The organism is Corallococcus sp. RDP092CA (assembly GCF_041903675.1).
Taxonomy (GTDB): Bacteria; Myxococcota; Myxococcia; order Myxococcales; family Myxococcaceae; genus Corallococcus.
This window is the reverse complement of record NZ_JAYESI010000020.1, coordinates 57,672-162,120: the sequence shown is the minus strand read 5'-3', so window position 1 is coordinate 162,120 and position 104,449 is coordinate 57,672. Positions and strand designations below refer to the sequence as shown.

68 protein-coding genes and 4 pseudogenes (1 of these 72 running past the window's edge) are annotated in these 104,449 nt (G+C 71.0%); 29 read left to right on the top strand and 43 right to left on the bottom strand.

Features of this window, described 5'->3' with window-relative positions; translation table 11 throughout:
• The first annotated feature begins 115 nt into the window (after positions 1-115).
• The 5 genes from U8525_RS21810 (at position 116) to U8525_RS21790 (ending at position 11,615) form a co-directional block, all read left to right on the top strand.
• Entirely contained in the window at positions 116-268 is a 153-nt protein-coding gene (locus U8525_RS21810; protein WP_374268216.1) for a hypothetical protein, read from the top strand.
• Between the two features lie 344 nt (positions 269-612).
• Entirely contained in the window at positions 613-4,158 is a 3,546-nt protein-coding gene (dnaE, locus tag U8525_RS21805) for a DNA polymerase III subunit alpha (RefSeq protein ID WP_374268215.1), read from the top strand.
• A gap of 20 nt (positions 4,159-4,178) precedes the next feature.
• Positions 4,179-4,982, top strand: coding sequence for an SDR family oxidoreductase (locus U8525_RS21800; RefSeq protein ID WP_374268214.1), 804 nt, complete (start codon positions 4,179-4,181; stop codon positions 4,980-4,982).
• Positions 4,983-5,107: 125 nt separating this feature from the next.
• Positions 5,108-9,427, top strand: coding sequence for a lamin tail domain-containing protein (locus U8525_RS21795; RefSeq protein WP_374268213.1), 4,320 nt, complete (start codon positions 5,108-5,110; stop codon positions 9,425-9,427).
• A 235-nt stretch (positions 9,428-9,662) separates the two neighbouring features.
• A complete protein-coding gene (locus U8525_RS21790; RefSeq protein ID WP_374268212.1) occupies positions 9,663-11,615 on the top strand; it encodes a M3 family metallopeptidase in 1,953 nt (650 codons plus the stop codon).
• Positions 11,616-11,665: 50 nt separating this feature from the next.
• Here the strand turns inward: U8525_RS21790 and U8525_RS21785 are convergent, their stop codons facing one another.
• On the bottom strand, positions 11,666-14,173 hold the full coding sequence (locus tag U8525_RS21785) for a glycogen/starch/alpha-glucan phosphorylase (RefSeq protein ID WP_374268211.1): 2,508 nt from the start codon (positions 14,171-14,173) through the stop codon (positions 11,666-11,668).
• A 270-nt stretch (positions 14,174-14,443) separates the two neighbouring features.
• Between U8525_RS21785 and U8525_RS21780 the strand changes: the two genes are divergently transcribed.
• Positions 14,444-15,031: a DUF2378 family protein gene (locus U8525_RS21780; protein ID WP_374268210.1), complete on the top strand. Its 588-nt coding sequence runs from the start codon at positions 14,444-14,446 to the stop codon at positions 15,029-15,031.
• A 70-nt stretch (positions 15,032-15,101) separates the two neighbouring features.
• Here the strand turns inward: U8525_RS21780 and U8525_RS21775 are convergent, their stop codons facing one another.
• From U8525_RS21775 to U8525_RS21760, 4 genes are all read right to left on the bottom strand, one after another.
• Complete coding sequence (locus tag U8525_RS21775; protein ID WP_374268209.1) at positions 15,102-16,292, bottom strand: peptidoglycan DD-metalloendopeptidase family protein; 1,191 nt, start codon at positions 16,290-16,292, stop codon at positions 15,102-15,104.
• 105 nt (positions 16,293-16,397) lie between these two features.
• Entirely contained in the window at positions 16,398-17,891 is a 1,494-nt protein-coding gene (locus U8525_RS21770; RefSeq protein ID WP_374268208.1) for a SpoVR family protein, read from the bottom strand.
• A gap of 41 nt (positions 17,892-17,932) precedes the next feature.
• Positions 17,933-19,042 carry a DUF444 family protein gene (locus tag U8525_RS21765; protein ID WP_374268207.1) on the bottom strand — a complete coding sequence of 370 codons (1,110 nt, stop codon included), beginning with the start codon at positions 19,040-19,042 and terminating at the stop codon, positions 17,933-17,935.
• 35 nt (positions 19,043-19,077) lie between these two features.
• The gene (locus U8525_RS21760) at positions 19,078-21,141 is read right to left on the bottom strand and encodes a PrkA family serine protein kinase (RefSeq protein ID WP_374268206.1); all 2,064 of its coding nucleotides are present in this window, start codon (positions 21,139-21,141) and stop codon (positions 19,078-19,080) included.
• A 569-nt stretch (positions 21,142-21,710) separates the two neighbouring features.
• Here U8525_RS21760 and U8525_RS21755 point away from each other — a divergent pair.
• Entirely contained in the window at positions 21,711-23,300 is a 1,590-nt protein-coding gene (locus U8525_RS21755) for an ArnT family glycosyltransferase (RefSeq protein WP_374268205.1), read from the top strand.
• Positions 23,301-23,330: 30 nt separating this feature from the next.
• On the opposite strand, the gene ruvX is transcribed toward U8525_RS21755, so the two are convergent.
• A complete protein-coding gene (gene ruvX, locus U8525_RS21750) occupies positions 23,331-23,783 on the bottom strand; it encodes a Holliday junction resolvase RuvX (protein ID WP_374268204.1) in 453 nt (150 codons plus the stop codon).
• Between the two features lie 211 nt (positions 23,784-23,994).
• Here ruvX and U8525_RS21745 point away from each other — a divergent pair, with 211 nt between their 5' ends.
• Positions 23,995-25,500, top strand: coding sequence for a hypothetical protein (locus U8525_RS21745; RefSeq protein WP_374268203.1), 1,506 nt, complete (start codon positions 23,995-23,997; stop codon positions 25,498-25,500).
• A gap of 8 nt (positions 25,501-25,508) precedes the next feature.
• On the top strand, positions 25,509-26,033 hold the full coding sequence (locus U8525_RS21740) for a tetratricopeptide repeat protein (protein WP_374268202.1): 525 nt from the start codon (positions 25,509-25,511) through the stop codon (positions 26,031-26,033).
• A gap of 192 nt (positions 26,034-26,225) precedes the next feature.
• Here the strand turns inward: U8525_RS21740 and U8525_RS21735 are convergent.
• The 4 genes and pseudogenes from U8525_RS21735 to U8525_RS21720 all read right to left on the bottom strand — a co-directional run.
• A pseudogene (locus U8525_RS21735) lies at positions 26,226-27,428 on the bottom strand (M48 family metalloprotease); the annotation flags it as partial.
• A gap of 10 nt (positions 27,429-27,438) precedes the next feature.
• Positions 27,439-28,626 (bottom strand): tetratricopeptide repeat protein, encoded by a 1,188-nt coding sequence (locus U8525_RS21730; protein WP_374268201.1) that lies wholly within the window; start codon positions 28,624-28,626, stop codon positions 27,439-27,441.
• A gap of 218 nt (positions 28,627-28,844) precedes the next feature.
• On the bottom strand, positions 28,845-29,957 hold the full coding sequence (locus U8525_RS21725) for an ArsA family ATPase (protein WP_374268200.1): 1,113 nt from the start codon (positions 29,955-29,957) through the stop codon (positions 28,845-28,847).
• On the bottom strand, positions 29,954-30,874 hold the full coding sequence (locus tag U8525_RS21720; protein ID WP_374268199.1) for an ArsA family ATPase: 921 nt from the start codon (positions 30,872-30,874) through the stop codon (positions 29,954-29,956). The genes U8525_RS21725 and U8525_RS21720 overlap by 4 nt, the downstream gene beginning before the upstream one ends.
• Before the next feature lie 195 nt (positions 30,875-31,069).
• Between U8525_RS21720 and U8525_RS21715 the strand changes: the two genes are divergently transcribed.
• Together U8525_RS21715 and U8525_RS21710 are read left to right on the top strand one after the other, a co-directional pair.
• Positions 31,070-31,381: a hypothetical protein gene (locus U8525_RS21715; RefSeq protein WP_374268198.1), complete on the top strand. Its 312-nt coding sequence runs from the start codon at positions 31,070-31,072 to the stop codon at positions 31,379-31,381.
• 34 nt (positions 31,382-31,415) lie between these two features.
• A complete protein-coding gene (locus tag U8525_RS21710) occupies positions 31,416-32,222 on the top strand; it encodes a ParA family protein (protein WP_374268197.1) in 807 nt (268 codons plus the stop codon).
• A 53-nt stretch (positions 32,223-32,275) separates the two neighbouring features.
• Here the strand turns inward: U8525_RS21710 and U8525_RS21705 are convergent, their stop codons facing one another.
• Complete coding sequence (locus tag U8525_RS21705) at positions 32,276-32,947, bottom strand: polyhydroxyalkanoate synthesis regulator DNA-binding domain-containing protein (RefSeq protein ID WP_374268196.1); 672 nt, start codon at positions 32,945-32,947, stop codon at positions 32,276-32,278.
• 168 nt (positions 32,948-33,115) lie between these two features.
• Between U8525_RS21705 and U8525_RS21700 the strand changes: the two are divergent.
• The 3 genes and pseudogenes from U8525_RS21700 to U8525_RS21690 all read left to right on the top strand — a co-directional run.
• Positions 33,116-33,214: pseudogene (locus U8525_RS21700) on the top strand (zinc-ribbon domain-containing protein); the annotation flags it as partial.
• 177 nt (positions 33,215-33,391) lie between these two features.
• Complete coding sequence (locus U8525_RS21695; RefSeq protein ID WP_374268220.1) at positions 33,392-35,269, top strand: hypothetical protein; 1,878 nt, start codon at positions 33,392-33,394, stop codon at positions 35,267-35,269.
• Between the two features lie 6 nt (positions 35,270-35,275).
• Positions 35,276-36,067, top strand: coding sequence for a hypothetical protein (locus U8525_RS21690; RefSeq protein WP_374268195.1), 792 nt, complete (start codon positions 35,276-35,278; stop codon positions 36,065-36,067).
• Here the strand turns inward: U8525_RS21690 and U8525_RS21685 are convergent.
• Complete coding sequence (locus U8525_RS21685) at positions 36,064-36,285, bottom strand: twin-arginine translocase TatA/TatE family subunit (protein WP_374268194.1); 222 nt, start codon at positions 36,283-36,285, stop codon at positions 36,064-36,066. The two genes, U8525_RS21690 and U8525_RS21685, sit on opposite strands and share 4 nt — an antisense overlap.
• Before the next feature lie 117 nt (positions 36,286-36,402).
• Between U8525_RS21685 and U8525_RS21680 the strand changes: the two genes are divergently transcribed.
• Positions 36,403-37,119 (top strand): glycerophosphodiester phosphodiesterase, encoded by a 717-nt coding sequence (locus U8525_RS21680; RefSeq protein ID WP_374268193.1) that lies wholly within the window; start codon positions 36,403-36,405, stop codon positions 37,117-37,119.
• Here U8525_RS21680 and U8525_RS21675 read toward each other — a convergent pair whose 3' ends face one another.
• The 3 genes from U8525_RS21675 to U8525_RS21665 all read right to left on the bottom strand — a co-directional run bounded on the left by U8525_RS21675 (position 37,120) and on the right by U8525_RS21665 (position 42,537).
• Entirely contained in the window at positions 37,120-38,034 is a 915-nt protein-coding gene (locus U8525_RS21675) for a hypothetical protein (protein ID WP_374268192.1), read from the bottom strand.
• Positions 38,035-38,233: 199 nt separating this feature from the next.
• Complete coding sequence (locus tag U8525_RS21670; protein WP_374268191.1) at positions 38,234-41,479, bottom strand: MXAN_5808 family serine peptidase; 3,246 nt, start codon at positions 41,477-41,479, stop codon at positions 38,234-38,236.
• 227 nt (positions 41,480-41,706) lie between these two features.
• Entirely contained in the window at positions 41,707-42,537 is an 831-nt protein-coding gene (locus tag U8525_RS21665) for an EI24 domain-containing protein (protein WP_374268190.1), read from the bottom strand.
• Positions 42,538-42,596: 59 nt separating this feature from the next.
• Between U8525_RS21665 and U8525_RS21660 the strand changes: the two genes are divergently transcribed.
• Complete coding sequence (locus U8525_RS21660) at positions 42,597-43,934, top strand: glutamate--cysteine ligase (RefSeq protein WP_374268189.1); 1,338 nt, start codon at positions 42,597-42,599, stop codon at positions 43,932-43,934.
• A gap of 50 nt (positions 43,935-43,984) precedes the next feature.
• On the opposite strand, the gene U8525_RS21655 is transcribed toward U8525_RS21660, so the two are convergent.
• The 5 genes and pseudogenes from U8525_RS21655 to alaS form a co-directional block, all read right to left on the bottom strand.
• On the bottom strand, positions 43,985-44,608 hold the full coding sequence (locus U8525_RS21655) for an outer membrane protein (RefSeq protein WP_374268188.1): 624 nt from the start codon (positions 44,606-44,608) through the stop codon (positions 43,985-43,987).
• A 104-nt stretch (positions 44,609-44,712) separates the two neighbouring features.
• Positions 44,713-46,467: an Hsp70 family protein gene (locus U8525_RS21650; protein WP_374268219.1), complete on the bottom strand. Its 1,755-nt coding sequence runs from the start codon at positions 46,465-46,467 to the stop codon at positions 44,713-44,715.
• Positions 46,468-50,175: 3,708 nt separating this feature from the next.
• Positions 50,176-50,463, bottom strand: a pseudogene (locus U8525_RS21645) (TIGR02266 family protein); the annotation flags it as partial.
• Positions 50,460-51,128, bottom strand: coding sequence for a hypothetical protein (locus U8525_RS21640; protein WP_374268187.1), 669 nt, complete (start codon positions 51,126-51,128; stop codon positions 50,460-50,462). The pseudogene U8525_RS21645 and the gene U8525_RS21640, both read right to left, overlap by 4 nt.
• Complete coding sequence (gene alaS, locus U8525_RS21635; RefSeq protein WP_374268186.1) at positions 51,125-53,821, bottom strand: alanine--tRNA ligase; 2,697 nt, start codon at positions 53,819-53,821, stop codon at positions 51,125-51,127. The genes U8525_RS21640 and alaS overlap by 4 nt, the downstream gene beginning before the upstream one ends.
• Before the next feature lie 495 nt (positions 53,822-54,316).
• Here alaS and U8525_RS21630 point away from each other — a divergent pair, with 495 nt between their 5' ends.
• Positions 54,317-55,396, top strand: coding sequence for an esterase/lipase family protein (locus U8525_RS21630; protein ID WP_374268185.1), 1,080 nt, complete (start codon positions 54,317-54,319; stop codon positions 55,394-55,396).
• A gap of 8 nt (positions 55,397-55,404) precedes the next feature.
• Here U8525_RS21630 and U8525_RS21625 read toward each other — a convergent pair whose 3' ends face one another.
• The 12 genes and pseudogenes from U8525_RS21625 to U8525_RS21570 form a co-directional block, all read right to left on the bottom strand.
• Positions 55,405-56,496, bottom strand: coding sequence for a hypothetical protein (locus tag U8525_RS21625; RefSeq protein ID WP_374268184.1), 1,092 nt, complete (start codon positions 56,494-56,496; stop codon positions 55,405-55,407).
• Positions 56,497-56,584: 88 nt separating this feature from the next.
• Positions 56,585-57,405 (bottom strand): annotated as a pseudogene (locus U8525_RS21620) (IS5 family transposase).
• A 90-nt stretch (positions 57,406-57,495) separates the two neighbouring features.
• Positions 57,496-57,939, bottom strand: coding sequence for a serine O-acetyltransferase (locus U8525_RS21615; RefSeq protein WP_374268183.1), 444 nt, complete (start codon positions 57,937-57,939; stop codon positions 57,496-57,498).
• Entirely contained in the window at positions 57,921-59,114 is a 1,194-nt protein-coding gene (locus U8525_RS21610) for a GNAT family N-acetyltransferase (RefSeq protein ID WP_374268182.1), read from the bottom strand. Before U8525_RS21610 ends, U8525_RS21615 begins: the two co-directional genes overlap by 19 nt.
• A gap of 35 nt (positions 59,115-59,149) precedes the next feature.
• Positions 59,150-63,736 (bottom strand): hypothetical protein, encoded by a 4,587-nt coding sequence (locus tag U8525_RS21605; protein ID WP_374268181.1) that lies wholly within the window; start codon positions 63,734-63,736, stop codon positions 59,150-59,152.
• A gap of 73 nt (positions 63,737-63,809) precedes the next feature.
• Complete coding sequence (locus U8525_RS21600) at positions 63,810-68,960, bottom strand: hypothetical protein (RefSeq protein ID WP_374268180.1); 5,151 nt, start codon at positions 68,958-68,960, stop codon at positions 63,810-63,812.
• 6 nt (positions 68,961-68,966) lie between these two features.
• Positions 68,967-69,863 carry a hypothetical protein gene (locus tag U8525_RS21595; RefSeq protein ID WP_374268179.1) on the bottom strand — a complete coding sequence of 299 codons (897 nt, stop codon included), beginning with the start codon at positions 69,861-69,863 and terminating at the stop codon, positions 68,967-68,969.
• 49 nt (positions 69,864-69,912) lie between these two features.
• Positions 69,913-70,284, bottom strand: coding sequence for a hypothetical protein (locus U8525_RS21590; protein WP_374268178.1), 372 nt, complete (start codon positions 70,282-70,284; stop codon positions 69,913-69,915).
• Between the two features lie 22 nt (positions 70,285-70,306).
• Positions 70,307-72,934 (bottom strand): hypothetical protein, encoded by a 2,628-nt coding sequence (locus tag U8525_RS21585; protein ID WP_374268177.1) that lies wholly within the window; start codon positions 72,932-72,934, stop codon positions 70,307-70,309.
• Complete coding sequence (locus tag U8525_RS21580; RefSeq protein WP_374268176.1) at positions 72,931-76,116, bottom strand: poly-gamma-glutamate biosynthesis protein PgsC/CapC; 3,186 nt, start codon at positions 76,114-76,116, stop codon at positions 72,931-72,933. Before U8525_RS21580 ends, U8525_RS21585 begins: the two co-directional genes overlap by 4 nt.
• A 256-nt stretch (positions 76,117-76,372) precedes the next feature.
• Positions 76,373-77,626, bottom strand: a complete 1,254-nt coding sequence (locus U8525_RS21575; protein WP_374268175.1) for a hypothetical protein — start codon at positions 77,624-77,626, stop codon at positions 76,373-76,375.
• Between the two features lie 108 nt (positions 77,627-77,734).
• Positions 77,735-79,483, bottom strand: a complete 1,749-nt coding sequence (locus U8525_RS21570; RefSeq protein ID WP_374268174.1) for a protease pro-enzyme activation domain-containing protein — start codon at positions 79,481-79,483, stop codon at positions 77,735-77,737.
• Between the two features lie 170 nt (positions 79,484-79,653).
• On the opposite strand from U8525_RS21570, the gene U8525_RS21565 reads away from it, so the two are divergent.
• The 3 genes from U8525_RS21565 (at position 79,654) to U8525_RS21555 (ending at position 81,573) form a co-directional block, all read left to right on the top strand.
• The gene (locus tag U8525_RS21565; protein ID WP_374268173.1) at positions 79,654-80,403 is read left to right on the top strand and encodes a HEAT repeat domain-containing protein; all 750 of its coding nucleotides are present in this window, start codon (positions 79,654-79,656) and stop codon (positions 80,401-80,403) included.
• Complete coding sequence (locus tag U8525_RS21560) at positions 80,400-81,134, top strand: signal protein (RefSeq protein ID WP_374268172.1); 735 nt, start codon at positions 80,400-80,402, stop codon at positions 81,132-81,134. Before U8525_RS21565 ends, U8525_RS21560 begins: the two co-directional genes overlap by 4 nt.
• Before the next feature lie 64 nt (positions 81,135-81,198).
• Positions 81,199-81,573 (top strand): hypothetical protein, encoded by a 375-nt coding sequence (locus U8525_RS21555; RefSeq protein ID WP_374268171.1) that lies wholly within the window; start codon positions 81,199-81,201, stop codon positions 81,571-81,573.
• Positions 81,574-81,593: 20 nt separating this feature from the next.
• Here the strand turns inward: U8525_RS21555 and U8525_RS21550 are convergent, their stop codons facing one another.
• The 7 genes from U8525_RS21550 to U8525_RS21520 all read right to left on the bottom strand — a co-directional run bounded on the left by U8525_RS21550 (position 81,594) and on the right by U8525_RS21520 (position 89,152).
• Positions 81,594-84,524, bottom strand: coding sequence for a helicase C-terminal domain-containing protein (locus tag U8525_RS21550; protein ID WP_374268170.1), 2,931 nt, complete (start codon positions 84,522-84,524; stop codon positions 81,594-81,596).
• A 57-nt stretch (positions 84,525-84,581) separates the two neighbouring features.
• Positions 84,582-85,019: a copper transporter gene (locus U8525_RS21545; RefSeq protein ID WP_374268169.1), complete on the bottom strand. Its 438-nt coding sequence runs from the start codon at positions 85,017-85,019 to the stop codon at positions 84,582-84,584.
• Positions 85,020-85,028: 9 nt separating this feature from the next.
• Positions 85,029-85,442, bottom strand: coding sequence for a cupredoxin domain-containing protein (locus tag U8525_RS21540; RefSeq protein ID WP_374268168.1), 414 nt, complete (start codon positions 85,440-85,442; stop codon positions 85,029-85,031).
• A gap of 85 nt (positions 85,443-85,527) precedes the next feature.
• Positions 85,528-86,631 (bottom strand): hypothetical protein, encoded by a 1,104-nt coding sequence (locus U8525_RS21535; RefSeq protein WP_374268167.1) that lies wholly within the window; start codon positions 86,629-86,631, stop codon positions 85,528-85,530.
• Positions 86,632-86,869: 238 nt separating this feature from the next.
• Complete coding sequence (locus U8525_RS21530; RefSeq protein WP_374268166.1) at positions 86,870-87,283, bottom strand: hypothetical protein; 414 nt, start codon at positions 87,281-87,283, stop codon at positions 86,870-86,872.
• Between the two features lie 50 nt (positions 87,284-87,333).
• Complete coding sequence (locus tag U8525_RS21525; protein WP_374268165.1) at positions 87,334-88,377, bottom strand: diguanylate cyclase; 1,044 nt, start codon at positions 88,375-88,377, stop codon at positions 87,334-87,336.
• Positions 88,378-88,531: 154 nt separating this feature from the next.
• Positions 88,532-89,152 carry a tRNA (guanosine(46)-N(7))-methyltransferase TrmB gene (locus tag U8525_RS21520; protein ID WP_374268164.1) on the bottom strand — a complete coding sequence of 207 codons (621 nt, stop codon included), beginning with the start codon at positions 89,150-89,152 and terminating at the stop codon, positions 88,532-88,534.
• Between the two features lie 80 nt (positions 89,153-89,232).
• Here U8525_RS21520 and U8525_RS21515 point away from each other — a divergent pair, with 80 nt between their 5' ends.
• The 6 genes from U8525_RS21515 to U8525_RS21490 all read left to right on the top strand — a co-directional run bounded on the left by U8525_RS21515 (position 89,233) and on the right by U8525_RS21490 (position 97,568).
• Positions 89,233-90,159, top strand: a complete 927-nt coding sequence (locus U8525_RS21515) for a bifunctional riboflavin kinase/FAD synthetase (protein WP_374268163.1) — start codon at positions 89,233-89,235, stop codon at positions 90,157-90,159.
• Between the two features lie 210 nt (positions 90,160-90,369).
• Positions 90,370-92,070: a type IV-A pilus assembly ATPase PilB gene (pilB, locus tag U8525_RS21510; protein WP_374268162.1), complete on the top strand. Its 1,701-nt coding sequence runs from the start codon at positions 90,370-90,372 to the stop codon at positions 92,068-92,070.
• 46 nt (positions 92,071-92,116) lie between these two features.
• On the top strand, positions 92,117-93,229 hold the full coding sequence (locus tag U8525_RS21505; protein WP_223636833.1) for a type IV pilus twitching motility protein PilT: 1,113 nt from the start codon (positions 92,117-92,119) through the stop codon (positions 93,227-93,229).
• Between the two features lie 55 nt (positions 93,230-93,284).
• Positions 93,285-94,541, top strand: a complete 1,257-nt coding sequence (locus U8525_RS21500; RefSeq protein WP_374268161.1) for a type II secretion system F family protein — start codon at positions 93,285-93,287, stop codon at positions 94,539-94,541.
• A 61-nt stretch (positions 94,542-94,602) separates the two neighbouring features.
• The gene (locus tag U8525_RS21495) at positions 94,603-96,138 is read left to right on the top strand and encodes a nitrogen regulation protein NR(II) (RefSeq protein WP_374268218.1); all 1,536 of its coding nucleotides are present in this window, start codon (positions 94,603-94,605) and stop codon (positions 96,136-96,138) included.
• Entirely contained in the window at positions 96,135-97,568 is a 1,434-nt protein-coding gene (locus tag U8525_RS21490; RefSeq protein WP_374268160.1) for a sigma-54-dependent transcriptional regulator, read from the top strand. Before U8525_RS21495 ends, U8525_RS21490 begins: the two co-directional genes overlap by 4 nt.
• A 24-nt stretch (positions 97,569-97,592) precedes the next feature.
• On the opposite strand, the gene U8525_RS21485 is transcribed toward U8525_RS21490, so the two are convergent.
• The 4 genes from U8525_RS21485 to U8525_RS21470 form a co-directional block, all read right to left on the bottom strand.
• A complete protein-coding gene (locus U8525_RS21485; protein WP_374268159.1) occupies positions 97,593-98,360 on the bottom strand; it encodes an ABC transporter permease in 768 nt (255 codons plus the stop codon).
• Positions 98,357-99,337 carry an ABC transporter ATP-binding protein gene (locus U8525_RS21480; protein WP_374268158.1) on the bottom strand — a complete coding sequence of 327 codons (981 nt, stop codon included), beginning with the start codon at positions 99,335-99,337 and terminating at the stop codon, positions 98,357-98,359. The genes U8525_RS21485 and U8525_RS21480 overlap by 4 nt, the downstream gene beginning before the upstream one ends.
• Positions 99,334-100,239: a pilus assembly protein PilG gene (locus tag U8525_RS21475; protein ID WP_374268157.1), complete on the bottom strand. Its 906-nt coding sequence runs from the start codon at positions 100,237-100,239 to the stop codon at positions 99,334-99,336. The genes U8525_RS21480 and U8525_RS21475 overlap by 4 nt, the downstream gene beginning before the upstream one ends.
• Positions 100,240-100,361: 122 nt before the next feature.
• Positions 100,362-100,988 (bottom strand): prepilin-type N-terminal cleavage/methylation domain-containing protein, encoded by a 627-nt coding sequence (locus U8525_RS21470; protein ID WP_374268217.1) that lies wholly within the window; start codon positions 100,986-100,988, stop codon positions 100,362-100,364.
• Positions 100,989-101,221: 233 nt separating this feature from the next.
• Between U8525_RS21470 and U8525_RS21465 the strand changes: the two genes are divergently transcribed.
• The 3 genes in view from U8525_RS21465 to U8525_RS21455 are tightly spaced (at most 35 nt apart) and all read left to right on the top strand, a layout consistent with a single transcriptional unit that may run on beyond the window.
• A complete protein-coding gene (locus tag U8525_RS21465; RefSeq protein ID WP_374268156.1) occupies positions 101,222-102,319 on the top strand; it encodes an A24 family peptidase in 1,098 nt (365 codons plus the stop codon).
• A gap of 22 nt (positions 102,320-102,341) precedes the next feature.
• Positions 102,342-103,460, top strand: coding sequence for a sensor histidine kinase (locus U8525_RS21460; protein ID WP_374268155.1), 1,119 nt, complete (start codon positions 102,342-102,344; stop codon positions 103,458-103,460).
• 35 nt (positions 103,461-103,495) lie between these two features.
• Positions 103,496-104,449, top strand: partial view of a sigma-54-dependent transcriptional regulator gene (locus tag U8525_RS21455; RefSeq protein WP_374268154.1) — the 5' portion only. Its footprint extends 459 nt past the window's final position; the window shows 954 of its 1,413 coding nt (coding positions 1-954); it begins with the start codon at positions 103,496-103,498; its stop codon lies off the right edge, out of view.

Below are 104,449 nucleotides of genomic sequence, written 5' to 3'. Positions count from 1 at the left end.
CTCGGGGGTCGAGTTCCGCCATGAGTCGCGGTGTGTCACGTCACAGCCAACACCGTCGAGCGCCGCCCCGCCCACCGTACGCTGCCCGGCAGCCCCTTCAAGCAGGCACCAACCGGTGAACGGTTACGGGCGCTACTCCATGCTGATGGAGAAGCTCAAGGTCATGACGCTGCTGGCGGTGTGCGCGCTGGCCTTCGTCGGCGCATGGCGGGGGCTGCGACGGATGGAGGCCCGGCCCCCTGCGCCCGCTGCGCTCGCCGGGCCCTGAAGCCCTCCCGGTGGCATGTCCAGCAGGGCACACCGCGTGTAGCGCGCCAGGAAGACGCGCCGGCCCGCCCGGCAGCCTGGCAGGAGGGCCCGGGCGAGCGTCGGCGGTGTACGGGCGGCGGCGGGCATCCTGGGGCAGCGTGGTCATGCCTCCCACGGTGGCCCCCCTCCGCCCGGACGGACGGGGGGCGGAAATTCCGCTCCCGGTGTCTCCCAGGCCGGTTTTCCGGGCCCCGCACGCGGCCTCCCCCCTTCCTGCTCCCGGGCCCGTCACTGGACTGGCGAGCAGGGGTTGCGGGCTCTAGTGTTCAGGCGCCTCTTTCTTCACCGGGAGCCGGAACGCCCATGTCCTTTACCCACCTTCACCTCCACACCCTTTATTCGCTGCTGGATGGGGCCATCCGGATGAAGGACCTCATCAAGACGGTGAAGGAGAAGGGCATGTCGAGCGTGGCCGTGACGGACCACGGCAACATGTTCGGCACCATCGACTTCTACAAGAAGGCCAAGGACGCCGGCATCAAGCCCATCCTCGGCCTGGAGGCCTACGTCGCCGGCCCCAAGGGGCGCGAGGACCGCTCGGAGAAGGTGGCCCACCACCTCATCCTCCTGGCCAAGAACGCGGAGGGCTACGCCAACCTGCGCTACCTCTCCTCCACCGCGTACATGAACGGGTTCTACTACCACCCGCGCATCGACAAGCAGGTGCTCGCGGAGCACAGCAAGGGGCTCGTCGGCCTCACCGCGTGCCTGGGCGGTGAGGTTACCAGCGCGTGCTTCCGCGGCGACATGGACCACGCCCGCCGCGTGGCCGCCGAATACAAGGGCATCTTCGAGCCGGACAGCTTCTACCTGGAAGTCCAGTCCAACGGCATGGTCGAGCAGGACAAGGCCAACGAGAACCTCAAGCAGCTGTCGCGCGACCTGGACATCCCGCTCGTCGCCACCGCGGACGCGCACTACATCAAGCGCGAGGACGCGAAGGCGCACGAGCTGCTCATGTGCATCGCCAGCGGCAAGACGCTCGCGGACAACAAGCGCCTGCGCCACTCCACCGACAAGCTCTACGTCACGAGCCCGGAGGAGATGCTCGGCTTCTTCTCCGACTCGCCGGAGGCCGTGCACAACAGCATGCGCATCGCGGAGATGTGCAACGTGGAGCTGAAGCTGGGCAAGCCCATGCTCCCCACGTTCAAGGTGCCGGACGGCCACACCCCGGACAGCTTCATGTCGGAGCTGGCCTACGAGGGCCTGCGCCAGCGCTTCAAGGAGCTGGAGGGCCAGTACCCCATCGACCGCGAGCAGTACCAGGCGCGCCTCACGCTGGAGCTGGGCGTCATCCAGCGCATGGGCTTCAGCGGCTACTTCCTCATCGTCCAGGACTTCATCAACTGGGCCAAGGACCACAACATCCCGGTGGGCCCGGGCCGCGGCTCCGGCGCGGGGTCGCTGGTGGCCTACGCGCTGCGCATCACCGACCTGGACCCCATCCCGTACAACCTCCTCTTCGAGCGCTTCCTCAACCCGGAGCGCGTGTCGATGCCGGACTTCGATATCGACTTCTGCCAGGACCGGCGCGACGAGGTCATCAAGTACGTGGGCCGCAAGTACGGCGAGATGAACGTGGGGCAGATCATCACGTTCGGCTCGCTCAAGGCCAAGAGCGTGCTGCGCGACGTGTGCCGCGTCTTCGGCCTGCCCTTCAGCGAAGGCGACCGCATCGCCAAGCTGGTGCCCGAGGTCCTCAACATCACCTTGAAGGAGGCCATCGAGATGGAGCCTCGCCTCAAGGAGATGATCGAAAAGCCCCAGAACATCGGCGAGGTGGAGGGCAACCCCGTCACCACCAAGGACGTGCTGGAGATCGCGCTCGCGCTGGAGGGCCTGCACCGCCAGCCCGGCATGCACGCCGCGGGCGTGGTCATCGCGGACAAGCCGCTCTGGGAGTTCGTGCCCGTCTACCAGCCGCCCGGTGAGAAGATCCTCATCACCCAGTTCGCCAAGGACGAGGTGGAGGCCGCGGGCCTGGTGAAGTTCGACTTCCTCGGCCTGAAGACGCTCACCGTCATCCAGCACGCGCTGGACCTGGTGAACCGCAACCACGGCAAGGACATCAAGCGGCACGAGATCCCGCTGGATGACGAGAAGATGTGGAAGCTGATGGCGGACGGCGACACCGCCGGCGTCTTCCAGATGGAGTCCAGCGGCTTCACCGAAATGGTGATGAAGCTCAAGCCGACCTGCTTCGAGGACGTCATCGCCGCCGGCGCCCTCTACCGCCCGGGCCCGCTGGACTCCGGCATGGTGGACGTCTTCATCAACCGCAAGCACGGCCGGGAGAAGGTGTCCTATCCGCACCCCAAGCTGGAGCCGGTGCTCAAGGACACCTACGGCGTCATCGTCTACCAGGAACAGGTGATGCAGATCTCCCAGGTGCTGGGAGGCTACACCCTGGGCCGCGCCGACCTCCTTCGCCGCGCCATGGGCAAGAAGAAGGCCGAGGTCATGCAGGCCGAGCGCGCCGGCTTCCTGGAGGGCTGCAAGAACAACAACGTGGACCTGAAGGTCGCGGGCGAGATCTTCGACCTGATGGAGAAGTTCGCCGAGTACGGCTTCAACAAGAGCCACTCCGCGGCGTACGGCCTGGTCACCATCCACACGGCGTGGCTCAAGGCCCACTACCCGTGCGAGTTCATGGCCGCCCTCCTCACCAGCGAGAAGGACAACACCGACAAGGTCGTGAAGCACATCGGCGAGGCCCGCGAGGCGGGCACGCAGGTGCTGCCCCCGGACGTGAACCAGTCCGACCTGGCCTTCGGCGCGGTGGACGGGAAGATCCGCTTCGGGCTGGGCGCCATCAAGGGCGTGGGCGAGGGCGCCATCGAGTCCATCCTGGAGGCGCGCAAGGAGGGCCCCTTCAAGAGCCTCTTCGACTTCTGCGAGCGCGTGGACGGCCGCCGCGTCAACCGCAAGGTGCTGGAGGCGCTGGTCAAGGCCGGCGCCTTCGACTTCGAGAAGCGCCCCCGCGCGCAGCTCTTCGAGACCATCGAGCGCGCGATGAACCGCGGCTCCTCCAGCCAGAAGGACCGCGCCGCGGGGCAGAGCTCGCTGTTCGGCATGCTCGCGGGCCCCGAGTCCACCGGCGGCGGCCTCAAGGACGACTACGCGCAGGTGGAGGAGTGGCCGGAGAAGGAGCGCCTCGCCTTCGAGAAGGAGGCCATCGGCTTCTACGTGTCCGGCCACCCGCTGTACCAGTACGAGAAGGAGCTCAAGCGCTACGCGCGGCCCATCACCGCCGTGCAGCGCGCGCGCCGCGACGAGAAGCTCACCGTGGCGGGCATCATCACCGTGCTGCGCGAGCGCCCCACCAAGACGGGCAAGCGCATGGCGTGGGTCACCATCGAGGACCTGTCCGGCTCCACGGAGCTGGTGTGCTTCCCCGGCAAGGACGGCACGCGCAACGTGATGGGCAAGGACGGCAAGTGGTCCAAGCAGGGCCCCAAGCCGGGCTACGAGCACTGGGAGCACCTGCTCAAGTCGGACGACCCCATCCTCGTCACCGGCACCGTGCAGATCTCCCAGCGCGACGAGAACACGCCCACCGCGGAGCTCATCGTCGAGGACATCCAGAGCCTCAAGGCCGTGCGTGAGAAGCGCACCAAGCGCCTGGAGCTGCGGCTGCCCGCGGACATCGTCACGGAGGAGCGGCTGGCGAAGCTCAACGAGCTGGCGAAGAAGTACGCGGGCGCGACGCCGGTGGCGGTGAGCGTGCTGTTCCCGGGCGAGGGCGAGGCGCACATCTCCGGCACCACCCTCAAGGTGCAGGTGAACGACGATTTGCTCCTCGCGGTGGACCGCCTCTTCGGGCAGAAGGTCGTGGAGTTCGGCTGATCTCGAAAGGAAGCGACTCCATGGCGGACAGCGTGTTCAAGGATGGGCTGCTCAAGGGCAAGACGGCGTTCGTCTCCGGCGGCAGCAGCGGCATCAACCTCGGCATCGCCACCGCGCTGGTGAAGGCGGGCGCGAAGGTGGCCATCAACGGCCGCAACGTGGAGAAGCTGGAGGGCGCGGTGAAGGGCCTGACGGCCCACGGCACCGCCATGGGCGTGGCCGCGGACGTGCGCGACTACGCGGCCGTGGAGAAGTCGCTCCAGCAGGTGAGGGACGCCTACGGCGAGCTCGACGTGCTGGTGTGCGGCGCCGCCGGCAACTTCCCCGCGCCCGCGCTGGGCATGTCCTCCAACGGCTTCAAGGCGGTGATGGACATCGACGTGCTGGGCACCTTCAACGTGTCCCGCGCCGCCTTCGAGCACCTGCGCAAGCCGGGCGCCGCCGTCATCAACATCTCCGCGCCCCAGGCGTACCTGCCCATGGCCATGCAGGCCCACGTCTGCGCCGCCAAGGCCGGCGTGGACATGCTCACCCGCGTGCTCGCCATCGAGTGGGGCGCCGCCGGTGTGCGCGTCAACGCCATCACCCCGGGCCCCATTGAAGGCACCGAGGGCATGAGCCGCCTCGCCCCGTCCGAGGGCGCCCGGCAGAAGCTCGCGGAGGCCCTGCCGCTCCAGCGCTTCGGAAAGCCGGACGACATCGCCCGGCTGGCCCTCTTCCTCGCGTCGGACGCCGCGTCGTACATCACCGGCGCCATCATGGTCTGCGACGGGGGGCAGTCCCTGTTGGGCGGCGCCGCGCTGCTCCAGGCCCTCAACGGCTGATTCCAGCCGAGGTGCAACGCCCGGGTGCCGTTTCGCGGCGACCGGAGGATGTCTGCTAGAAAGCACTGCGACTCCGCGCGATGCGCACGCTGCCGCGCGGGGCTGCTCGCTGGACGGAGACATCCATGTCCCCACGGATTGCTGTGCTCGCTCGCTGTCTGGGGTTGAGCGTGCTGTGTCTAGGGCTGTCGCTCGGCTGCAACGACTCCGGAGTCTCCCCGCAACCCCCGCCCGAGGTGGAGAGCGTGGTGGACGCCGAGGCCTCCACGGTGACGGTGGACCGGCCCACGGGCGTGCTGGCGAACGGCGACGACGCCGCGCTCGTCACGGTGACGGCGCTGCGCAAGGCGGACGGCTCGCGGCTGTCCGGGCGCGCCGTGTCGGTGACGGTGGAGGGGGAGGGGGCCTCCGTCCTGGAGCCGGCGCTCGTCACCGGCATCAACGGCGAGGCGCAGGCGCACGTGAAGTCCACGGCGCCGGGCGTGAAGACGGTGAGGGCGTCCGTGAAGGACGACACCGGCAAGCTGGTGACGCTCACCCAGACGGCCACGGTGGAGTTCGCCGACGTCGACGCCGTGAGGACGCTGGCGTTCCGCTCGGCGCTGCCGGATGGCGTGGCGGGCGAGCCGCTCCAGGGCCTGGTGGTGGAGGTGCGCAACGGCGCCGGCGCCGTGGTGACGGACAGCGCCGCGGAGGTGACGCTGTCGCTGGGCTCCGGTGGCATCGTGTTCCCAGAGGGCCTGCTGACGGTGGCGGCGGTGAACGGCGTCGCGACCTTCCCGGACGTGGTGCTGAAGAAGGCGGGCGCTGGCTACTCCTTCATGGCGAACGCGCCGGGCTTCGAGCCCGTGGCCAGCACCGTCTTCACGGTGGCGCCGGGCGCGGTGAAGGGGCTGGGGCTGGACCCCCTGCCTGACTTCGCGACCGCGGGCGTGGCCCAGGACCTGGAGGTCACGCTGGAGGACCTCTACGGCAACGTGGTGACGAGCTACACGGGCACGGTGGCGCTGACGTCCACGGACGCGGCCGCGACGCTGCCCGCCGCGCACACGTTCACCGCCGTGGACGCGGGGCGGTTCAAGTTCCAGGGCATCACCTTCCGCACGGCCGGGCCCCAGCTCCTGACCCTCGCGGACAGCGCGGGCGCCTTCTCCTTCGAGTTCAGGGTGATGGTGTCCGCCAAGGCGGTCTCGACGCTGGCGTTCACGCAGCAGCCTTCGAATGGCACCGCGGGCTCGACCCTCGCGAACGTGGCCGTGTCGCTGTTGGACTCCAGCGGCGACGTCGTCTCCGAGGCCACCACGGCGGTGACGCTGAGCCTCACCGGCCAGCCGGGCTTCCCGCCGGTGACGGTGGCGGCGGTGGACGGCGTGGCCACCTTCTCCGGCCTGCACGTGGACACGGCGGGCACGTTCACGTTCACGGCCACCGCGGGCGCGCTGACCCAGGTGAGCCAGGCCTTCACGGTGGGCGCTGGCGCCGCGGCGAAGCTCGTGCTGTCGGCCTTCACGGAGCCGGTCGACGCGGGCGACGCGAACGACGTGACGGTGTCCGTGACGGATGTCCACGGCAACCGCCTCCAGGACTACTCCGGCACGGTGCGCTTCACGTCGTCGGACGCGCAGGCGGAGCTGCCCGCGGACGCGGTCTTCGCGCCAGCGGACCAGGGCGAGAAGACCGTCTCCGGCCTGGTGTTCAAGACGGCGGGCACGCAGTCGCTCATCGCCACGGACACCGCGAACACGGCCCTCACCGCGACGGTGGACGTGGAGGTGCGCGCCATCGCGGCCGCATCCCTGGAGGTCCTCGCGAGCGCGGGCCCCTTCGGCGCGGGCCAGCCGCTCGGCTACGAGCTGGTGGCGCGTGACACCTACGGCAACGTGGCGAAGGACTACGCCTCCACGGTGACCTTCACCTCCTCGGATCCGCAGGCGGTGCTGCCCGGCGCGTACACGTTCACCCTGCTGGACGAGGGCCGCCACACCTTCAGCGTGGAGCTGCGCACCGTGGGGGGCCAGTCGGTCTCCGTGGCGGACGTGGCGGAGCCGGCGCTCACGGCCTCGCACACGTTCACCCTCGTTCCCGCGAGCGCGAGCCGGCTGGTCTTCGCCTCCGCGCCCACGACGGGCTCGGTGCGGCAGGAGCTGGCGAGCATCCAGGAGGGGGCGCTGGACGCCTACGGCAACCCCGTCAACGACGCGCAGGGTGACGTGCAGCTGGCGCTGGTGGGCGGCTCGTTCGCCCAGGGCATCCCCACGCGCCCCCTCGTGGACGGCCTGGCCACCTTCAGCGACCTCACCATCGACGACGAAGGCACGTATCAGCTCCAGGCGAGCGCGGACGGCTTCCAGGGCGCGACCTCCGGAGACCTGACCGTCACCGACACGCAGGCGCCGGCCGCGGCGGCGGGCTTCAGCGCGACGGCGGTGTCTGGCGACAGCATCCGGCTGGACTGGCAGGCCCCGGGTGACGACGGCGTCCTGGGCACGGCCGCGCGCTACGAGCTGCGCTACGCCACGTCCGCCATCACCGACGCCAACTTCGACTCGGCCACGCTCGTGACGGGCGTGAGCGCGCCGAAGACGGCGGGCACGGCGGAGTCCTTCACCGTCACCGGCCTGACGGAGGCCACGACGTACCACTTCGCGCTGAAGGTGTTCGACGGCGCGGACAACGCCAGCGCGCTGGCCACGGCGAGCACGGCCACCACCAGCCCGTGCGACGGCTACGTGTGCACGCCGCCCGCGTCCCAGTGCGCGGAGGACGGCACGTCGCTGGAGGTCTACGCGTCCATGTGCGTGGTGCAGGACGGCGCGCCGACCTGCGTGGACGGCGAGATGACGCTCCAGGCCTGCACTGGCGCGGACGCGGTCTGCTACGCGGGCGCGTGCACCACCGCGCCGCACCCGGGCGCGGGGGAGCTGGTCCTGTCGGAGGTGATGCACTCGCCGTCCGCGGGCACCACGGAGTACCTGGAGCTGACCAACACCACGTCGAAGCTGCTGGACGCCAATGGCCTGCGGGTGGAGCTGGTGGACGGCGCGGGCACGGCCACGTCGTTCACGGTGAACCACGGCCACGCGCTGCTGGTGCCGGCGGGAGGCCGCACGGTGCTCGCGCAGAACGCGAACTTCGCCAACAACGGCGGCGTGGCGGGGAACGACGCCTGGGGCACGGACATCTCCATGGACAGCACGGGCTCCATCACGCTCAAGCAGGGCACGGTGACGGTGGACAGCCTGACGTACACCAGCGCGTTCCCCCAGACGCCGGGGCGGGCCATGAGCCTCGCGTCCAGCATCGTGGGCACGAAGGGCAGCGCCCGGGCCTGGTACTGGTGTGACTCCACCGGCAGCCTGTCCGGCGGGGACAGGGGCACGCCGGGCCAGGCCAACGACGACTGCGGGCTCAACGTGGAGAAGCCGGTGAGCTACTGCGCCATCCAGTACCCGAAGACGTTCCCGTCGCCTGACGGCGCCTACCCGGCGGAGATCAGCCCCACCGACAGTTACGAAATCTTCAGCCAGTTCTACAGCCACGACGTCACGCAGCGGAACACGAAGGGCAACGACCTCTACCCCTTCATCGAGGCGCAGCTGGGCTACGGCACGGACGCCACCAACCCGGCGGACTGGACGTGGACGTCGGCGGACTTCAACCCGGGCTTCACCTCGCCGGACTCGAACAACGACGAGATGCGGGCGGTCCTCCAGATCTCCACGCCCGGCACGTACAGCTACGGCTTCCGCTACCGGTTCACGGGTGGGGAGTGGGTGTACTGCGACCAGTCCGGCAAGGTGGATCCGCCCGGGGGCACCTATGGCTCGGTGACGGTGAAGGTGAGCGGGCCGGTGCCGCTGACGAACCACGTGGTCATCAGCGAGTTCAGCGGCGGCAACGGCGGTGGCACGGGCGCGACGGATGAGTTCATCGAGCTCTACAACCCGACGAACGCGGACGTGGACCTGTCCAACTGGCTGGTCAGCTACAAGTCCGCCACCGGGAGCAACTGGACCGGGACCGTCACCATTCCGGCCGGGAAGGTCATCCGCGCCCACGGCTACTTCCTCCTGGGCGGGGCCAACTACAGCGGCACGGGCACGGCCGCCAAGGACCTCGGTTACACCTTCGACGCCTCGGCCTCCACGACGAGTGGCGGCCACGTCCGCATCCAGCGCCCCGTGGGCTCGGACTACGAGGACGTGGACAAGCTGGGGTGGGGCACCGGGAACTCCCCCGAGGGCACCGCGGCCCCGTCTCATCCGGCGGCGGGCGGGAGCCTGGAGCGCAAGGCCGTGTCCACCTCTACCTCTGACACCATGGCCGTGGGCGGCGCGGACGCCGACCGGGGCAATGGGCAGGACACGGACAACAACGCCAGCGACTTCGTGACCCGCACCGTCCGGCAGCCGCAGAGCTCCCAGAGCCCGCTCGAGTTCTACTGACGCCCCTGGCTCACCCTTGAAGTCCCAGGAAGGCCGCCGCGGGCATGCACGCCGGGGCGGCCTTCCGCCGTTGATGCACCGCCCGCCCGTCCGCCGCCCGACGGACGGGGCAGGGGAGGGCGTCCACTGTCCGGCACCCGCGTTCGCCACGCCACACGGATGCTGCCAGGGCGAGCGGAGCGCATTAGCTTTGGGCACCTTCCCCGACACCCACGGCTTGAGAGGAGCCCATCCCGTGTCCGAGCCCCTGGTCCCCGACGCCGCCCGCCACGTCACCTGTCCGCCGGAGGAGTTCCGCCGCGCGAGCGAGGAGGCCCTGGCCAGGGCCCGCGACGGCATCGCGCGCCTGAAGACGCTGCCCGCCACCACGCCCTCCCAGGAGGTCCTGGAGCTGTTCGACGAGTCCTCCGCCGCGCTGGATGACGCCGCCGCGCGCGCCAGCGTCGTGCGCCACACGCACCCGGAGGCCGCCCTGCGCGAGGCCGCGGAGCAGGCGGAGCAGGCCATCGAGAACCTGGCCAACGACATCCGCATGGACCGGGGCGTCTACGACGTCCTGGCGCGCGTGGACCTGTCCCAGGCGGACGCCGCCACGCGCAAGTGGATGGAGAAGGTGCTGCGCGACTTCCGCCGCGCCGGCGTGGACCGCGACGACGCCACCCGCGCGAAGGTGAAGGCGCTCCAGGAGGAGCTGGTCCGCATTGGCCAGGAGTTCAGCCGCAACATCAGCCAGGACACCCGCACGGTGTCGCTGCCCCCGGGCGCGCTGGACGGCCTGCCGGAGGACTACGTGCGCGCGCACGCCCCCGGCGCGGACGGTCTGGTGCGCATCTCCACGGACTACCCGGACCTGGTGCCCTTCCTCACCTACGCGCGCGACGGCAAGGCCCGCGAGCAGCTCTGGCGCACCAACCGCCAGCGCGGCTACCCCGCCAACGTGGACGTGCTCCAGAAGCTGGTCCAGAAGCGCCACGAGCTGGCCACGCTCCTGGGCTACCCGCACTGGGCCGCCTACGCCACCGAGGACAAGATGGTGCGCACCGCGGACGCCGCGGGCACCTTCATCCGGAAGATCGCCGACGCGTCCGAGGCGCGCATGGAGCGCGACTACGCGGTGCTCCTGGAGCGCAAGCGCAAGGACGACCCGGCGGCCGACAAGGTGGACCCGTGGGACTCCGGCTACCTGGATGACCGCGTGAAGGCGGAGCAGTACGCCTTCGACTCGCAGACGGTGCGCCCCTACTTCGAGTACACGCGCGTGAAGCAGGGCGTGCTGGACCTGACCGCGCGCCTCTTCGGCGTCACCTACCGCCCGGTGAAGGACGTGCCCGTGTGGCACCCGGACGTGGAGGCCTACGACGTCTATGAAGGCCCGACGCTCAAGGGCCGCTTCTTCCTGGACATGCACCCGCGCGCGGACAAGTACAAGCACGCGGCCCAGTTCACGCTGACCAGCGGCAAGGCAGGCCGGCGGCTGCCGGAAGGCGCGCTCATCTGCAACTTCCCCAAGCCCGGCGCGGAGCCCGCGCTCATGCAGCACGGCGACGTGGAGACCTTCTTCCACGAGTTCGGCCACCTCCTGCACCACATCTTCGGCGGCCACACGAAGTGGGCGGGCCTGTCCGGCGTGCGCACGGAGTGGGACTTCGTGGAGGCGCCGTCGCAGATGCTGGAGGAGTGGGCGCGCGACGTGACGTGCCTGCAGACCTTCGCGAAGCACTACCAGACGGGGGAGGCGCTGCCCGCGGAGCTGGTGGAGCGCATGCTCGCCGCGGACGAGTTCGGCAAGGGCCTCTTCGTGCGCCAGCAGATGTTCTACGCGGCGCTCAGCCTGGAGCTGTACCGGCGCGACCCGAAGCGCCTGGACGCCACCGCGCTCGTGCGCGAGCTGCAGCGCCAGTACATCCCCTTCCCGTACCTGGAGGGCACGTACTTCCACCTCACCTTCGGGCACCTGGACGGGTACTCGTCCAACTACTACACGTACATGTGGTCGTTGGTCATCGCGAAGGACCTCTTCACGGTCTTCCAGACGAAGGGCCTGCTCAACCCGGAGCCCGCGCGGGCCTACCGCCGCGCCGTGCTGGAGCCGGGCGGCTCCGACGACGCCGCGCACCTGGTGCACCACTTCCTCGGCCGCGACTACGACTTCCGCGCGTACGAGGCCTGGCTCAACAAGGCCGCCTGAGTGACGGCCTGGGGCCCCGGCGTATGGCCGGGGCCGCCCGGGGCCTCACGTCACTCCACGTCCGTCTCCTGCACGCGCCAGATCTCCTCCGCGTACTGCTTGATGGTGCGGTCGGAGGAGAAGATGCCCGCGCGGGCGACGTTGATGATGCACTTCTTCGTCCACGACTCCGGGTCCTTGTAGGCGCGCGCCACCTCCTCCTGCTTCGCCGCGTACGCCGCGAAGTCCGCCAGCACCAGGTAGCGGTCCTCGTTGAGCAGGCTGTCCACCAGCGGCTGGAAGAGGTTGCGGTCCTCCGGCGAGAAGAAGCCGTCGCGGATGAGGTTCAGCGCGTCGCGCAGCTCCGTGTTGGACTCGTACACCTCGCGCGGCTTGTAGCCGGCCTTCTTGCGCGCGATGACCTCGTCCGCCGTGAGGCCGAAGAGGAAGAAGTTCTCGTCGCCCACCGCTTCCCGGATCTCGACGTTGGCGCCGTCCAGCGTGCCCAGCGTCAGCGCGCCGTTGAGCATCAGCTTCATGTTGCCCGTGCCGGAGGCCTCCCAGCCCGCCGTCGAAATCTGCTCGGACACGTCCGCCGCGGGGATGATGCGCTCCGCCAGGCTCACCCGGTAGTTGGGCAGGAACACCACCTGCAACCCCGTGGCGCCCGCGTCGCTGTTGACCACCTCCGCGATGCCGTTGATCAGCCGGATGGTCAGCTTCGCCAGGTGGTAGCCCGGCGCCGCCTTCGCGCCGAAGAGGAACGCGCGCGGGTGGATGATGCTGCCCGGGTCGCGCCGCGCCTTCATCCACAGCGCCACGATGTGCAGCGCGTCCAGCAGCTGCCGCTTGTACTCATGCAGGCGCTTGATCTGCACGTCGAAGATGGCGTCCGGGTTGAGCTGCACCCAGCGCAGGTCCTTCACGTGCTGGGCCAGCTCCTCCTTGTTGGCGCGCTTCACCTCGCGGAAGGCCTTGCGGAACTCCGGATCCTCCGCGTGCGACTCCAGCTTCCGGAGCTGATCCAGGTCCGTGACCCAGCCCCCGCCAATGCGGCTGGTGATGAGCTTGGACAGGCGCGGGTTGCACCACGCCAGCCACCGGCGCGGCGTCACGCCGTTGGTCTTGTTGTTGAAGCGCTCCGGGTACATCTGCGCGAAGTCCGGCAGCACGTCCCGGCGCAGCAGGTCCGTGTGCAGCGCGGCCACGCCGTTGACGCTGTGGCTGCCCAGCACGGCCAGGTGGGCCATGCGGATCTTCTTCTCCGGGCCCTCCTCCACCAGGCTCATCCGCTGCTGCTTCTCCACGTCGAACGGGTAGCGGATCTGCACCTGGCGCATGAAGCGCTGGTTGATCTCATAGATGATCTCCAGGTGCCGCGGCAGCAGCCGCTCGAACAGCGACACCGGCCAGCGCTCCATGGCCTCCGCCAGGAGCGTGTGGTTGGTGTAGCCGAACGTCTCCTGGGTGATGGACCAGGCCTCGTCCCAGAGCAGGCGCCGCTCGTCCACCAGCACGCGCATCAGCTCCGCCACGCCAATGGCCGGGTGCGTGTCATTGAGCTGGATGGCGCACTTCCTGGAGAAGTCCCGGAAGTCGTTGTGGTTCTTCAGGTAGCGCCGGACGATGTCCGCGATGGAGCACGCCACGAAGAAGTACTGCTGCTTGAGGCGCAGCTCCTTGCCCGCCTGGAACGCGTCGTTGGGGTAGAGGACCTTGGAGATGACCTCCGAGTCGTTCTTCTCCACCACGGAGCGCTCGTAGTCACCGGCGTTGAACAGGAGCAGGTCGAACTCCGCGCTCGCGCGCGCCTGCCACAGCCGCAGCGTGTTGACGGTGTTGTTGCCGTAGCCCGCGATGGGCGTGTCGTACGGCACGCCCACCACCGTCTTGCCGCCCACCCAGCGCGCCACCGGCCGGCCATCCGCGTCCTGGTGGTGCTCCACGCGCCCGTAGAAGCGCACCGGCACGGCCTTCTCCGGCCGGACGATCTCCCACGGGTTGCCGAACTTCAGCCACTCGTCCGCGCGCTCCACCTGGTGTCCGCCCACCAGCTCCTGGGTGAAGATGCCGAACTCGTAGCGGATGCCGTAGCCCATGCCCGGGTAGCCCAGGGTGGCCAGCGAATCCAGGAAGCACGCCGCCAGCCGGCCCAGGCCGCCGTTGCCCAGGCCCGCGTCCGGCTCCATCTCCAGCAGCTGGTTCAGGTCCACGCCGACGTCCTGCATGGCGGCGGCCGCGGCCTCGTACATGTTCAGGTTGAGCAGGTTGTTGCCCAGCGCGCGACCCAGCAGGTACTCCGCGGACAGGTAGTAGGCGCGCTTGACGTCCTTCTCGTAGTAGGTGCGCGCCGTCTTCACCCAGCGGTCCGTGAGCCGGTCGCGGACGGCCAGCGACAGCGCCATGAAGCGGTCGTGCGCGGTGGCCGTCTCCGGGTTCTTGCCGCGCGAATAGCGCACGTGTTCGAAGAAGCCGCGACGGACGCTGGCCGCGTCGAGCCCGGTGCGGCCGCTGTCTTCGGGGGCTCCCGAGGCGGAGGACGGGGACGATGCGGGGCGCGCGGAGGCGGGAGGAGCCATAAGTCGGTCGTCTCGAGGGTCGCGAAGGGGTGGGAGGACTGCGAAGGCGCCCCGTGCCTTTGACGCGGGGCGCCCATGGCGGAAAGGGTACCGTGTCACGCCAGCCCAGGGCAGGGGAAACCCACGCGCCTCCCCGAGGGTCGGCCGCTTCCTCCGCCAGGGAGGGAAGGTACCCGGGGACCCGTGGTGACGCGCCGCGGCCCCAGGCCACGCGCGGCGCTCTCATGGAAAGACCGGAAGTTCTAGGAATTGAGGTACAACGCTCCGCGAATGTCTTTCCCCCTGGATGACCTCGAAGCGCGCATCGCCCTCACGCGGCCGGGGGACACCGTGCGGGGGTTGAGCTTCGCGGCGGTGCTGCGGCTGGTGCATCAGCGGCTGGGCCGCGACGCCGCGGAGCGCCTGCGCGCGCCGCTCCTGCCGCGAAGCCCGGTGGACTTCTTCTCGTACCCGGCGGTGGACTTCCTGCGGCTGCTCGCCTTCGCGTCCGAAGCGCTGCAACCGGAATACGGCACGCGCGGCGCGGTGCTGCGGGCGTGCGGGGAGGCCATCGTCGGGACGTTCTTCGAGTCCACCGTGGGGCAGACGCTCCTGCGCCTCACCGCCAGCGGCGGGGACCCCAAGCGCCTCTACAGCAACGCGGCCGCGTCGTACTCCACCGCGGTGAGCTACGGGCAGCGCGAGTACCAGGCCCTGGGTGACAAGCGCGTGCGGCTCTCGTTCAAGGACGACCTGCTGCCCGTGGAGGTCCACGAGGGCATCCTGGCCGGCCCCCTCGCCGCGCTGCGCCGCGAGGGCCGCGTGCGGGGCACCGAGCGGCGCCTGGGCGACTCCGAGTTCCTCATCGAGTGGACCTGAGGAGACGCGACGGGCCCCGCTCCGCCGTGAAGGGGAGGGGGCCCGGGGGCTGGCGACGCGGGCGTCCGCGCTACTTCGTGGCGGTGGGCGGCGGGCCCGCCTTGCCGGCGACGGCGGCCACGGACACGGCGTCCAGCTGCTGGGCCAGGTCCTGCGCCCTGGCGAGGAAGTCCGCCGTCAGCTCCTTGGGCAGCGGATCCGCGCGGGGGAACTTCTGGGTGAGCGGGTTGGCGTAGGTGCCGTTGCGCTTCAGGCCGAAGTGCAGGTGCGGGCCGGTGGTGCGGCCGGTGTTGCCGGAGTAGGCAATCACCTGCTTCTGCCGCACGCGCTGGCCGGCGCGCACGCCGTCGCCAAAGCGGGACAGGTGCATGTACTGCGTCTCCATGCCGTTGGCGTGGCGCAGCACCACCATGTTGCCCGCGGCGCCCGCGTTGCCCGCGGACACGACGGTGCCGTCCGCCACGGCCCACACCGGGGTGCCGACGGGCGTGCCGTAGTCCACGCCGTTGTGGTTCTTCACGTACTGGAGCACCGGGTGGAAGCGCGACCCGTAGCTGCTGGTGATGTGCGCGTACTTCAGCGGGCTCTTGAGGAAGGTCTTCTTCGCGCTGGCGCCGTCCTCCTGGAAGAAGTTGGCCTCGCCGTCGGGCAGCACGTAGCGGAACACGCGCTTGTTGCCCACCAGGCCGCCCTCGTACGTGGCCGCCAGCACCTCGCCGTAGCGCAGCACGCGGCCCTTGGAGACGAACTTCTCCACCAGGGCCTTCGCCTTGTCGCCCTTGCGCACGTCCCGGTAGAAGTCGATGTCCCACGCGAACACGTCCGACAGCACCAGGCCGATGGACGGGTCCTCGCCCGCGGCCAGCGTCGCCTCGTACAGCGACGAGTTGATCTCCAGCGACACCAGCGACACCTGCTTCTCCACCTCGATGGAGCGCTTGCTGCCGATGTACTTCTCCCCGTCGCGGCGCACCTGCCACTCGTCCACGGTGCTCTGGCGGTAGTCGAAGAAGTCCAGCTCGCCGTCGCGCATCACCAGCCGGAACTGGTCGCCCACGCGCGACTTGCGGAAGTCGAACACGCCCTCCAGCGCGGAGATGACCGCCGCCACCTGCTCATCGGGCAGCGCCGCCTCATGCAGCGCGCCCGCCAGCGTCTGGCGCGGCTCGATGCGGCGGTTCTTGATTTCGAAGCGGGTGGCGGCTTCGGACGTCGAAGCCACGCCCAGGGCGGCGAGGCACAGGAGGGAGGCGGTCTTCATGGGGGGCGATACAGGAGTGTAGAGGACTGTTGGGCCTCCGCCCAACTCCTGACCGCACTTCCCATGCCCGCCTGCCTGCTTCCGGCCCCGGAGCCCGGGGCCGGCTTACAGCTCCACTTTCTTTTCCGAGTGGTGCTGCCCGTCGAAGCGCAGGAGGGTCCCCTTGCCCTCGTAGCGGGTGATGATGTTCACCGGCCGCCGCCAGAGGCTCTGGAGGTTGCGCAGCGTCTCCCGCGCGTAGTCGCCCTTCAGGTCCTGCCCGTCGTGCTTGTGCGCGAGCAGCAGCTCCGAGCGGTTCTCGTGGTTGCCGTCCACCACCTCGATGATGGGCTGCCCGAAGTTGGTGAGCGAGGTGAGCAGCTTGTTCTTCACCTTGCGGAACTCGCGGTCCAGGATCTCCCACGAGTTGCGCTTGTCGTTGAAGCCGTAGACGAAGAGCTTCTGCTGCTGGGCGAACTCCGGGGTGAGGAACGTGTCGATGAAGGTGATGTCGTTGTAGTGCTTGCGCACCTCGAAGATCTTCTCACGCCCCGCGCCCAGCTTCTTGTCCCAGGCCTGGCGCGCGCGGAGGTCGTCGCACTCGTCCCACTCCTTGCCGAACCGGCCCTTGTTCCACCGGTCCTCGATGTCCCGCCACAGCTCGATGCCCAGCTTGTACGGGTTGATGGCGCCGGGGCGCACGCCCATGGTGCCGGAGTGGTGGTCCGCGTAGTCGATGATCTCGTCGTCCTTCAGGGCCCGGCGGGTCATGATGGTGGAGTGCCAGTAGCTGGCCCACCCCTCGTTCATGATCTTCGTCTGGCCCTGGGGCGCGAAGTAGTACGCCTCGTCGCGGAGGATGGAGAGGATGTCCACCTCCCACGGCTCCAGCGGCGCGTGCTCCAGGAGGAAGTAGAGCACGTCGCGCTGCGGGCGCTCCGGGAAGCGCTTGCGCTGCTGCTTCTCGTCCTCCGCGCGCTTGCGCTGGGAGTCCATGAACTCGGAGGGGTTGATGAAGCCGCGCATGTACTCGCGGTCCACCTTGAAGCCCTCCACGCGCTCGTTGGACCTGGCCTCCTCCTCCGCGCGCTGCGGATCCGGGTTGCGGCGGATGTGGGGCGCGTGCTGGTCGATGAGGTTCTCCAGCGACAGCGTCCGGTCGATGAAGTCCTCCACCTTCTCCACGCCAATCTTGTCCACCCAGCGCCGGACGCGGGTGGCGTGGTTGGCCATGTCGTCAATCATCCGGCGGTTGGTGTGCCGGAAGGAGAAGTTGTTCTTGAAGAAGTCGCAGTGGCCGTAGACGTGGGCCATCACCAGCTTCTGGTCCACCTCCGGGTTGCTCTCCATCAAGTACGCGTAGCAGGGGTCGTTGTTGATGACGAGCTCGTAGATCTTGGAGAGCCCGTACTCGTACCCCTTCGCCAGCTGCTCGTACTCCATGCCCCAGCGCCAGTGGGGGTAGCGGGTGGGGAAGCCGCCGTAGGCGGCCACCATGTTCATCTCGTCGTAGCTCACCATCTCGAAGACGGTGTCGAAGAAATCCAGGCCGAACTCCTTGGCGTAGCCGTGGATTTCATCCCGAAGCGCGGCGAGTCGCGGCGTGAGGCTCTTGGGCATGGGGCGGTGGCTCCGGTGGGGGATGACAGAAGCGCTCGTCTTCAGCGCCCCTTGCCGAGGAAGTCCTTGATGGAGGCGTAGATGGCGTCCTTGTCCGCGATCTCGCTCAGGGCGACGTTGTTCGTGTCACCCACGGCCTCGCGCAGGTCCTTGATGAACTGCCCGCTGCCGTAGGGGGACTCCACCTGCCCGTAGGCGAACTGGTTCACCTGCGGGAGGATGTCGTTGCGGAGCATCTCGATGCACTGGCGCGTGTCGTCCGCGCTCCAGTTGTCCCCGTCGCTGAAGTGGAACGGGTAGATGTTCCACGCGCTCTTCGGGTAGTCCGCCTGGATGATGTCCCGGCACAGCTTGTACGCGCTGGAGATCATCGTCCCGCCGGACTCGCGGGTGTGGAAGAAGGTGTCGCGGTCCACCTCGCGCGCCACGGCGTCGTGGATGATGTAGCGCGACTCCAGGCCCTTGTACTGGTGCTTGAGCCACGTATCGAGCCAGAAGCTCTCGATGCGGACGATCTCCTTCTGCTCGTCCCCCATCGAGCCGGACACGTCCATCATGTAGATGATGACCGCGTTCGTCTCCGGCAGCTCCTGGAGCTTGTAGCTGCGGTACCTGCGGTCCTCGCGCGTGGGGATGATGACCGGCATCTTCGGGTCGTAGGTGCCGGTGGCGATCTGCCGCTTCAGGGCCTGCTTGAAGGTGCGCTTGAAGTGGCGCAGGGACTCCGGGCCCGTGGTGTTCACGCCGGTGTACTTCACCTTCTGCGTGACGATGCGCTCGTTCTGCCGCCGCTCGATGCGCGGCAGCTGGAGCTCCTCGCCCAGGATCTGCGCCAGCTCCTCCAGGGTGACGTCCACCTCCAGGGCGTGGTCTCCCTCGCCCTGGCCGGCCTGGTGCCCGTCCCCGGGCTCCACCGCCCCGGGGCCAAGCTGCTGACCCACCTCGCCCTCTCCCTGTCCGACGCCGCCCTGCTCCTTGTGGCCGTACTTGAAGCGCGGGATGTCGATGAAGGGGATGGGGATGCTGATGGCATCCTTGCCCTTCTTGCCCAGCATCTCGCCCTTCTGCACGTACTTGCGCAGGTTGGCTTTGATCTTCCCGCGGACGATCTGTTTGAAGCGGGAGTGGTCCTGGTGGATCTTCAAGGTCACGGTGTCACGTCCCTCTTGGACAAGGCGCTATCGCGTTACTCCTTGGCGTCACCGCGGGCGAAGATGCTGGCCACGAAGTTCAGCACGTCCGTGGAGCAGATCTCGCAGTACCCGTAGTTCTTCATCATCCGGTCCTTCACCAGGTCGATCTTCTCCTGGGTCTCCTTGTCCACGACGGACGACACCAGGTTCTTGAGCTTGATGCTGTCCTTCTGGTCCTCGAACAGCTTCAGCTCCAGCGCCTTGTGCAGCCGCTCGTTGGTCCGGTAGTTGAAGGTCTTGCCCTCCACCGCGAGCGCGCCGATGTAGTTCATGATCTCCCCGCGGAAGTCGTCCTTGCGGCTCTCGGGGATGTCGATCTTCTCTTCAATCGACCGCATCAGGCGCTCGTCCGGCACCTCGTAGATGCCGGTGTACTTGTTGCGGACCTTCTCCTTCTGGGTGAAGGCCTTGATGTTGTCGATGTAGTTGCCGCACAGCTTGCCGATGGCGTCCTCGTCGGCGCTGATGGCGCGCTGGACCTCGTTCTTGACGATGTCCTCGTACTCCTGCTTCACCGTGGTGAGCAGCTCCTTCATCCGCTTGCGCGCGTCCTCGGTGTTGATGAGCGAGTGCGTCTTGAGGCCCGCCTCCAGCTCGTTGAGCACCATGAAGGGGTTGATGCAGCCCTCGCCCTTGTCGCTCACCAGGGCGTTGGAGATCTTGTCCTGGATGTAGCGGGCGCTGATGCCCTCCAGGCCCTCGCGCACGGACTCCTTGCGCAGCTCCTTGATGTTGTCCTCGGTGAAGTTGGGGAGCGTCTTGCCGTTGTAGAGCTTGAGCTTCTGGAGCAGCGACAGGTTGTGCTTTTTGGGCTCCTCCAGGCGCGTGAGGACGGCCCACATGGCGGCCATCTCCAGCGTGTGCGGCGCGATGTGCTTGCCCTTGATGGCGCGCGAGTTGAAGTCCTTCTCGTAGATCTTCACCTCCTCGGCCAGCTTGGTGATGTACGGGATGTCGATCTTCACCGTGCGGTCGCGCAGGGCCTCCATGAACTCGTTGTTCTCGAGCTTCTTGTACTCGGGCTCGTTGGTGTGCCCGATGATGACCTCGTCGATGTCCGTCTGCGGGAACTTCTTCGGCTTGATCTTGTGCTCCTGCGACGCGCCGAGCAGGTCGTAGAGGAACGCGACGTCCAGCTTGAGCACCTCGACGAACTCGATGACGCCGCGGTTGGCGATGTTGAACTCGCCGTCGAAGTTGAAGGCGCGCGGGTCGGAGTCCGAGCCGTACTCGGCGATCTTCCGGTAGTTGATGTCGCCGGTGAGCTCGGTGGAGTCCTGGTTCTTCTCGTCCTTGGGCTGGAAGGTGCCAATGCCCACGCGGTCCTTCTCACTGAAGATGAGCCGGTTGACGTGGACGTGGTTCATGACCTTGGCGAAGTCGCCGCCGTACTGGGTCATCAGCTCCTTGAAGACGAAGCGGCAGGCGGGGCACAGCTCGCAGCCGTCCGGGATGGTGTAGCCGGACTCCGGCGGGGACAGCTCGGAGAAGATGCGCGGGCGCCACTCCCGGGGGATGAGGTTGAGGGGCTCCTCGTTCATCGGGCACTTCATCTTCTCCTGGGTCACCGTGCCGTCCGGCTGCTTCTTGTCGGTGAGCCAGGAGAAGGTGTACGCGGCGCCCTCGGGCGTCTTCGAGTACTCCTCCATGCCCTTCTTGAGCAGGCGGGCGATGGTGGACTTGGACGAGCCCACGGGCCCGTGCAGGAGGATGACGCGCTTCTCCGTGCCGTAGCCCTGGGCGGCGGACTTGAAGACGTTCACCAGCTTCATCAGCGGCACGTCCAGGCCGAAGATGGCGTCCCGGCCGCCGAAGCGCTCGTCACTGAAGAAGTGGTAGCGGGTCAGCTTCTTCTTGTTGTCGATGTACTCCGACTTCCCGTGGCTGAGGATCATGTCGTAGATCCTCTGGAAGGCGGTGCGGGTGACCTTGGGGTTCTTCCGGACGATTTCGAGGTAGTCCTCGAAAGAGCCCTCCCAGTTGAGTTCCGCGTAGGTCTTCACGTCCTGGAACGCGGCGATTCTGGAGACCCACGAGCCCTTCTCAGCGTCCTTCATGTCTCTCCCTCGTAGCCTCACAGGAGGACGCGAACGCTCGCGTGCTTCCGGGGGGCCAGCATGGTGAACCTGGAGGGCAGGAAGGCCATTCCACACCCACTCCGAAGAGGTCCCAGGCGACGACAATCGCGATGCTTCAGCCCCTTCGGGACCCCGCCGCGGAGTGGGACCGCGCGTTCGGCTCGTGTCGGAGGGAAGGCCGCCCCTCCTCCACGGGGTGAAAAGGCAACCTGATTATAAGGACCCGGACCCGCCTCGGGAGGAGCCCCCCCGGTGCGATGTGTCTGGTCCCGTCGGGCGCAAGCGCGCACTTCCCGACGCTTGGGCCCTCGCTGGGGACGCCCGCCCGGGCGTGCCCTCACTGTGGGGTGGCGTCCGTGTCCGCTCCACATGTCGGCGTGACGGCCGGCGCACCGGTTCCACCCCGCCTGCAACGGTGCGTAACGGCGCGGATCGCGCGGTGCCCGGGGAAGTGGTGCCTGGAGGGCAAGGCAGCCGGGCGGCCGCCGGGCAGGGGGGCAGGACGCTGGCTTGGCTTTGAGCCCTGCCTGCGTATCCTCGCGCGCGCCATGGTCCCCGCTTCGAGTCCCGCCGCCCTTGTGTCCCCTCCCGCCGCCGTGCCCGGCCTGTCCGCGGTGCCCGCGCCCCGGCCCGAGCCCTCCACCCGGTGGTTGGTGGGGCTGCTGCTCCTGGCGGCGCTGCTCCCCCGGCTGGGGGTGTTCTTCATCAACGAGAACCTCTTCGGGGACGCGGTGGTGCGCACGGAGCTGGCGGAGCGGTGGCTGGCCGCGCCGCACCTCATCACGTCCTACAAGGACGGGACGTTCCAGTTCGGCCCACTGCACGTGTACCTGGTGGGCGCGGTGCTGTCGGTCTTCGAGCGCGACGTGGCGGGCCGCCTGGTGAGCCTGGTGTTCGGCGTGCTGTCGGTGGTGCCGCTGTTCGCGCTGACGCGGCGGCTGTTCGGCTGGCGCGCGGGAGTGGCCGCGGGGCTGGCCTTCAGCGCGTGGGGCATGCACCTGCAGTTCTCCACCACGGCGGGCAGCGAGGCGGTGTCGCTCTTCTTCATGCTGGCGGTGTTCGCGCTGGTGGCGGAAGGGGTGGAGGAGAACCGCTTCCAGCCGCTGTTCTGGGGCGCGGTGCTGCTGAACTTCGCGTGCGCGCTGCGCTACGACGCGTGGCTGTACATCCCGCTGATCAGCCTGGCGCTGGTGTTCAGCAGCGAGGACCGGGTGGCGTCGCTGACGCGCGCGGTGGGCTTCGGCCTGGTGTGCCTGCCGTTCCCGCTGCTGTGGATGCAGGGCAACGAGCTGGCGCACGGAGACCCGTTCTTCCCCATCAACGCCGTGGAGAGCTTCCACAAGCAGTGGGTGGTGGACTCCGGTGGGGCGGGAGGGCCGATTGGCTGGCGGCTGCAGCAGCTGGGGTTCTGGCCCGCGGTGGCGCTCTTCACGCTGACGCCTGGCGTGGCGCTGCTGGGCGGGGTGGGCATGGTGCGCGCATGGAAGAAGCACCCGGAGACGCGCTGGCTGGTGGTGATGGCGGTGCTGCCCGCGCTGTACTTCACGCTGCGCGCGGCGGTGCTCTTGAGCTTCGTGCCGCTGGCCCGCTTCACGGTGACGCAGCTGGTGCTGCTGCCCGTGTTCATGGCGCCGGGCCTGGAGGCGGTGGTGGGAGCGCGCGGTGACCGTGCGCGCCGCGCGGTGGTGGGCGTGAGCGCGGTGCTGGCGGTGGTGATGCCGGTGGCGCTGGGCATCTACACCTTCCGCACGGAGGGCGGGCTGCACGACTCGCTGCGCCCGGTGAGCCCCACGTCCACGAACCCCGTGGCGGTGATGCAGGTGGCGCGCTACCTCAAGGAGGAGGTGGCGGCGAAGGGCGGCGCGGCGGCCATCGACGACGACCCGCGCTACATGGACCTGCAGGTGGCCTTCTTCTCCACGCTGCCGGAGCTGCGCATGGCGCGCGTGCGCTGGGACACCTTCCGCGAGCGCATGCGGGACGCGCGCCCGGAGGTGCTGGTGCGCTTCGACCAGGGCAACCTGGTGAAGGACCCGGGCGTGAAGCTGGAGGGGCGCACGCTGACGCTCGACGGCGTGACGTACCAGGAGCAGGACGGCTTCTCCGCGCCGCTGCACGTGTACCGGCGCCAGCCGTAGCGCGTCGTCAGGCGCCTCCCGGAGGGGGGCTCAGCCCTCCGGGTCGTAGTCGTCGTCGTAGCCGGTGTCCGCGGGGCGGTGCGCGTCCAGCCAGCCCTGCAGGATGAACTGCGCGGCGAGCTGATCAATCACCTCCCGCCGCTTCTCCCGGCGCACGTCCGCCTCCAGCAGGGTGCGCTGGGCGGCCACGGTGGACAGGCGCTCGTCCCACAGCTCCACGGGCAGCCCGAGCGCGCCCTCCAGCACCTCGGCGAACTTTCGCGTGGCCTCCGCGCGGGGCCCCTCCGAGCCGTTCATGTTGAGGGGCAGCCCCAGGACGAAGCGCGTCACCTCGTGCTCCTTCACCAGCCGGGACAGCTCCGCCAGGTCCGCCTTGAGCGACGTGCGCCGCACGGTGGTGACCGTCTGGGCGGTGAGCCCCAGTCCATCCGAGACGGCCACCCCGATGGTCTTGGTGCCGTAGTCGAGCCCGAAGGTGCGCATGGGCGCGGGACTCTAGCCGCAATCCTCCGCGACGGACCGCCCCGTCCGTGAGCGGGGACGCGGACGGAGGGCATCGTCGGCCAACCCCGCGTTTCGACTCGCCCCGCGCGCCGGCGCGCCCGGCACCGCCGCTGCAATGGCTGCCCGCGTCCGAAGAGACGGCGCGCGGCACCTGGCAGCACCCACTTCAACCCGTCGCGCGGGAGTGCTGATGCTCGACATCCTGAAAGGCGTGGCGAACCTGCTGGGCGGCCCCATGGCCGCCGTGACCGACCTGGCGGGGGACGCCCTGGGGCTTCCCCCGGTCCTCACGAACTCCATCAAGACGGCCGCGGGGGTGATGAGCGGCAACGTGATGATGGCGGCCAGCGGCGCGCTGGGCGTGGCGGATGAGCTGAAGAAGAACCCGTCCGCGAAGACGGAGTACTGCGCGCCCCAGGACGCCGCGAGGGCGGGCGCGGGCTACTACGGCGGCTCCGCGTCGCAGAAGACGGGGGGGACGTCCGGGAGCCGCAGCCCGCTGGACCCCAAGCTGCTGGACTACGCGGACTCGCTGCGCACGCTGGAGGCGAACTTCGGCTACCTGGACCTGCTGGACGGCAAGAAGGACGGCACGCTGTCGCACGCGGACCTCCAGCGCATCTCGCAGGACCGGAGCGTGTCGCCCTCGCTCCGGGACGCGGCGAGGTTCCTGGTCGACAACCGGACCTTCTTCGAGCAGGTGGACACGGCGAAGAAGAGCCTGCTGGGGCTGAAGATGCCGGTCCTCAACGACGACCGCTTCGACCTGATGGGGCTCCAGCAGGAGTCCAAGCGGCTGGCTGCGGAGTTCGCGAAGTACGGGCGCCCGGAGCGGCAGGGCCGGCCTGCTCCCTCGACCTCGGACTGCGCGCCCCCGCCGCTGGACTGCGCGCCGCCCATCCCCGGCGGGGGTTCGGGGCCGGGGAGCGGGGCGGGGCGGCCGGGCAGCGGTGGGGGGAGCACGGACGGGGGCGCGTCGGGCCGGCCGGGGCAGGGCGGGGGGAGCACCGGGGGCACGGGGCGGCCGGGGGGCCATGGCGGCTCGGGGGCGGCGGATCCGGACCTGGCGGAGTACGCCGACGCGCTCAGGGTGCTGGACGAGAACTGGGACACCTTCGACACGGCGAACGGGACGAAGGACGGCAAGCTGACGATGGCGGACCTGGAGGCGGTGCTGGGCAGCCCGGCGGCGTCCTCCACGCTCAAGCGCGCCGCGCAGTTCTTCACGGACCACCCGGAGTACTGGCACCGCCTGGAGATGGCGGCCAGCGGCGGCCGGGATGGCGTCACCAACTGGCAGGACCTGGACGCGGCGCTGGGCGCGGTGGCGGCGCCGGCGAGCGGCAGCGGGCGGAGCACGGGCGGCTCGCGGGCGCGGGACATCGTGGACAACCCGAACATGAGCATCGAGCAGAAGGTGCAGGCCCTGCTCATGGGCATCACCGAGGACACCGACGACGAGCTGCTGGACGTGATGAACGAGATGGCCAGCGCCCGCGAGGAGCGCGCCTCGCTGGGCACCAGCGACTCGGACAAGGCGCGCGGCGCGAAGCTGGACACGAGCATGCAGGAGCTGGAGCTGCGGCTTCAGACGCTGATGGAGAAGCGCAAGGCGATGTTCGACCTGATGAGCAACATGTCGTCGAAGTTCAACGAGATGGCGAAGACGGCCATCTCCAACCTGCGCAGCGCGTGAGGGCCGCCATGGGACGCATCATCAAGCACGAAGGCGGCGAGGGGCTGACGATGGAGACCGGAACGGCGCGCAGGCTGAAGGCGTTCGCGCGGGGGGAGACGACCTGGGCGGAGGTGGAGGGGATGACCTTCGAGGAGGCGAAGGCCATCGCGCAGGTGGGCTGTGACCTGGCGGCGGCGGGCCGGCTGGAGGAGGCGCGCATCCTCTTCGAGGGGCTCGTGGAGGGGAACCCGAAGGACTCGGCGGCGCACGCGGCGCTGGGCACGGTGTACCAGAAGCTCGGCAGGGTGGACGACGCGCTCACCGAGTACACGCACGCGCTCTCGAGGGACCCGCGCAACCCCGTGGCGCTGACGGGCCGGGGCGAGCTGTACCTGCGCCGGGGCGAGCGGCAGGGCTTCACGGACATCGCCAACGCGGTGGAGGTGGATCCGCACGGAGAGACGTCCGCGGGGCGCCGCGCGAAGTCCCTGGTGAGGGCCATCACCCTGGTGGCGGTGGAGAGGCTGAAGGAGGGCGCTCCGACGACGTAGCGCTTCGTGTGCGCGGCCCGCCGTCAGGAACGCGGGGCGCCGCGCGAGAAGGCTTGAAGGGGGAGCTGTCTCAAGACGGTTGTGCCGCCGGACAGTTGGGGAGCGGTCCGGGGGCGGCCGCCGGAGGGTGGGCCTGGATGGCGAGGGGGAATGGAGTGGAGGCCCATCCACCGGCGGCTTCTTGAGAGGCGCTCAGGGCGCGTCGAGCGCGGCGAGCCGCTCCCCGATGGGGGGGTGGCTCATGCCCTTGAGGACGACCCAGCGGGGGGGCTCGGGGTCCATCTTGTTCACCCGGGCGGCCTTCACCAGCATGCGGCGGAAGGCACCGGGGTCGCCGGTGAGGTCCAGGCCGTAGCGGTCCGCCTCGCGCTCGCGCTGGCGGGAGAGCGCCCCGGACACGGGGGCCGTGAGCAGGATGAGGACGAAGACCACCAGCGACACCATCGGCAGGGTGCGGATGTCGCCCGCGCGCTGGACGCCCCACCAGCCCCGGCGGGCGGAGAGGCGCAGCAGCTGGTCGATGAGGAAGAGCAGGGCCACCACCGCCAGCGCGGACGCGATGCGGCCGGGCCAGCGGGGCTCGTTCACGTGGCCCGCCTCGTGCGCCACCGCGGCCAGGATTTCCTCCTCGCCGAGCTCCTTCAGGATGACGTCGTTGAGGACGATGGTGCGCGTGGGGCCCTGGCCGGCGAAGTACGCCTGGATGCGCTTGGACGTCACGGACGTCTTCTCCACCACCACGTTGGAGAAGGTGATGTCCGCCTTGCGCATCAGCGCGGTGATGCGCGAGCGCAGCGGCCCCTCCGGCAGGGGCGTCTGGTCGAAGTAGAGGCGGGCGCGGTACGGGTCCAGGGCGGAGGACACCAGCATCAGCAGGGCCACGGGCACGCCCAGCACCAGCCACCAGCGGCGCACGCGGCGGGCCAGGCCGTACAGCCCCACCACGAGCGCCGTCAAGGCGATGGCGCCCACGAGGCCGCCCTTGAACCACGTCCACGCGAAGGTGGCGGGCGTGTCGTTGGAGAGGCCGTGCCGGTGCTCCAGCACGTAGAAGAAGTACACGTTCGCGGGGGCGTAGAGCACCTGGGTGGCCAGGTCGATGAAGAGCGCGAAGAGGAGCGCGGTGCCCCAGCCGGGCTCGCCCCACAGCCGGTCCATGGCGCTGAACGCGGCGCGGCTCACCGGGGCCGTGCGCAGGCGCTGGCCGAACCTGCGCTCCAGCGCCGCCGCCGCGGCCGCGGCCCCCCGGTACACGGGCCGCACGAGCACGGCCAGGATGAGCGCCGACAGGGCCAGCCGCGTCAGGGGCTCCACCGCCGCGCGGATGTAATAGGGCTGGTGGTAGGCGTGGATGTCGGCGAGCTGCTCCGGGGTGAAGAGCGGTTCCATGGCCTTGGGGCGCGCTTCAGCGGCGCTTCGCGCCCGCGTTGGAGGCGGGCATGGGCACGGAGACCTCCTCCGACTCCGGGTCGCCGCTGTCCGCGTCCGCGAGCAGCAGCGACTTCACCTTCTCCAGGCTCTGGCGGGTGCGGTCCACGAAGGCGTTCTGGGAGCCGATGCGCTCGGCGGCCTCCAGCGTGCGCTCGTAGATGTTGATGGACTTGGTGAGCAGCACGCGGATCTTCTTGCGCAGCTCCTGGCGGTAGACCTCCGCCTCCTCGGCGTTGAGCTCCGGGGGCGTGGGCGAGTTCACCATGTGCTCGTAGAGGTTCTCGTACAGGGCGCCAATCTGCGCGCCCGCGGCGGTGGCCCAGTAGCCGTTGCCCACGCGGATGGAGCGCAGGTAGTGGCCCTGCGCGGACAGGAGCAGCTCCGCCTTGTAGTTGAGGTCCTGCGCCAGCCCGTCGCTGCCCCGGCTGGCCTCCAGCTTCACGGCCTCGTAGTGCAGCCGGTAGATCTCCCCCACGAAGAAGTGCGCCTGCGCGGGGAAGTAGTCCTCCACCTCCGCCTTGTCCGGCAGGGCGTCATACGCGGCCAGCGCCTTGCGCAGCGTCCCTTCCGCGTCGTCGGTGCGGCCGGCCTCCACCTGGCAGATGCCCTGCTGCACCTGGGCCTCGATGCGACGGCCCGCGGGCAGGTCCTCGCGCGCGGCCAGGGTGGCCAACAGCTTCACCGCCTCCTCGTAGCGCTCCAGGTGGTAGAGCGTCTCCGCCACGCGGAAGGACGCGTCCAGCGCGTCGCCCTGGCCCTTCTCCGGCTCCGCCAGGTCGGAGAAGCGCCCGTAGGCGTCGTCCCACTCCTTGAGGCGCTGGTGCGCGAGCCCCGCGTTGTAGAGGGCCTGCCGGCGGTGCGGGCTGTTGGGATGGAAGTCCGCGAGCCGGCCGAAGTAGCGCGCCGCCTGCTTGAAGTCGTTGGCGGCGAAGGCGGAGGTGCCGCCCGCGAAGAGCTCCTCGTCGTTGAGCTTGTCCAGCTCCAGGTCCGCCGTCACCGTGACGGGGTCGAACTCCACGACCTGCTTGTTCGCCGAGGCGTCCGGCTTCGTCGCCCCGCCCGTGGTGCGGCAGCCCGTCAGCGCCAGGCCCAGGCCCAGCACGCCCGCCCACAGCCACCGCCGGGCGACTCCGGCTGCCTCCATCCGCGTCCTGCCGTGCATGCAGCTCACTCCCATCCGGACGACCACGTCACCCGGTGCGGCCCCGGACCTCGACACCCCCTGGGCCTGACAGGTTCCCGGGGGCGCGCTCCAGTGCAGCCAGTCTAATGCGGGCGGACCTCCGGTGCTTTCCTGGCCGCCTGCCGGGCGTGAACGCCCCCGCGCGCCGGAAATGCCCGGGGCGACCGGCGGGTCACCCGGAGTGGGGGAGGGTGCGCTCAGGCGATGACGTCGTCGCCCAGGAGGTAGCGGCCGGTGCCCCACAGCGCGACGAGGTCGTGCACGTCCAGCCCGAAGCGGGGCACCTGGATGAGCGGTGTTCCCGGGCAGGCCGCGCGCAGCTGGGCCATGCCCTCCAGGTCCTGCTGCGCCAGGACCTGGAGCTCGCGCAGCGTCTCCTCCACCTTCGCGCGCCGGGTGGGCGTCAGCGTGGCCGCGTCCGCCCACTGCGCCTGGGTGGGCAGCGGGTGCACGCGGTTCACCACGATGGCCGTCATCTCCATGCGGTTCTGCCGGAGCAGCTTGTGGAAGTGGATGGCCTCGTCCAGCCGCTCCGGGTTGGGGCTCGTCACCAGCACGAACCCCGTCGTCTTGTCCTCCAGCAGCTCGCGCACGCCGCGGGCGCGCTCGCGGAAGCCCTCGTTCATGGAGGAGAGCGTCAGCATGAAGGAGGACAGCTCCTGGAGCATCTCCGTGCCGGTGAAGCGCGACAGGGCGCGCGTCACGTAGCTGCCGCCCAGGTTGAAGAGGGACAGGCCCACCTTGCCCGCCTTCAGCGCGGGCGTGAGGAGCCACCTGGCCGCTTCGTTGTCCAGGAAGTCCAGCACCCGGTTGGGCGCGTCCAGGAAGTCCAGCGCGTGCGCGGTGGGCGGGGTGTCCAGCACCACCAGCTCGTAGTCCGTGCGGCGGCGCAGGTCCCAGACCTTCTCCATGGCGATGTACTCCTGGCTGCCCGCCAGGGCCGTGGAGAGGGACTGATAGAAGCGGTTGGCGAAGATGCGCTCGCGCTGCTCCGGCGGGGCCACGCGGGTGATGAGGTCGTCCCAGGTGGCCTTCATGTCCAGCATCATGGCGTGCAGGGCCGCCTGGGGCTTCACGCCCAGGGGCTCCAGCACCGACGCGGGGACCTCCGCCTCCGTGTTGCCCAGGCCGGACAGGCCCAGGGAGTTGGCCAGGCGCTTCGCCGGGTCGATGGTGCACACGATGCTGGGGCGGCCATCCACCGCCGCGCGCAGCGCGAGCGTCGCCGCCACCGTCGTCTTGCCCACGCCGCCAGAGCCCACGCAGATGAGCACGCGCTTGTTCGCGAGCGCCGCTTGCAGCGCCGTCATGCTCCCGTGCCTCCGGTCACCATCGCGTCCAGGTGCCCCATCACCGTCTCCACCGCGTCCCGTCCGAAGCGCGGCACGAACAACCTGGGCACCGTGTACACCGGCGCGTGGAGGTTGCGCTCCAGCTTCGTGCCCGCGAGCACCGCCTGCGACGCGCGGTCATGGTGCGCCTGGGCCACGCGCTGGAGCTCCGGGTGGCCCGCGAGCGCCTCCAGGTCCGCCTCCGTGAAGCGCTGGGGGAAGGCCTGGTTGAGCACCGCCGCGTGCGTGCGGATGTGCACCCGGTCTCGCAGCGCGGCGTGCAGCTCCAGCGCCTCGTTCACCGGCATCTCCTCCGGCAGCGCCACCAGCACCGCGGCGGTGACGGTGGGGTCCACCAGCAGGTCGCGCATCTTCAGCGCCTCGCGCGTCATGGGCCCCGGCGGCACCGTCTGCAGCAGCACCTGCGGCACGCTCAGGAAGGAGATGGCGTGGCCGGTGGCGGGCGCGTCCAGCACCAGCGTGTCGTACTTCCAGCGGCCGTCCGGCAGCTTCTCCTGGAGGTGGAAGAGGATCTTCCCCAGCAGCACCAGCTCCTGGAGGGACGGGATGAAGCGCAGGAAGTAGCGCACCAGCCGGTTCTCGAAGACCGTCTTGTAGAGGGTCTCGAAGCGCAGGACCATCAGGCCGTACTCGCGCATGGCCTCCTGGGGGCGCACGTCCACCGCCCAGAGGTTCTCTTCCAGGAGCTTCACGTCCGGCCCCGCTTCGGGCAGCTCCAGGATGCGGCTGACGCGCTCCTGGGTGTTCACTTCACACACCAGGGTGCGCCGGCCGGCGCGCACCGAGGCCAGGGCCAGGGCGGCGGCGACGGTCGTCTTCCCCACGCCCCCCTTGCCAGAGACGATCCACAGGCGTTTGTCGAGCAGTCCGGCCATAGAGGGCGCGCGAACCGTAGGGATGGCCCCCCGGAGAGTCAACGAGAGTCCACGAGCGGAAATCCCCATTGGTGCCCCGCTTGACACGTCGCGTTGGCCGCTCCCAGAGTGCGGCGTTTTCTTCCTGACGTCCCGCCTGTCCCGGCGGCCCTGGGCCTGTCTGGCGGTGGGCGGGACCCGAACGGTTTTGAAGCCATGCTCAAGAACAACCCGGTGATGAAGAAGCTCGTGGAGACGGGCGAGGAGCGCGTGGGCAAGCTCGCGCAGCAGCTGCTCTCCAACGAGAAGTTCGTGGCGGCGGTGCAGGGGCTGGTGTCCCGCTCGCTCGCGGCGAAGGGGACGCTGGACGCGGCGCTGCGCACGGCGCTGTCCGCCATGAACCTGCCGTCCACGGCGGACCTGGAGCAGCTGCGCTCGAAGGTGGACGACCTGGAGAAGCTGCTCGCGTCCGTCGAGGGCAAGGTGGACACGCTGGTGTCGAACGCGTCCTCGAAGAAGAAGGCCTGAGGGGCGCGCGTCTTCCGCTTCCCTGGAGGGAGCCATGCGGCGCATCGCGTTCATCAACGAGAAGGGCGGCACCTGCAAGACGACGCTCGCGGTGAACACCGCCGCGTGGCTCGCGCTCCAGCGGCGCCGCCGCGTGCTGCTGATGGACCTGGACACCCAGGGCCATGCGGGCAAGTCCTTGGGCGTGGACGTGCGCACGCTGCCGCGCAACGTCTTCCACCTGCTCACCGACGCGGAGGTGTCCCTGGCCTCCGTGGTGCGCCCGACGGGCGTGCCCGGGCTGGACGTGGTGCCCGCATACAGGGAGATGGCGGACTTCCCGGTGGTGGTGGCGCAGGACCCGCGGCGCGCGCACCGGCTGGCGGACCGCATGCGGGAGGCGGAGGCCGCGGGCTACGACGTGGTGCTCTTCGACGCGCCTCCGTCCATGGGGCTCACCACGCGCAACATCCTGGTGGCCGCTTCAGAAGTGGTGGTGCCGGTGGCGCTGACGTACCTGGCGCTGGACGGGTGCGCGGAGCTGGCGGAGACGGTGCGCCAAGTGGGCGAGGCGGAGGGGCGCCCCGACCTGCGCGTCACCAAGGTGGTGCCCACGCTGTACCGGAAGACGGCGCTGGCCACGGCCATCCTGGAGCGCCTGCGCGCGTACTTCCCCGACGCGCTCGCCGCCACGCCGCTGGGCTACAGCGTCAAGGTGGACGAGGCGCAGAGCCACGGGAAGACCATCTGGGAGTACGCACCCCAGAGCCCGGGGGCGCGGATGCTCGAGGCCCTCGCGGCGGAGATCGACGGCGGGGGCCCTCCGGCGAAGCGGAAGCGGACCCGGCCGAAGGTTGCCTGAAGCGGCGGCGCCCGCTTCCTCGACGGGCGCCGCGACGTTCAGGCCCTGGGGCTTCAGGACGCGCTGGGGTCCTTCTTGTCGCCCTTCTCCACGGCGTCGAGCTTCTTCTCCAGCTCCTCCAGCCGCTGCGTGAGCGCCTGCATGTCGCGGCCCAGGGCGGGGAGGTTGCCCGTCAGGTTCTCCACGACCTGCTTCACGCGCTCGTCGATGCGGCGCTGGAAGTCCTCGAAGGCGCGCTGGCTGGCCTTGAGCAGCTCCGCCGGGTTGAGGCCCGCGGGGCTGGCGTCCGCCTGCGGTGCGGGCGCGGGGGGGGCTTCCGGGGCGGCCTCCTGCGGGCTGCCGTCCTCGCGGCGCAGCAGCTTGTCCAGCCGCTGCTCGGCCTCCTCGCGGATGGACGCCACCCGCGGCGTGACCTCCTTCTGGATGAACCCGGAGATGGACTCGCCAGGGTGGCGGATGATCTCCCGCAGCACCGACAGCGGCATCTGGTTCTTCTTCTTCTCCTCCTCGAAGATGATCTGCGCGAGGGTGACGGAGGTCAGGTCCTCCTTCGTGCGGTTGTCGACAATCCGCACTTCGGTGCCCTCCTTGATCATCGCGGCGATCTCATCGAGCGTGACGTACCGGCTCTCCACGGTGTCGTAGAGCTTCCGGTTCGTGTAGCGCTTGATGATCTTCGGCTCCTTGGAGTTGCTGGGAGCGTTTGCTTGCTCGGCCTCGCTCATGTCTGTCGTCTCCGACCCCGGCTGCGCCTTGGCATTTACTCGTTTACTGCTTGATTTCCAAAGGGGCGAACCTCGTATCAAAGGGGTTGGAAGCGAGCAAGTTGCCCGGGTCCGACTCGCCGTGGTCGCCGGGTGGGCCTATGCTCTGAGTCCCCCCGACCCGACCCCATGATCGTCCAGTGCGAACAGTGCCAGACGCGGTTCAAGATCCCCGACGAGAAGGTGACGGAAAAAGGGGTCAAGGTCCGCTGCACCAAATGTCAGAACACCTTTCGGGTCGCGCGTGAGCCCGCGCCAGCCCTGAGCGCCCCCCCGCCAGCCGCCCCTCCTGCCGGGCAGGCGGACCCGTTCCAGGCGTTCGGGGAGGCCCCGGAGCCCACCGGTGAGGTCACCCGTCCCGGGGCGGCGTACTACGCGCCGGGCGCCCCGACGGTGAAGTCCCAGATGAAGACCTGGGGCGACGTGGACGTGGACATCGACGTGGATGCCCCGCCCGCCGCGCCGGGGGCCGGTGGGGCGATGATGCCCTTCGACCCGCCCTCGCCGTCCCCGGGCGTGGCGTCCCGGCGGCAGGCGGCCCCGCCGGCGCCCCTGCCTTCGCCCACGAACCTGACCGGGCTGGACCTGGAGGACCCGTTCGCGGACTTCATGGCGGACGCACCGGCGCCGAGCGCCGCCCCCCCGCCTCCCGTGGCGGCCCCCCGCCCGGCGCCCCCGGGGGCCTTCGCGCCTCCTGGCGCCCGCACCGCGCCTCCTGGGGCGTTCGCGCCGGGGCCCGCGGGCGCGGCCCGTCCGGCCGCCGTGGCTTCGAGCGGACCCGGGGCGTTCTCCCCGGAGGCCGCGCCCCTGGGAGGCCCTCCGAGCGCCGTGGCGGCCCGGGGTCCGGTTCCTCCTGGGATGACGGCTCCTCCAGCTCCGGGGGCCGTTGAGGCGGCTCCGGCGCATGCCGCATTCCCGGCCGGGGGCGCGGCTCCGGCGCGTGCCGCCACGCCTCCAGCTTCCCAACTGGCCGGCGCGGGCGCGGTTCCGGCTCGCGCGGCCATGCCGCCCGCTGCCGCCCCTCCGGCCGGCGCGGGGGCGGCTCCAGCACGCGCGGCCATGCCTCCGGGGGCGGCCGCTCCAGCGCGCGTGACTCCGCCTCCTGGACCCGTCGGGGCGTCACGTCCCGGGGGGCCACCTGTCGCCTCCCCGGGCCCGGCCGCCGCTGGCTCGCTGGACCCGGCGCCGGATCCGCTCTTCGACTTCCCCATCGACACGCCCGCGGCCCCGGACGCGGCGTCCCTGCGCCATGCCGCGGACGTCGCCGCCGAGCCCGCTCCGAGCGGCGCCGCGGCGCTGGGCCCGGTGGCGCCCGCGCCAGGCTTCGAGAGCGACGACCCGTTCGCGTCCATCGACATGGCCGCCGCGCCCCCGCAGGACCTGTCCGCCGCCCCCGAGGACCTGGGCGCCGGCCCGGAGCCCATGGGCGACCTGTTCGACTTCTCCGGCGCGGGGGCCTCCGGCGAGGAGGGGATGGTCGCGTCGGACACCGGCCGCGCCGCGCTGCTGGGGGACGTGCCCTCGGACGCGGGCGTGGAGGAGCCCGGCGGCATCTCGCTGCTGAGCGACGTGCCGGCGTACGACGACGGCGACCCGTTCAAGATCACCACGCCCCGCCGCGAGGTCGTGGAGCTGGCCCACATGCGCACGGGGCCCGCCGTCACCGTGGCCAAGCCGTCCGCCCGCATCGAGGACGTGGGCATGCCCCAGCGCCGGATGCCCGGCCGCGCGCGGAAGCTGACGGGGCTGGTGCTCAACGTCACCATCGCCGCCGCGCTGGTGGTGGCCCTGGGCGCGCTGGGCACCGTGTACCTGCGCGACGGCAAGGTGGACCCCTCCACGCTGTCCCCGGACCGCCTGCGCGCGCTGGTGCTGCCCGCGCCCCGCCCGTTCGTCGCGAGCGACGTGACCAACGGCCTCTATGAGACGCGCGACGGCCGCATGCTCTACGTCGTGCGCGGCGAGGCGGAGAACCGCACCGGCGCCGCCGCGGCCGTGCGCGTTCGCGCCGCGCTCTTCGACGGCGACCAGCGGGTGCGCTCCACGGAGGGGCTCGCGGGCGCGCTGGCCACGCCCGAGGAGCTCCACGCCGTCACCACGCGCGAGGCCGCCACCGCGCTCCGCCAGCGCATGGACGCGGCGTCGCTCCCGGTGCCGCCGAGCGGCAAGGTGCCCTTCCTGCTGCTGTTCCAGGAGTTCCCCGCGGACCTCGACGGCTACCGGCTGGAGGTGACGCTGGAGCCCATCCCCACCGAACCCACCGCGGACCGCACGGGAGGTTGAAGCGTCATGTCGTCGCTGGAGGAGGCGCGGGCGCTCGCCCGCCACCTGCACGCCCTGGGCGGAGGCGCCGCCGTGCGCCGCAAGGCCGCCGCGCGTGAGCTGGCCCGCCGCGAGCCGTTCGACACCAACGAGCTCATCGGCCACCTGCTGACGCTGTCCCGCGCCGGGCAGGCCCCCGCCACCTGTGTGCTGTCGGACTTCCTGGCCGCGTTGGACCAGGAGGCCGAGCACATCCCCCACGTGGTGGCGCTCCGGCGCATGGCGCACGTGCAGTCGCTGGAGGCGGTGGCGGACCTCTTCGCCCAGGGCCCCGCGCGCAAGGAGCTGGACGCGGACGCCGCCGCCCGCGCGGACGCGCAGGCCGCCAACCAGTCCCTGGGGCACCTGAAGCAGATGGCCCGCCTCACGCGCGACCCGGACGTGCTGTCGCGCCTGGCCACCGTCAGCAACCCGGCCGTGCTGCGCAACGTGCTGATCAACCCGCGGCTCACCGAGGACCTGGTGGTGCGCATCGCGGCGCGCAGGCCCGCGCGCCCGGAGCCGCTCGTTGAAATCTGGAAGTCGCCGCGCTGGTCCGTGCGCCCCAAGGTGCGCCGCGCGCTCGCCTTCAACCCGTACCTGCCGCCGGAGGTGGGCGCCAAGCTGGTGCCGCTGCTCGGCACCCCGGACCTGCGCGAGCTGGTGGAGGACGCGGGGCTCCTGCCCGCGCTGAGGCAGCAGGCCGCGCGCCTGCTGCTCGCGCCAGCGCCCGGCAGCCCGCCCGGTCCCCTGGTGCTGCCGACAGGGGAGGAGTTCTAGGAGCGCCGGTCCTTGGGCGTCTCCGTGAAGTCCGCGTCGGTGCTGCCCCGGCGCGAGTGGGGCAGGTGCTTCACGTCCACCAGGTCCTCGCCGCGCGACGCCTTGCGGAACGAGTAGACGAACTTGCCCACCGCGTTGCCCAGCTGCCCCATCCGGGCGGCCGAGAAGACCACCAGCAGGATGAAGCCGAGGACGATGAACTCTCCGAGGCCCAGCATGCGTCGGACACTGCAATAAAGGCCCCCGCGTGGCAAGTCGCGCCCGCGTCCACCCCCGGACGCGCCCGCCACGCGGGCGCTGCGCCCGGGGGCCATTCCAGCGCACACTGCGCCCCCATGCTCCTGCTCGCTCACCGTGGTGCCAGCGCCGATGCCCCCGAGAACACCCTGGAGGCCTTCGCGGAGGCCGTGCGCCAGGGCGCGGACGGCGTGGAGCTGGACGCGATGGTGTGCGGCTCCGGCGAGGTGGTGGTGTGCCACGACGAGCACCTGGACCGCCTCGCGGGGCAGCCGTGGGAGGTGCGCACCACGCCCTGGTGGAAGCTCTCCCGCGCGGACGTGGGCACCCCCCTGGGCTTCGCCCCCGCGCGCATCCCCCTGCTGGAGGAGGTGCTGGACGCGCTGCCGGAGCACCTCCTCGTCAACATCGAGCTCAAGTGCGACCGCTTCGACGACGGCGGCCTGGCGGCGAGCGTGGCCCGGCTGGTGCGCGAGCGGGACCTGGCAGGCCGCGTGGTGGTGTCCAGCTTCAACCCGCTGTGCCTCTTCCGGCTGGCGGCGGTGGCGCCCACGCTGCGCCGGGGCTTCCTCCTCGACCCGGACAAGCCCTGGGCGCTCCAGGCGTACGCGCTGAGCCCGCTGGTGTCGTCGCACTCGGTGCACCCCTTCCACGAGGCGTGCACGCCGGAGCGGGTGGCCGCGTGGAACGAGGCCGGGCTGCGCGTGGCGGCGTGGACGGTGGATGCCCCCCAGCGCGCCCGCGTGCTGCGGGACCTGGGGGTGTCCTACCTCATCACCAACCGCCCGGGCCTCGTGCGCGAGGCCCTGCGCTGACTAGAAGTCCAGGCCCAGCGTGGTGTTGAAGGCGAAGACGGAGGGCAGGTCGCGGCTGCCGGCGCCCTCCTGCTCGAAGCTGCCCAGGCTGGTGAGCGAGAGCTCCGCGCCCAGCTGGAGCACGCCGCCAACGAAGCGCGCGCCCGCGTAGAAGCGAGGGGTGAGGTTGTCGCCCCCCTTCACCTTCGAATACGGCGCGGCGTTGGTCAGCGCGTCGCGCGAGTCGTTGCCCCCCGAGTCCGTCTGGGTGCGGCCCGGGTCGAAGTCCAGCGTGCGCGTGGTGGCGCTGACGAAGTTGAGGTCCAGGCCGCCGTAGGGCGTCAGCGTCACCATGCCGCCCAGGGGGAACTGCTTGCCCACGCCGATGTCCAGGCCCGTGGTGGTCAGGTCCAGGTTGTGCGCGCCGAACAGCTTGGTCACGTGCAGGCGCGCGCCCACGTCCGGCAGGTAGGTGAAGCCCTCGTTGACGGCCCACTTCAGCTCGCCGGTGGCCGTCACCATGCCGCTCTTCTCGATCCAGCCCACGCGCCCGCCCAGCTCCAGCGAGAAGGGCAGGCCCTTGCGCACGTGCAGGGACGGCACCAGCACGGAGCCCGGCTGCTCCTTCTCCGTGGGCAGCGCCACGTCCTCCGAGGACGGCAGCGACACCACGGACAGCTCCGCGTTGAACGCGAAGCCCGAGTGGCCCGTGGTGCGCGGCGGCATCAGGTTCGCGGACGTCATCACCGCGCCGAACGTGCGCGCGAAGGCGCGGAAGTCCGCGCTGGCCTCGGCGAACTGCGCGTCGGTGATGACCGAGGTGACGCCCCGGCGCTGGACGCCGAAGCGGGAAAGGACCAGGTCGTTGTCGTCCGCATGGGCCGCGGCCCCGGACAGCGCCGTCGCGAGCACCAGCCATCGACTGAACGTCCGCATGGGGGAATCACGCCTCCGGGACGCATGCCGGCCAAGCGGGCGCCCACCTCCGGCGGACCCTAAATCGGCCCTCGGTGAAGCGTCAACAAAACGGGCGGCCCTCCTCCAGGGAAACGCCCCCTCGCGCGAGGGGAGCGTCCGCTGGAAGCGAGCCGCCCGTGGGTCAGGCGCTCCGGGCGCGTGACCCGGAGGACCGCTGCTAGCGCGGCTTCAGCGTCGGGGTGGCCGCGGTGGCGGGCGTCGTCACCTTCTGCGCCACCTCCGCCGGGCGGCGGCGGATGACCAGCGTGCGGCGGCTGGCGAACTCGGAGCTCTCGCGGGCCACCACCAGCACGTTGTTGTTGCCCTCCTTGAGCGCGAAGTCCGAGGTGAACTTCAGCGTGTTGGGCTCGCCGCCCTTGGGGTCCACGGCCTTGAAGTAGACCTTCTGGTCGTTGACCAGCACGTAGACGTCCAGCAGGCCGTTGGGGTCCTTCACCACGCCGGAGAGGGTGAACTTGTCGCCGTTCACCACCACGCCGCCGTGGGACGGATCCACGTCCAGCTTGATGTCCGGCGGCTGGTGCGTGGTGGCGTAGGCCACCGTCTTGGGCGCCGCGGCCTTGCCGGACTTCACTTCCTTCGCGTCCTGCGTGCGCACGAAGGCGAAGCGGTCCTTGTCCAGCGCGACCTTGTAGTAGCCCCTGGTGGTGGCCTCCAGGGCCAGCGTCGCGCCCTGCGGCAGCTTCGCCACCGGACGGGCGTCCGCGGTGGGGGCGGCGAACAGCTCCGCCTTGTCGTTGAGCTTCACCAGGCCCTTCTTCGCCTCCAGCGGGGCCACCGGGCCGTCCTTCACGGGCAGCTGGAGCTTCTCCAGGACGAACTCCTCCAGGGGCTCGTCGAGGATGGCCAGCTTCAGCGGGAAGGTGTCGCCCTTGTAGCCCTTCTTCAGGGACACCTGGAAGCGCGCCGTCTTGGTCTCCCCGGGCTTCAGCTCGCCCAGCTTGAAGCGGCCCTTCTCGATGAAGATGTTCGCGTCGCCGCCGTTCTTGATCTGCGCGAACGAGTCCAGCGCCGGGCCCACGCCCGTGTTGGTGACGTCCATCACCACCGTGACGTCCTCGCCGCGCTGCACGACGCCGTCGCCGTTGCACTCGGCGCAGTCATCCACCACCTGCCAGTTGAAGGCGAACGTGGGGCGGGGCAGCTCCACGAAGGACAGCTCCGACACGAGCGTGTCGCGCAGCGCGCCGTTGTCGTCGAACAGCTTCACCTTCACGTCGTCGCGGCGGCTGGTGAGGTCCTTGGGCAGGCGCACCTGCACCTTCCAGGACTTCTTCTCGCCGGGGGCCAGGGCGCCGAAGAGGAACTCGCGGCGGTCGAGGAACGCGTTGTCGCTCTCCGTCCAGCCGCGCACGCGCTTGAGGGGCTCGGTGCCCTTGTTCTCCACGTTGATGACCATGTCCATCTGCTCGCCGGCGGCGATCTTCGCGTCGGGGCCCGGGGAGAAGCTGGCGTCCAGCTGCACGTTCCTGGGCGTGGGGCCGGGGCTCCAGTCCAGGCCGAGCGCGGCGATGGCGTTGTTGATGCGCTGCTCCTCCTCGCTGCGCTTCTGCTCCACGAACTGCTTGCCCTTGGCGATCTGCTCGGAGCGCTTCACCGCCGGCACCTTCAGGACGAAGTCGCGGGCGAACTGGACCTCGAAGTCCTCCTTGATCTCCTCCTGGGACTCCGCGTCCAGCTGGTCGTCCAGGTCCTCGCCCTGGCCGGCCACGTCCACGTCCAGCAGCGGATCATTCTGGCCGTGCTCCTTCTTGTCCTTGGCGGCGGCGCCCGGCTTGGCGGCGACCTTCTCCTTGGGCTCGTCCTTCTTGGCGGCGGCCTGGACGGCCTTCTCGTCCACCTTCAGGTACTTGAGGCTGGTGCCCGGCTTCTCGCGGTCCAGCACCTCCTCGCGCTTCTTGGCGACGGTGGTGGACTCCGGGTTGCCGAAGTGCTGATCCAGGTCCGCCTCGCCCATGGACTTGCGCGGCGCGAACACGTCCACCCGGTCCGCGGTGACGCGCGTGGGCACCAGCTGGATGTCCGGCACGATGCCCACCTCCTGGATGGAGACGTCGCCCGGGGTGAGGTACTTGGCGATGGTCAGCTTGAGCGCGCTGTCGTCCGGGAAGTCGTAGAGCACCTGCACGCTGCCCTTGCCGAAGGTCTGGCGCCCGATGATGACCGCGCGGTCCAGGTTCTTGAGCGCGCCCGCCACGATCTCAGACGCGGAGGCGCTGCCCGCGTTCACCAGCACCGCGATGGGGTAGGACTCCTCGCCCTCCGTGGGGCGCGCGCGCTTCTCCTCGCGCAGCTTGTCGCTGAAGCCCACCGTCGCGACGATGGTGCCCTTGGACAGGAACGTGTCCGACACCTGGATGGCCTGCTCCAGCAGGCCGCCCGGGTTGCCGCGCAGGTCCAGCACCAGGCCCTTGAAGCCGCCCTTGGCGTCCGCCTGCTTGCGGATGTCCGCCAGCGCCGCCTCCAGGTCGCGCGTGGTGTTGCCCTGGAAGTTCTTCAGGCGCACGTAGCCCACGCCGCCCGCGAGCAGCTTGTGCTGCACGGACTCAATCGAAATCATGGCGCGCGCCACCGTCATGTTGCGGGGCTTGTCCCAGCCGTCGCGCTCCACGGTGATGGTGATGCGGCTGTCCACCGGGCCGCGCAGCTTGGACACGGCCTCGTTGAGGTCCATGTTGACGGTGGACTCCTCGCCGATCTTCTTGATGCGGTCGTCCTTCTGGATGCCGGCGCGCGCCGCGGGCGTCTTGGGCAGCACCTTCACCACGGTGAGGTTGCCCTCCTTCATCTGGATGACGAAGCCCAGGCCGCCGAACTCACCCTTGGTGGACAGCTTCATCTCCCGGTACAGCTCCGGGCGCAGCAGCACCGAGTGCGGATCCAGCGTGGAGAGCATGCCGTTGACGGCGGCGTACTCGATGTCGCGCGTCTCCTCGATGGGCCGCATGTTCTTGGACAGGAAGTCGAACACGTCCTTCAGCGCGAAGGACATCTTCCACAGGGAGTCCACGTGGGAGATGTCGAACTCCTTCTGCTTGCCGTTGACGTTGACGTTGAGCTTGCCCGTCTCCGGGTTGCCGTCCACGAGCACGTCCGGGACGCTCTTCTCCACGTACTCCAGGGAGGCGATCATCATCTCCTTGGGCTTCACCCGCTTGGGGTCGACGTAGTTCTCCTTCACGTAGAGGATGACCTTCGTGAGGACGCGGAGGCTGTTGAGGTCGTGAGGGGCCTTCTCGCCCTTGCCGGAGGACGGCAGCGCGCCGTCCCAGGAGTCCTGCCCCGCCTCCGCCGCTCCCACGGTGAGCGGGAGGGGCGCTCGGTCACTGCCTGCGAATGCCCAGGCCCCCAACAGAACGGCGACGGCGGTGATGCGGCGGAAGATACGCGGCATGCGGTTCATCCCAGCTGGGGCGCGAGAGGCGCCCCCGGTGATGCGTGAAAAGCCTTGTGAATCCGAACGGTTCGACGTGAGCCAAGGGACCAGGCAGCGGCCGGGCAAGCCTAATCACGGCTTCCAGGTGCTTCAAGGCGTGGCCTTGTCACTAGCGACCGAGAACGTCTGCCGCAGGCAATGCGTTCCCGGTGGGCCTGGAGGTACGGACACCCGGCGTCCCCCTTTATTTCGCGTCAGGCCCTGCTGGCGGGCAGGGGGCCCGGGAGGCCTCCCGCGTCCGGCGGCGGGGCCAGGTCCCCGGCCTCCCGCAGGGCGCGGTAGAGGAGGGTACCGCCGACGATGGCCACCGGGAGGAAGAAGGTGTTGAGGATGGGCACCCACAGGAGCAGGTAGACGCCCGCGCCGAAGCCCAGGCAGAGGGCCCGGCGCTCGCGCAGCATGCGGCGCACCTCGGCGAAGGGGTACAGGTGGCGCGTCATGGGCGTGGCCAGGTGCTCCGCCGCCATCCAGAGCATGGTCCACAGGCTGGCCAGCACGGTGAACGCGACGCTGCCCGCGCCCGGCACCAGGTTCAGCGGGAGGAGGACCGCCAGCCCCAGCAGGAGCAGCGCCATGCGGGCGAGCGTGTGCAACAGCCCTGTCGTCATCCCGCGCAGGAAGGAGGCGGGGGAGCGCACGGCGTCCGCGTGGGCACACGCGGCCTCGGTGGCCTCCGACAGCGGATCCTGGAGCGGGGTGAGCAGCAATGGGGGCACCACGTTGGCGCCCACGACCCAGGCGACCAGCGCGCCCAGGACGAGCGCGAGCATCCAGCCGGCGCGGCCGTACCAGGAGGCGGGCCGGGGCCACACGGACTCCAGGAGGCCGGGGGCGTAGCGGTAGAGGAGGACGGCCAGGCCCACCAGGGTGATGGCGGTGAGGACCGCGCACAGGCTGGACAGCAGGAGGAGGGGGCGCGAGCGGAAGATGAGCCCGAAGGCGCGGCCGAGCACCCCCACGCCCTGGAAGAAATCCGACAGACGGGGCTGGGGGGCCAGGGCGGGGACGGGGGATGCAGGACGCATGGGGGCAGGGTGCTCAAATGAGGGCAAGGCCAGCGGGCCCCGTTATATAGGGCGCCCTCATGTCCCTCGACCTCAAGCGCGTGGCCTCCGAGCCACTCACTTCCGCCGCCCCCCTGGTGGAAGAGCTTCGCAAGGCGGAGAAGCCCCGGACCGAGCACCTGCTCGGGCTGGAGCACGAGAAGTTCATCTATCCCGTGGGGTCCGCCCAACCCGTGCCCTACGAGGGACCGAACGGGGTGGGAGCCCTCCTGGAGCGCATCGCGCCGGGCGGCTACGAGCCCTTCCGGGAGACGCCCCAGTCGCCGGTCATCGCGTTGCAGCGGGGCATGGCGGCCATCTCCCTGGAGCCGGGCGGGCAGTTCGAGCTGTCCGGCAGCCCGTTCCGCACGGCGCGCGAGGCGCACCAGGAGAACCTGGCGCACCTGGAGGAGACGAAGGCGGCGGCGTCCGGCCTGGGCCTGCGGCTGGTGGCGCTGGGCTACCGGCCGGTGGGCACGACGGGCGACATGCCGTGGATGCCCAAGACGCGCTACCAGGTGATGCGCCGCACGCTGCCGGAGCGCGGCCGGCTGGCGCTGAACATGATGCTGATGACGTCCACCGGGCAGGTGTCGCTGGACTGGGCGGACGAGGCGGACTGCGTGCGCAAGACGGTGGTGGTGGCGCGCCTGACGCCGCTGCTGGTGGCGCTGTACGCCAACAGCCCGCTCCTGGAGGGCCGGCCGGCCGGCTACATGTCCTTCCGCAGCCGCGTCTGGGAAGAGGTGGACCCCACGCGCTGCGGCTACCTGCCGGCGTGGTTCGACGGGTCGTTCTCCTATCAGGCGTATGTGGACTGGGCGCTGGACGCGCCGCTCCTGTTCCTGCGCCGCGACGGCGAGTACCGCCACCCGAAGCTCAGCTTCCGCCAGCTCCTGAAGGAGGGCTACGAGGGCGAGCCGCCGGACATGGGGGACTGGACGGACCACCTGTCCACGCTCTTCCCGGAGGTGCGGCTGAAGAAGGTGCTGGAGGTGCGCGGCGCGGACAGCGCCAGCGCGGCGATGACGGGCGCCCTGGGCGCGCTCTGGCGCGGCATCCTCTACGACGCGCAGGCGCTGGGGGAGGCGGAGCTGCTCCTGCCCCGGCTCACCTTCACGGAGCACCTGGCGTTCCACGACACCGCGCGCCGCGAGGGCCTGGCCGGGAAGCTGGGGGCTCGCGAGCTGCACCGGCTGGCCGGGGAGATGGTGGCCATCGCGAAGCGGGGGCTCCAGCGGTTGGACGCGGAGGACGCGCCGCTGCTCGCGCCGCTGGAGGCGGTGGCGGCCTCGGGCCGGTCGCCCGCGCAGGCGGTGCTGGACGCGTGGACGGAGGATCCGCGTCCGGAGGTGCTGATGACGCGCTTCGAGCTGTGAGGCCGTGGCGCGTCCGCGGGGGCGTCACCTCCCGCGGACGCGAGGCCAGCCTAGAAGCGGCCGCCGAGGGTGAGGTTGCCGTTGAAGAGGCTGCCCTTGGCGTCGTCGTTGGTGCCGGGGATGGTGGCCAGCTCCTCGCCACCGACGAAGCGGTAGGTGGCGCGCACGCCGGCGGCCAGGTGGCCCAGGCGGTACTCGATGCCCGCGGCCACGGGCACCTCCGTCTGCCAGTCGTTGTTGTAGACGTCCCGGGAGCCCGAGGACGCGTGCAGGTAGCTCAGGCCGAAGCCCGCGCCCACGAAGGGGTGCCACTTGCGGTCGATGACGGGGCCCAGCTTGCCCAGCAGCGTGCCGTTGTTGCGCCAGATGTTGTTGCCGCCGAGCACGCGGGCGTCATCGATGGGGATGTTCTGGCCTTCATAGCCGGCCTCCACGCCGATGTACTTCCAGGGCTGGGCGTTGGCGGTGATGTTGAACAGCGCGCCCACGCCCGTCTCATTGCCCAGCTTGCCGGTGTAGCCGCCCAGGCCCACGCCCACGTCCAGGCCGGCCTGGACGTCCTCTTCGCTGAAGCTGAGCTTGCGCGAGACCTCCGTCGCGTCCGCCGCGAGCGCGGAGCCGGCCACGCAGACGCCGGCCACCGCCAGTCCAGTCACCATCGAAGTCTTCCGCATGTCCGGGTTCCTCCTGCTTGAAGTGTGGGACCTGGAATGGAAGCTGGGATTGCGGAGCCGGACGGCGCACCTGCCCGGGGAGCGGAGCCAGGAGGCCGAGGGCCTCAGCGCCGTCCGAAGAGCTTCTTCAACCCGGAAAGCAGGCCGCCCGGCCGGGCTTCCGGCTCGGCGTGGAAGGGCGAGCGGGCGATGAGGGCGTCGCGGGAGGCGTCGTCCAGGTCCTCCGTCGCGAGCGCCACGGGCTGCCGCTTCGCGCCGGGCAGGGTGGCGCTGAAGGCGAGGGTGCCGTCGGCGGACAGCTCCAGGTGCACCTCCACCTCGCCGGGGCGCTCCACGGTGAGGGTGAGGGCACCGAGCCACTCGTTCTCCGTGGCGGTGGTGGCGGTGCCCTGGAAGAAGGCGAGCGCGAGCGGACCGGGGGCGGTGGTGGGGATGACGAGCGTCTTCGCGGTGGGCAGGCGCGTGTTGCGCTCCAGCACGCGGCGGAAGGAGCCGGCGTCCTCGGCGACGCCGATGGGCGCGGTGAGGACCTCCGAGACGCTGGCGGCGGGCTTGCCGGTCTCCGACAGCAGGAGCGCGTGGCCGAGCAGCGCGGCGCCGCGCACCACGGCGGTGCGGGCATCCAGGTCGTCGTCGCGCACGGGGACGCCCAGGCTCTCCTCCAGGCGGCGGCGCACGAGCGGCGCGCGGGACTGGCCGCCCACGAGGAGCACGGCGTCCAGGCCCTGGGGGGAGAGGGCGTTGGACTCCAGCACCTCACGGGTGACGGAGACGACGCGCTGGGCGAGGTCGGCGGTGAGGGCCTCCACGCGCTCGCGGTCGAGCGTGGGGCCGGGGCCCGTGGGCAGGGTGACGTCCACGGTGGTCCGGCTGGAGAGGGACTCCTTGGTGGACTCGGCGAGGGTGCGCAGGGGGCCCCAGTCGAGCAGGTGCTCGGGGCGGGGGTGGCCCTGTTCGGAGAGGTCGCTGGCGAGCGCCTCGGCGATGCGGCCGTCGAAGTCCATGCCGCCGAGGGTGGGGTCGCCGCCGGTGGTGACGACCTCCAGGTCATCGCCGGTGACCTGCACGACGCAGACCTCCAGGCCGCCGCCGCCCAGGTCCACGACGAGGACGCGCTTGCGCGCGAGGCCCCGGCCGTGCGCGTACGCGAGCGCCGCGGCGGCGCTGTTGGTGAGCACGCGGGGCACCTCCAGGCCGGCCATGGTGGCGGCTTCGCGCAGGGCGGCGCGCTGGCGTTCGGTGAAGTGCGAGGGCGCGCAGAGGACGGCGCGCGTCACCTTGCGGCCCAGGTGTGTGGTGGCCGCCTGGTGCAGCTCGCGCAGCAGCATGGCGGTGAGGAGGGTGGGGGAGATGAGGCGGCCATCGAGCTCCACGCCCGCGTCGCCATGGAGGTCGGTGGCGATGGGGAAGGCGAGCTGCGGGGAGAGCCAGCGCAGGTTGGGGGAGCGGGCGCGCACGCCGAGCAGGCGCTTGAGGCCGAGCGCGGCGCGGCGGGGGGCTCGAGCGGCTTCGACGAGGGCGGCGGCGCCGACGAGGAACTCGCCGGAGCTGTTCACCGCGATGACGGAGGGAAGACCCGGGCCGTCGGTGCCGGGAATGGGGATGGGCGTGGCGACGCCGTCGATGAACGCGGCGACGCGAGCGTGCGAGGTGCCCACGTCGATGCCGAGCACGACCTCCGCCGCCGCGGGCGTCGTGGCGGGCACGGCGGGAGTCAGGTCGAACAGCGTGCGGCGGCGGCTGCGCGCGGTGGCGGCGCTGCCCTGCGCGTCAGCGGACGGCGGTGGGGCGGCTTCGTCGGCGCGCGGTGGCTGCGGCGTGGTTTGTGTCGAGGCCTCGTGGGGCGGGGAGCCCGCCACGGTGGATGCTTGCGAAGGCGCGGTCTCGTGGTGGTGGGAGTCCTCTGTCGTGACAGAGGCCTGCGAGGGCGGTTGCGCCGAAGCTGCTTGGGTTGGAGCCTCGGCCTCGCTGCCGAGCGAGGCCGCCGGCGCGTCGGATGCTTGCGAGGGCGGTGGGGCCGAAGCCGCGCGGGTCGGAGCCACCGCCTCGCTGCCGAGCGAGGCCGTCATCGCGTCGGATGCTTGCGAGGGCGGTGGGGCCGAAGCCGCGCGGGTCGGAGCCACCGCCTCGCTGCCGAGCGAGGCCGTCATCGCGTCGGATGCCTGTGGGGACAGTTGCTCGGAAGCCGCGCGGGTCGGAGCCGTGGCCTCGTGGGGACGGAAGGACTCCGGCGTGTCCGATGCTTGCGAGGGCAGTTGCGCGGAAGCCGCGTGGGTCGGAGCCGCAGCCTCGCTGCCGAGCGAGGTTGCCATCGCGTCGGGTGCCTGCGGGGGTAGTTGCTCGGAAGCCGCGTGGGTCGGAGCCGCGGCCTCGGGGGGGCGGGAGGCCTCCGGCGTGTCCGATGCTTGCGAGGGCAGTTGCTCCGAAGCAGGGCGGATTGGCGCTGTCGCATCAGGGGGGAGCGGAGCCTGCGCCGCGACGTCGGCCTGAAGCGATGACTGTGCGGTGAGCGGCGGGACGGAGACGCCGACCGACACATGGACCGGCGACGTCCCCTGGGATGCCGCTTCACCCTCGCGCTGGGTCGAGCCTGGAGCTTCCTCGGTGGAGGAAGGCGCGTCGGAAGCAGGGACGAGCGCAGTCGCCGTGTCCGCTGAGGAGATAGCAGGTGAGGACGAAGCCTCCTGGAGGGTTGCCGCATTCGACGTGGATGCGGTGCTCGTGACGGACGTGCCCGCTTCGGTCGCGGCTGTATCCGTGGGTGCGGGAGTGGCAGCAGCCTCTGCGTCCAGAGTCGACGCCAGTGCATCGTCATGCCCTGACGCTTGGGCCGGCTCCGGCTCGGATTCAGACGAGGCGTCGCCCGTAGCCACGGCATCCGTTGCGAACGGGTTCGGCGGTTCCGCTTTGGAAGAAGTCGTGGCGTCGGATGGAGGAGCAGAAGTTCCGACGAGCGCCGTCCACGCGTCCTCCTCGGGCAGTTCGACCACGACGACTGTCGACGCGTCCTCCTCCTCATCCCGCGGAGTCCCGGAAACAGCGTCAGGCACCGAGGGCGTCGTGTGGGCATCCGCCGACGCCACGATGGCGGGCGTATCGAGCACGGGCTCTGTGCTCGGCTCTCGCAAGGGCTCTTCGGTGCGCGGAGGCGAGGCGTCCTCGTGCGCTGCCGGCTCCGTGCCTTCGGCAGTCTGTTCAAGCGCCGCGCTGAACGGATCCACGTCCTCCGAAGAATCCGTGCTGAATGCGTGCGGAGGAGAGCTCGGCTCAATCCCCCACGCTCGAAGGTGGTCGGCCTCCCGCTGATTCAGCGTCGAGGTTGGATCGGGCAGGGGAGGATGTTCCTTCGCGTCCCCATCCACAGCGTCGGGCGCCGAGGCATCCGCTGAACGAAACTCCGGCGGTTGTGCCGTTGCCTCGGCGATGTCTTCCGCGGAGTCAGAGTCCGTGGCTGCCCTGGAGGTTTCCGCGGGAGGAGGAGCCTCCTCGGTTGAGCCCTGGGGGGAGTCGGTGTCCAGCGCAGCCGTGATGTGCTCCGCTGGAGGGGGCCCTGCTTGGGCATCGACCCCCTCGGTTTCGGAGTCTGGCTCCACCCATGCGTTGTGGGCTTCCGTAGGGGGCGTCTCGCCGGTGGAGCCCTCGGCTAGCGGGAGCGCTGCTTGGGGATCGACTCCCGCAGCCTCGGAGTCCGGCTCCGCCCAAGCATTGTGCGCTTCCGCAGGGAGCGTCTCGCCGGTGGAGTCCTTGGCAACATCGAAGGCCGGAGGCTCCGCGAAGCGTTCCGACTGCGGGAGCGCTGCTTCGGTACCGACCTCCACCACGTCGGAGTCGGAGACCGCCCAGGTGTGGCTCGCTTCTGGCGAGCCCTCGGTGGCATGGGGTGCCGGAGGCAGCGCTGCTTCGGTAGCGGCTCCATCCGCGTTGGCGTCCGACACGGCCCATGCGCGATGCCCATCCTCGGAAGGCGTCGCGTCTGTCGGGCCTTCGGTGACACCGAAGGCTGGAGACGCCGTGAAGTCCGTCTCCAGCGGGGGCACAGCTTCGGGAGCAACACCCTCCACGTCGGAGTCCGACACGGCCCAGGCGGTGTCTCCTTCCGGAGAGGGCGTCGCATCCGTCGCATGGGCGTCCGGAGCGAACGACGGCGCTCTCTCCGTGGGAGCGGGTGCCTCATCCGGCTCCATGCTGAGGTCGACGTCGAAGTCGGGGGGCGGGTCGGAGTCCGGCTGCGTCTCGGCGGATACGGCTGCTGCTTCAGCGCGGACAGGCTCCGTCTCACCTGTCGTGGCCGCGAACTCAGTCCCGGAGGCTGTGTCATCCGCTGGTTGCGTGACGGATTCGGAGGGCCATTCGGCCTGCCCGGGAGCGTGCGCTGCTCCAAGCACGGCGTTTGGATCAAACGCCTCCACTGACGAGGGAGTGAAGTGCGTAGCGGCTGCCGCATCACCGTCCGATGCGGACGACGCTCCTGTCTCCGCCGAATCCGACGCGGTGGCATGCGCATCCGTGGGGGCCTGCTCCCAGGAAGCAGCTTCCGTGCGACCGTCCTCCGCGGTGGGCGCGTCCGTCGTGCCCGGAGCTGATTCCCAGGCGGAGGCTTCGGCATCGGAGAACGAGCTCTTCGGTTCGTCTGACTCAACGGACGACGTCGAACTCCAGGCAGCCTCGTCCGTCTGATCCGAAGTCCCGATATCGCTGAACGGCTCCGTTGCGGCGTTCGCGTTGCTGGCACTCCTCTCCGTGGAGGTCTCTCCCTCCTGGCCTGATGTCCAGGTGTCGCTGAACGCATCCGATGAGGCACTCGCGTTGCTGGCAGTCGCCTCCGTGGTGTCCGCTTCCGGCCGGTCCGTGGTCCATGCCTCGCTGCCCGGCTCCGATGCCGCGTTCGCGGTATCCGTGGACGTCGACTCCCAGGGAGACGTTTCCGCACGGCCTTCTTCGGGCGTCACCGAAGCAGGCAGCGCGCCTGTCCCCAACTCACCCGCATCCCCCGGCGTCGGAACCACGGGTGGCCCAGACGTCCACCCCGCCTCGACCGGGGGCGCCATCACCGGCGGGAAGGTGCCGGATGCCGTGGGCATCCGTTCCTCTGCCGGGGCGCCGCTGGATGCAGGCGTCGTCGGCTGGACCGTGAACATCTCCTGGGTCGCCCGCTGCACATCGGTGCTCGCCGGACGCTTCCGGGGGCTCTGCGAAAAGCCCACCTCCGGAAGCGGCGCGAGCGCTTCCTCCTCATCGGCCGCGTGGTCCGGGAAGAGCGACACCGGCTCGTCGGGCTCAGCCAGGTCGGGCGGAGGCGCGACCGCGATGGGCGCCTGCACGGCCGGCGACGTCATGGACGCCTTCGGCGTCGCGGCACGCGTTCGCGGCTCATCGAGGGAAACCTTCGCAGGAGGCTGCGGCGGTGCCGGAGCCGTCTCCGCCCTCACGCGTGCGGCAGGCTGTGCCGGCTTCACGGTCGGCGTCCGTCGCACCAGCCCCGGCGGCAGCGGCGTGCCCGCCGCCCTGGGCGCGGCAGGCGATGCCACCGCCGCCTCCGGCCCGCTCCGCCGCGCGACGATGCGGTCGATGAGCGCCTTGCTCGCGGCATCCAGCTTGGTGAACCGCACCGTCATCCCGGTGCGCCCCGCGTCCGGCTGCGTCTTCAGCACCACGCCTTCACCGCGCAGCAGGCGCGTGCCGTCCGTGAGGACGAACTCGAACGCGAGGCCCGTGCCCTCGGGCTTGGGCGCGCGCGTGGCCACGAACACCCCGCCGCGCCCCACGTTCGAGCCATACCGCTCGATGAACTCCTCCTCGCCCGCGTACGGCAGGCGGATGCGCAGGGGGAGGAGCTTGGGGGCCGGCCCGGTCATCGCAAGGGGATCCGCACGTCCCCGCCGGAGCCCCGCACCACGAGCGCCAGCCCATCGTCTTGTACGGCGTCCGGCGGCACCTCGAAGAACAGCACCACCTCCGTGCGCTGTTCAGGCGCCCACGTGGTGGGCAGGGGCCTGGTGCCGGCCACCGCCTGCGCGTCGCGCGCCAGCGGATACGTCTGCCCCTTCGCGTCCGTCAGCCTCGCGCCATCCAGCGTCAGCGGCGCGGGCATCCCGCCCACGTTCTGGGTGATCAGCTCCACGCGCAGGAACAGGTCCTCCGTGGTGAGCCCCAGCCCCATCTTGCCGGAGGCGCCCTTCACCGAGTGCGACGCCTCCAGCCCCGTCACCTTCATCGCCACCGTGTCCACGTGCACGGTGTCGTTGCGCTCGGGCAGCCGCAGCTTGCGCGGGCCGGTGTCGCCCATGCTCGCGGCCAGGCCCGCCAGCTTCGACTCCTCCGGCTCCCGAGGCGGCGGCACCGGACGCATGGCCGGCGCGCCGCCCTGCCTCACCCGGTCCGCCTCCGCGCGCAGCTTCTCGAGCGTGCGCGCGTCGGCCTCCGGTCCGCCTTCGGGCGTGGAGGTCTCCTTCGTGCAGCCTCCCAGGAGGAGGGCCGCCGTCAGGAGCGCCAGGGAGCGGGAGGGGGCGCGAGGACTCACGCCGGGCTCGCGCCCTTCACCAACTCGTAGAGCTTCTCAAGCGCCACGGGCAGCTTGTCCGCTTCCGGGCCACCGGCCTGCGCCATGTCCGGCTTGCCGCCGCCCTTGCCGCCCACTTCCTTGGCCATCTCGCGCACCAGGTTGCCCGCGCTGATGCCCTTGGCGACGACGTCCTTGGTGGCCGCCACCAGGATGACCGCGCGGCCGTCCTTCTCACCGCCAATGGCGATGACGCCCGAGCCGATGCGGTCGCGCAGCTGATCCGCCATGCCGCGGAACACCTTGTCGTCCGCGGGGTCCACGCGCGTGGCCAGCACCTTCATGCCGTTGACCTCGCGCGCCTGGTCCAGGAGGTCCTTCTGCGAGGCCGTCTGGGCCTTCACCGCGACCTCCTCCACCTTGCGCTCCAGCTCCTTCACGCGCTTCTGGGTGGCCTCGACGCGGACGGCGACCTCCTTCGGGTTCGTGCGCAGGAGCGCCGCGACCTTCTTGAGCTCGTGCTCCTGCTCGCGCACGAACTGGAGCGCGCCCACGCCCGTCACCGCCACGATGCGGCGCACGCCGGACGCGACGCCGCTCTCGCTGGTGATCTTGAACAGGCCGATGTCACCGCTGCGCTTCACGTGCGTGCCGCCGCAGAGCTCCGTGGACTCCGGGTGCACGGTGACGACGCGCACCGTCTCGCCGTACTTCTCACCGAACATGGCCACGGCGCCGGACTTCTTCGCGTCGTCCAGGTTCATGACGCGCGTCAGCGCGTCCGCGTTGTCGCGCACCCACGTGTTGACCAGGTCCTCCACCTGCTCCAACTGCTCCTGGGTGGCGGGGGAGAAGTGCGAGAAGTCGAAGCGCAGGAAGTCCGGCGCGACGACGGAGCCCGCCTGCTTCACGTGCTCGCCGAGCACGCGCTTGAGCGCCTTGTGCAGCAGGTGCGTGGCCGAGTGGTTCGCGCGGATGGCCTTGCGGCGCTCCACGTCCACGGACGTCTGCACCATGTCGCCGACCTTCAGCGTGCCTTCCTTCACCTCCACGCTGTGGACGATGAGCCCCTGCACCGGGCGCTGCGCGTCCTTCACCTGCACCACGGTCTTGCCGCCGTGCGCGACGATGCGGCCCGTGTCGCCCAGCTGGCCGCCGGACTCGCCGTAGAAGGGCGTGCGGTCCAGCACGACCTCCGCCGTGGTGCCCGCGGAGACCTGCGGCACCTCCACGCCGTCCTGCACCAGCGCGATGACGCTGCCTTCGCCCTCGTGGCCTTCGCCGTCGTAGCCCAGGAACTGGGTGGGCGCGGTGCGCGACAGGACGCCCTGGAAGATGTCCTTGGTGGACTTCTGGTCCTTGACGAAGTCCTCCTGCTCGTCGGCCTCCGCCTGCTTGAGCTTGTTGAAGCCCTCCAGGTCCACGTCGTAGCCGCGCTCGCGCGCGATGATCTGCGTGAGGTCCCACGGGAAGCCGTAGGTGCCGTGCAGCAGGAAGACGACGTCGCCGGAGAGGATCTTGCCGCCGGAGGCCTGGAGCTTGGCCAGCTCCTCGTCCATCAGCTTGAGGCCGCGGTCGAGCGTGCGGCGGAAGCCCTCTTCCTCATGCCTGGCCACTTCGAGGATGAAGGTGCGGCCGTCGCGCAGCTCGGGGTAGGCGTCGCCCATGAGCTCGATGACGCGGTCCACGACCTTGAAGAAGAAGGGCTCCTTGATGCCCAGTTGCTGGTCACCGTGGCGGATGGCCCGGCGCATGATGCGGCGCAGGACGTAGCCGCGCGCCACGTTGGAGGGCTGGACGCCGTCGGCCACGAGGAACGCGGTGGCGCGCGCGTGGTCCGCGACGACGCGCTGCGAAGCACCGGACTCCTGCGTGTACGGCTTGCCGCACAGCTGGCTGACGGTGGCGAGGATGTCCTGGAAGAGGTCGGTGTCGTAGTTGGAGCGCTTGCCCTGGACGACGGACGCGATGCGCTCCAGGCCGGCGCCGGTGTCGATGGACGGCTTGGGCAGCGGGATGAGGGGGGCGTCCTTCTCCTTGCGCTCGAACTGCATGAACACGAGGTTCCAGATCTCGAGCCACCGGTCGCAATCACACGCGACGCCCTGGCACTTCCTGCCCGCGGCCTCTTCCACGCAGGGGATGTCGTCGCCCTGGTGGTAGTGGATCTCCGAGCAGGGACCGCACGGGCCGGTGTCGCCCATGGCCCAGAAGTTGTCCTTGTAGCCGAGCTTCAGGATGCGGTCGCGAGCCACGCCCTGCTTCGCCCACAGCTCGAAGGCCTCCTCGTCCCAGGGGATGTTGTTCTCGCCGTTGAACACGGTGACCGCGAGCCGGTCGACGGCCAGGCCGAGCCGCTTCGTCACGAACTCCCAGGCGAACGCGATGGCGTCGGCCTTGAAGTAGTCGCCGAAGGAGAAGTTGCCGAGCATCTCGAAGAACGTGTGGTGGCGAGCGGTGTAGCCCACGTTGTCGAGGTCGTTGTGCTTGCCGCCGGCGCGAACGCACTTCTGCGAGGAGGTGGCGCGGCGGTAGTCGCGCTGCTCACGGCCGGTGAAGACGTCCTTGAACTGGACCATGCCGGCGTTGGTGAACAGCAGGGTCTGGTCGCCAACGGGCACCAGTGAGGAGGAGGCCACGCGGCGGTGGGCGCGCTCCTCGAAGAACTGGAGGAACGCCTCGCGAATCTGGGAGGCGGTGAGGGCGGAAGGCATGGTGTGGGTATATGCCACAAGAGGGGCGGGCGCAGCAGTTCCTGGACGGGTCATCCCCGGCGGACGGGGCATGTGGGCAGGGCTGACGATGGGGGGCAGGGGAGCGGTCGGGAGCGCGGAGTTCCGCTCGTGCCAGGTGCATTGGAGCCCAGCGTGGATGCCTGCTCGGGAACCCGGCGTGCGCTCCAAGGGCGGGGGGGCCACTCGCTTCGGCGGAGCGGTGAGGGCCGTGCTGAACGCCGTGGTGTGACAGCCCTGCGCGAAGGCCCTGGCGGATGGAGGCGGGCGCGGATGTCGCTGCCCGTCAGGATCTGACGGCGGCGCCTCGGAGGCCGACTTCAGGCCGAGGAGTGGCGTCTGTCGCACTGCGTAACATTCTCTGAGTCTTGGCTTCTCACGGCCTTGGAACGGGCACGCAACTCCCAGCGCCATTTGCCGACAATGTAGGCAAGCCTCCCTGCTGCTCCACTCGGCTCCCCCTTCCGAGGTCCCCTCATGGTCCAGGTCACGCGTCCTTCCAGCCTCACCCCGTCCACGCAGACGACGCGGACCACGCCGGAGGCTCCTGCTCGGGCCAAGGGCGCGCAGGGCTTCAACGCCATCGTGAAGGGGGACAGCTTCACGTCGGGTGCCCCGGCGGGCGCTCCGCAGGGCAACGCGCTGGCGCAGGCCAATGCCCTTCGCCTTCCCCTCCCCTGGCCCGGCAAGGGCGAGGCCGACAAGATCGGCTGGATCCAGAAGGCGTATCCGCCCGCGAAGGACTCCACCGCGGAGTTCATGAAGCTCGACCAGGCCGTGCGCGCGGGCCAGAACGTGATGCCCCCCGAGGCCAAGGACTGCGTGTTCCTGGCGGTGGGCGGCCTGTTGTCCGAGGCCGCGCCCAAGCAGTTCTACTTCGACCGGAACCTCGACGCGCTCGAGGCGCAGGGCCTTCAGGTGGGCCGCGTGCCCGTCGACACGGACATGGGCGTCGAGCACAACGCGGCCATCGTTCGCCAGGCCGTGCTCGAGGCCTCCAAGAACGGCAAGCAGGTGGTGCTCATCGGCCACAGCAAGGGGGGCCTGGACTCCGCGGCGGCCCTGTCGATGTACCCGGAGCTGAAGGACCACGTGCGCGCCCTGGTCACCATCCAGTCGCCTTACGGCGGCTCGCCCATGGCGCAGGACCTGCTGGACAACCCGCTCGTGCGCTACGGCGTGGGCGGCGCCGTCGAGGCCCTGGGCGGCAGCATCCAGGCCGGCGAGGACCTGACGTACGACTCGCGCAAGGAGTTCCTCGCGAAGCACCCGATGCCCTCGGGCATCCCCACCGTGTGCATGGCCTCCACCACCGCGAACCCCACGTCGCCGCTGTTCCTCATGGAGGAGTACATGCAGCAGCGCTACGGCGTGAAGTCCGACGGCCTGGTGCTCCCGCAGGACGCGTTCATCCCCGGCTCCAAGTCCGTGACCCTGTCCGGCCTGGATCACCTGGACTCCACCGGCACCACGCTGAACCCGTTCAAGCCCTACCAGCCCGAGGACCTCACCCTCTCGCTGGTCGCGATGGCGCTGAAGATGCCCAAGGGCGGCTGAGGCTCGCTTCAGCCCGTCGTCGAGGCCCGCCTCAAGGCCGGGGCCTCGGCATCGTCGTGCGGCAACCTGGGCGTCGAGAGGGCCCGGCGCAGCATCGTTTCCGTCCATTCGAGCTCTTCTCTGGACAGCCCCGCGCCCATCCAGACGAAGCCCTTCCTGTGCTCGATGACGACAGCCAGCTTTTGGAAGTCCCTTTCATCCGTCTCGCGGAGGTCGATGTCCTCGATCTGCGTCGCCGGGATTCGTGTGACCTCTCGCGGCTTCCCGCTCCCGGTGCGCGAATACTCAATCCCTCGCGAAGAGGCGGTGAGCGCCCACCCGAGCGTGACCTCCCGGATGACACTCCACAGGAGGAGTCCTCCCAGCAAGAGGAGGACGCCGACGAGACTCAGCGGCTCCCAGGACGCAAGCTGTCGGAGGCTGTACGCGCGCACCCAGGCGAAGCCGACTGCGGCAGGTCCACCCACGGCGATGACCAGCGCGATGCCTGCCTTCATGATGAAGAGAGGCCTCCAGCCGCAGCCGGGCAGCCGCAACACCAGCTCCCGCCCCCGCTGTTGGACCTGGATACGGCTGCCGGGAGGGAGTGACGGGGACGCCTGCTCACCGTCCAGTGGCGGTGCTTCGAGACGCGCATCCGGGGGGCGTGCGTGCCCGCCATCCACACTCAGTTCGACGCCCAGGAAACGCGAGAGGGCCTGGGCGAGCGCGAGCGCCTCTTCGCGGTCGTCGCTGCCAGACACCTGCACGGTCCGCGTCGGGGACTTCAACTCCACGGCGTAGCGTCCCCACTGGCGGGAGCCGCTCACGGAGGCCTTGCCGGGGGGAGAGAGCGCCACGGACGTGAAGGACTCAAGGGGATGCGTGCGCGCGGAGAAGAACACGCTGACGCCGGACCACACCTTCAGGAGGTGTGTTTCCTTGTTGAGCTGCGCCTTCCATGCGGACATCAGTTGGCGGGCCGCCCACACGCCAAGGAGTATCGCCAGGGTCCACGCCGCCTGGCTATTCCAGAGGAAGGGCACGAAGAGGGCAACGCCGGGGAAGGAGAGCGCCGCGAGCAGCGCGACCTTCCACGCCCGTCTCTCGAAGGGCGACACCTCATGCTCAATGGTCAGGTGAGGGCCGACAGCCGTCCATCGATGGGATCCGCATCGCATCTGGACGAGGCTAGGGCGTGTCCGCAAATCAGAGCCAGAGGCGGATGGAGGCGATTTGGACCATCGCGAGGTAGTTGGCGGCGCGCTTCTCGTAGCGCGTCGCCACCCGCCGGTTCTGCTTCAAGCGATTGAAGAGACACTCCACCCGGCAGCGTTTGCGGTAGGCCGCGCGCCGGAAGGCCCGCTGCCGGGGCTGGTCCGAGCGGGTGGGGATGATGGCGTGCACCCCATGTTCGCGGCACCAGGCGCGTAGGCTGGGGTAGCTGTAGCCTTTGTCCGCGGCAAGGGCGTCGGGCAAGCGACGTGGCGCCCCCGGCGAGTGCGCGCGCGGCACGCTGCCGCCCGTCATCAGTGCCTCGAAGGCCTGCGTCTCATGGCGTTGGCCCGCCGTCAGCTCGAAGACGAGCGGCCGGCCCTGGCCCTCCGCCCGGACATGCAGCTTGGTTGAGAAGCCTCCCTGGCTGCGGCCCAGCGCTTCGGCCTCCCCCCTTTTGCCGGCGTGCCGCGTGCGCCGGCTGCGTGCTGGTGGGCGCGGATGACGCTGGCGTCCAGGAAGTGCAGCGTCCAGTCCAGGTGCTCATCCTCGTGCGCTTCGGCCTGCAACTGCCGCAGCACCCGCGCCCAGATACCCGCCTCCTGCCAGCGGTAGAAGCGGCTGCTAAGCGTCTTCCAACTGCCGAACTGCTCCCGAGGCACGTCCCGCCACGGCGCCCCCGTGCGCAACACCCAGAGGATTCCGTCGAGCACTTCGCGGTGGTCCTTGTTCGGACGCCCCCGCGCGGGTTTCTGGGGCGGCAGCAGTCCGGCCAACCGCTCCCATTGCGCGTCTGTCAGTTCTCCTCGGCTCATGCCCTTCTAACACCCGGCTGCGCTCGATTTATTTGCGGACACGCCCTAGGCGATTGCCAGCGGACGGCAACCTCCTGAAGGCGGGTGGCCTCAAGTCCCCGTGGGCGGCGCGTGCCGCTTGAGCTCGCGCGCCGGGATCCCCGCCACCGTGGCTCCCGGCGCCACGTCCTCCAGCACCAGCGCGTTGGCGCCAATCTTCGCGCCGTCTCCAATCGTCACCGGCCCCAGCACGTGGGCTCCCACGCCGATGTAGACATTGCGGCCCACGCGGGGGGCGCCGACGCGTCCGGGCAGGGGCTCCAGGCTCACGTTCTGGGAGATGAAGCTGTTCTCTCCAATCTCCACGCCCGGCGCGATGATGACGCCGATGCCCCCGTAGCCCAGCTCCACCGTGGGGTGCAGCGTCGCCTTCGTGTCCACGTGGCTGCTGTGGAGGCGGTCGCCCACCGCGGCCACCACGCTCGCGAGCCTCCGCACCCGCAGCGCCTGGAGCCGCTTCGCGGCCCGGTAGAACGTCAGCGCCGTCGGACCCATCTGCCCACCATCCTTTTCGCCACCGGGGCCCAGCGGAACTTCGAGCGTTGCAGCGTCTGCCCCATCCACGTGTCCCGGTAGATGAACAGCCAGTGGTGCTGTCTCACGTGCTCTGTCCACTCGCGCTTGTAGGGAGCGTCGTCTCCCAGCAGGTCCAGCTCGCTCAGGCCCCTCCCGATGCAGTCCTGGACAAGGCTCTCCGTCAAGAGGTGGCCTGGGCTGACTTCCGACAACGTCTCGTCGTAGCCCGGCTTCATCGCCAGATAGCGGCCGGCGTATTCCAGCCCGTATTGGAACGCAATGGGACGTGCATCCAGTCGCAGGAAGTACAACCCCAGCCAGCCGCGCTCCGCCGCCGTGCGCGCGAGCCTCGTGTAGAAGTCCTGGCGGTGCTTCGCCTGCGCGATGGCCGTGCCCTCTCGCGCCTTCCAGCCGCTCTGCTCCAGCGCGAAGGCCTCCTCCAGCTTCGAGTCCAAGCCCTCCAGACCGGACACGCGCTCCACCGCCACATGGCCCCTCTCCTCCAGTCGCCTGCGCCTCCGCCTCAGCGGCTTCGCGTTGCTCCGGCCCTTCGTCCACGCCGCGACCGTGGGCGGCAGCAGCAGGTAGGGCGAGCGCGCGCTCGGCCACGCGCCCCATGGCATCCCCGCGCCCCTCGCCGCGTGGAGCAGCTCCCACGCCGCGCCGCCCTCCGGCACGTCCGACAGCCGGAGCATCCCCCAGCCCGGGTCGCCCATCAGGTGTGACAGGAAGGCCACCGCGGCTCGCCGGGGCTCGTCCGCCAGCAGGTCGAAGCGACAGGAGTGCTTGTTCGTCAGCGAGGACAGCCGCCGCACCGGCACGCCGTACTGGTGGCCCTGCTCCTCCTGGAGCCCCAGCACCGCCACCAGCATGCCCAGCGCGTTCCTCGCCGTGAGGATGCGCAGGGTCACCTCGGGAGCGAAGCTCTCAATCCAACAGCGCACGAACTCGTGCCGGTAGAACACCTGGTCGTCCACGCGCTTCACCAGCGCGTTCCACTCCGCCGCCAGTGCGTCGAAGGCCGGGAGGTCGCGGAGCTCCTCCACGCGCAGGGGCTCCACGCGCCCACGCGTCACCCCATCCACCGCGTGGGGGCGGGGGAGGGCGGGGGCGCGGTCCCCGAGCACCGCGTCCGTGATGGGACTCTCCTCCATGAATGTCTCTCCTCGGCTCTCGCGCTCTGGGGGACTCAGGACAGCGGCTCGCCTGCGTCATCCGCCGCCTCGGGGCCAGGGACGTCCGGTCCCTGTTTCTTCAGCGGCTCGTCGCGCGGGGGCACCGGGCCTTCGAGCTTCTTCAGCGCGTTGGTGTCCAGGGGGACGTGGTGCACCGTCACCTTGGCGCCAGGCAGCTCCACCGTCGTCTTGAACACCGTCTCCACGGGCGCGGGTGGTGGCGCCAGCTCCATGGCGGGCTCGGGCGTGGCCACCACCGGAGCGAGCCGCTTCGGCTGCTGCTTGAGGCCGCGGAAGAGCCAGCCGCCCTTCTGGCGCTCGTACAGCTTGCGCGTCTCCACCGCCGCTCGCGCGTGCGACACGCGGCCCGCCTCCAGGTCCGCCAGCAACAGGTCGCTCAACCGGCTGCGCGTCACGCTGTCCAGGTAGTCGAACACCTTCTCCAGCTTGCGCACCACCACCTGCGTCGCGCCGCCCGCCGCCGTGTGCGTCAGCGCGTGGACCTTCAGCTCGTGCCGCGCCCGCGCGCGCTCCGCCAGCTTGCGCAGCCGGTCCGCTTCGTCCGGAGACCCGGCCTTGCCGACGAGCCCCGGAAGCACCGCGCGCGCCAGCCCCGCGTCCACGAAACCGGAGTCGTCGAACGTCTCCAGCGACTCCAGCGCCCGCCGCCGCGCCTCCACCGACGTGCCCTCCAGCGCCTTCAGCGCCGTCGTCACCCGGTTCAGCGCCATCCAGCGATACACCCAGTCCAGGCCCGTGCCCTTGATGTTCTGGGCGCCCATGATGCTCACCTGCATCCCGGGCGCCACCGCGCGGGCGCACGCGTCCACCACCTGGTCGCCCGTCGCCTGCGAGTCGGACACCGGCACCAACTGCTCCAGCATCATCGCCCGGTAGGCGTCGCGGAACTTCGAGTGGAACGCCTTCACGCGCCCCTGCGCATCCCCTTCGCCCCGAGGCAGCAGCGCCTTCAGCCGCGCGTGCACCGCCATGCGCGCGAGGAGGTACAGGGCGTGCTCGCGGACCTCGTCCTTCGTCGCGGCCGTCAGCACCTCCGGCAGCGCCTGCGGCAGCGTGCGCGCCGCCGGCGACAGCGCCTCCTCGATGAGGGGGCCCACCTCGCGCTCCAGCGCGCGGCGGAGCTTCTCCACTCCCACGTCGCCGTCCCCGCCCTCCAGCGCCTTCTCCACCGCCGCCGTCAGCGCCACCGTGGGCGTCGCCTGCAGGCCCGCGCCGGCCGCGTACCGCTCCAGCCGGTCCATGAACGTGGCCGTCGTGGGACGCGGCACCTTCAGCTTCGCCAGCTCCTTCGCGAGCCGCGCTTCCGCGCGAGCCTGACCCTCGGGGCTGGTGACCTCCTCCGCCGCGACGACCTCCGTGCTCGCGAGGTGCCGGTCCAGCGCGGCGCGCACGTACTTCTGGAGGCCTTCCAGGTTCGTGCCGATGAGCACGTGCCGGTCCGCGGGCGCGTCCTCCACCATGATGCGCGCGAAGACCTCCGAGCGCGACACGCGGTCCCAGCGGTTGTTGATGACCGTGATGACCGCGCGGTCCGGGTGCGCGTCCGGATCCACGTCCCCCAGGCCCGTGCGGCTCCAGTTGTTCATGAAGCCCGTGCGCTCGTTCGCCGAGTGCCCGTTGATGAACGTCAGCTGCCGCCCGCGCACCTTCGCCGGGGGGAAGACCTTCAGCACGCCGATCTCCGGCTGCACGTGCTCGGCCATCAGCGCCAGCGCGTGGGGGCGCGGCACGCCCAGCTGCTCCGCCAGCGTCGCCACCAGCGCCATGTTGCGCGGGTGCTCGCGGTAGGGGAACAGCGCGAGGAGCTCCTCGGGGATCAGCTCCGCCTCCCACCACGCGCTGTGCAGGAGCGTGGTGTCCTTCTCCTCCGCCGCCTGCTTGAAGAGCGGCAGGAAGTGGTCCTCCGTCGTCACCACCCGGCCGCCCCTGGGCATGAAGTTGGTGATGACGGACGCGACGTTGATGCCGGCCGGCCCCTGGATGTCCTCATGGTCCGGGTAGGCGTTGGTCAGCGTGGCGAAGTCGTCCTGCATCCAGTCGTTCTGGAGCAGCTCCACGAAGTTGGGCTGGAGCGCCATGCACTCCCAGAGGAACACCTCCGTGCCCAGGCGCGCGCCCAGCTCCACCATGTCCTTCTGCTCCCAGATGGTGGCCTTGTCGTAGGGGCGGAAGATGAAGAACTCGGACGGCCCGGCGCCCGGGGCGCTGTGCACGAACATCGCCTCCGAGCCCGTCGTCTTCGCGAACACCTCGAAGCCCATGCCGGAGAAGAGCGCCGCCTTCAGGCGCTCCGTGCCGGACTTGCCGCGCGTGCCCCAGCCGCCGATGACGAGCGGAATCTTCTCCCGCGATCTGCGCACGCTCTGGCGCTTCACGTACGTGTCGCCCAGGAAGAGGGAGAAGAGCGCCGCGGTGAAGAGGCCCAGCGCCGCGATGCCGTTGCCTCCCATCCCCAGGAAGTAGCCCTCGTTCTCCATGATGCGCTCGGTGAGGAGCGCCAGGAAGCCGCTCTGCAACCCCACGAGCGCGGGCGTGTGCAGCGTGGACGAGCGCTTCGGCTCGGGCTCGTGGAAGAGCGTGGCCAGCGCGGGAGGGACCTGCTTGTTCTGACCGTAGGGCGTGAAGCGCACCTGGACGCCCAGCTCGCGCTCCACCTGCTCCACGAAGCGGCGGCGCTCGCGGGGCTCCTCGCCGCCCAGCGAGTCCAGCCGCAGCGACGCGAGCCGCCGGTAGTCCTTCGACACCTTCAGGCGGTTCGTCAGACGGCGCAGCCGCGAGGCGGGCGGCACGAGCACCGTCTCACCGTGGCTGCTGAACAGGTGCACCTTGCCGTCCTTCGACAGCGGCATGTCCAGCAGGTCGTCCACCGTGGGCAGGTGGCGGCCCCAGCTGCCCTGGCTCGCCACGTGGACGCGCTCGCCGGGGACCTGGGTCTCCGTGATTTCGTCCAGGTGGCCCGGGTGCGCGCGCAGCGTGCCGGACATCACGCGGCCGGTGGTGTGCAGGAAGGCCTGGCGCTTGTTCGGCGCGGGGCGGCCCCACTCGTGCCACATGCGCCACAGGCGGCGCTCCTGCCGATCGCCGTGCCACAGCGTCAGCGTCTTGTCCGTGCGCTCCGCGTACAGGCCGTGCCCGTCCTGCGACAGGTCCGCGAGGACGGCGCCCAACCACGCGGGCCCCTCCGGCATGGGCGGCAGGTTCTCTGGAGCGGGCTGGAGCGGGATGCGCGTGCGGCTTCCCGGACGGAGCCTGGAGACGCGGCCGGCGAGGAACGCCGTCCATGCCTGTCGCACGGGGTCCTTCACCCGGCGCAGCACCTGCGCTGCTGCCGCGGCGGCCTCCACGACCGGGCCCGTCGTGCCCGGCTGCGTCGCCAGCGACTCCACCGCGTCCAGCAGCGCCGCGTGCGCGGGACCCAGGCCGGCGGCGCCCAGCGCCTCCGCCAGCGCGGCGGCGCGCTCGCACGCCACGCGCAGCACGAGCGGCGCGGTGTCCCGGCCCAGCACGTCCACCAGCACCTGGAGCGCCGGGGCCTTCACCTTCGGCGCGGCGAGCGCCGCGTCCACCGCGGCCAGCACGGCGGCGGTGCGCACGCGCGGGCTGGGCTCCGACAGCGTCTCCCCCCCGACGGCCGGCACCGGGTCCAGGCCCGCCAGGCGGCGCAGCAGCGGCTGCCCGTCCGGGCGCCGCGCGATGAGGGCGCACAGGCCCATGCGCACGTACTCGCTCGGGTCATGGTGCGCGACCTCGGTGAGCAGCGGCACGCGGTGCTCGTCCGACAGCAGCGGCGCGCACTGCTCCAGCACCTGGCGGCGGAAGAGGAAGTCCTTCTCCGACGGGGCCTTCGCGCGCAGGCGCTGGCGCAGCAGGGCCAGGCCGGTGAGCGCATCGACCGTGAGCAGCGCGCGCAGGGCCTCCGCCTGGAAGAACGGGCTCACGTCCTCCTGGCCCGCGAGGCTCGTCAGCGTGGGCTCCACCTCGGGCAGTGACGCGGCGACGCCCGGCACCGTCTGCGCGAGCTGCCGGAAGGCCTCCAGCGCGGCGAAGCGGTTCTGCGCCCGGGGCGCGTCCACGGCGCGGTCCAGCAGCTGCCTCGCCAGGGGCACGGCCGCGGGCTGGAGCTCCTCGGCGGTGGTCGTGGCCAGGACGCCCGTCAGCGCGCGGAGCGCGGTCTCTTCTTCAACCAGCAGCTTGTGACGGCGCTTCTCCTGTCGCTCGCGCAGGGCGTCGAAGCCCATCCACCGGTCCAGGGCGCGCAGGTCCTCCTTGCGGTCCTTGCGGTCCTTCACCGTGGCCTGGATGTGCTCCACCAGCACCTGGCGGCGCGCGGCGTCGTCCTGCGCGTCGTTGTGCTGGCGGGTGAACTGGACGATCTCCGCGTGGACCGCCGCCAGCTCCGTCTCCAGCGCCTCCAGGGCCACGCCCAGCCACGGCGCCAGTCCCTCCAGGCCCGCGGGGCGGGGGCACGACTCCACCAGCCGCCGGGCCAGGGCTTCGACCGAGGCCCCGCGCACGCGGCGGTGCAGCGGCGGCAGGGCTTCCAGCAGGCGTGACTCGAGAGGTTCATTCGCCAGGTGCATGTCGCGGCCAGAGCTATTCATTGCTTGAGCGACATGCCCGGCCCCTCCAGGCGCCCGTTCGGATCAGGACAGCTCACGGCTGCAAACGTCGTTCATCCAGCAGCTCCTCGAATTCCTCCTCGGTGGGCGTGACGTCCTGCAACCCACGTCCACCCGTCCAATCCCACCGCGCTCCGAGTGAAAACACGTTCTGCGTTCCGTATGGGCCGGAGAGGAAGGCGCGGTCCTCGGCGAAGAGCATGAGGCGGTTGCCGCCCTTGCCCATCCACACGTTCCAGTCCAGGCGGCCCGACACGCGGTGGCGCAGGTAGGCCGTGGCGCGGTGAGCATCCTGGAAGCGCTGCGACGCGCCGTAGCCCAGCTCCACGCGCGTGCCCTGGAGCTTGCCGCCCAGGAGCGCCGCCCAGCTCGCGTACGCGCCCGCGTTGTCCACGGTGTAGATGTTGGCGTTGCTCACCGCGGACATGCCCAGCGTGGCCACGTGGTCCTGGAAGGGCTGCCAGCGCAGGGACAGCCGGGGCGACAGGCGCCGCGGGTGGTCCTTGCCGTAGCGCCAGTAGACGTTCTGGTCGTAGCGGCTGGCCTCCACCGCGTGGCCGCCCTGCATGGACTCCAGCGTCAGGCCCAGGCCGGGGATGAGGCCCACGTCCGGGGACAGGCGCACGTAGCGGTCCGCCCCCACGCGGCCTCGCGCGCTCCAGCGCATCGCGCCGTCGATGGTCTGCGAGAACACGGAGCCCTGCATGGACAGGCGCAGGTCGCCGGGGAGCTGGTTCACGTACGCGGCCACGGTGCCGCCCAGCACGGCGGTCTGGTTCAGCGGGTAGCGCGCCTCGGGCGTGAAGCGCAGCCACGCGCGGCCCGGGGACAGCTCGCGGCGCAGGGACAGGCGGACCTCCAGGCCCGTCTGGAGCGGGCGGTTGAGCAGCTCGCCTTCCTCCACGTCCTCGCTGCGATAGCCCAGCTCCGCGGACACCATGCCCAGGCCGCCGGTGCGCGCCTCGGGGGACATGCCCTCCGGCAGGAGCGCCAGGCTCGGCGGCAGCGCGGGCCAGGGCAGCGGCTCCAGGCCCGTGCTGCCCTGGGCCCACGTCGGGGCCGCGAGCGTGCTCGGATCCGAGGCGACCCCCAGCTGCACCTGCACCAGGGCTTCGCCGGCGGGAGACTCCAGGCTCACGCGGTGCGGACCTCGCGAGGGCAGCAGCAGCCAGGCCTCGCCCATGCGGCCCAGCGGCTGGGACGCGCCCTGGAGGCCGGGGTCGGCGTCCTCGGGCAGGCCCAGGCGCATGAGCGGGCCTTCCTCCGCGCTGGAGCCGCCCGTGCCCTCCCCCGAGGGCAGGGGCGTGCTGCGCACGAGCAGCTCGCGGCCCTCGGTGGGGGCCAGGGCGGTGGCGCGCACGCGCAGCGCGGTGGGGCCCAGCACGGTCATCACCACCGGCGAGCCCGGACGGCTGCGCAGGAGGGCGAGGGGCTGCGGGGCGGCCACGACGCGCGCGGTGGCGCTGGCGTCCTCGGAGTCCACGAAGCGCACCAGGCCGGTCTGCTGCGTGTCGGCGCGCGCCATCACCACCTCCACCTGGTGGCGGCCGGGGACGTCCAGGCGCGTGCCCAGGATGGCGGTCTCGCCTTCGGCGACCTGGCGCTCGCGCACCACGCGGCCATCCACGCGGAGCGCGAAGGCGCAGGTGCCGGCGGCGTCCACGCCCGGACGCGGGGTGGTGCCGCAGAGGACCTCCGCGCCCAGGGGGCGGGGCTGCTTCACCACCAGGCTCATGACTCGCGAGGCACCGGCGGGCAGCAGCTTCGACTCGGACAGCTTCCACGGCGGCGCGAGCAGCGCCTTGCGCACGGACATGGCGACGTCCTCGTCGTCCGTGCCGGCCTCCGACGTGGCGACGAGCGAGCCCGCGGCCTCCTCCGCGTCGCGCAGGCCTTCCCAGCGCGTCCAGCGGCCCGCGGTGAAGCGCATGCGGCGCACATCGGGATGATCCGCCCACGCCTGGAGCTGGCTCGCGAGCGCCGCGCCCAGGGGCGCCCCGCCGTCCTTCCACGCCTGCGGCGAGTCCTGGAGCCGCTCCAGCATGCCGAGCGCCTCCAGGCCCACCTGCGGCAGGCCCGTCTCGCGGTACAGCGCCGCCATGGCCAGCGCGCCCGCCGCGTCCTCACCGGACGCCGACAGCAGCCGTGCGCGCAGGTAGCGGCCCGCGAGGCTCTTGTCGCCCGACACCGCCGCGAGCGCCGCGTCGCCGTGGCCTTCGCGGGCCTGGGCGCCGAGCGCGGCGAGCGTCGTGCCTCCCGCCTGCACGGCGCGCGCATCTGCCGTGGTGCTGGTCGAGGCGGACGCCGAAGTGTCCTGCGTGCCGCCAATGCGCGCCGAGGCGTTGGTCGCGGCGAGCGGGCTGACGGCACTGCCGTTTGGGGGCGCCGCGCCGGTCGCCGAGATCGAGCCGTTCGCGACCAGCGCCGGGAAGGCCGGGGACACGAGCGTGGGTCGCGTGATGGCCTGCGCGAAGCGCACCGTGCGCGGCGAGGACTGCGACAGGCGGTCCATCAGCGCGAGCAGGCGTCGCTGCTGCTCCGGCGTCAGCTTCGCCTGCGCGTCCAGCAGCCGACCCACGTCCGCGCGGGCGAACCCGTCCTCCTGGAGCGACGACAGCAGCTCGGCGCGCGCGAGGCGCGGCTCCACCTCACCGGGCTCCGCGCGCAGCGTGCGGGAGAGGGCCTGGAGCGTCTCGTAGGCCGTACCGGCCTGCTGGGGCTGCGGCGGGGCAGGGGACAGCTCGGGCGCGGCCACCTCCGCGCGGCGCACCGCCAGCGAGACGGCGACCTGGGCCTTGGGATCCTCGGGCTCGAACCACACCTCGCGCGCCTGTGCTGGCAGCGTCACCTCCGCGGACACCGGCGCGGACGAGATGCCCTTCGCGCCTTCCAGGGCGACGTGGCGCGAGCTGGCGGCGCCGGGCATCAGGACCCACCGGCGTGGGTGGCCCACGTCGGTGTGCATGCGCACCACGAGCGGCTCGCCCGCGGTGGCGTTCAACGGACGCAGCTGCACGCGCACCGGCGAGGGCAGCTTCGCGTCCGGCACCCGGAAGCGCACCGCCTGCTTCTCCACCTTCGCCGGCCACTGCGAGCGCACGTAGCCCACTTCGCCCGGCATCCCCTCCGCCTGGGCGGGCGCGAGCGACAGGAACGCGCGCGTGCCCTCCGCGCCCTCCAGCTTCAAGGCGTGCTCGCCCGGAGGCAGGGCGAGCTCCACCGGCTCCACCGGCGACAGCGGCAGCAGCGGGAACGCGATGTTCCCCACGCGCAGCACCGGGTTCGCCTTCGCGCCCGGCGGCGTCATCACGTAGGCGCGCAGCAGGGTCGGGGCCTCCGCCCGCCGCGTGGCCTGCACGTGTGTGGTGCCACCCGCGGCGAGCGGCCACAGCGCGCTGCTCGCCATCGACGCGTCGGCCTCCATGCCCTGGAGGTCCAGCCACTGCGAGGCCTTCACCTCGGTCCCGTCTTCACGAGGCGCGGGCACCACCTGCGACCAGCGGCTCGCGCGCCACCACGCGGCGCGATAGCTCCGGCGGATGTCCTCCGACAGCGGCTCCGCGCGCCATGCCAGCTCCAGCGCGGCCAGCTCGCGGCTGCGCAGCGGATCCCCCAGCGGGAGGCGGGCCACCAGCTCCGACGCCTCGGCGGTGAGGAAGCCCGCGTCCGGCAGGGCGGGCGCGGTGCCCAGGAGCGCGTGCGCGGCGTCTGGCTTGTTCGCGTCCAACAGCTCCTTCGCGGTGCGCAGCCGCAGGTGCCACGCGAGCGGCGACGCGTCCGCGCCCTTCAGCGCCTCCACCGCCGCGTCCGTGTCGCGGTCCTCCAGCGCGGCCAGCGCGGTCAGCAGCGGTGACAGGCCCTCCGTCTTGATGCGTCCGTATGTGCCGCGCGCCAGGTCCGGCATCAGCGCGACCAGCCGCTGACGCAGCAGTGACGGGCGGGCGGCGGGGTCCTGCTTCACGACCTCCCACGCCTTCTCCGCCAGCTCCGTCCAGTGCGTCTGGCGCGACAGCGCCTCGGACAGCGTGGGCCGGCGGGACGCGACGCGCGCACGCACGAGCGGCGCGGGGCCCTTCCAGCTCACGCGGTAGTTGTGCTTGCCCGGCGGCAGCGCCACGCGCAGCTCCTCCGCGATGCCTACGCGCTCGCCCGACGCGAGCACCCGCGCCGTGCGTCCGTCCGGCAGCGCCGCGCCCTCGGGCGCCTCTGCCCACGCGGGCTGCGGCGTGAGCTGTGCCCGCGCGAGCACTCCGCCCACGCCGTATACCTCCAGCGTCGGCATCTCCGTCGGCGCGCCGTTGCCCAGCACGGCGCGCGCCTCCAGCGACAGCACGCCCGGGCCTTCCAGCTCCAGCGCCCAGACCGAGCCCTTCACCTCCGGGCGGACCCAGGGCGCGCCCATTCCCTCCAGCACCACCTCCGTGCCGGCGGGACGCGGGCGCTCCACGCGCACCGCCTGACCGTAGAGCGGCGACACCAGCGCCCACTCGCGCAGCGCGGAGGCCTTGCGCCAGTTGCGCACCGCGGTCCGGAAGGGCGAGGACGCGGGCTCGCCCTTCACGAGCTCCGCCTCCAGCGCGGCGTCCACGTCCAGCCGCGCGCGCGTGGCCGCGTCGAACGCCAGCGCCGGGCGCGGGCCCTTGCCGTCCACCCACTGGAGGAGCGCGTCCCGCATCCGCTCCTCGGTGCGCGCCGTGGACGTGTGCGTGGGTCGCTCCACCAGGATGCGCGCGTTCTTCGTCGCCGTGACCCACCAGATGCTGCCGGCGCCCATGGGCTCCGCCAGGTACCAGCGGCCCGGGCGCTCGGGCACGCCCTCCTCCTCCACGCGCAGCTCGGGCGCGTCGTCGCCCTCCGACAGCGGCACGCGCGTGAAGCGCAGCGCTCCGGCGGGGCCGGTGACGCGCACCACGTCCAGCGGCCCCAGCCATACGGCCGCGCCCTTCTGGGGTGTGACCTCCATCGCGCCCGTCACCTGCGGCACGCCGCCAGACACGTAGGGCGCGTGGCCCTGCAGGTCCTCCAAGGCCACCGGCCCGCGGATGGCGCGCGGTTGCCACGTCATGCCCTCCTCGCTGCGGGCGATGACGGACGGCTGCGAGACAGCGGGCTGCGCGATGACGGGCAGCGCCGCGAGCGCTCCCACGAGCAGGGTGTATCGGGCGCGGCGTCGAACAGGAAACATCGGCGCTCAGTCCTCCAAGGGTGCGAACAGAATCTGGGCCAGGAGGGCCAGACGCGCCGGGCTCGCCAGCGCTTTGCGCGTACGGGATGACATTTCCAGGTGGACGAAGCGGGCTTGCGGATACGCCTGGAGCAGGCGGGCCTGCGCGTTCTGTGTCCCGCCGAGCACGCGCGCCCCCGTCGGGAACAGCTTCACTCCGGGGTCGAGCGCCTCCTCCAGGCGCGCGGCCACCTTCCGCGCCCACGCTCCGGGCTTGCGCGTGCCGTCGCTGACGACCGCCGCCAGCGCCTCGGTGCGGCCCTTCTGGACCTTGGTTTCGCCGAAGCCGTGCAACTGCACCACGCGGATGGCGGGGAGGTGTCGCGCGGCCAGGTCCGTCACGGTCTGGAAGAGGTGCTCCGGGTTGTGCGCGACGTCCGCCGGATGCTCCGGGTCCTCCGGTGTCTCTCCGGGCGTGGCCTTGTAGCGGTGCGCGGTGGCGGTCATGAACAGGCGTGGCGCACGGCCTTCCGGTGGACAGGCGAAGAGCGCGGCGCCGATGTCCTCCGTGCCGATGTCGAAGTAGGGGTGGGGGACCTGCACCACGTCGTCGGTGGCGTCGCCCGTGCGGATCACATACGCGCCCGCGCCGTGGTAGCGGTCCGGCCGCTCCCGCAGCACCCAGAAGGTGTCGCGCGGCGTGGTCCACGTCTCCAGGAAGAAGCCCGCGGACGCGGCCACGTTCGTCAGCTCCGGCGGCACGTCCTTCTGCTTCGGCGCGGTGGCCAGCAGGGCGGGCACGAGCTTTGTGAACACGGCCCGCTCCTCCAGCGTGGTGGGGTGGAATGTCACGGCGTCCACGCGGGGCCACAGCCCGGAGAAGCGCGCGTCCACGCGGCACTCCGACTGCTCGGGAACGTTCACGACGGGGTCCTCCTGCGGCAGGCGTTCTGGCGCGGACCGCGTGGCTGCTTTAGCGCGCTTGCCGGAGCGCGGCGTGTCCTGCTTCGAGGGTTTCGAGCCTGTCGCGGCGCTCGGAGTCGTCGTAGCGCTCGATGCCAGCTCGGCGCTCGAAGCCGTCGCGACGCTCGAAGGCGTAGCTATGGTCGACTCCGTCGCAGCGCTCGAAGCCGTAGCGGCGCTCGAAGCCGTAGCGGCGCTCGAAGACGTAGCCGCGCTCGTGGCCGTCACGGTGCTCGAAGCCGTAGCGGGGCTCGAAGCCGTAGCCGCGCTCGAAGACGTAGCCGCGCTCGTGGCCGTCACGGTGCTCGGGGCCGCCTGGGCCCAGGCGCTCACTCTGGCGCCGAGCACGGACACCACTCCCACGGCCACCAGCGGGCGCCACGACCCCGTCCTTCCGAGGAACCTCACAACATGTCCTCGTCGGGCTGCCAGCCTCCACGGTTCCACATGCGCGGCGCGGTGTCCTCCACCGCGTGGCCGAAGACGAAGAAGCGCGCCCACATGGGACCGGTGCCCAGCGCCTGGATGCGCACGGTGTGCACGCCCGGCGCGATGTCCTCGCCCAGCGTCACCTGCACGGTGCGTGCGTACCACTTCACGCCTGGGCGGCCCACGGGCATGGCTGGCTCACGCTCGGAGGCGGGCAGCGCCACGGTGCGCTCGGCGCGCGTGACGCGCGGCACCAGCACGCTGGCGCGGCGCACGGGGTTGCCGCCATCCACCGTCACGGTCAGCCGGGGCTCCGTTGTGCCCTCCGCCACCGGTGTGTAGACCACCACGTTGAGCGTGACGGCGCCCGGGCCCGTCTTGCGCACCGGCACGCGCAAGCCCCCCTGGATCACCGGATACACCGTGCGCGAGCGCAGGCCATTCCCTGCCGCCGGAGGCCGGTTGAGCAGCGCCGTCAGCCCCGGTGCGGAAGAGCGCAGGAGCACCTCATGCTCACCCGGCGGCAGCGGCGGCAACAGCTCCCTTGCCCGCGTGGAGCGCACGGTGAAGCGGTGCAATGGCTCGCCGTCGAGCAGCACCTCCACCTCGTTGCCCAGCGCCGCCGCGTCCTTCAGCGACAGGCGCACCTCTGGACGGGTGGGCGTGCGCGCGTCGAAGCGTGCACGCACCGCGCGGCCGGGCTCCAGCACCGTGGACAGCGCCTTCACCAGCTCCACCGTGTCCGCCTGCGCGGACTCGAGCACCTCCACCACCGCGGGCGAGCCGTAAGGCCGCACCACCACCGGGTCGCCCGTCGGAGGAAGCTCCTCCGCCTCCGGGACCACGGGCTCCAGGCGCACCTGACCGAGCAGCTCCACGCGGGCGCCGCTCTGGATCAGCGCGTTCAGGTTCGACGGGCGCATCGGGTACCACGCGCGCTGCTCCACGGGCGCGTTGCGCCAGCGCACGCCGGTGAGCGCGTCGTTCGTGTACGGCGCAGCCGCCGCGACAGTCTGGCCGTTCGACAGGAAGCTGTAGAACTGCATGAGGGTCGCGCGCGATGCCTCCACGCGCAGCTTGCGAGCCCCCATGGGCAGGAACACCCGGGCGCTCGCCGCGCCCGACACCCAGGCGGGGAGGTCCGTCACCTCTCCCGAGCCCGCGTCCGCGTCCGCCGCGGCCAGCGGCGTGCATGGCAGCGCGCCACCGGGCAGCGGGGGCAGGGCCGCGCTCTCGAACGGCGCGGGCCCTGGCGTCGCGTCCAGCGAGGCCTGGCCCAGGGACTGGCCCTGGCCATCCAGCACCGTGAAGCTCAGGTGCAGTGGCTCGTGTGACGGCGCGCGGTCCAGCGAGCGCGCGTCGATGCGCATCAGCCGCCCCACCGCGTCCATGCGCGGGTCGATGTCCAGCTCCAGCGCCGGGCACGCCGGGCCGGCGGCGAACGCCTCCGTGCGGCGCGTGTCCGGCAGGAAGGCCACGCGGCCCTCGGACGCGATGCCTGGCTGCGGGCGCGACTCGGCGGGCAGGAGCCACGACTCGAACGGGCCCTCCACCGTGTAGCGCAGGTCCTCCTGGCCGTCGTTGCGCACCATCACCGTGTGCGTGCCCTCCGGCAGCTCCAGCGGATGCGACATGGGCGAGCCCGCCACCGGGCCCGGCAGCTCCACCGTGTGCGTGGTGCCGTCCGAGGACAGCGTCTGCACCGTCACCGGCCCGTGCGGCTGGGGATGCGCGTCCAGCGCGTCGCTCCACAGCCACAGCACCGGCTTCGCGGGCCCGGCGACGTTGAGGGCCACGGCGCGCCCGGCGCCCAGGCGCTCCTGCACGGACTCCGTGGCCTCCACCAGCGGCAGCCGGTACTGGGTTCGGTAGACGGGTTCAATCTGGTAGTCGGTGCCCGCCTCGCCCTCCGCGTTGAGGCGCTCCCAGTGCTCCTCGGCGAGCCAGCGGCGCGTCTCGACGGAGAGCTTCTCGAAGGGCTCGAAGGTGGCGCGTCCGGCGCGCACCTCCGCGCGGGCCTGCGCCAGCCTCTGCGACGCGAGCAGCGGCAGCGTGCGGTGCGCGCGGACGTACACCCGCGCGAGCAGCGTGTCGCTCGCGCTCGCGGGCCGCAGGTACAGCACGGAGTAGTCCGGGCGCTCCGCGGGCAGCCGCAGCACGAACTCGCGCTCGTCCGTCACCTGCTGATCCGCGTGCGTGGTGAAGGCGCTCTCCTGGAGGAACGTCCCGTCCTCCTGCGGCTGGCCCTTGCTCTGGCGCGTGCGCGTGAAGATGGCGCGCTCCAGGAGGACCCCCTCGGGCCCGCGGAGGATGGCCTTGAGGCCGTACTGGTACTGCTTCTCCGGCGCGTAGGGCGCGCCGTCCGGGAGCAGCTCGTGCGTGACGATGAGCAGCTCCTCAGCGTCTCCAGGGATGCGCACGCGCATCTCCCGGCCCGGCTCCAGGCGGTAGAAGATGAGGCGCTCGGCGTTGACGTACTTCGCGTCGCGCCGCGCGGTGGGCGTGTCGGTGTTGCCCAGCACGGCGAGGCTCGCGCCCCAGATGAGGGCCAGGCCCACCATCAGGCCAAGGAGCGCCACGAGGGCGCGGCTGCGGGTCTTCATCGACGGGCCTCCTCGCGGGAGACTTCCCCGGTCAACACCACCGGACGGCGGTGTCGCAGCGCCAGGTCCACCGAGGCCACGAGCTCCGCGTCCCCCGCGGTCAGCTCCGCGCGCTTCGCCGGCGACGGGTGCTGCTGAAGGAAATAGACGGCGCGCAGCACGTGCTTGCCCTGCCGCGCCTCCACCAGGAGGAAGGGCAGGCCGTACTCGGCGCTGAAGCCGGCCTTCACCTGACGCGTCACGCTGCCCACGCGCTTCGTCTGCGCCAGCGCGCGGAGGTCATGCACGCTCTGCTGCGCGACGTAGCGCTCCGCGCTGGCGGTCAGCTCCGCGAAGTGCTCCTTCAGCGCCGCGGGCACCGGCTGCGTCGGCGCCACCAGCCGGTCCGCCAGCAGCGCGCGCTCGGGAGACTCGCGAGGCTCCGCGGGCAGCAGCCCCGTGAGCGCCAGCTCCTCCGCCGCGAGCCGCGGGGTCACGAACGCACCGCGCAGCGGCTCGGACAGCCACAGCGTGGCCAGCCGCGCGCCGCCGAAGGTGCGGGAGAAGACCTGCTGCGGGCTCGCGTCGTTGAGGCCCGTCAGCTCCGGAGCGCCGTCGTGGTAGCGCACGCGCTGCCCCAGCCAGCCCAGCGGGCCCTCTGGCGACAGCAGCCGCTCCAGGTCCGCGGGCCGCTGCGCCGGGGTGAGCACCGGGCTGCCCACGTCCACCAGCACGTCCGCGTCCACGGAGGGCCGGCTGGAGAAGCCGCGCAGGTGCAGCACCCAGGACTGCTCCTTCGGCAGCGCGCGGTGCACCGCCTGGTGGAAGGCCTGGAAGCTCGTGCGCAGCTCCCCGAAGGTGGCGGGGTGGGGCACGTCGCCGGACGCGGTGGCGAACACCAGCGCGGTGGAGCGCGACTCGTGCCACAGCTCGGCGGCCACCGGCAGCGTGCCCGCCTCGCGCGCCGGAGACGGCACCTCCAGCGCCAGCGGCGAGCCACCCGGCCGCACCAGCAGCCCCGCGCCCAGCCGGCCGGGCGTCGCATCCGCGTCCGTCACCCACCAGCACCCGGCCGCGTCCGCGCACTCCGTCACCGGCACAACCCGCAGGCCCAGGAGCGACGCCATGGCCTGCGCCCAGCGCACGCGCAGCTCGCGCGGCACGTCCGCCGGTCCGCTCCCCAGCAGCGGCGAGGCGACCTGCTGCTCCAGCACCCGCAGCTCCGCGTCCGACGGCCGCACCGCCGGCACGCGCGCCACCTCCGGCGTCACCATCAGCGTGCCCAGCGCGTCGCGCTCCGTCATCGACTCGGCCAGCGCCGGGGCATGCTCCAGCACCAGCGAGGCTAGGTCGAAGGGGCCCGCGCGAAGCACGCTCACCCGCGCCTCGCCCCAGTTGCCCCCGGGCTCCGGCGGCGGATTCGCCGTCACCTCGGCGCCCGGCCACAGCGCGTCCAGGCCCCGGGGCGCCTTGCCCTCCGGCGTGTGCAGCACCACCTGTCCCGGCCTCAGCGACAGGTCCACGCGCAGCTGCACCCGCTCGCGCGAGGACAGCGCGTCGTGCGCATGCCGCAGCGGCGTCTCCGACTGCGCCAGCGCGTCACCCAGCACCAGGCCCGCGCGGTGGGAATCCACGCCGCTCACGATGATGGCGCGGCAGTCCACGCGCTCGCACAGGAGCGCGGCGGCCTCGGCGCCCGGCGCCTCCGTCAGGGGACGCGGCACCTCCAGGATGGGGCCCTTCGCGCCGGGCACGAGCAGCGACGTGTCCCAGCCCGCCTTCCCGGTGCCCTCCACCCGCTCCACCAGCGCATAGCGCGCGGGAGCACCGCCCTGCCTGGGCAGCTCGCGAAGCTCCAGGCCCAGCGCCACCGCCTGGGTGCGCAGCGCGTGCAGGCCCTCCGCGCGGCCCGACTCCAGCCATGCGTCCAGCCCGTTCCACAGCGCGCTGTACTCGCGCAGGTCGCCGTGCTTCAGCCGCAGCGACTGCCCGCCCGCGTCGCTCTCGCGCGCGGTGGCGCGGCCCAGCGCCATCAGGCCCAGCGGAGACTGGTCCAGGCCCAGGCCGGGCACGTGCTCGCGCGGCGCCTCCGCGGTGAGCGCGGTGGCCGGGCGCGGCTCGATGAGCGACAGCCCGAAGCCCGCGAGGCTGCCGATGAGGAAGCCCGCCAGCGACGTGTGCAGCGTGGGCAGCAGCACGCGGGCAATCACCTGCTTCTGCAGCATCTTCACGGCCAGCAGCGTGGGCACCAGGTACCCGAAGCCGAACAGGTCCGTGACCTTCAGGCCCGGGATGCGGCCGCCCATGGCCCACCCGATGCCCCACTTCACGAGGAAGCCCAGGCAGAAGACGAGCACCGTCTTGCGAGGGCCCTCCAGGTTGAGCGTGCGCAGCCCCGGCACCGACAGCACCGCCTTCGCGGCCAGCACCAGCAGCAGCACCTCCGCCATCGTGGCCACGAGCTTCAACGGCTCCAGCCACGTGAGCGCCAGCAGCGCGGGCACGAGGATGCCGTTGAAGTCCCAGCCGTACTTGAGGTTGAAGCGCGCGGCGAAGAACGCCGTCGTCAGCAGGATGATGTAGGCCTTGGGACTGGACAGGAAGTCCTGCGCCACGTCCTCGTACATCAGCTCCAGGCTGGAGAAGGACAGGTTGGTGCCGGGCAGCAGCACGAAGCGCAGGAGGAGGTACGTCAGCGCCACCGGCACGGCCACCTGCCACAGGCCGCGCCGCAGCTTCAGCTTCCAGAAGGCGTTCGCGGTGAGCGGCACCAGCACCAGGCCGATGCTGTGCAGGCTGCGGTCGACGATGAAGGACGTGCCCCAGCGCTCGTCCATCCAGTGCCCCAGCACGGGCAGCAGCCACGTCTCGCTGACGGCGCGCACCACCACGCTGGCGAGCACGACGGCGAAGAAGCGGTCACGGCCGAAGAACTCACTCCACGCCCCCGTGCGGCTCAGTCCACTGGAGAACGCCAGCGCCAGGCCATACGTGAGCAGCGACTCGGCGACGACGGTGCAGCCGGCCTCGGGGTGGATGACGAACACCGAGGCCAGGTAGCCGGGGACGACGAGCCCCACGAAGACCCAGCCGAGCGTCTCCGTCAGGAGCGCCAGGATGAGCACGCCCACGAGCACCGCCACCAGGATGGAGGTGTCAAGGGAGTAGGCCGGGAAGAGTGTCAGGGTCGAAAGGAGCGCCATGGTGGCCGCTCGAATCTAGGGAGGCTCTCATCCCCGACCAGGGTCGCGCCTCTCACCGGCTGAGAAGCGTCCGCTGTCCAACCGATGATCCGCGCCCTCAGTCGCACTGAATGCCCAGCCAACGACAGTGGCACTGGCCCTTCAGCCCGGATCAGCCGCCTGCTTCACGCGAGGAAAAGCAGGCCTCGACCTCCAGTGCAGTGTGGACGCTGTCCTGGCCCCGGTCGCGCAGGAGCGGCCCGGGGGACGATGCGCGCTACGGGCAGTCCTGCGCGACCGCGGCGGGGCAGTCCAGCCCGGAGCCGCCGAGCGAGCAGGGCACGGTGTCCGCGAGCGCCTGCATGACGGCCTTGGACGACGCGCCGGTGCCGCGCAGCGTGGCGGACTGCTCCAGGTGGACGAAGCGGTCCGAGGCGGCGGTGGCCTCCGCGTAGCAGGCGTCCGCGGCGCCGTTGTCGATGCGGCCCTGCACGTTGCTGGTGCCGCACAGCGCGCGGTGCTTGCCCGCGTCGTCCGCCGCGTTGCAGGAGAAGGCCTTCTTGGTGCCGCTCAGGTGGGCGTTGAGCGCGTCGCGCAGGCGGTTGGAGAGCGCGTCCGCACGCAGCGCGCTGGTGCCGTCGCTGACCACGGCGGCCTCGGGCCCGTCCCCCGCGTCCATGCCGTGGATGCTGGCGGCGATGGCGTCCGGGTAGGTGTCGCGCAGCGCGCGGTGCGCGGCGGTGAAGAAGGTGTTGCCGTAGTGCGCGGCGTCGGAGAGGCGCAGGCCCTTCGTGCCGCACACGCTGGTGGTGCCGCTGCACGGGCTGGCGGTGGTGACGGCGCAGCGGTTGCTGCCGGTGATGAGCAGCGCGCGAGCGCCCAGCGTCACCAGCTGCGAGGCCGTCTGACGCAGCGTGCCCTCATCAGAATCCGCGTGCGGCGCCTCCAGCCACAGGTCGCGCGCGGGGAACAGGTTGACGATGAAGGTGCCGCCGCCGCGCGACAGCAGCCCCTGCTCGCGCACCACCAGCCACCCGCCGCCCGTGTCGTTGTGGAAGGTGGACACGCCGTAGCCCACCTTCGCCAGGTCCTGCACCACCTGCGCCGTGGGACCCTCGGTGAGCAGCGTGCGGAAGGCGCCCTCGAACGCGGCGAGCTCCGTGCCGCCCGGCTCCTGGAACCCGCCGCTGTTGGCCGCGGTGATGGGCGTTGTCTGGAGCCACGTCGCCAGGTTGCCCGTCAGGCTGGACAGCGAGCCGAGCGGCGAGCACACGCTCGCCGTGGGAGCGGGCGCGCTGACGACCGGCGTCCCGGTCGCGGGCGCTTCCGTCGTCGGCGGCTCCACCGGCGTCTGGCTCACGTCCTCCACGGGCGGGGTGGGCGAGGCGGGCGGCTCTACGGAGGTCCCCGGAGCGGACGCGGAGGGGGAGTCCGCCACGGCGCTGCTTGTCCCGGCGCCGGCGTTGCTGCAAGCGGCTGCGAGGAGCAGGAGGCAGGACAAGGGCATGCGCAGCGCGGGGGGCAAGGACATGGTCCTCTCCCGAACAGCATGCCTTGTGCACGCATTCGCATCCCGTCAATCCGGGATGACAGCCGGAGCGGGGCTCGAACGCCCGTCCGCCCCCTGTCGCCCGCCGGCTCAAGGCAGGGTCCGCAGCAGCCCCTCCGCGTCGGGGGCGCCCCAGCCCGTGGGGATGTCCCAGCCCGGCCCGGCCTCGTGCTGCTTGTCGGTGTAGCCCTCGGTGACGTCGCGGAACGTCTCCTGGACGGTGGGCAGCGTGTAGAGCTGTGAGTTGAGCCAGCCCACCGGCGGCTTCGCCTCCGCCGAGCGCGCGCTGTTCACCACCGCGATGAGCCCCGCGAAGATGGGGGACGCGAAGGACGTGCCGGTGTTGGGCGTGGTGACGCCCAGCCACGTGTACCAGTAGCCGGTGTCCGCGTTGAGCGCGACGTCCACCACCGCGCGCTTCGCGGGCATCGGGACCAGGCCCTTCTGCCACTCCGGCGTCTCGAAGGTGCGGGTGATGCCGGAGCCGGAGTAGTACCAGGCCGTCTCCCCCGTCACCGTCATGCCGTTCATCTTCAGCTGCGTGCCGCCCACCGCGGTGACGTAGGGGCTGTTGCCCGGCACGTCCACACCCGCGGAGTCGCCGCTCGCCGCGGCGACGGTGATGCCCAGCGCCGCGGCCATGGTGCTGGCGTGGTTGTACGCCTCGTGCACCGCGCTCGGCTCGGAGTCCTCGCGGTGCGCGAAGGACGTGGTGATGACGCTCACCTCGGCGCGGCCGATGGCTTCGTTGTACGTGTAGAGCATGGACGTGTTGCGCGCGTCCGGGCCCATGTAGACGAGCACCTCCGCCTGGGGCGCCATCGCCGCGGCCCACTCCACGTCGAGCGTGCCCTCGCGGTAGCGCGTGACGGGCGGCTCCAGGGGCTGGATGACCTTGGGGTCCTCGCGCTCGATGCCCCACATCTTCCAGAAGGCGCGCACGTCCTTCCACCGGAAGCTGGCGCCAATCACCACGCCCAGCTTCGTGCCCTGGCCCTGGTGGCCCTGCGCGTAGAGCGCGTCCACGTTGTACGCGCGCGCCACCTGCTGCGGCGTGAGGCCCCGGCTGACGGGGTCCGGTGGCTCCGTGGACGGCTGGCCGAACTCGCCGGGCAGCGTGCCCGTCTCCACCGGCAGGTCCAGCGCGACGACGGCGTGGATGCGCTGCTGCACGAACGTGGGCGCCTTGAGGGTTTCGGTGAGGCCGTAGACGTCGTGCGGATCATTTCCGCCCTGGGGCGACTTGCGCTCCAGCACCCGCAGCGTCACGCCGAACGCCTTGTTGAACTGGCCCACCGTCCCCACGAACTGCACCAGGAGCCGGTTGGTGGCGACGTAGGGCACCTGCATGCCCTCGGACCTCAGCCAGTCCGTGACGACGGTGACGTCCTCCTCCAGCGGGGCGTGCTTCGTTAGCCACTCGGCCTGCGTCATGTACTTGCGGAAGCTGGATCCGCCCGGCTTGTAGATGTCCGCGATGCGCTGCGTGAGCGCGTCCTCGTCGCGGATGGGGAAGGACACGAGCCCGCGGATGAGGTCCGTCACCGGCGCCTCGCCCTTGTCCGTGTAGACGCCCGGCAGCGGCCCGGGAACGCCGTCCGTCGTGGGGATGGGCGTGGGGTCCAGCTCCTCCGCCTCCGGGGCGGGCGGCGGCTCCACCCCCTCCGGCTCCGGCGGGGGCTGTGAGTCGTCAGCGTCGGGAAGGGTGGGCGTGCCCTCCACCGGCGTGGGCCCCGCGGGGCGAGGCTTGCCCACCGACGTCAGCCGGTCCGCGTCACGGCACCCCCCCAACCCCCCCGCCAGCAGAAGAACACCCGTCAGGATGACTCCGCGCTTCATGGCTCCCCCAGACTGGAGTGACCCGCCTCGGGTCCCCCACACCCCAGCCGTCCTCTCCCTTGAGGACGTCGCCCCTTGTGCGCCTGCAAGGTGGGCGCGATTGCCCTGAGAGGCAACTGTCGTGGACAGGTAAATCGCGGCTACACTGTTGGTACTTCCCTTCCCATCCCATGCGGCTGCCGACAGCACTCCTGCTCTTCTTCTTCCTGCTGCCGTGCGCTGCGCTGGCGCAGGGAGACTCGCGCATCACCTTCCTGGGCCGCCAGTTGGAGAAGGGGCGGGATCCGCGCGCGCGCTCACAGGCCGCGCTGGTGCTGGGCGCCACCGAGGATCCCGAAGCGGTGACGCCCCTGTGCGGCGGCCTCAAGGACCCCAGCGAGCTGGTGCGCGCGGCGGTGGCCAAGGGGCTCGGCGCGCTGCTGGAGCCCAAGGGGCTCGACTGCCTCCAGGCGGTGCAGGGGGAGGCGGACGCCACGGTGCAGGCGGCGGTGGCGGAGTCCATCAAGGCCATCAAGGCGTTCCAGGCGCGCCGGCCGCGCTTCTACGTGGCGCTGGACGCGCTGAAGGACAAGACGGGCACGGTGCCCGCGGACCTGGTGAAGGTGACGGAGGCGCGGTTCCGCTCCAAGCTGGTGCGGCGGGGCGCGATGATGGCGCCGGAGAAGGAGTCGAAGGCGGCGGCGAAGGGCGCGCTCAAGAAGCTGGGCGTGCACGGCTACCGCATCACGGCGGAGATCCAGGCGACGGCCAGTGGAGGCCTGCGCCTGGCCATCCTGTGCATGACGTACCCGGAGCAGTCCCTGATGGGACAGGTGGAAGTGAACGCCGCGGGGGCTCCGCCCGCGGACCTGTTGAAGGCCCTGATCCCCCGAGCCATCGAGGAAGCCGCCGCGACCTTCGACTGGAGCAGCGAGACATGATGACGACCACGGCCCAGGCCCCGACGAAGCGCCGCTGGCGCAACTTCCTGCTCGACGCGCCCTTCCAGCTGAAGCTCACCGGCTACATCGTCGGCGTGTCCCTGGTGCTGGCGGCGCTCCTGGGTATCTTCCTGGTGCGCGCGGCGAACACGCTGATGCACGAGACGGCGACGGCGGTGGACGCCCGCTCGCGCGCGGCGGAGGTGAGCCGCGAGCTGTCCGGGGCCACGCTCTCCAACGAGCTGATGGCCCACATGAACGACCCGGCGTTCGAGAAGCAGTTCCGCGAGCAGGCGCAGGCCATCGACGCCAAGTACGAGGAGGAGCGCACGGCCATCGTCGCGCAGCGCGCGGAGCTGGAGCGCCACCAGCACCTGACGTGGTGGGTGCTGGGCGGCTGCCTGGTGTCGTTCATCGTGGTGGTGGCGCTGGCGACCATCGTGGTGACGCACCGGCTGGCGGGCCCGCTCTTCCGCATCAAGCGCATGATGCGCGAGGTGGCCGAGGGCCGCCTGCACCCGCCGCAGCACGGCCTGCGCGAGGGCGACGAGCTGCAGGACGTCTTCGAGGCCGCGAGGGACATGACGCAGCGGCTGCGCACGCAGCAGGAGGAGGACGCGCGCGCGCTGGCGGAGGCCCTGGCCCAGGCGCGCACGAGCGGCGCCACGGGCCCCTGGGTGGACGAGCTGAGCGCCCTGGAGGCGCGCTACCGCGAGCGGCTGGCGCGGTAGCACCGACACCGCCCCGCAGCCCCGGCAGGAGTTCTTCAGCCGCTTCCCGCAGAGCGTGTTGAGCGTGGACAAGGCGAAGTGGGACACGCTGGCCCAGGGCGTGAAGAAGTCCAACCGCGACTTCCTCAAGCCGGGGAAGAAGAGCTCGAACGATTATTCGCGGATGGCCAATGCGCTGTACGCGAAGGCGTCAACGCAGGTGGGGAAGGTCAACACCCTGGTGAAGAGCTTCGCCGCCCGCCGGGCCTGCAAGTACCTGCTGCGGGAGAAGACGTATGACGGCTGGCACGTCGTCGTGAACTGGGCCGGCTACGCGTCCGCGCTCGCGAGCAAGGACGCCGCGCCGCTGACCGCGACCACGCCGCAAGCGCGCATCGTCGAGCTGCACTCCCGCCGGCTCTACCTGGCGGAGGACTACAAGTTCCATCGGCTGACGTGACGCCGCCGGGGGGGCGTGCCTCACACCCGCGCGGTGTCCGCGGTGAGCCCCATCTGCAACAGCTCGGAATGGAGCATCAGCCGCGCCTGCGCCCACGGCAGCGCGACGACGCGGTAGCCCGCGAGCGCCTGGAGCAGCAGGGGCCGGTAGCTGGCGTGCCCGGGGTCGGCGATGACGACGATGCCCCGGTCCGTGGTGGAGCGGATGAGCCGCCCGACGCCCTGGCGCAAGAGCAGCAGCGCGCGCGGCAGCCGGTACTGGAGGAAGCCCAGGTACTCGTTGCCCGCCTTCGCCAGCGGCTCCTCGCGCGCGGCCACCAGCGGCCGCGACGCCGGCTCCAGGGGCAGCTTGTCGATGAAGACGCACCCCACGCCGCGCCCGGGGATGTCCACGCCCTGCCAGAAGCTCTTGGTGCCCAGCAGCACCGTGCCCGTGTCACGCTCCTGCCGCGCCGCCAGCGAGCGCCCGTGTCCGCGCGACTGGCGCAGCACTTCAATCCCGTGCGGCTCCAGCCGCGCCTGCACCTCGCGCGACACGCGCTCCAGCCGCCGCGTGGAGGCGAACAGGCCCAGCACCCGCCCGCCCATCACCTGCGCCAGCCCGGAGATGCGCCCGGAGGCCCAGTCGATGAACGGCTCCTCGTGCGCGCGCGGCGCGTCCGTCACCAGCACCACCAGCGCCTGCTGCCCCAGGTGGAACGGCGAGGGCGCGCGCAGCAGGGGCGGCTTCAACCCCAGGCGCTTCAGCACGAAGGGCACGCCGTCCCCGGTGCCCAGCGTGGCGGACGCCATCACCAGCGCCCGCTTGTTCGCGGCGAAGTCCTTCGCCACGGACTCGGACACGTCCACCGGCTGCGCGCCCACGCTCCAGCGCGCCTTGCGAGGCTCCGCCCGCGCCGCGTAGCAGCGCTTCGGGTCCGCGTCCCCGGCCAGCTCTCCGGCCAGCACCGACAGCTCGCCCAGCTCCGTGGTGGCGCCGGCCAGCTCCCGCTCCAGCGAGGGCTGCTTCACCGCCAGCTCCGGCAGCGCCGCCAGGACGCGCACCGACAGCAGCGTGTGCACCCGCTGGAGCGCCGTGCGCACCGCGACCAGCCCCTCGCGCACGGGCTCCCAGGCGGGCAGGGCGCGCACCGCGTCCGTCACCCGCAGCTCCGGCGCATAGGCCGCGTCGTCCGCGTCCTCGCCGGGCATCGCCGCCGCGGGCTCGCAGAGGGCCGTCACCTGCTCGCCCAGCGCGCGCGCCTCCTGGAGCAGCACACGCAGGGCGTCGTCCACCTCGGACATCAGCACGCGGGACGCGTCCCGGCGCGCGGCGGCGAGCGCCCGGCGCAGCTCCGCGAAGAGGCCCCGGCGCCCGTCGCGCCCGTGCAGCCGCTCCGTGAGGCGCAGGAAGGCCAGGTCCGACAGCTCCACCGTGAGCGCCGTGGTGGCCACGTCCTCCAGCTCGTGCGCCTCGTCCAGCACCAGGTGGTCCAGGCGCCCGTAGCGCGCGGGCCACGCGAACGCGAGCGACTGGTTGATGACCAGCACGTCCGCCTCGCGCGCCTGCGCCACCGCCGAGTGGTAGAAGCACTTGTGGTGATGCGGGCACCGCTCGCCCAGCGTCGTCGCCGCCTCGGAGCGCACCGCCGGCACCAGCCCGTGCATCCCCGGGAAGCGCTCGCGGAACCAGTGGCTCAGCCGGTCCAGGTCCCCGTCCAGGCTGCGGCGCAGGTACGCGCGCACGTAGGCCCGGGGCGCCCGCGCCGCGTGGCTCATCCCCGGCTCCACGCGCGTGGCCTCCAGCGCGCGCCGGCGGCACAGGTAGTTCGTCTGCCCCTTGAGCAGCGCGTAGCCGAACGCGCCGCCCGTGGCCTGGTGCAGCCGGGGCAGGTCCTTCTCCAGGAGCTGGTCCTGGAGCGTCTTCGTGTGCGGCGCCACGCCCACCTTCAGCCCGTTGCGCGCCGCGAACAGCGCCGCGGGCGTGAGGTACGCCAGCGACTTGCCCGTGCCCGTGCCGGCCTCCACCGCCACCTGCCCGCCGTCCGACAGCGTGCGCGCCACCGCCTGCGCCATCTCCAACTGCGCGGGCCGGGACAGGAACCCGCCGCCCCGCTCCAGCGCGCCGCCGGGCCCCAGGAGCTGCGTCACCTCCTCCGGCCGCACCGGCAGCGGCGTCGCGTCCAGCTCGGGCTCCGGGGGCGGCCTGTCGCCGTTCGCGCGCTTGCGCTCGGGCCGCGCGCGCAGGAAGCCGCCCGTCGTCTCCAGGTTCAGCGGCGCCGGCGTCGCCCGGCATGCCTCCCACAGCCCCGAGAGCAGCTCCAGCAGCGGGCGGGCCTCCGCGTCCATCGCCAGGTCGCGAGCGTCCTCGTCGGACAGGGCCTCCAGCAGCGGCGTGGGCCCCAGCGCCGCGCGGGCCCGGGGGGCCATCGTGGCCAGCAGGTCCGCCACGTCCTCCGCGCGCCCGTCGCGCACGCAGCCGTCCAGCGCGTGCACCAGCACCGCGTGCACCGCGACGCAGTCATGGAGCGCGCGGTGCGGCTGCTGCGAGCCCAGCTTCGCCCACCGCATCAGCGACTCCAGCGAGTGGCTGGGCAGCTCCGGGTGCAGGTAGTGCATGAGCTCGCACGAGTCGAGCACCGGCACCCCCCCGAGCACGTCCGGCAGGAAGCCCTTCTCGAACGGGGCGTTGTGCGCCACCACCGTCCAGCCCTGGAGCCGCTCCCGCAGCCGGGCGCGCTCCGCGTCGAAGCGGGGCTGCCCGGCGAGCTGCGCGTCGGAGAGGCCGGTGAGCCGGCGGATGGTGAGGTTCAGCGGGCGTGACGCGGAATACAGCTGGGAGAAGCGATCCACCTCCCGGCCGTGCTCGAAGAAGAGGCACCCCACCTCGATGACCTCGTCCACGCGGGCGTCGAGCCCCGTCGTTTCGAGGTCCAGGAAGACGTGCCGGGTGAAGAGCTCCGAGCTGCCCATGCAGGCGCGCGAGCCTACCCGCCCGGACGGACAGCGCCAGTTAACGGAGCGGAGGCGCTACTGGACGAAGAAGCGGCCGGTGGTCTCTCCCGTCGGACACCCGTAGTGGAGCACCCCGGGCCGACGCGGCGTGAAGGCGACCTCCACCAGCGTGTCCAGCGGCAGCTTCACGTCGATGCCTTGGTCGGCGATGACCAGCGACGTGGCGCACGTCGCCTCCGTCCTGCGCGTCACCAGCAGCGTCACCGGCCGGTCCTTGTGGAGCAGGACCCGCGAGGAGGGCTCGAAGCCCTTCTCCGTGACGGACAGCTCCAGCATCAGGGTCCCGTTCACCACGTGCCCCTCTTCCTGGAGGGCCGTGTAGCCGTGGCCCTGGTGCGCGTCCGCTTCCGGCGCCTTCGCGGCGGGGGGCTCCTTCGAGCACGCCGGCTGCGTCGCCCCCGCGAGGACCGCCGCCACGGTGAGCACGAGGACGCGGAAGGAGGAGGGGCGCATGCGGAGGGCTCAGTCCACCACGAACGTGCCCGCGATCATCTTCCCCATCGCGCAGCCGTACCTCAGCGTCCCGGACTGGTTCGGCGTGAAGGTGATGTCCACCGGCGTGTTCAGGGGCAGCTTCGCGTCGATCTTGTACTCGTCCATCACCAGCTCGGTGGCGCACGTCAGGTCCGTCTTGCGCGTCACCACCAGCTTCACCGGCTCGCCCTTCTTGAGCTGCACCGGGGATGGCTCGAAGCCCTTCTCCGTCACGGCCAGGTCCACCACGTGCACGCCGTTCTCGCGCCGCCCCACCTCCTGCGCGCCCGGCGCCTTCGCGGCGGCCTCCTTCGTGCACGCCTGCTGGGAGGCCCCCGCGAGGATCGCCGCGGCGGTGAGCGCGAGCCAGGGCTTGATGATGCGGGAGAAGAAGGGGCGCATGGAGGGGCTCCGGGGAGGAAGGAAAAAGGGCGGCCCGCCCGTGAAGGCGAGGGCCGCCCGGAGGTAACGGCACCGCGCGCCGGTTTCAGCCCGCGGCGTCCGGCTTCGGCTCGGCGGCGTCGTCGGAGGCGGCCTCGGCCGGAGCCGGGGGCGCCTCGAAGCGCAGGAGCGCGTGCAGCGGGACGAACAGCTCGTGCCCCGGCTCCCCCAGCAGCACGTCGAAGCGGCCCACCCGCAGCAGCGGCGCCTCCACCGTGATGCCGTTGCGCAGCACCAGCTTCACCGTCTGCCCGATGTGCGGCAGGAACGGCCGCGGGTCCGAGTAGGGGCGCTTGTCCGGCTGCCGCGCCACCTGCGCCGGCTTCTGCGTCAGCTTCGCGTCGCGCTCCAGGTTCGGCATCAGCCGCTCCCAGTCACCCCTGCGCGCGATGAGCACCACCTGGAGCTTCTCCAGCCGGCCCGTGCGCTCGAAGGTGAAGGCGATGGCCTCCTCCGCCAGCAGCGTGTCCAGCAGCGACCGCTCCGCCAGCACCACCGACAGCTCGGTCTTCTGCTCGATGAAGGCGCCCAGGAAGTCCGCGACGAGCGAGTTGTCCACCTGGCCGCGCGCCTGCTTGATGGCCGCCTTGCGCTGGCTGCGCTCCTTGCGCGCCATGAACTCCTGCACCGTGAGCCCGCTCTGCAGGATGCCGAACGCATCCCCCAGCGACAGGCCCGGCGTCTGGCCCATCAGCTCGTACACCTGGTCGAAGCGCTTCGCCTCCTCGGCGTGCAGCTTGCGCCAGATGCGCGCCTTCATCTTCCCCTCCAGCTCACCCTTGGCGATGCGCGCGGGCACGTGCTCGCGCGTGGCCAGCGCCAGGATCTGCTCCGGCGTGGGCGGCGGACGTGGCGTGCTGGGGCGCGGCGCGAAGCGGCCCGGAGGCCCCCCCGCGCGCGCGGGTCCCCCCGCGCCGGGACCCCGGGGCGGCGGACGCGGCGCGCCCGGCGTGACCCCGGGGGCGGAAGGGCTGGACGGCCGGGGCGTCGCCGAGGGGGACGCCGTCGCCAGGCCCGCCGGGCTCGGCGCGGGGCGGGGCGAGGGGCCGGACACCCCCGCGGGCGCGAGGGGCGGGGCCGGCCGGGGCGCCGTGGGCGCGCCGCCCCGGGGCCGGGGCGGGGGCGCCCCCCCCGCGGTGGGGCGCGGCACGGGCGTCGCACGCGGCGCGCCTTCCGCGCTGGGGACCCCCGGGGCGGAGGGTGCCACCGGCGTGGGCCGGGGCGTGGGCCTCGGCGTGGGGGAGGGGGGGGCGGCCGAGGACGGAGTCACCGGGCCGGGCGTCGAGCCCGGTCTCCGGATGACTTCGACTGCGGGGGCCACCCGCCGTGTCTTCCTGTCGTTCACGGTTGTACGTTACCTGATGCGCGGGGTCCGGGCATGCCCGGGCTCACGGCTGGGGGGATGCTGCAAAGTCCACCTTCCACCCGGACGGTTCCCTCACCATCCGGACCTTGCCCGACCTTCCCGCCGAGCGCACGACCACGGTCGCCACGTCGCCCTCCTGCCGAAGCAGCGAAACCTCCTGAACATCCGGTGGCACCGGGACATTCGCGAAGAACAGCGCGAGCGGCTCCGGCTTCACCATGCCTCCCGACGCGTCGCTCACCTGCTGGGCCCGCGTCTTGAGCGCCTGCTGGGTCTGTTGTGACAGCCCCGCGTAGGCCTTGGGCAGCTCGCCGCGCTGCACGTGTCGGTGGAACGTCTGGTAGGCCCCCACGGGGGTGTCCGGCTGGAGCCGGTTGCAGCCGCCCAGGGCGAGGAGGGCGAACAGCAGCCAGGGCGTCATCGCGAGCGGGCGCATGGGGGCTCCGATTTAGGTCAAACCGCCGCCGTGGGGAAGCGTGAGGTACGTCACGCCGCGTGCTGGTGGACGCGGTTGCGCCCCGTCCCCTTGGCCGAATACAGGCTCGCGTCCGCCGCGCGCAGCAGGGCCTCCGTGCCTGGCAGGTCGTCCGCGGGCACCGTCGCCACGCCCAGGGACGCCGTCAGCCGCACCTCCTGCGACATTCCGTCCGGCGACTTCCACGTCAGCTCCAGCCGCTCGATGGCCTCGCGCACCCGCTCGCACGCCCGGAGCGCGTCCTGGGGGGCCGCCTCCGGCAGGAGGGCGATGAACTCCTCGCCGCCGTAGCGGGCCAGCAGGTCCACCTCCCGCAGCGTCGCGCGCGCCGTCTGCGCCACCGCGCGCAGGACCTCGTCCCCGAAAGGGTGGCCGAAGGTGTCGTTGATGCGCTTGAAGTGGTCGATGTCCAGCATCACCAGCGACAGGGGCGAGCGGTACCTTCGCGAGCGCATGAACTCCTCGCTCAGCCGCTCCTCGAAGTAGCGCCGGTTGAACAGGCCGGTGAGGGCGTCCGTGCGGCTGAGCGCGAGCAGCTCCTGGCGGCGGCGGTCCAGCTCGCGGTTGGCCCACTCCAGCTCGCGGTTCTTCTCCAGGAGCGCGTCCTGCAACGCCTTGAGCCGCAGCATGGACTTCACGCGCGCGCCCAGCTCCAGCATGTCGAAGGGCTTCACCAGGTAGTCATCCGCGCCCAGCTCCAGCCCCTCCACCTTGCCCGCCGCCTGCCGGGCCGTCATCAGGATGACCGGGATGAAGCCGAAGCCGCCCTCGCCCGCGTTCGCCTTGACGATGCGGCACACCTCCACGCCGCCCAGGCCCGGCATCTCCACGTCCATCACGATGAGGTCCGGCCTCCCCGCGCGGATGGCCGACAGCGCCTGCGCCCCGTCCAGCGCCTCCTTGAAGACGTAGCCGTGCGGGGCCAGGCCCTCGCGCACGTGGCGGATCTGCGCCGGATCATCATCCACGATGAGCACGGTGCGCCCGGAGAAGTCGTTCGCGGGGCCGCTTCGGCGCACGCCCTCCGGCATCCGTTTCCTTTCGGCTTCCGGCATGTGGCGCCCACCCCCCAACAGGATGCGGTCGTGGCCAACGTCACGAGTGTCCCCCGGCGCGGGGACCTCATGGGTGGATTCTCCTCCGGGTGAGGGGCGCTGCCAAGGGCCCTCTCGGGCCCCGACGTCCAGGGCCTGACACGCGCGCGCCGGACTACGGCGCGGGTTTCACCAGGCGTGCGCGGTAGACGGGTTCACCTGACGCCAAGTAGCGCCGCTCGCGGGTGGAGGGCACCTCCTCCGGGTCGTACGGGTGGAACACGCCCACGCCCAGCGGGTTGTGGAAGCCCGCCGCCTCCAGGATGCCCAGCATGGCCACCGCGCGGTCCTGCACGTCGGTGCGCATGTCGAAGCGGCCGCCGGGCTTGAGCAGCCCCAGCATCACCTTCGCGAACTCCGGCTGCACGACCGCCCGCTTGGCGTGCGAGCGCTTCCACCACGGGTCGGGGAACTGCAGGTGGATGACGTCCAGCGACCCGGGCGCGAAGATGCGCGGCACCACGAAGCGCGCGTCGGACTCGATGACGCGCAGGTTCTTCATGCCCGCCTTGTCCGCGCGCGCCTGCGTGTCGCGCGCGTACTTCTTGCGCCACTCGAAGGCCACGAAGCGCACGCCCGGGTTCCTGCGGCAGTACTCCAGCGCGTGCCCGCCCGCCCCGGAGCCGATCTCCAGCTCCAGCGGCCCCGTGAAGCCGAACTCCGCGTCCCAGTCCGGGGGCGCATCCAGGGGGACGAACTTGAGGCCGACCGGATCAGGGAGCAGGGCTGGGCGCATGGCGGGAGCGGGGCGCCTCTAACCATGGAGCCGCGTGGGTTGGCCAGGGCAAAAGCGCGCGGGGTGCTATACGGAGGGGCATGAAGGTCTTCCAGTCCGTGACCGAGGCGGGCCGCCAGCTCCAGGGGCAGGCCCTCGCGCTGGGCAACTTCGACGGCGTGCACGTGGGCCACCAGGCCCTCTTCGCCGAGGCGCTGCGCCACGCCCCCGCGAACGCGCTCACCTTCCAGCCCCACCCGGGCAAGGTGCTCCAGCCGGACCTGGCGCCCAAGCTCATCACCCTCCTGCCGCGCAAGCTGGAGCTGCTCTCCGAGTGCGGCCTGTCCCACGTGGTGGTGCAGTCCTTCACCCGCGACTACGCGCGCAACTCGCCGGGGGACTTCGAGGCCGCCCTCTTCGACGGCCTGGGCGTGGGGCACGTCGTCGTGGGCAGCGACTACACCTACGGCGCCCAGCGCGCCGGCACCGTCGCCACGCTGCGCGACGCCGCGGCGAAGCGGGGCGCCCGGGTGCACGTGGTGCAGGCGGTGAACGTGGACGGCGTCGTCGCGTCCTCGTCGCGGATCCGCGAGTACATCCTGGAGGGCCGGGTGGGCGCCGCCCGGCGCCTGCTCGGCCGCCCGTTCGACCTGGACGGCACGGTGGTGTCCGGCGCGGGCCGGGGGCGCACCATCGGCTTCCCCACCGCCAACGTGGACACGCAGAACGAGCTGCGGCCCGCGCCCGGCGTGTACGCCATCCGCGTGCGCCTCCTGTCCGAGGCGGACGGGCCGTGGCGCCCGGGGGCGGCCAACATCGGCGTGAAGCCCACCTTTGGTGGCACGGAGGTCACCATCGAGGCGCACCTGCTGGACTTCACGGGCGACCTCTACGGAGAGGAGCTGCGGGTGCAGTTCCTGGAGCGGCTGCGGCCCGAGCAGCGCTTCGGCTCCGCCGCCGAGCTGGTGGGTCAAATCAAACGCGACGTGGAGGCCGCCCGCACCGTGGTGGCGCGCGGCGACGGGTAGGGCCCGGCGCGCCCTCCGGAGAGGGGGCGCCGGTCAGCGAGGGAGCACGCGAGGGCGCCTTGACAGGCCGCGCGTCGGTTTCCTCTAATCCGGGAGGATCCGTGCCAGGGCTTCAGGCCCCTGCCGCACGGCTTCCAGTTCCCCCGCGGGTCCCGCCGACAGCCGGGGCTCTGGCTGTTCCCTCCTCACGCTCAAAGAGGCATCCCAGAAATGTCCGGTCGACTCGGTGAATTGCTGGTGCGCGAGAACCTCATCTCCGTCCAGCAACTCCGCAAGGCGCAGGAGGAGCAGCAGAAGAGCGGCGCGCGCATCGGCACGGCGCTCATCAAGACGGGCGCCATCGAGGAGTCGAAGCTCACCGACTTCCTGTCCAAGCAGTACGGCGTCCCGGCCATCAACCTGAAGGACTTCGACATTGATCCGGACATCATCAAGCTCGTGCCCAAGGAAGTGGCCGAGAAGCACCTGGTGATCCCGGTCAACCGCGCGGGCCCGTCCCTCATCGTGGCCATGTGCGACCCGTCCAACATCTTCGCGGTGGACGACCTGAAGTTCCTCACCGGCTACAACATCGAAGCCGTCGTCGCGTCGGAGATCTCCATCCGCGAGTCCATCGAGCGCTACTACGCGGAGAAGGGCCCCTCGCTGGAGGACATCGTCGGCGACGTGGGGGACGACATCGAGGTCGCCAAGGAGGAGCAGGAGAACCTGGATGAGATGGCCAAGGCCGCGGACGACGCGCCCGTGGTCAAGCTGGTGAACCTCATCCTCATGGACGCCATCAAGAAGCGCGCGTCCGACATCCACATCGAGCCGTACGAGAAGGACTTCCGGGTCCGCTTCCGCATCGACGGCGTGATGTACGAGGTGATGCGCCCGCCCATGAAGCTGCGCAACGCCATCACCAGCCGTCTGAAGATCATGGCGTCGCTGGACATCTCCGAGCGGCGCCTGCCGCAGGACGGCCGCATCAAGATCAAGATCGGCGGCGGCAAGGAGATGGACTTCCGCGTGAGCGTGTGCCCCACGCTCTTCGGCGAGAAGGTCGTCATGCGCTTGCTCGACAAGAGCAACCTGCAGCTGGACATGACGAAGCTGGGCTTCGACGCCGAGCCCCTGGCCTGGTTCAAGGAGGCCATCGACCGGCCCTACGGCATGGTGCTGGTGACGGGCCCCACGGGCTCCGGCAAGACGACGACGCTGTACTCCGCGCTCTCCAGCCTCAACGACGTGGGCACCAACATCTGCACCGCGGAGGACCCGGTCGAGTTCAACTTCGCCGGCATCAACCAGGTGCAGATGCACGACGACATCGGCCTGAACTTCGCGGCCGCCCTGCGCTCCTTCCTCCGCCAGGACCCCGACATCATCATGATCGGTGAGATCCGCGACTTCGAGACGGCGGAGATCGGCGTGAAGGCGGCGCTCACCGGCCACCTGGTGCTCTCCACGCTGCACACCAACGACGCCCCGGGCACGGTCAGCCGCCTGCTCAACATGGGCATCGAGCCGTTCCTCGTGACGGCGTCGCTCAACCTCATCCTCGCCCAGCGTCTGGCGCGCCGCCTGTGCCCGGCCTGCAAGCGCCCCGCGGAGAAGGTGGACGAGCAGGCCCTCATCGACGCGGGCATCCCGCCGGACAGGATGGGCACCTTCACCATGTACGAGAAGGTCGGCTGCCGCGACTGCAACGACCGCGGCTACCGCGGCCGCGTGGCCATCTATGAGGTCATGCCCTTCTGGGATGGCCTCAAGGAACTGGTCATCAACGGCGCCTCCGCCGCGGAGCTCAAGCAGGAGGCCATCCGCCTGGGCATGAGCAGCCTGCGCATGAGCGCGCTCAAGAAGCTCATGGACGGCATGACCACCCTGGAAGAGGTCGTGGGCAACACCGCGCCGGACCGCTTCTAGTCACCCCCTTCCTCCACCCCACCTCTCCCCGACAGGACACGCATCCGTGGCCAACCTGCACCAGCTCCTCAAGGCGATGGTCGAGAAGGGCTCTTCCGACCTCCACATCACCACCGGCTCGCCGCCACAGCTCCGCGTGGACGGTGAGCTCGTCCCGCTCAAGACGGCGCCGCTCACGCCCGTGGAGACCAAGCAGCTCTGCTACTCCATCCTCACGGACGCCCAGAAGCACAAGTTCGAGGAGGAGAACGAGCTGGACCTGTCGTTCGGCGTGAAGGGCCTGTCGCGCTTCCGCGCGAACATCTTCATGCAGCGCGGCGCGGTGGCCGGCGCCTTCCGCACCATTCCCTTCAAGATCCTGACCTTCCAGGAGCTGGGCCTGCCGCCGGTGGTGGCGGAGCTGGTGAAGAAGCCGCGCGGCCTCATCCTGGTGACGGGCCCCACGGGCTCCGGCAAGTCCACCACGCTGGCCTCGATGATCGACAAGATCAACACCGAGCGTCATGAGCACATCATGACCATCGAGGACCCCATCGAGTACCTGCACCCGCACAAGAACTGCCTGGTGAACCAGCGCGAGGTGGGCGCGGACACGCGCAACTTCAAGACGGCGCTCAAGTACATCCTCCGCCAGGACCCGGACGTGGTGCTCGTCGGCGAGTTGCGCGACCTGGAGACCATCGAGGCGGCGCTCACCATCGCGGAGACGGGCCACATCTGCTACGCGACGCTGCACACCAACAGCGCGGTGCAGACCATCAACCGCATCCTGGACGTGTTCCCGCCGTACCAGCAGCCCCAGGTGCGCGCGCAGCTGTCCTTCGTGCTGGAGGGCGTGATGAGCCAGGCGCTCGTCGCCAAGCAGGGCGCTCCGGGCCGCGTGCTGGCCCTGGAGGTCATGGTGCCCAACCCCGCCATCCGGAACCTCATCCGCGAGGACAAGGTCCACCAGATCTACTCCTCCATGCAGGTGGGCCAGGCGAAGTACGGCATGCAGACGTTCAACCAGGCGCTCGCCGCGCTCCTGGCGCGCCGGCTCATCTCCCAGGACGAGGCCTTTGGCCGTTCCTCCGACCCGGAGGAGCTGCGCAACATCCTCGCCACGGGCGGCGCGCCGGGCGGCGCCCAGCGGCCGGCCGGGGGAGCGGGTGCCCGTTAGTTTTGGGGCATGAAAATCACAGGTTAGACTCCTCGCCCTCCCCGGAGGTCCCGTCATGGCAGCACCGGCAGTGCAGCAGAAGGCGACAGCGTCCAAGAAGAGCACGGCCCAGTTCCTCTGGGAGGCGAAGACCAAGAGCGGGGAGAACAAGAAGGGCGAGATGGAGGCCTCGGACATCGAGGCCGTCAACGCCCGCCTGAAGTCCCTGGGGCTCAACCCGACGAAGGTGCGCAAGAAGGGCGCCCTCGACATGGAGCTGTCCCTGCCGGGCCTGCAAGGGGTCACCGGCAAGGACATCCTCATCTTCACCCGTCAGTTCGCGACGATGATCGACGCGGGCCTGCCGCTGGTGCAGTGCCTGGACATCCTCGCCAGCCAGATGGACAACCTCGCCTTCAAGAAGGTGGTGTTCGCCATCAAGGGCAAGGTGGAGCAGGGCTCCACCTTCGCGGACGCGCTCAAGGAACACCCCAAGGTCTTCGACGAGCTCTACGTGCAGCTGTGCGCCGCGGGCGAGGTGGGCGGTATCCTCGACACCATCCTCAACCGGCTCGCCGCCTACCGTGAGAAGAGCGAGAAGCTCAAGGCGAAGGTCAAGGGCGCCATGACCTACCCGTCGGTGGTCATCCTGGTGGCCATCGGCGTGACGGCGCTCCTCCTGCTCAAGGTGACGCCCGTCTTCGAGAAGATGTTCTCGGACTTCGGCTCGGCGCTGCCGGGCCCCACGCAGGTGGTGGTGGACCTGTCGAAGCTCGCGCAGGCGTACTTCATCCACGCCGTCGTGGGCATCGCCGCGGTCGTCTTCGCCTTCAGCTGGAGCTACAAGCAGCCCAAGGGCCGTAAGTTCTGGGACAAGACGTTCCTCAAGCTGCCCCTGTTCGGCGACGTCCTGCGCAAGGTGGCGGTGGCGCGCTTCACGCGCACGCTGGGCACGATGATCTCCTCCGGCGTGCCCATCCTGGACGCGCTGGACGTGACGGCGAAGACGGCCGGCAACCGCACGGTGGAGGAGGCCATCTACTACGTGCGCGGGAAGATCGCCGAGGGCAAGAACATCGCGGGCCCGCTCCTGGAGACCAAGGTGTTCCCGTCCATGGTGGTGCAGATGATTGGCGTCGGCGAGGCGACGGGCGCCATGGACACCATGCTCAACAAGATCGCCGACTTCTACGACGACGAAGTGGACACGGCCATCGGCGCGCTGACGTCGATGATCGAACCGCTGCTGATGGTGTTCCTCGGCGGCGTGGTGGGTGGCTTCCTCATCGCCATGTACCTGCCCATCTTCAACCTTGCCGGCGCGATCAAGTAGCGCACGCCCGGGTCGTTCCCTCTCAGGCCTGGCGCCGGGGCTGGGCCCCCGCCTGGTGTGGTTGGTGCTGTTCCGCACCGTCGCGGCGAGCCTGTCGCTCATCGTGACGGTGGCCCGGCTCCTGACGCAGCCCGCGCAGGAGCCCAGCCGGGCGGACTCGCTGTCGTTCATGGTCATCGCGGGGGCGTACGTCCTGACGGTGGTGACGGGCCTGCGGCTGCGCCGGGGCACCGCGGGGCGGCTGGACGCCATGGTGACGGTGGGGGGCGACGTGCTCATCGCCACCGGGCTCGTCTACCTGAGCGGCGGCGCGGACTCGCCGCTGACGTTCCTCTACAGCCTGGCCGTGATTGGCGCGGCGGTGGTGCTGGACTGGCGGGGCGCGCTGCTGGCCGCGGCCGTGTCCACGTTCGCGTTCACCGCGCTCCTGCTCGTCATGCGGCTCACCACGCCCATGGGCAGCATCATGGCGTCGCCCTCGCGGGTGCTCTTCGTGCTGGGCAGCAACGCGCTGGCGCTGGTGCTCATTGCGGTCCTGTCCGGCTACCTGTCGCGCCAGCTGTCCGCGACGGGCGGCGCGCTGTCCCAGAGCGAGGCGGACCTGCGCCGGCTGGGGCGGCTCCAGCAGCTCATCCTGTCCTCCATGCCGTCGGGGCTCGTCACCTGCGACGTCCATCGGCGCGTCACCTTCCTCAACACCGCGGGCAGCGGCATCCTCCAGGAGGACGCCCTCGCGTGCGTAGGGCAGCCACTGGAGAAGCTGCTGCCGGGCGTGTCCGCGCTGGCGCCGCGCTCCATCCGGAGCGAGCTGCCAGTGCAGACAGCGGGCGGCAAGCGGGTGCTGGGCTTGTCGGTGTCGCCCCTGGAGGGTGAAGCGGGCGCGCTGCTCATCGTCTTCCAGGACCTCACCGACATGCGGCGCATGGAGGAAGACCTGAAGCGCACGGACCGGCTGGCGAGCCTGGGCACGCTCTCCGCGCAGCTCGCGCACGAGCTGCGCAACCCGCTGGCCTCCATGCGCGGCTCCGCGCAGCTGCTGGCCCAGGAGCAGTCGCAGGACGCGGTGGTGCAGCGGCTCACCGGCATCCTCATGCGTGAGTCGGACCGGCTGGCGCGGCTGGTGGAGGACTTCCTGCGCTTTGCCCGCCCGCCCCAGCCGCAGCGGCGCCCGGTGGAGCTGGACACGCTGGTCTCCGAGACGGTGGACATGCTGCGAGCGGACCCCCTCACGCGCGAGGTGACCTTGGAGGTGCGGGTGCCCCAGCCATTGACGGCGCCGGTGGATCCGGATCAGCTGCGCCAGGTGCTCATCAACCTGGTGCGCAACGGCTGTCAGGCGGCGGGGGGGCGGGGCACGGTGCGCGTGGCCCTGTCGCGGGCGGACCAGGAAGCGCAGATTCGAGTCTGGGACTCGGCCGGCAGCATCACGGAGGAGATGATGGGACACCTGTTCGAACCGTTCTTCACCACCCGGAGCGGTGGCACCGGGCTGGGCCTGTCCACCGCGCACTCCATCATCCGCGCGCACGGCGGTACCATCCGCGTGACGTCGCACCCGGCCGAAGGCACCGAATTCCTGGTGGGGCTGCCGCTGTGAGCGCGCTCCATGAGGGGGGGCCGCGCGGCCATGTGCTGGTGGTGGACGACGAGCTGTCCATGCGCGAGTACCTCGAAATCCTGCTCGTGCGTGAGGGCTACGCGGTGACGAGCGTGCCCGGCGTGGAGCCCGCCCGCGCCGTGCTGGAGAAGGACCCGGTGGACCTAGTCATCTCCGACATGAAGCTGGGCCCGGCGGGCAGCGGCCTGGACGTGCTCCGCGCGGCGCGCGCGCTCAAGGAGCCGCCGGAGGTGGTGCTCATCACCGCCTTCGGCACGCCGTCCTCCGCGGTGGAGGCCATGCGCGAGGGCGCGTACGACTACATCTGCAAGCCCTTCGACAACGAGGAGCTTCGCCTGCTGGTGCACAAGGCGCTGGAGAAGCGCGCCCTGCGCCAGGAGAACAGCACGCTGAAGGCGCGGCTGCTGCCCGGGCTGGGCGGGCTGCTGGTGGGTACCAGCCCCCGCATGCGCGCCCTGTGGCAGATGGTGGAGAAGGTGGCGCCGGGGCGCAGCACGGTGCTGGTGACGGGAGAGAGCGGTACCGGCAAGGAGCTGGTGGCGCGGGCCATCCACCTGCGGGGACACCGCGCGACGCAGCCCTTCCTGCCCTTCAACTGCGCGGCCCTCAACGAGGGCGTGCTGGAGAGCGAGCTCTTCGGCCACGTGCGCGGGGCCTTCACCGGCGCCACGCACGAGCGGCCGGGCCTGCTCGTCTCCGCGGGCGAGGGCACGGTGATGCTGGACGAGGTGGGGGAGATGCCCCTCTCCACGCAGGTGAAGCTGTTGCGCGTGCTGCAGGAGCGCAAGGTGAAGCCGGTGGGCAGCGCGGCGGAGATACCCTTCCAGGCGCGCGTCATCGCGGCCACCAACCGCCGGCTGGAGGCGGAGGTGAAGGCGGGTCGCTTCCGCGAGGACCTCTTCTACCGGCTGAACGTCATCACGCTGGAGCTGCCCCCCTTGCGCGAGCGCTCCGAGGACATCCCGCACCTGGCGGTGTACTTCCTGTCCCGCCTGTCGGAGGAGCTGGGGCGCCCGGGGCTGCGCTTCGCGCCGGAGACGCTGGCGCTGATGGAGCGCTACGCGTTCCCGGGCAACGTGCGCCAGCTGCAGAACATGGTGGAGCGCGCGGCCACGCTGTCGGACTCGGACGTGCTTTCGCCCGCGACGCTGCCGCCCTCGGTGCGCGGTGAGGCGGAGCCGCAGGCCCGCCCGGGCGACAGCGGCGAGCCGGTGCTGGGACAGGGCTTCAACCTGGAGCGGCACCTGGACGACCACGAGCGCCGGCACCTGCTGGCCGCGCTCAAGCAGGCGCAAGGGGTGAAGACGCGCGCCGCGGAGCTGTTGGGGCTGTCGTTCCGCTCCTTCCGCTACCGGCTGGCGAAGCACGGCCTCACGGAGGAGCTGGACGAGCCGACGCCCCGGGCCTGAAGCCAGGGGTCGCCGTGCTTCTCGTCAGCGGAAGTCGCGCCGCTCGAAGATGACGGTGGCCAGGGCGATGAGCACGCCCGCCCACGCGACGCTGTAGGCCGCGCCGGACAGGAAGGTACTGGCGTCCACTGGCAGCGCGTAGGTGGCCTGCGGACGGAAGTTCACCCGCTCCAGGTTGGGCAGCGCGTAATAGATGGTCTTGCCCAGCACCTGGATGAACGTGCTCTCCGAGCGGCTGGCGATGGCGTAGAGGTCGCCCGTCAGGTGCCCGGTGAAGTACAGGCCCGTGGTGGCGATGGCCGACACCGCCGGGCCCGCGAAGCTGGAGAAGAGGATTCCCACGCTGCTGATGACGAGCAGCTCGAACCACAGCCCCGCGCTCGCCAGCAGCTGCGTGGAGGTGATCGACGCGCCGAACATCAGCAGTTGACTGAGGAAGACGAGCGTCATCGCCACCAGCAGCGCCCCCAGCGTCAGCATGGTGCCGGCCAGCCGCGCCAGCAGGAACTGCGTGCGGGACACGGGCTTGCTCACCACCAGGAAGATGGTGCGCCGCTCGATTTCGCGGCTGAGCAGGCTGCTCGACAGGAACACCGCCAGGAAGATGAGGATGATGCTCATCATCCCCAGGCCGAAATCCGTCAGCACGCGGTCGAACGTGGTGACCGTCACCTCCGTCACCAGCGTGGAGGACAGCAGCACCACCGCGGCGAACACGCCCACCACCACCGTCACCCGGTTGCGGCGCGCCTCGCGAAAGCCATTCCACATCATCGCGCTGAAGGCGCTCATGTATTGATCTCCCCGCCCACGGTGGACGCGCGCCCGGACTCCTTGAGCGCGTTCATGAACAGTTGCTCCAGCGAGAACCGCGCTGGCTGCACCTGGTTCACCCGGCCTCCGGCGCCCAGCACGCCGCTCAAGAGCCGCTGGGTGTCCACGTCCGACACCTGGAGCAGCACGCGGCCATCGAGCGCCTGGAGCGACTCCAGGGGAACGCCCAGCCCCTTCACGGCGTCCGGCGCCATGCCCTCCACCACGACCTCCACGGTGGGTACCTGCGCGGACACCAGCTCCCGGACGCTGCCTTCGCGCACCAGCCGTCCGCCCACCAGCACCGCCAGCCGGTCGCACAGCGACTCGACGTCCGGGATGATGTGGCTGCAGAAGAGGACCGTGGTGCCCTTCTCCCGCTCCGCCAGGATGAGGTCGCGCATCTGGCGGCGGCCCAGCGGATCCAACCCGCTCGTCGGCTCATCCAGGATGAGCAGTTTCGGCCGGCTCACGAGCGCCTGGGCCAACGCCACGCGCTGCACCATGCCCTTGGAGTAGCGGCGGATCTGCAGCTTCTCCGCGCCCGCCATCTCCACCGCGCCCAGGACCTCCTTGACGCGCACGTCCAGCTCGTGGCCGCTCAGGCCCGCGAGCTGTCCGGCCAGCGTCACGAATTCCCGGCCCGTCAGGTACTCGTACGGGGCGGGGTTCTCCGGCAGGAAGCCCACCAGCCGCCGGGTGGAGGACTCATCCACCGGCTGGCCGAAGATGCGCGCGACCCCGCTGCTGGGGCGCACCAGGTTCATCAAGATCTTGATGGTGGTGGACTTGCCCGCGCCGTTGGGGCCGAGCAGGCCGTAGATCTGCCCGGCCCCCACCTGGAGGTCCAGCGACTGCAAGGCGCGCACGGTGCGGTTGAACCAGAAGCCGACCTTGTAGGTCTTGGCGAGCCCCTGGGCCAGGATGGGAGGGGCGTCAGGATGGGGAGTCGTCATGGCGCTTGGGTCGTCCGGGGCTTGGGCAGGATGCGTTCACCACTCTCGGTTCTCTCATCCTGGATGAGCTCCAGCCGGAACTTGGAGGCGTTGGAGTAGGCCCGGCCGTCCTCGCCCAGGAAGAACTCTCCGCCCAGCGGATCCGCGGGAAGCACTCGCAGGTCGCCCGCGGTCACCAGCGCGGGCAGCGTGTCGGGCAGGCGTCCCTCGCGAGCGCGGTAGCGGGCGATGGCCGCATCGATGCCCCGGAGAACGCGCTCCTGCTGGATCTCCTTGATGCGCTGCTCGTAGAAGGCGCGTGATTCCTCGTCCTCAGCGCTGTCTCGCAGCGCGAGGGTCAACGACATGCTCGCGTCGAAGTCACCAGACTGCGCGTACAGCCGCGTCGCGAGCGCGGCGAAGTAGGGCGGGGCACCCTCCCACCGGGACATCTCCTGGATGAGGTCCGCGGCTTCCTTGTACTTCTGCTCGAAGAACATCAGGTTGTACGCGAGCTGGAAGGTCAGGGGCTGGTCGTGCGGCACGTTCGCCACGCCCTTGCGCAACAGGGCCGTGGACTCCGCCGTGTTCAGGTAGCCGCCCTTGCCTGTGAAGACGGGGATGGTGAGGCCTCCGTAGAGGTATGCCTGCCGGAACTTCGGATCCAGGTCCGTCACCAGCTCCGCGTAGTCGGAGACGTGGAGGTAGTCCTCCGCTCGCACCGCGCTGCCAATGCGGTTGAGCATGAGGATCCAGAAGTAGTCCGTCACCAGGCCCTTCTGCGCGGTGAACAGTGCCTTGAGCAGGTCAGGGCGGGGGAGCAGGGGACCGCCACCTTGTCTGCGCGAGGGGATGGGCGGCGTGGACAGGAGGGCTACCAGCAGCAGTCCCGGAAAGAATCCCAGCAGGGGCAGCTTTCGCATGGCCTCTCGAAACGACAACGGGACGCCCGAAATGCCCGGGCGCCCCGTTGATTGTGCCATGTCGAGCCGCTTCAGTGAATCAAATGAAGCGAGCCTGGCAGGCTTGCACGGCGTGCAGCGAATTACGTGCCGCAGCTCACATCATTGTACGCGTTGGAGGGCTCGCCAGCGACCAGGTTCAGGCCGTTCGGCGTGTTCTCGTCGATGCCGCAGGGGTTCTGGAGGATGGCCTCACCGGCGGTGGTGCTGGACGTGATGCCCCACGTGTCACCCTCGGGATCGTTGTCGATGTTGCCGATCGCCGAGGCGTTGAAGTAGCAGTTCGGGCAGTCCGCGAGGGTGGGGTTCACGCCCACCCCGTTGACGGCGTCCGAGGCGGTCGGCGCCGTGGGGAACTTCAGCGCGTCCTGGCCGATGCAGCCGGCGGTGGCGCCAGCGCGACGCGCCGCAGGGGTCGCGTCGACGGCGACGGAGCAGTTCGTGGCCATGCCGTAGCTGTAGCGGTTGCCGGCCTCGGGATCAAAGCCGATGACCGTGAAGTTCACCTGGTACTTGTCCTTCTCACCGAAGTACGCCTTCTGGGCCGTGAAGATGGCCTTCAGGTTCGTCTTCGCCTCCGACTGCTTGGACTTCGCCTGGAAGCGGATGAAGTTGGGGATGGCGATGGCGGCCAGGATGCCGATGATGGCGACCACGATCATCAGCTCGATGAGGGTGAAGCCACCCTTCTTCCGGACGAGACGGTTCATCATGTTTAGGGACTCCGCGGTGGGCAGAGGGGGGTTGAACGACGTGTGAACTCTTAGCATGAAGAGTGCCAGTTCGAACATTCCCGCCAACCACCCGGATTCCCACAACCGCTCGTCCGGGCCGGGGATGGAGCCGCCGGAGCCCTGCCAATTTTTGTCACCGGCGCTGACGGTTTTCGTCGTCCATCGCGCAGTCGCCAGCGGTGGAGGCGGCGGGTAGGATTCCGGGCTCCGTGACGTTCACCTACGCGCCGGGCTGGGCCGAGCCCCTCTTCATCCTCTTCCTGTTCATCCTCGGCCTGTGCATCGGCTCCTTCCTCAATGTCGTCATCGCGCGGGTGCCGGAAGGGCTGAGCATCGTGCGGCCCGGCTCCCGCTGCCCGAAGTGCGGGCACGTACTCTCCTGGTACGAGAACATCCCCGTCCTGTCGTGGCTGGGGCTGCGCGGCAGGTGCCGCGGCTGCGGGGCGCCCATCTCCCCGCGCTACGTCCTGGTGGAGCTGCTCACGGGGCTGTTGTTCCTCGCGTGCCTCAAGCGCTTTGACTGGACATACGCGCTGGTGCCCGCGCTGGTGCTCGTGTTCCTCCTGGTGCCGCTCACCTTCATCGACCTGGAACATTGGATCCTCCCGTTCTCTCTGACGGTGCCGGGCATCATCGCGGGCGTGCTGCTGGCGATCCCCCGGGGCGCAGGCGCGGTGTGGCAGGCGGTGCTGGGCGCGGCGGTGGGGTTCCTGAGCTTCCGCCTCATGGAGTACGTGGGCTGGCGCGCGTTCAAGCGCGAGGCGCTGGGCGGGGGGGACAAGTTCCTCGTCGCGCTCCTGGGGGCGTTCCTCGGCTGGCACTCGCTGCTGGGTATCCTCTTCTTCTCGTCGCTGCAGGGCTCCATCGTGGGAGTGGCGCTGCTCGCGCTCACCGGCAGGGCGGGGCCGCGCGGCGCTCCGGAAGCAGAAGCCCCCGCGCAACCGCCGCCTCCCCAGGACCCCCAGTCGGATACGTCCCTCACCCCGGCGCCCGAGGTCCCGGCGGCTCCGACGGAGCCTTTGGCTGACGAAGAGGAGCCTGAGTCCACGATGACTTGGGACTTCACGAAGCCCGGTGTGCCGCTGTGGAAGCGGGTGGTGCTCGTCCCCTGGTGCCTGCTGTTCCAGCCCATCCCGGACGCGCCGGTGGATGAAGAGGGGGAAGAAGAGGAATGGGTCCCGGGGCCCACCAACATCCCCTTCGGCCCGTGGCTGGCGCTCGCGGGGCTGGAGGTGATGCTCCTGGGGCCGTGGCTCATGCGCGTGCTGCCCGTGGACGTGGCGCTGATGCTCGGGGGGACGCGGTGAGGGGCCTGCCGCCGGTGCGCGGATGAAGTGGCGCATCGCCAGCGTGGCGTTCCTGCTGGGCTCGCTGTCCACGGGCCTGTCATGGCTGACGCTACAGCCGGTGCTCATCCGCCTCCTGGACATGGCGCGCCGGCTGGCGCTGCCGGGGTCGCTGGACACCGAGGGGCTCGCGCGGATCCGCGCCTTCCTGCCGCTGGCGCTGGGGTTGGACCTGCTGGTGCTGACGCTCCTGGCGTACGGGGTACTGGACCTGGCGGTGGGCCGGCCCCTGCGCGCCATGGAGAAGTCCGTGGAGCAGCTGGGCCGGCTGCAACTGGACGTGCCCCTCTCCGGGCAGGGCGGCCCGTTCCTGTCTCGCATCCAGCGCGAGCTCCAGCGCATGGCGGAGGCGCTGCGCCAGGAGCAGGCCCTCACGCGCTCGCAGCTGGAGGCGTTGCGGGACGCGAACGCCCGGCTCGCGCGGGCGCAGACGGAGCTGGTCGCCTCCGAGCGCCTGGCCACGGTGGGAAAGCTGGCCGCGGGCGTGGCGCACGAGGTGGGCAACCCCCTGGCGGGCATCCTGGGCTACCTCTCCCTGGCGCGCTCGAAGGCGCAGGGGCCGGAGCTGAAGGACTTCCTGGAGCGCATCGACCACGAGGTGCTGCGCATCGACCGCATCGTGCGAGGGCTCTTGGACCTGGGCCGTCCGGCCAGCGCGCAGCCGGGGCCGGTGGACGTGGGGCAGGTGGTGGAGACGTGCGTGCGGCTGGTGCGCGCCGGGCCGGAGCTGGACCGGGTGGACGTCACCCTGGAACTGGCGCCCGGTCTGCTGGCTCGCGCGGATCCAGGCCCCCTGTCGCAGATCCTCATCAACCTGCTGCTCAACGCCGCCCAGGCGATGGGGGGCGAGGGCCGCGTGCGCGTCTCCACCCGGCGCGAGGACGCGTCCGTCCTGGTGGAGGTGGAGGACAGCGGCCCGGGCCTGTCGCCGGAGGTGCGCGCGCACCTCTTCGAGCCATTCTTCACCACCAAGGGCCGGCAGGGCACGGGCCTGGGACTCGCGGTGTCCCTGAACCTGGCCCAGGGCATGGGCGGCCGGCTGGACGCCAGCGACAGCGCGGGCAGTGGGGCGCGCTTCCGGCTGGCCCTGCCCGCGGCCTGACGGCGGGGCCGGACGGCATATGATGGGCGTCCCCCATGCCCCTCTTCCGCACCGTCCTCGTCGCCGACGACGAGCCGTCCATCCGCCACATCCTCACCCTGGTGCTCTCCGACAAGGGCTACGAGGTGCGCGCCGTCGCCGATGGTGACGAGGCCCTGCGCGAGCTGTCCGCCCGCGCCTACGACGTCCTCATCACGGACGTGCGCATGCCGCGGCGGGACGGCCTGTCCGTGCTCAGGGCGGCGCTCGTGGACCATCCCGGGCTCACCGTGGTGGTGATGAGCGCGTACGGCTCCCAGGAGCAGGCGCTGGAGGCGGTGCAGGCGGGCGCCTACGACTACGTCCAGAAGCCCTTCAAGCCGGAGGAGATCGTCCTCGTCCTGCGCAAGGCGGAGGAGCGCGAACGGCTGGTCCGCGAGAACCGCCGGCTCCACGAGGCGCGGCTGCCCGGCGCTTCCGGGGGGCACATCCTGGGGCAGAGCGCCGCGCTCCAGGCGGTGCTCAAGCAGGTGGCGCGCGTGGCGCCCGTGGACACCACGGTGCTCATCTCCGGCGAGAGCGGCACCGGCAAGGAGCTCATCGCGCGCGAGCTGCACGGCCAGAGCCGCCGCGCCGCCATGCCCTTCGTCGCGGTCAACTGCGGCGCCATCCCCCACGGGCTCCTGGAGAGCGAGCTGTTCGGTCACGCGAAGGGCGCCTTCACCGACGCGCGCACCGCCCGCCGCGGCCTGTTCGCGGAGGCCGACGGCGGCACGCTCTTCCTCGATGAAGTGGGGGAGCTGCCCCTGGGCGCGCAGGTGAAGCTCCTGCGCGTGCTGCAGGAGGGCGAAATCCGCCCGGTGGGCGAGAGCCGCGTGGAGCGCGTGGACGTGCGCGTGGTGGCCGCCACGCTGCGCGACCTGGGCAAGCTGGTGGAGAAGGGCGACTTCCGCGAGGACCTCTACTACCGCCTCAACGTCCTGAACCTCACCCTGCCGCCCCTGCGCGAG

Coding starts and splice junctions, on each gene's coding strand:
- U8525_RS21565 (WP_374268173.1), top strand. CDS start 79,654: ATGCGGCTGCCGACAGCACTCCTGCTCTTCTTCTTCCTGCTGCCGTGC.
- U8525_RS21705 (WP_374268196.1), bottom strand. CDS start 32,947: ATGAGCGAGGCCGAGCAAGCAAACGCTCCCAGCAACTCCAAGGAGCCG.
- U8525_RS21795 (WP_374268213.1), top strand. CDS start 5,108: ATGTCCCCACGGATTGCTGTGCTCGCTCGCTGTCTGGGGTTGAGCGTG.
- U8525_RS21730 (WP_374268201.1), bottom strand. CDS start 28,626: ATGCACGGCAGGACGCGGATGGAGGCAGCCGGAGTCGCCCGGCGGTGG.
- U8525_RS21485 (WP_374268159.1), bottom strand. CDS start 98,360: ATGAGCGCCTTCAGCGCGATGATGTGGAATGGCTTTCGCGAGGCGCGC.
- U8525_RS21755 (WP_374268205.1), top strand. CDS start 21,711: ATGGTCCCCGCTTCGAGTCCCGCCGCCCTTGTGTCCCCTCCCGCCGCC.
- U8525_RS21770 (WP_374268208.1), bottom strand. CDS start 17,891: ATGCCCAAGAGCCTCACGCCGCGACTCGCCGCGCTTCGGGATGAAATC.
- U8525_RS21760 (WP_374268206.1), bottom strand. CDS start 21,141: ATGAAGGACGCTGAGAAGGGCTCGTGGGTCTCCAGAATCGCCGCGTTC.
- U8525_RS21575 (WP_374268175.1), bottom strand. CDS start 77,626: ATGTCCTTGCCCCCCGCGCTGCGCATGCCCTTGTCCTGCCTCCTGCTC.
- U8525_RS21675 (WP_374268192.1), bottom strand. CDS start 38,034: ATGCGGACGTTCAGTCGATGGCTGGTGCTCGCGACGGCGCTGTCCGGG.
- U8525_RS21720 (WP_374268199.1), bottom strand. CDS start 30,874: ATGGCCGGACTGCTCGACAAACGCCTGTGGATCGTCTCTGGCAAGGGG.
- U8525_RS21725 (WP_374268200.1), bottom strand. CDS start 29,957: ATGACGGCGCTGCAAGCGGCGCTCGCGAACAAGCGCGTGCTCATCTGC.
- dnaE (WP_374268215.1), top strand. CDS start 613: ATGTCCTTTACCCACCTTCACCTCCACACCCTTTATTCGCTGCTGGAT.
- pilB (WP_374268162.1), top strand. CDS start 90,370: ATGTCCGGTCGACTCGGTGAATTGCTGGTGCGCGAGAACCTCATCTCC.
- U8525_RS21570 (WP_374268174.1), bottom strand. CDS start 79,483: ATGAAGCGCGGAGTCATCCTGACGGGTGTTCTTCTGCTGGCGGGGGGG.
- U8525_RS21585 (WP_374268177.1), bottom strand. CDS start 72,934: ATGAAGACCCGCAGCCGCGCCCTCGTGGCGCTCCTTGGCCTGATGGTG.
- alaS (WP_374268186.1), bottom strand. CDS start 53,821: ATGCCTTCCGCCCTCACCGCCTCCCAGATTCGCGAGGCGTTCCTCCAG.
- U8525_RS21685 (WP_374268194.1), bottom strand. CDS start 36,285: ATGCTGGGCCTCGGAGAGTTCATCGTCCTCGGCTTCATCCTGCTGGTG.
- U8525_RS21525 (WP_374268165.1), bottom strand. CDS start 88,377: ATGCCGGAAGCCGAAAGGAAACGGATGCCGGAGGGCGTGCGCCGAAGC.
- U8525_RS21615 (WP_374268183.1), bottom strand. CDS start 57,939: ATGGGTCCGACGGCGCTGACGTTCTACCGGGCCGCGAAGCGGCTCCAG.
- U8525_RS21475 (WP_374268157.1), bottom strand. CDS start 100,239: ATGCGAAAGCTGCCCCTGCTGGGATTCTTTCCGGGACTGCTGCTGGTA.
- U8525_RS21785 (WP_374268211.1), bottom strand. CDS start 14,173: ATGGCTCCTCCCGCCTCCGCGCGCCCCGCATCGTCCCCGTCCTCCGCC.
- U8525_RS21600 (WP_374268180.1), bottom strand. CDS start 68,960: ATGTTTCCTGTTCGACGCCGCGCCCGATACACCCTGCTCGTGGGAGCG.
- U8525_RS21480 (WP_374268158.1), bottom strand. CDS start 99,337: ATGACGACTCCCCATCCTGACGCCCCTCCCATCCTGGCCCAGGGGCTC.
- U8525_RS21745 (WP_374268203.1), top strand. CDS start 23,995: ATGCTCGACATCCTGAAAGGCGTGGCGAACCTGCTGGGCGGCCCCATG.
- U8525_RS21690 (WP_374268195.1), top strand. CDS start 35,276: ATGTCGTCGCTGGAGGAGGCGCGGGCGCTCGCCCGCCACCTGCACGCC.
- U8525_RS21710 (WP_374268197.1), top strand. CDS start 31,416: ATGCGGCGCATCGCGTTCATCAACGAGAAGGGCGGCACCTGCAAGACG.
- U8525_RS21540 (WP_374268168.1), bottom strand. CDS start 85,442: ATGCGCCCCTTCTTCTCCCGCATCATCAAGCCCTGGCTCGCGCTCACC.
- U8525_RS21715 (WP_374268198.1), top strand. CDS start 31,070: ATGCTCAAGAACAACCCGGTGATGAAGAAGCTCGTGGAGACGGGCGAG.
- U8525_RS21500 (WP_374268161.1), top strand. CDS start 93,285: ATGGCAGCACCGGCAGTGCAGCAGAAGGCGACAGCGTCCAAGAAGAGC.
- U8525_RS21660 (WP_374268189.1), top strand. CDS start 42,597: ATGTCCCTCGACCTCAAGCGCGTGGCCTCCGAGCCACTCACTTCCGCC.
- U8525_RS21670 (WP_374268191.1), bottom strand. CDS start 41,479: ATGAACCGCATGCCGCGTATCTTCCGCCGCATCACCGCCGTCGCCGTT.
- U8525_RS21580 (WP_374268176.1), bottom strand. CDS start 76,116: ATGGCGCTCCTTTCGACCCTGACACTCTTCCCGGCCTACTCCCTTGAC.
- U8525_RS21665 (WP_374268190.1), bottom strand. CDS start 42,537: ATGCGTCCTGCATCCCCCGTCCCCGCCCTGGCCCCCCAGCCCCGTCTG.
- U8525_RS21680 (WP_374268193.1), top strand. CDS start 36,403: ATGCTCCTGCTCGCTCACCGTGGTGCCAGCGCCGATGCCCCCGAGAAC.
- U8525_RS21780 (WP_374268210.1), top strand. CDS start 14,444: ATGTCTTTCCCCCTGGATGACCTCGAAGCGCGCATCGCCCTCACGCGG.
- U8525_RS21545 (WP_374268169.1), bottom strand. CDS start 85,019: ATGCGCCCCTCCTCCTTCCGCGTCCTCGTGCTCACCGTGGCGGCGGTC.
- U8525_RS21610 (WP_374268182.1), bottom strand. CDS start 59,114: ATGGAGGAGAGTCCCATCACGGACGCGGTGCTCGGGGACCGCGCCCCC.
- U8525_RS21655 (WP_374268188.1), bottom strand. CDS start 44,608: ATGCGGAAGACTTCGATGGTGACTGGACTGGCGGTGGCCGGCGTCTGC.
- U8525_RS21470 (WP_374268217.1), bottom strand. CDS start 100,988: ATGAACCGTCTCGTCCGGAAGAAGGGTGGCTTCACCCTCATCGAGCTG.
- U8525_RS21605 (WP_374268181.1), bottom strand. CDS start 63,736: ATGCACCTGGCGAATGAACCTCTCGAGTCACGCCTGCTGGAAGCCCTG.
- U8525_RS21520 (WP_374268164.1), bottom strand. CDS start 89,152: ATGCGCCCAGCCCTGCTCCCTGATCCGGTCGGCCTCAAGTTCGTCCCC.
- U8525_RS21775 (WP_374268209.1), bottom strand. CDS start 16,292: ATGAAGACCGCCTCCCTCCTGTGCCTCGCCGCCCTGGGCGTGGCTTCG.
- U8525_RS21530 (WP_374268166.1), bottom strand. CDS start 87,283: ATGCGCCCGCTCGCGATGACGCCCTGGCTGCTGTTCGCCCTCCTCGCC.
- U8525_RS21515 (WP_374268163.1), top strand. CDS start 89,233: ATGAAGGTCTTCCAGTCCGTGACCGAGGCGGGCCGCCAGCTCCAGGGG.
- U8525_RS21630 (WP_374268185.1), top strand. CDS start 54,317: ATGGTCCAGGTCACGCGTCCTTCCAGCCTCACCCCGTCCACGCAGACG.
- U8525_RS21550 (WP_374268170.1), bottom strand. CDS start 84,524: ATGGGCAGCTCGGAGCTCTTCACCCGGCACGTCTTCCTGGACCTCGAA.
- ruvX (WP_374268204.1), bottom strand. CDS start 23,783: ATGCGCACCTTCGGGCTCGACTACGGCACCAAGACCATCGGGGTGGCC.
- U8525_RS21800 (WP_374268214.1), top strand. CDS start 4,179: ATGGCGGACAGCGTGTTCAAGGATGGGCTGCTCAAGGGCAAGACGGCG.
- U8525_RS21560 (WP_374268172.1), top strand. CDS start 80,400: ATGATGACGACCACGGCCCAGGCCCCGACGAAGCGCCGCTGGCGCAAC.
- U8525_RS21460 (WP_374268155.1), top strand. CDS start 102,342: ATGAAGTGGCGCATCGCCAGCGTGGCGTTCCTGCTGGGCTCGCTGTCC.
- U8525_RS21695 (WP_374268220.1), top strand. CDS start 33,392: ATGAAGACCTGGGGCGACGTGGACGTGGACATCGACGTGGATGCCCCG.
- U8525_RS21740 (WP_374268202.1), top strand. CDS start 25,509: ATGGGACGCATCATCAAGCACGAAGGCGGCGAGGGGCTGACGATGGAG.